We start from the raw sequence: 115,343 nt of genomic DNA, 5'->3' as shown, positions 1-115,343 counted from the left end.
TCGTGATGCCAACGAACCCTCCACAAACAGATTTCTAAGAGTACGTGTATTATTGCCAACTGCTGTCGCTCTTTTTATTTTGGCTACTGCGGGTTCTGGTTTTGTCCACCCAGTAGTGGGTCATGCCTTGAGTAAGCTTCCACTAGTCGGTCAGATTTATGCAAATTTGTATGATGATTATGGTGCCAAGCTGAGTGCCCAAGGAAAGACCTATTCTTTGAATGAAAGTGTTACCGTTAATGGGATTACAATCACCATAATCGAGGCCTATTACCAAGGAAATACCGTATCGATTATTGGTACGGCAGCAGGGGATACCATTGTTCCAAAGGCTGAAGCCGACGAGTTATCCTTTGGTTTAGTGAGTAAAAAAGATGGTAAAACCTTTGCCAGGAGTGCAACCAGTAGTGTAAACAAAGTAGGTGAGGGCTATCAATTTTATGTGGACTTTCATTTATTGAGTGATAAGCTCCAAGGAAAAATTGAATTTCCACTAGAAATAACTCGGGCAAACGGGAACAAAGGACCTTGGAAATACAGTCTTAGTCTCGAACAAAAAGTAGGAGAAGTGAAACAAATTGATAAAACAGTTGATTTTGGGATTGAAGGAAACCAATTTCGCTTTGTGAAAGTTTCTGAAGGGGACGATCGAGACTTATTAATTATTGAAAATAATCAACAGGATAATCAAAAAAGGGTCCAACTTAATAAGATTTTGGATCCAAAAGGCAAGGATATTTTGGATTTGACTTCTACTCATTATGATGACAAATACACTCGTATTGAGTTAACTGAATCGATTCAACCAGGGGTGAAATATAAATTGGTAGGGATGAACTCCCCAACAGAAGATACAACCGACGTGGAAGTTTTCGATGACATTGTCTTTTTTGATTAAGTGAATCATAGTGCACCAAATAAAGGGCCATTCAACTATTGGATGGCCCTTTATTTGGTGCGCCCTGCATGGGTAGCAGCTTGGTGGTGAACCTCCACTCCACGCCTGACAGTGGGGAGTGTTAGCTAATGGCAAGGGTGTCCATCATTAGGTGAAATCTGAAGGAAGCTTAAAGCAAAACTCTGCACCTACGAACAGAAACTTGATAGAAGGCGAGATACACGGGTAAGGCTGCCAAATTAGCTAAAGCCCAATAACTGTATAAAAAGTGTATCGTGTAAATCAAGAGGTGATATGGAGTGAAGGTTGTTACACATTACTGGGGGAGGTCTTATGAGGGAGATGTGGGATTTGAAGAAAAAATGAACATCACAATCCTAATAGTGACATTGGGATGAATCGTAAGAAATCAGCAGTTGATTTCGGTGGACGAGTAATCGCAGGAACAAAGGTCGTAGTAGTGAAGACGAGTTGCGAAAGTAAGTAAGTGTGAAGAGCCGAACGGTAAATGAAATTCCGAATTGAAATAGTAGTCGCGAAAAACGAAGTGCAGAAAATATGAGAAACGCTTTGGACAATGATGTTGGTAGAGATGAGAAAGGGAAAGATCATTTCCAGAGAGCATAGTTCTATCGGGGAGATGAAGCGGAAATTACCAGCCAAGAGGTCTGTTTTACCGAAGCGCCGTATAAGGATCCTGCGTACGGTGCTGTGAGAGGTCGACGAGGGAAACAATGCCTCGTCTCCCACTCGATTATTTTTTAGTATAAATACTTAGAAGGAGGAAGCTTCTTCCTTGTCCATTTTCCTAATCGAGAACGAATCCCAGTGCAGTAGGTAGCGCTTTCTCTAAGCGTTATATGCTAGAATGAAGGGGAAAGGAAGGGATTAGATGGTATTATTGGAATTAAATCAGGTTTCTTTTGCTCCTCATCAAGAAACAATCCTTCAAGACTTAACTTTTAGTGTTTCAAAAGGCGCTTTTTTGGCAATCTCAGGACCATCGGGGGGCGGGAAGAGTACGTTGCTCAAGTTGATTGCTACTTTGTTGACACCTACTGCTGGAGAAATTTTAGTCAATGGCAAAAGCCAGCAGTCTTATCCAGTGACGGAATATCGGCGACAGGTCTCTTATTGTTTCCAACAACCGACTCTGTTTGGAAAAACAGTGGCAGAAAATGTTGGGTTTCCTTTTGAGATTCGCAAACAGCCTTTTTCTGAAGAACGGGTGGAGGCTTTATTGCAACAGGTGGATTTGCCTGCTAGCTTTTTGGACAAACCGATATTGGAGTTATCCGGTGGTCAAAGGCAGCGGGTGGCTTTGATTCGCAATCTGATGTTTTTACCAAAAGTCTTGTTGTTAGATGAGGTGACGGTAGGCTTGGACGAAGTGAGTAAGCAGATTGTCCAACGCTTGATTCGCTCGGTCCACCAAGAGGGCGTCACCATTTTGCAAGTCAGTCATGATGACGAAGATTTGCAACAGGCTGAATCAGAGCTGATTATCGAAAAAGGGAGGCTTGTTTCATGGACCAATTAGCCGTCAATGATCTGTCTTTAGTCTTTGCTTTTGGCTTGGTGCTGATTGCAGTCGGAATTAGTTACAAGGAAAAACTCAAGCTATCGAAAGACATTTTTTATAGTATTTTTCGTGCAGTAATTCAATTGGTTATCGTAGGCTATGTTTTGAAGTATATCTTCCAATTGGACAATGTTTGGCTGACGACGGCTATGAGCTTGTTTATCGTTTTGAATGCCGCTTGGAATGCTCATAAACGCAACCCGAACCACCGTAAGCAGTATTGGAGTTCGCTTTTGGCGATCTTTGTCAGCACCTATGTGACGATGGGGGTCTTGATTGCCTCAGGAGCGATTCGCTTTATCCCATCGCAAATTATTCCCATCAGCGGGATGATTGCTTCAAATTCGATGGTGGCGATTGGCTTGTGTTACCGCAACCTAGCTAGTCAGTTTCGCGATCAACGGCAGCAAGTCTTAGAAAAATTAGCCTTGGGAGCTGATGCCAAGACGGCTTCACTACCCATCTTGAGAGAAAGCATCCGCACGGCCATGCAGCCTACTATTGATTCCGCGAAAACGGTAGGGTTGGTGAGTTTGCCGGGGATGATGTCTGGTTTGATTTTTGCCGGGGTAGATCCGGTACATGCGATTAAGTACCAAATCATGGTGACTTTCATGTTGCTGTCCACCACGAGCCTGGGTTCGATTATCGCCGGGTATACGGCTTATCACAATTATTACAATGAACAGTTACAGTTGATACGGGAAGAATAAAAAACGTATCGGTGCGAATAAAAAAGAGGAGCGGCCCAATCAAGGGTTCGCTCCTCTTTCGTATTTTGGAACTTATTCTGGTGCCATGATCATGGCTAAAATCATCGGATGACGCTCGGTCTTTTCAAATAGGAAAGGCTGGAGGGCATTGGTCATGGCTTCTTTTAATTTGTGCTCATTGACATCAGGCTGTTTCAATGCTTCTCGCAAGGCGCGGAAGAGCAGCGTTTGAGCTTCGTAAATCATATCGCCGGATTCCCGCATGTAGACGAAACCACGGGATAAGATATCTGGGCCAGCCAAGACTTCTTTTTTCTCTAAGTCCACGGTTGCAACGGCTAAGACTAAACCTTCTTCTGAAAGGATACGCCGGTCCCGCAAGACCACGTTACCGATATCACCGATGCCACTGCCATCAATGTAGACATCGCCACCATTAAAGTGACCTGCCAAGCGGGCACTGTCTGCCGTCAAGGCTAACATATCGCCGTTTTCCATAATAAAGCAGTTTTCTTTTGGCACACCGGTATCTTGAGCCAGGCCAGCGTGAATTTTCAACATCCGGTATTCCCCGTGAATAGGTACGAAGAATTTTGGCTTGATTAGGCGAAGCATCAACTTTTGTTCTTGTTGGCCACCGTGACCAGAAGTATGGACGTTGTTGAGCTTGCCATGAATGACTTCGGCGCCGGCTTCCATCAATAAGTTGATCAAGTGATTGACGCTAGTCGTGTTCCCAGGAATTGGGGAACTAGAAAAAATCACGGTATCTTCAGGTTGAATACTGATCTGACGGTGGGTGCCGTTAGCAATCCGACTCAAAGCGGCCATGGGTTCTCCTTGTGAGCCAGTACATAAAATCATGACTTCGTTGGAAGGAAGGCGTTTGAGTTCGCTGGCATCCACAAAAGTACCATCGGGAACATTGATATAGCCTAAGTTTTGCCCGTTGACGATGGCGTTTTCCATACTGCGCCCGAAGACAGCAATCTTACGGCCGCAAGCAACGGCTGCTTCAGCGGCTTGTTGCAGACGAGAGATATTGGAAGCAAAACTAGCAAAGATGATCCGACCGTTGATCTTTTCAAAAATCCGTTGAATCGATTGACCGATGACTTTTTCCGATTGGGTAAATGTCGGAATTTCCGCGTTGGTACTGTCGGAAAGGAGACACAATACTCCTTCTTCACCAATCTTCGCCATCCGGTGGAGGTTGGCTGGTTCGCCGACTGGAGTGAAGTCAAACTTGAAATCGCCAGTGTGGACGATGCTACCAGATGGTGTTTTCACGACCACCCCTAGTGCATCCGGAATCGAGTGGGTCGTCCGGAAAAAGCTGACGGAGGTTTTGCGGAAACGCAAGACGGTGTCTTCGTTGATTTCGTGAAGTTCAGCATCTCGCAACAGGCCATGTTCATCGAGTTTGTTACGAATCAAAGCCATTGCCAAAGGTCCGGCATAAATCGGTACGTTGACTTGCTTCAATAGGTAAGGGACACCACCGATATGGTCTTCGTGACCGTGGGTGATGACCAGGGCTTTGACTTTATTGACATTTTGGACGATGTAGCTGTAATCAGGAATGACATAGTCAATCCCTAGCAAATCATCTTCCGGAAACATGATGCCGGCATCGATAATGATGATTTCATCTTGGAATTGAACCCCATAACAGTTCTTCCCGATTTCACCTAAACCACCGACACCAAAAACGCCAGTCTCGTTATTTTTTAAATTGACTTTCATAGCTTAAAACTCCGTCAATTTGAAATCGGCATTTTCTTTTTCATATTCCAAGTGGTTGCCTTCCAAGGCTTGGATGTATTCGATATTGTATGGGGTATTTTTTTCCACCAACTCGCGAGCACCGACTTCATCGGCTGCTTCGAGGTAGAGGGAATGGGTTTGTTCCCGTTTTGGGTTGCGAATTTTTGTTTCTTGGTAATAAATTTTGAAAATCATAATTCAGTCTCCTTTATAAGTAAATGTGTCCTTTTATGCGTGAAACGGTACAGGAAAAAACACGAAGGGCAGCCTTCGTTGATGAGTATGCTTTTTACAAACAAGCGTGAGTAAAAAGAGAAAGCCTCGTCTTTGCTTTCTGCATGTTCTTTGTGAATCTTCAACCGTCCATGGTATGTGAGCATACCGCAATTGCTATTATTTTATCACAGATAATTTAATAAGTATAGAAACCTGAAGTCGTGTAAGGGTTTCCTAGTCAAAAAAAGGCGGAATTTTGGGTTCTCTTAAAAAATTTGCTGTGATATAGTAGAAGTAATTGCGACGGTCAATAGAATTTGTCCTTTTTCGAGCCAGGCTGCCAAGCTTTTCACGAGGGTTGGTAGCCGGCTTTCTGTCGCCCGAAAGGCTTTCGTCAGCCAGGTTGCAAGTGCTGATTGCTAAAGACTGACTGAGCCGGTCAAATTCTACCGGAGCTGCACCGATATGCAGCATTTGATGGTTGTGCTCTGGGCTACTTCCGCAATAGTTTTTCTTAGTAGTAAAGCTGATTGTGAAGGGCTAAGCCACCATTTGATGATAGATGTTTGCCCTGACTGGGGCTTAAGGGAACCAATCAGGGACAGTCAACGGTAAACGTTGGCCAGAATACAAGAGAATCGGGGGTTTTTGTTTGAAATTAATGTGGCACTACACGATGCGCTACAAAAAGTTATTACTTTTTGATTTTATTTGCGTCTTCGGTTTTATTTTAATTGAGTTGGGGTTACCTACCATTTTGGCTCGGATGATCGATCAAGCCATCCCCAACGCCAGTGGCAATCAGGTGAATCAATTGGGCTTATTGATGCTCGCAGTGGTGGTAATTGGGGTTATCATGAATATTTTACTGGGTTATTTTACGACTCGGATTACCACCAATATCACCGCCGATATTCGAGATGATTTGTTTGCTAAGACCCAGAGTTATTCTCATCAAGAATACGAAGCCATTGGAGTCTCCTCCTTGATTACCCGGGTTACCAATGATGCGTATCAAATCATGCTGTTTTTGCAAAACATTTTGCGGATGGGCTTTATGACGCCGATGATGTTTGCGGTGAGTTTGTACATGATTTTCCGGACCAGTCCTTCCTTGAGCTGGTACGTGTTGTTAGCCTTGCCAGCGTTATTAGTCGCGGTCGTCGCGATTGCCAAGATTTCTGATCCGTTATCCACCCGGCAACAAAAAAATCTCGACAAAATCAATGGTATTTTGCGGGAAAATCTTTCTGGTTTGCGAGTGATACGCGCCTTCGTCAATGAAAAGTTTGAAGAAAGCCGCTTCCGCAAAGTCAATGGGGCCTATACCGAAAGTTCCAAGAGCCTGTTTAAATTGATGGCCGTGGCTCAGCCGGGCTTTACCTTCTTATTCAATATCGTGATGGTATTGATCATCTGGAACGGCAGCAAGCAGATCGATGCGGGGCAGTTGCAAATTGGGGACTTGATCGCGTTTATCGAATACATTTTCCATGCCTTGTTTAGTTTTATGCTGTTCGCTTCTGTCTTTATGATGTACCCGCGGGCGGCCGTTTCCGCTCGTCGGATTCAAGAAGCGTTGGATGCGACCTCTGAGATTGCGGAAAAAGAAAGCCCAGTGACTGAGACTGCCAAAAAAGGGTATGTCACGTTTGAAAATGTGACCTTTGCTTATCCGGGACATGCCGAGAGCCCCGTGATCAGAGATGTCAGTTTTACTGCTAAACCAGGAGAGACCGTGGCGTTTATCGGTTCGACAGGCTCGGGTAAATCCACCTTGATTCAGTTGATTCCTCGTTTTTATGACGTCAGTGCCGGACGCGTCTTGGTGGATGATGTGGACGTACGAGATTATAGCTTAGCTGCTCTCCGGGAAAAAATCGGCTATATTCCCCAGAAAGCCTTGCTGTTTTCGGGAACGATTGCTGAAAACCTGCGTTACGGCAAAGAAGACGCTACTTTAGAAGAGATGCAACGGGCGGCGGATATCGCCCAAGCGGCGGAGTTTATCGCAGAACAACCGGAACGCTTCGATGCCCATCTTTCAGAAGGCGGTAGTAACTTTTCTGGTGGTCAAAAACAACGGTTAGCCATTGCCCGCGCGGTGATTCGGCGACCAGAAATCTATATTTTTGATGATAGTTTCTCGGCTTTAGATTACCAAACGGATGCCAAACTCCGGGCTCGTTTGAAAAAAGAAACCACTGAATCCACCGTCTTAATCGTGGCTCAGCGGGTAGGAACAATCATGCATGCAGACAAAATTATCGTATTGAATGAAGGCAATGTCGTGGGAATGGGTACCCACCAAGAACTCTTGCGGGACTGTCAGGTGTACTATGACATTGCTTCATCTCAATTATCAGAGGAGGAATTAGCCCAATGAACGCATTTTCTTCCTTAACTCGCTTGTTTCACTATATCAAGCCTTATCGTCATAAATTTGCTTTGGTGATGTTTTTCACCGTTTCGACAGTCGCGACCAATGCAGCCCTACCTTATGTCGTGGGCTTGCCTACCACCGAAATTACCAAAAATGTGGCCAATGGCGAAGCGCTGAACTTCGATTACATCATCAAATGTCTGATTGCCATCATCGTGGTGGGGCTGGCGTATTGTTTGGCTCAACTGGTGGCAGGGATTTTGATGGCGGAAGTTGTCCAAAGTGCCATGTACGATTTGCGGGAAGACATTGATACCAAAATCAATCGCTTGCCGGTAGCTTATTTTGACCGTAACCAGCAAGGAAATATCTTATCCCGGGTAACCAATGATGTGGATGCTGTTTCTGGAGCCATGCAACAAACCTTGACAGGGATTGTCACTGCGGTCCTAGGAATCATCATGGCAGTTTCCATGATGTTTTATATCAATTGGAAGATGGCTTTGGTAGCGATGATCATGATTCCGCTATCTTTCATCATTTCGCGAACCATTATCGGAATCTCCCAAAAGTATTTCCAAAACATGCAAAATGCGTTGGGGGACTTGAATGGGTTTGTTCAAGAAAATATGACTGGGTTTGCCGTCTTGAAGGTTTACGGACGGGAAAAAGAAACCTTGGAAAATTTCAAAAAAGTTAACTACAACGTCCGAAATAATGGTTTTAAGGCCTCCTTTATTTCAGGACTGATGAATCCTCTCGTGTCCCTGACGGCATATCTGGCTTATATTGCCATCGCAGTGATGGGGGGCCATTATGTGATTGCCGGTGTTATCGTGGTGGGGCAGTTGCAAGCTTTTATCCAGTATATCTGGCAGGTTAGTCAACCTTTGGGAAATATCACCCAGCTTTCCACCGTGTTGCAGGCAGCTTCTGCGGCTTCACGCCGGGTCTTCGAGATTTTGGATGAACCAGAAGAAAGTTTGAATGAAGAAAACGTACCCCTGCCCACACCGGTCCAAGGCAATGTGACGTTTGATCACGTAGCCTTTAGCTATGATCCGAAAAACCCGCTAATTACTGACCTCAGCTTTGAAGTCAAGGCGGGGCAAACTGTCGCAGTCGTGGGACCGACTGGAGCTGGTAAAACCACCTTAATCAATTTGTTGATGCGTTTTTATGACGTGGATTCAGGCGCTATCAAAATCGATGGCGTGGACACCAAGTCGATGGATCGCAGCGAAGTTCGTTCGGTTTTTGGGATGGTCTTACAAGATGCGTGGCTCTATGAAGGAACCATTGCTGACAATATCCGTTTTGGCCATCTGGAGGCGACGGATTATGAAGTGGTGGATGCAGCCAAAACAGCCAACGTGGATCATTTTATCCGCACCATGCCTGATGGTTACGAGATGACGATCAACGCCGAGGGAAACAACGTCTCCCTTGGGCAAAAACAATTGTTAACCATTGCCCGCGCCGTCATTTCAAATCCGAAAATTTTGATTTTGGATGAAGCCACTAGTTCGGTGGATACTCGATTGGAAGCTTTGATCCAAAAAGCGATGGACAAAGTAATGGAAGGGCGCACTAGTTTTGTGATTGCTCACCGTTTGTCTACCATTCGGGATGCTGATTTGATTTTGGTGATGAACCATGGCAATATCATCGAAAAAGGCAACCATGAAACCCTCTTAGCGCAAGGCGGCTTTTATAGCAAGCTCTATCAAAGTCAGTTTGCCGAAGACGGCGATTACGAATAACTAAAAACATCAGCTATCTCGGAAGTGTTCTATGGCTTCGTGGATAGCTGATTTTTTTGAAACGATTTGTGTTACAGGGGGAAACGTTGGATAATAAGGTTAGATTCTGAGAAAAAGGGAAGTCTTAAAGAAAGGCGTGTGAGGTGGATGAAACCTTTTATCGCAAAAAATGCGGTGGTGGTAGGAGATGTCCAGCTGGGGGCAGATGTTACCGTTTGGTACAATAGTGTGCTTCGCGGAGATGCTAACTCGATTACGATTGGTGCAGGTACAAATATCCAAGATGGTACGATTATCCATGTGGATCACGATGCCCCAACAAATATTGCCGAAAATGTCACGGTGGGCCACCAGTGTATGCTTCATGGCTGCCGCATTGAAAAAGGGGCTTTGATTGGGATGAGCAGTATCGTCTTAAATCATGCGGTGATTGGTGAAAATAGTTTGCTTGGGGCGGGCTCTTTGGTGACCCAAGGAACGGTGATTCCCCCCAATGTTTTAGCGTTTGGGCGACCGGCAAGAGTGATTCGACCACTAACTCCAGCAGAACTGGAAAAAAATCGGCAATATATCCAGCATTATATTGCGATGGGAGCAGCCCATCGAGAAGGGCATTTTCAATTAATTTACTAGAGCAAAAAAGAAGACGCTGATGAATATCAGTGCCTTCTTTTTTGGTCTAGATAGAGAACTTATAAAAAATTAGCTCCGTAGCAATTGGATTAGCAGTCCCACTACAACCCGAGGGATTCTCCGGAAGCGAGTCTGCCCTGTTTTGTTCCATTATTTATTCAAGCTATTGGAAGATTCCATGATTTCGTCGATCAAGCCGTAATCTTTGGCTTGTTGGGCGGTCATGTAGTTGTCTCGATCGGTATCTTTTTCGATGACTTCCAATGGTTGACCCGTACGTTCTGCCAAGATTGCGTTCAAGCGTTCGCGGGTTTGCAAGATATGACGAGCGGCAATCTCGATTTCTGTAGCTTGCCCTTGGGCACCGCCAAGAGGTTGGTGAATCATGATTTCAGCATTTGGTAAAGCAAAGCGTTTGCCTTTCGTACCTGCTGTCAATAAGAATGACCCCATTGAAGCCGCCATCCCCATAACGATGGTTACGACGTCAGCTTTGACGAAGTTCATGGTATCGTAAATTGCCATGCCGGCAGTCACGCTACCACCTGGTGAGTTGATGTACAAATAGATATCTTTTTCTGAATCTTGGGCATCCAAGAACAACAATTGAGCGATGATGGAGTTTGCCAAATCGTCGGTTACTTGGCCGCTTAACATGATGATGCGGTCTTTAAGTAAGCGAGAGTAGATGTCATAGGCTCTTTCACCACGAGACGATTGTTCAATTACTGTAGGGATTAAATTCATAAGAAAGTTTCCTCCTTTAAATTGTGCCACCGATGTTTAGGGTGGCTCAAGTTTTTTCATTCATAAGTGTAGCACAAATGTGCCGCGACTTCTAAAAAGAAGTATACACTGATGGTCAAAGTTGGTCAAACGAAAAAACTCAGGTCTGAGCTTCCCTTTCTATTGCGAGTCTTGGGGGCTTTTATGCTACAATAAAAATAACGAGTCATGGAACAATTTTGAAAAGTGAGGAGATTTTATGTCAGCCAATATCCTAACAGCAGTAGCCGCCTTGGTGGGGGTATTAATCGGGGCAATCATCGTCACGATCACCTTTAATTTACGAATTCGCTTCGAGCAACGAAAAGAACATCGCCGGCGGGTGTTGGAACACAAGGTACGAGAAATCGAAACCCTCTTATTATTGAATAAAAAAGTCCAAGAAATCTTACAAAAACGTTCAGCGACTTTGGAGGCTTACATCAGCTTTGATGCCTTTGATGATGCCTATATCACTATTGATGATTATGTTTATCTGCAATCATTTGTCTCGCAAAATAATTTTTACTTGCCTAATTTTATTGTGGAAGAATTCTTTACTAAGATTGGGCAACGGAAAGTGATTTTGACCCCCGAAGAGACGGTGAATATCGGTGGGTATGCTTACAAAGGTGGTCGCGTATTGCTAGAGCATTTCTCTGACTCCTTGGTGGAACTGATCAATGAGCGGAAAACGCAATTGAAGCAGTATTCTCAAGAGGAACTGACTTACTTATCCAATTAAGCTAGGGATCATCATTTTCAAAAAGAAGATGATGATCTTTTTTTAATAGACCAGGAGACAAGCGCCTAGGTTTTAGCCAGTATCAATGCTTTGGAATCAAGGAATATCCCCAACGTTGTTTCAAAAGGTCTCGAAGTGGTACAATGGATGCGATTGGAGTGAAACAGATGACACAAGTAGTTGCCCACCGTGGCGCTAGTGGGACCCGCCCAGAAAACACGTTGCCTGCATTTGCGGAAGCGGTGCGGGTAGAGGCCGACGTGATTGAATTGGACGTGCACCTGTCAAAGGATGGCCATTTGATGGTGATGCATGATGAAGAAGTCGATCGCACCACCGATGGCAAAGGTCTTTTGCGGGAGAAGACGCTAACTGAACTCAAACGTCTGAATGCCGGGGGCTGGTTTTCTTCAGAATATCAGTCCACCAAGATACCTACTTTAAAAGAAGTCCTAAACTTACTTTTGATGCGGAATTATCGTGGGGTCTTGACCATTGAAATCAAGACGGATAAGTACCACTATCCCGGGATTGAAGAAAAACTTAGCAACTTGATGACCAGTCAGCTCTGGCCGTTTGCTCACTGGTACTGTAGTTTCAATATGAAATCATTGGAAATCATCCATGAAATAGAGCCGGATGCCCAGTTGGATTTTATCATGGGAACGGCAGAATCCAAACCGCCGCTAGCCTTGAGTCGACCGTTTATCGAAGGGATTCATCCGAAGATCGACTGGGTGGAAACCCATGCGGCTCAAATGGCGGACTATCCAATTGCGGTGCGCCCTTGGACGGTAGATTCAGTTGAAGGGATGCGGCGCTGTTTAGTCTTGGGGGTAACGGGAATCATTACGAACTACCCAGAACGTTGCCGCCAAGTCATCATGGAGTATCGACGGGGGAAATAGATGGAAAAAGTATTGGCAATTGTCGGGCCGACTGCTGTGGGAAAGACGGCCTTGAGTATTGAACTGGCTCAGCGTTTCAATGGAGAGATCATCAGTGGCGACTCCCTGCAAGTCTATCGCAAACTAGACATCGGCACGGCTAAAGTAACACCTGAAGAAGCTCAAGGGGTTCCCCATCATTTGATTGATATTCGGGAACTTGACGAGGGGTATTCAGTAGCTGAGTTTCAAAAGATGGGGCGGCAGCTGATTAGCGAAATCACGGCTAAGGGTAAACTACCTCTAGTCGTCGGAGGGACCGGCTTATATATCCAGGCCCTGTTGCAAGATTTTACTCTCGGTGGCAAGCAAGAGCCGGGCGTAGATTTGGCAGCTGAAAATATCCGCCAACGCTATGAAACCTATGCCGACACCAACGGCAACCAAGCACTTTGGGACATCTTGAAGCAAAAAGATGCCCTGGCGGCAGCCCACATTCATTTCAATAATCGTCGGAAAGTGATCCGAGCTTTGGAAGTTTGGGAAGGCACCGGCAGCAGTATTCTCCAGCCACAAGTGCCCCCTAAAGCATTGTATGATACCTTTTTAGTGGGCTTAAATACCGACCGCAGCCTGTTGTATCAACGTATCAACCAACGAGTCGAGCTGATGTGGCAAGCCGGACTTTTGGCTGAAGCAGAACTTTTGCGAGAGCAAGAAGACAGCCAGGCGGCCAAAGGTATTGGGTACCGGGAATTTTTCCCTTACTTTAAAGGCGAGCAATCCCTTGAAGAGGTCAAAGAGCAAATTAAACAAGATTCACGACGCTATGCTAAACGACAGTTGACTTGGTTTCGTAACCGAATGACTCCTTATTGGGTGGATTTGGTCCAAGAGCCAGAAACTGTCACTAAGCTAGAGATGGCAATCAGAGAATGGTTGGAGGCTAACAATAGTTAATCAAAATATGTAAATACCTATAAATATATTATTCATAATATCAATATGTGGTGCAGTCATATTGAGGTGAAGATTATGACTATGTATTCGATAGGAGAATTTGGAAAACAAATAGGCGTAACGCCACAAACATTGAGAAATTGGGATAAAAAAGGTGAGTTAAAGCCTGCTCATGTCTCACAGGGTGGGACTCGTTATTATTCTGAAGAGCAACGAAATCAATTCCTAGGAATTGCTGGAAGAAAGAAACCAAAGAGAATAAGCATCGGTTATTGCAGAGTAAGTTCAAATAAACAAAAAGATGACTTGGAATAACAGATAGAGAATGTTAAAACTTACATGATTGCACGAGGGTATCAATTTGATATTATTCAAGATATCGGTAGTGGAATCAACTACAACAAAAAAAGGATTAACCCAATTAATTGACAGAATTACCAATGGAGAAATAGACAAGGTAGTGATTCTGTACAAAGACCGCTTAATCCGTTTTGGTTATGAACTTATTGAAAATCTTTGTAATAAATATGGCACAGAAATAGAAATTATTGACAATACAGAAAAGATGGAAGAACAGGAATTAGTCGAGGACTTAATTCAAATTGTTACTTTTAGTTGCCGGTTACAAGGAAAACGAGGGAATAAAGCTAAGGAGATGATTAAGGAGTTGATGGAAGATGATACGAGCCAAGAAAGTAAGACTACGCCCGACTAAAGAACAAGAAAAACAACTATGGCAATCGGCTGGTACTGCTCGATGGATTTTTAACTGGACGTTGAAATTGCAAGAAATGAATCATCGGTTCGGCGGGAAGTTTATTAGTAATAACGACTTACGCAAGCACATCACAAAAATGAAAAAGCGTCCAAAATATGTGTGGTTGAATAAAGTATCAAATAATATTGCCAAACAGGCAGTGAAAGACGCGTGTGATGCCTACAAAAAATGGTTTGATGGGATGACAGGCAAAAGTCGTTTAAAGGCCGAAAAACCACGACTCAAGTCAAAAAAGAAGTCGAAACCAGCTTTTTATAATGACAACATCAAGCTGAAAGTGAAGTCAAAATCAATTTTACTTGAAAAAATTGGTTGGGTAAAAACCAGCGAACAAATCCCAATGAATACAAAGTATTCTAATCCACGAATTAGTTTTGATGGAAAGTACTGGTATGTTTCAGTGGGGATTGAGGAAGAATACCCCGTGCAGAACTTAACAGGCGAAAGACTTGGAATTGATCTAGGTATCAAAGACTTAGCGATTGTTTCCAATGGTAAAGTTTACAAAAATATTAACAAATTAAGCAAAGTTAAAAAACTTGAGAAACGCTTGCGTCGGTTACAGCGTAACGTTTCTCGAAAATATGAGATGAATAAGGAGGGAAACCGATTTGTCAAAACGTGTAACATCTATAAATTAGAAAAGAAAATTCGGCATGCACATCGAAGACTAGCGAATATTCGTCAGAACCATTTACATCAAACAACAACGGAGATAGTGAAAACCAAACCATCAAGAATCGTTGTAGAAACATTGAATGTCAAAGGAATGATGAAAAATAAATACTTAGCAAAATCAGTTGCACAACAAAAATTCTATGAATTCAAGCGACAGCTTCACTATAAATGTGAAAATTATAGTATTGAATTAGTAGAAGCAGGTAAGTTTTATCCAAGTTCAAAATTATGCCATGAATGTGGACATAAAAAAGTGGACTTAAAATTGTCAGACCGCACGTATCATTGTGATAAATGCGGCTATACAGCGGATAGAGATTATAATGCAAGTCTGAATTTAGCTAGTTATAGTGCGTAATCTACGAGCTTCTACTGAGACAGAAACGTAGATATGTAGGATTCGTTGTATCCGAATTAACGCCTGCGGAGTGTTATAGCAAACGAGAGTAGCGAGCAAATGGCAAAATCGGACACGTAGAAACAGGAACTAAACATAAATCTGACAACGTTTATAGTTGGTTAGAATTATTTATAGATTTTTGGCAACGGGGTGACTGTGGAACAACAGGAACGAGTGATTTTAGTCGGGGTGGAAACAGAAGAAACCCGCCGCAATTTTGGGGAGTCCATGTTGGAATTGAAGGGTTTGACCAAAACGGCGCGGGGAGAAGTTTGCTTTTCCTTATTACAAAAACGACCCCAGGTGGATCGACAAACCATCATCGGTAAAGGAAAATTGCAAGAATTACGGCAATTGGTAGAAGCTCATGAAGCGGATTTGGTGATTTTTAACCATGAATTGACTCCACGGCAAGGGTCTCTCATCCAAGAAGAGGTGGGGGTGCCAGTCATTGACCGGGTGCAGCTGATTTTGGATATCTTTGCCATGCGGGCCCGCTCCAAAGAAGGAAAACTACAAGTCGAATTGGCCCAGTTGGACTATTTGCTACCGCGCTTGACAGGTCAAGGGAAAAATCTCTCTCGACTAGGAGGCGGAATCGGAACCCGAGGCCCTGGGGAAACGAAGCTAGAAACGGATCGGCGGCATATCCGTACGCGCATCACCAATATCAAGCGAGAACTCAAAGAAGTTGCCGCACATCGGGAGCGCACGCGGCAAAAGCGCCAAGGGGTCTTTCAAATTGGCTTGATTGGCTACACCAATGCCGGCAAATCAACTATTTTAAACATTCTCACCAGCGCCAATACCTATGAAAAAGATGAACTGTTCGCAACTTTGGATCCCTTGACAAAACGGTGGCGCTTGACGGAAGGTTTCGAGGTGACGGTGACGGATACGGTTGGTTTTATTCAAGACTTGCCGACACAGCTGATCGATGCGTTTCATTCGACGCTGGAAGAAAGTCGCAACATGGATTTGCTATTGCATGTGGTGGATGTCAGCTCTGAAGATCGGCCCCAGCAGGAACAAACGGTAGTTGCCTTGATGAAAGAGTTGGCGTTTGACCAAATTCCTTTATTGACAGTTTATAACAAAGCCGATCGCATTGTGGCCAATCAGTTTGTACCGACGATGTTTCCCAATGTCTTGATTTCCGCCAAGAGCAGCCGGGGGAAACAAGAACTGACGGAGGCGATCAAACTGCGCTTAATGGAGATTTTGACCCCTTATTCGGTCACCGTTCCCCAAACAGCCGGTCAAGAGCTCAGTCGTCTCAAACGAGAAACCTTGCTATTGCGGGAAGACTATTTGGAAGAGCAAGAAGCTTATCGGGTCAAAGGCTTTGCGCCAGCTAATAGTTGGGTTTTACGGTAACTGGCAAAACCGTCTCTGATAAACTCGGGGCGGTTTGTTTTAGCACATGAGGTGAGGGGTTTGGTAAACCCGGGACCTTTTGAACATACAATCAGGAGGCGCAAGTAGGTGTCGCTTTACTTACTAGCCTTTTCAAAACGAGGAGCGAGTAACATGAGTTGGACAACAGGTTTTGCACCAGAATTAGTGACAAAAATAGAAACAGTGGATAAAAAAATTGCCGGTCGCTTGGAGGAATTACGCCAGATTGCGTTGTCAAATCAAGCGAAGGTCTTGCAAGCCTTTACCCACCAACAAATTTCGGAAACCCATTTTATGCCTTCGACTGGCTATGGGCATGACGATATGGGACGGGATGCGCTAGAAGCTGTTTATGCAGAAGTTTTTGGCGCAGAGGCTGCGATTGTGCGCCCACAGATTGTTTCCGGCACCCACGCCATTGCTACCGCCTTGTTTGGGAGCCTGCGCCCAGGGGAAAAACTCCTTTACATCACTGGTACTCCTTATGATACCTTGATGGAAGTCATCGGTTTAGCTGGTAATGGTATCGGTACCTTGAAAGAATGGGGGATTGCTTACGATCAAGTCGATTTGCAGGCTGATGGTAGTGTTGATTTTGACGGGATTCGAGAAAAGCTAACCCCAGAAGTCAAAGTTGTGGGCATTCAACGCTCTCGTGGATACGCTAGCCGCCCCTCCTTTACAGTGGCGCAAATCAAAGAAATGTGTGACTTTGTCAAAGCAGTAGCACCGGATGTGACGATTTTTGTGGATAACTGCTATGGCGAATTTGCCGAACTATTGGAACCCACGCAAGTAGGTGCGGATTTGATGGCAGGCTCATTGATCAAAAATCCTGGTGGTGGCATTGCCAAAACTGGCGGCTATATTGCCGGTCGCAAAGAGTTGGTGGAACGCTGTGCTTATCAATTATCGGCACCAGGAATTGGGATTGAAGGGGGCGCGATGTTGAACACGGTGTTTGACATGTTACAGGGCTTTTTCTTGGCGCCTCACGTAGTAAACCAAGCGATTTGTGGAGCAGTTTTCACGGCGGCTTTACTCGAAGAATATGGGATTGATTCCACACCGCGTTGGGATGATCCCCGTACAGATTTGATTCAATTGGTGGATTTGAAAGAAAAAGCAGCTATGGTGAAATTTGCGCAAGCGATTCAAGCCTATTCGCCAGTGGATGCCTTTGTGGCGCCGATTCCTTCTTATATGCCGGGCTATGAGGACGATATCATCATGGCAGCCGGGACCTTTGTCCAAGGAGCTTCCATTGAACTGTCGGCAGATGGTCCGATTCGCGAACCGTATTCCTTGTATGTTCAAGGCGGTTTGACTTATGAACACGTCAAAATTGCAGTGGCTAATGCGGTAAATGCCGTGTATCACCAAGTAAACTAAATCTTGAAAAACTCAACCACCGAGTATTCCTACATTTTTTGGGGATACTCGGTTTTTTGTGGGCTATTTTGTGCTGTAAAGAGGCAAAGTAAATTTTTTTCAAAAAAAATTTGATAATGTTCGGCTTTTTCGGACCGGGAAATCCCCGTTCTAAAGGGAATTCTAAATTGTCGGAAAATTTTTGTATTCCAATGTTAGAAAAGCTGACATATGCCGTTGACGAATTTTTATTCGGTTGGTATAGTTATCACAAGTTCACACCACCACAAAATCTTATCTTAGCGAAACTTGATATCATCAAGCTTTTGACTAAGGAAAACTCACGCTAGTTGTTAGTAACTAATTGCTCTAGCTAAATTGGTTTTGTGAGGAGAGGAGGTTCCTATGGGAGAAAAAGAATTGCGTCGGACGTTATCGGTCTTTCCGATCGGCACAGTGATGAAGCTCACCGATTTGACCGCTCGTCAGATTCGTTACTACGAGGAACAAGATTTGATTCACCCAGAGCGTAGCGAAGGGAATCGACGCATGTATTCCTTAAATGATATTGATACTCTGTTGGAAATCAAAGACTACCTTTCCGACGGGTTGAACATGGCGGGGATCAAGCATGCTTATGAAATGAAACAAAAACAAGAGAAACAAGCCAAAGCCAAAAAGCCACTCACCGACAACGATGTCAGACGGATCTTTTATGACGAAATTTTGTCGCAAGGTGGGCTAAATCAAAAAAATCCATACCAGCAAGGGCCGCGGATGTAGCCTGTGTTGAGGGAATAAAAAAGCCAAAAAGGATGGGGATCGTATGCCAAAAGGAAATTACACAACCGAAGATATCCAACGTATTGCTAATGAAGAGAATGTCCGCTTCTTGCGGTTGATGTTTACCGACATCATGGGAACAATTAAGAATGTGGAAGTGCCTGTTAGCCAATTGAAAAAAGTCTTGGACAACAAAATGATGTTTGATGGGTCTTCCATTGAAGGGTTCGTCCGGATTGAAGAATCCGATATGTTCTTGTACCCAGACTTATCGACTTGGATGATCTTCCCTTGGGAAAGCGATCATGGCAAAGTCGCACGCTTGATTTGTGATATCTATAATCCAGATGGCACCCCTTTTGCTGGGGATCCTCGTGGAAACTTAAAACGGCAACTAAGCAAAATGAAAGAACTAGGCTTCACTTCTTTCAATTTAGGCCCAGAACCAGAATTCTTCCTGTTCAAACTGGATGAAGATGGCAATATTACCACTGACTTAAACGATGCGGGGGGCTACTTCGATTTTGCTCCGACTGACCTTGGGGAAAACTGCCGGCGGGATATCGTGTTGGAATTGGAAAACTTGGGCTATGAAGTAGAAGCTTCCCACCATGAAGTGGCTCCTGGTCAGCACGAAATCGACTTTAAATACGCAGATGTTGTCGATGCCTGCGACAATATCCAAACCTTCAAACTGGTGGTAAAAACCATCGCTCGCAAACATGGCTTGCATGCGACCTTCATGCCAAAACCACTATTTGGGATCAATGGTTCAGGGATGCACTGCAACATGTCCATGTTCAAAGGAGATGAAAATGCCTTCTTTGATCCAGAAGGAGAATTGCAATTGTCCACTACGGCTTATCATTTCTTAGGGGGCTTGATGAAACACGCCCGGGCCTATACCGCTGTTTGTAACCCGATTGTTAACTCCTACAAACGTTTGGTTCCAGGGTATGAAGCACCAGTTTATGTGGCTTGGTCTGGTTGCAACCGTTCCCCTTTGATCCGCGTGCCAGAATCACGGGGCTTGTCTACACGGTTGGAATTGCGTTCTGTCGATCCATCAGCCAATCCGTACATGGCGATGGCGGTACTTTTGGCTGCCGGCTTGGATGGGATCAAAAATGAATTGACACCACCACCAGCAGTCGATCGCAATATCTACATCATGACCGAAGAAGAACGGAAAGAAGCTCAAATTCAAGACCTACCGTCAACCTTGCACAACGCGATCAAAGAGTTACGGGTCAACGAAGTGATGGTGGATGCTTTGGGAGAGCATATCTTCTCCAATTTCCAAGAAGCCAAACGGATGGAGTGGGCTTCCTTTAGACAAACCGTCTCTGAATGGGAGCGGGAACAGTATTTGGAATTGTATTAATCAGCAATACAAACAGGAAATGCCTCGCCTCGAAGGAAACTGCTTCGGGGCGAGGCGTTTGTTTTGGTCTCGGGAGCTACTAGAGTTATACCATAGCAGGCTTAGTAGCCCGTAAATGAAACATACTAGCGGGTTGGTTCATGAAGAGGTGATCCGCTGTGTGGAAAGTATGACTTTTGATATGGGTAAAACCAATTGCTTGCAGCAGCTCCTGTAGTTGCCCTTGATCAAAGCCACTGTGGACTTTTGGGTGGGAGACGAGAGGATTCGTGTCGAAATCCACGAGTATCAGTTGCCCACCGGGAGTTAGCTGTTGGTAAAGTGCTGCTAATATCTCTTTCGTATCAGGAATGTGGAGTAGGACCAAGGACATTAGGACGATATCCGGTGGAGTCAGGGCTGGCTGTTCTCCCAGTAAATCCCCTTGGAAACTAGTGAAGTTTTCCAGTCCCGCAATCGTGGCTTTTTCTTGGGCAAGGTGACTCATTTCCTCCGAGAGATCCAAAAGTTCCACTTCTTTGACTAAGGAAGCTAAGGGGAGACTAAGCAAACCAGTGCCGCCACCATAGTCTAACAGTGTTTTGTCGCTGGCTTCCGCAAAATCTGGGCGAATCTCGGTTAAGATAGTTTCAGCGAGGGCTTGGCGTTGTGGGGTATCGTAAGTTTTCGCTAATTGGTTGAAAACATTTGTCATCGGTATGCTCCTTGTGTTTTGATTATTGCCATCATATCACAGGTCTGGGGATGGAGGATTAGGTATTTCTTGGCAAAAGAGATTCTTTAGAAAAAGCCTTTTCAAAAAATATCCGCCTTGACTTTTGATTCTTCAGCTTGTATTATCCTACTTGGGCACCCTTTTAAGAGGGTACACAAACTGTGATCTCAAAGCTCCCTATTCATCTGGATAGGGAGCTTTTCTATTTTCAGGAAGCTTTCTTGAAAAATTGTTCGACAGTGCTTACCAACAAATACGAGAAGGAGTAGTTTGAATGACAAAATACATTTTTGTGACTGGTGGCGTAGTTTCATCAATCGGGAAAGGGATCGTGGCAGCTTCTCTAGGACGTCTCTTGAAAAATCGCGGGTTGAAAGTAACGATCCAAAAATTCGATCCTTATATCAACGTCGATCCAGGGACAATGAGTCCATACCAACACGGGGAAGTCTTTGTCACCGATGATGGCGCAGAAACCGATTTGGACCTAGGGCATTATGAACGGTTTATCGATATCAACTTGAACCAATATTCCAACGTCACCACTGGGAAAATCTACTCCGAAGTGTTACGGAAAGAACGCAAAGGGGAATATCTAGGAGCGACTGTCCAAGTCATCCCTCATATCACCAATGAAATCAAAGAAAAAATCATGCGGGCAGCCAAAATGACTGACTCAGATGTCATCATCACTGAAGTCGGTGGAACGGTAGGGGATATCGAATCCTTGCCATTTTTGGAAGCTTTACGCCAAATGAAAGCTGACGTAGGCGCGGACAATGTCATGTACATCCACACGACTTTGATCCCTTACTTAAAAGCAGCAGGGGAAATGAAAACAAAACCAACCCAACACAGCGTCAAAGAACTTCGCGGTTTGGGGATTCAACCAAATATCCTTGTCGTTCGCACTGAGTTACCAGTCGAGCAAGGTACTAAAAACAAATTGGCGCAGTTTTGTGACGTGGCACCAGAAGCTGTTATTGAATCTCGCGACGTGGAAACATTGTACTCCATTCCTTTGATGTTGCAAGCTCAAAAAATGGACCAAATCGTCTGTGATCATTTGAAAATCGACGCACCAGCTGCAGATATGACGGAGTGGCAAGCTTTGGAAGAAAAAGTCTTGAATTTAAAACGCAAAGTTAAAATTGCCTTAGTCGGCAAATATGTGGAATTGCCAGATGCCTATCTTTCAGTCGTGGAATCTTTAAAACATGCTGGTTTTGCTTATGATGCCGATATCGAATTGGATTGGATCAAAGCACAAGACCTTACAGCTGACAACGTGGAAGAATTGTTGCAGGATGCTGACGGGATTTTGGTTCCTGGAGGCTTTGGCGACCGCGGGATTGAAGGTAAAATCGAAGCCATTCGTTACGCTCGGGAAAACGATGTGCCGTTCCTGGGTATCTGCTTGGGGATGCAAATGGCCTGTGTCGAATTTGCTCGCAACGTGGTAGGCTTGGAAGATGCGGCTTCAGCGGAAAACAATCCCGATACAGCCAACAACATCATCGACTTAATGGCTGACCAAGAAAACATTGAAAACTTAGGTGGGACATTGCGTCTAGGCTTGTACCCTTGTAAAATCAAAAAAGGCACCACCACTGCCGCAGCTTATGCAAACGGTGATGTCGTACAAGAACGCCACCGTCACCGCTACGAATTTAACAACCGTTACCGGGAAATTTTCGAAGCAAACGGCATGACCTTCTCCGGTGTTTCTCCAGACAATCGTTTGGTTGAAATTGTTGAAATTACTGATAAGAAGTTCTTCGTAGGTTGCCAATTCCACCCAGAATTGATTTCTCGACCAAACCGGCCACAACGCTTGATTAAAGCTTTCGTAGGGGCTTCTTTAGGGGAAGAAATCGGGGAATAAGAGACGGTAACAAAAGTGTCATTTCTTCAATCGAAGTCTAATCAAAAATGCAGAACCAGCGGCGATCACGCCGCCAGTTCTGCATTTTTTCGTAAATTTGGCTTCATTCCTCAATTTTCTTCTATAACAAATCATCAGCGGATGCTAGCCCTTAGCCTGCGATTTCATCTGCAAAAAGTAAGGTGACCTCAAAAAAGTCAATGGTATGACGTCTTCGTTGTGCAAGTCGACGATCCCAACCGTTTGTGTGAAGGTGATCGGCCCTTTAATTGACAAACCATTTATGCCGTGACAGCCCACCGACCGTCTAGCCAGGACCACAGTAGCCGGCGGACATAGCCAAATAAGCGCAAAGCCACATAGCTCAGAGCGAGGGCCATCGGCGGGAAATGAGCGGAAGCGAGAGCGACCAGCATTGCGCCAAAGCTACCGAAACGATCATGACAAACAGCTGGGGCTAAGCTGAACCAATACAAGAGGTTGGCAACGATGCCGGCTATCCCCAAGATTGTCCCTAAAAACAGCAGACTTTGGAGGGCAAATTCGCCACTGATTCCCCTGACGCTTTCACCGATTAAACTCATGATTTTAAAGTCTTGTTCCTGGGTTTGTGCGAAGAGACGGAAACTACGATGACAATAAGCAATCGTCGTTCCCCCGGCACAGAGTGTGACGAGAAGGGCAACCCCTTGAAAGATGCGGATTGGGATCAACGGAGCTTGGATCAGCTGAATCAGAGAACCGGTGCCATTTTCTGCTTCGCGTAAACCAGTGGCGACTTCTCGGTACCAATCGCTCAATAAATAAAAGCCGTTGACGCCACAAAAAGTGATCAGGCTCAGTAAGAAGACGAGGACCGCGGTGCCCCAAATTCCCGGTGTGCGGATCAGATTTTTACTAGCATTTTCAGCGAAATAGCTGGTTTTCCAAAACATCATCAGATTATTTTCCCTACTTTCTAGCCTTTTCCTCTCATATTTACGTTCATTTTAAGAAGCAAAGGATTGTGCTTTAACTTGCTTCATTATACCAAGGGGAAGGGGATTTTTTGCTTTGAAAGGAGAAATTTCCAAAAAAGGTAGGGTATCAGAAACGAGGCCGGTAGCGATAATTGTCATGGTTTGATTATTTTCCTTAAACCATCATGAGTTTTCTGAAAAAGATAGGAAAATTTCGCCTTTTTTAGGGAAATCCGAGAAGAATAAGGCGGTATTACTAGCGCTTATCGGATAACTTTGCTAAAATATAGACGTTGGTTAAGTCACGGCTTAACAAATAAAGTACTCAATTTTAGGAGGAATTTTATCATGCCAGTAGTATCATCAGCAGAATTTCTGAAAGCAGCTCGTAAAGGCGGTTACGCAATCGGCGGCTACAACACAAACAACTTGGAATGGACTCAAGCACTCTTGGAAGCAGCAGAAGCTAAAAAAGCTCCAGTCATGATCCAAACTTCAATGGGCGCAGCAAAATACATGGGTGGCTACAAATTGATCGTAAACTTGATCAATAACTTAGTTGAATCTATGAACATTACTGTACCAGTTGCTATCCACTTGGACCATGGTGACTACGACGCAGCTATGGCTTGTATCGACGCTGGCTACACTTCAGTTATGTTCGATGGCTCTCATTTGCCATTTGAAGAAAACTTGAAAAAAGCTCGTGAAGTTGTTGAAGCAGCTCATGCTAAAGGTATCGCAGTTGAATGTGAAGTTGGTTCAATTGGCGGTGAAGAAGACGGAATCATCGGTGCTGGCGAATTAGCTGACATTAACGAATGTGTCCAAATGGTTGGTACAGGTATCGACTCATTGGCATGTGGTATCGGTAATATCCACGGTGTTTACCCTGAAAACTGGCAAGGTTTGGCATTCGACCACTTAGCAGAAATTGCTAAAGCTGTCGGCGAAGATGTGCCATTGGTATTGCACGGCGGTTCTGGTATCCCTCAAGAACAAATCGAAAAAGCAATCTCTATGGGGATTTCTAAAGTCAACGTTAATACTGAATTCCAATTGTCATTTGCAAAAGCAACTCGCGAATACATTGAAGCTGGTAAAGACCACGAAGGTAAAGGATTTGACCCTCGTAAATTGTTGGCTCCAGGTAAAGCTGCCATCGTTAAAGATGCAGAAGAACACATCGACTGGTTCGGTTCAGCTAACAAAGCCTAAATCAAAACTAGTTAAATCACTAACTATAAAACTCCCACGACTGCAAGTTTTGCGGTGGTGGGAGTTTTTTTGTGGATGAAGAACTTATAAAAAACTATGCGCCAAGAAGCTGATGTATTAGGATTTAAGAGCGGATCAGGCCATCTTTTTGATGCTGGAAAAAGGTAAAAATTTAGCGACCTAGACATTGATATAAGGATAGCTAGATTGGAAAATGCCAAATACAAAGCAATTTGTCGTTACTCGTTCATCTTTCTGTAAGATGTAACTATATGGGTAATAATTTTATAGTCATTTCAGTATTTAAAGCTACTGTCATATCAATTCTACTGGACAAGTTTTCACCCTCCTAACTCTAATGATAGTTGGCTTTATGAAGGAGCTTCTTCCGCCTTGCTAGTAGAGACTAAAATCTAATAGCCTTTACCCGGTGAATCTTGCCGGTTTTCTCTTAAGTCGGCATAAACAATGCCACCCTTTAGCTTTTTTCTACCAGGGAATCATGTTATTCTTTTGGTAGTAAGGCTGACGCTGTTTGCTGTTGCTACCAGTCAAACTACTGATTGCAACGGGAATGCAACCAGCAGTTGCCAAAGAACAACCGCCAATTTCTAGTATGTAACCATATTTTCCTGTATTTTAATAGTAGGAAGTCCCTTAGCCAGAAATAAATGAGGTGGAAAAAATGATACTAGCAGATAAGATTATTTTGCAACGAAAGAAGAACGGTTGGACACAAGAAGAGTTGGCGGAATTGATGGGAGTGACCCGGCAATCTGTCTCCAAATGGGAAAGTGCACAAGCGATTCCCGATATTAAAAAAGTGATAGCCTTGTCGGAATTATTTGGCGTGAGTACGGATTATTTATTTAAAGATGAGATTGATGAGCCAGATTTTGTCGAACCCAAAGAAAACTTGCCACAGGTGACATTGGCACAAGCCCATGAGTTTTTGCAGATTAAGGAAACCACCGGCCGAATGATTGCGGTAGCGGTAAGCTTCATTATAATCGCAGTGGCGGGTTGGCTGGGGTTGACAGGTATCTCGGAAGTCCGTCAGGTTAGCAGTGGGGGGCTCACCAGCCTTTCAGGGTTGGCGTTATTGCTGGTATTGATTACATTAGCAGTAGCCGTTTTACTTTATAGTGGCTTCAAGACGGAACCTTTCAAGTTTTTGAATGATCAGCCTTTTGAAACAGAATATGGGGTAACGGGGATGGTTTCCCAGCGTCAAAAAGCTTATCGTCCACGTTATGTAACTTATAATATCGTCGCGACTTGTTTATGTATGTTAGGGGTGGTCCCTTTGCTAATCGGTGGCATGACGGCAAATGAAAGCTACCAGATTGGCGGCTTGGTGATGTTATTAGTCATTGAAGCCATTGGGGTGGGGCTGTTCATTCTCAATGGAATTCGTTGGGAAAGTATGTTGAAACTGTTGCAAGAAGGGGATTATGCTCGGGAAATCAAAGAGAAATCGGCTTTTGTGGATTCCATTGCCACGATATATTGGCTGACTGCTACGGCACTTTATGTTGGCTATAGCTTGATTACGGGTAACTGGCAATTTAGCTGGGTGCTCTGGCCGATTGCCGGGCTATTGTACGCCGTGCTGGTGGCTCTTTTGAAATTACGAGAGAACTCCCGTTAACGACTAAAAAACCCGAGAAGTTTGGTATAACTACCAATTTCTCGGGTTTTTACTTATCCTAAATAGGCCAAAGCTTTTTCTGGAAGGTCTTTTGCCGAGACTTCCTCATAAGTTTCTACATAGGCACCTTTATTTTTTAGCTTTAAATAACGATCCACATTCAGTTCGCTCAAGCCGTTAAATTCGATTTTTCGTGTCTTGCCGTTACGATCCACAGCAGTTTGGCGGTAAGTCGCGGTGCCGTAGCTGTTGACGGCATCCGGTGCTTTTGTTTTGATATAGACTTCACTCGTAGGCACCAAGGGATTGAAGCGATCAAGGATACCGCTGATTTCTCCCGGGGCATCTTTGGTAAACTGAGGCGTGATGACGCAGACAGCTCCCAGTAATAAGACGCCAGTTAGTAAGGTTCCAAATAATTTTTTCATCGTTGTTTCCTCCGTTTGTTTTAGGTATGAAGCTAGTTTAACGAAAGACGGGGGTGGAGCCATCCGTCTGAGGTCCGAATCCCAACTAACAAACTTGTCATTTCACTTCTGGGACAGCCCTACGATCCCAAGGCAAGTGATTTGCTATTTTGAAAAGTCGCTCCCTGTGTTAAAATTAAAGGAGAGATTCATTTTTTTATAATTAAAAGTAGAGTTTAGGTGACGAAAATGAAAAAAATAAAAATCCGCGGTGGCCGCCCTTTAAAAGGGGAAGTCACGATTAGCGGAGCCAAAAATAGTGCGGTAGCGTTGATTCCAGCAGCTATTTTAGCTGATTCACCGGTAACCTTAGAAGGGGTTCCTGATATTCAGGATGTCCATTCTTTGATTGAAATTTTAGAAATCATGGGGGTTCGGACGAATTTTTCGAATAACACGTTATTCATCGATCCCACCGATATTGTCTCCATCCCGATGCCTAGTGGCAAAATCAATAGCTTGCGGGCGTCTTATTATTTTATGGGCGCTTTGCTGGGGAAATTTGGCGAAGGGGTGGTCGGTTTGCCTGGTGGTTGTTATTTAGGACCGCGGCCCATCGATCTCCACGTCAAAGGTTTTGAAAGCCTTGGTGCGACAGTGACCAACGAACATGGTGCGATGTATCTGCGGACAGATGATCACGACCTTCATGGCGAACGCATCTTCTTGGATATGGTTTCCATCGGTGCCACCATCAACATCATGTTGGCAGCGGTCAAAGCCAAAGGGCGCACGATTATCGAAAATGCGGCGCGGGAACCAGAAATCATCGATGTGGCAACCTTGTTGAACAATATGGGAGCAAAAATTCGTGGGGCAGGAACCAATGAAATCCGGATCGATGGCGTGACTGAATTGCATGGTTGCCGTCATTCGATTATTCCCGATCGCATTGAAGCAGGGACTTATCTAGCTTTGGCAGCAGCAGTCGGTGAAGGAATCAAAGTCCATAATGTCATTTATGAACATTTGGAAAGCTACATTGCCAAACTAGAAGAGCTCGGTGTGACTATGGCGATTTCGGAAGATACCATCGAAGTCGATCCTGCACCGCATCTTCAGCCAGTCATTGTGAAAACCTATCCCTATCCTGGTTTTGCAACGGATTTGCAACAACCAATCACTCCTTTATTGATCAAAGCCCAAGGTACTTCAGAAGTGATCGATACTATCTATACCAAGCGGGTAAACCATATTCCTGAGTTGAAACGGATGGGGGCAGCGGCTGAAATCGAAGGCAATATGATGATTATTAACGGACCAAGTAAACTCCATGGAGCTGAAGTGGTCGCCAGCGATTTACGGGCCGGGGCTTGTTTGGTCATTGCCGGCTTGATGGCTGAAGGGGAAACCACCATCAGCAATGTTGAGTTTATTTTGCGCGGCTACGATCATATCGTAGAGAAACTGACGGCTTTGGGTGCGGATATCGAGATGGTTGAAGTTCCAGAGGTAGAGTAAGCAAATTCAAGCAGGTTCTCTTTGGTGGATTGGCTACCAAAAAGAGCCTGCTTATGTATTTAGAAAAGATGAGGTGGCCAGATGGCTGATTATTTAACAATGGCAGAGTTGGAACATAAAACACTAAAAGAGATTTACAACTATGCCAAACAATTTAAAATTCCCTACTATAGCCAGATGAACAAAAAGGAGCTTTCCTTGGCGGTCATCCGGGCTCAAGCAGAAAAGCAAGGTTTTTATTTTATGGAGGGAGTCCTAGATATTATTGGTCAAGAAGGCTATGGCTTTTTGCGACCAATCAATTACGGCCCCAGTGCTGAAGACATTTATATTTCTTCTTCACAAATTCGCCGTTTCGGCTTGCGCAATGGTGATAAAGTCGCCGGCAAAGCCCGTCCCCCTAAAGAATCAGAGCGCTATTACGGCTTGATGCATGTGGAGTCGGTCAATGGCAAAGATCCCGAAGAAGCCAAACAACGGCCCCATTTTCCTGCCTTAACCCCTTTGTATCCCACCCGTCATATCAAACTAGAAACCACTCGCGGCCGCTTGGCTACGCGAATGATGGATATTTTTGCGCCGGTTGGCTTTGGCCAACGAGGCTTGATCGTAGCCCCGCCAAAAGCTGGAAAGACAAGTATCTTGAAAGAAATTGCCAATGGGATTACCGATAACTATCCCGAAGTCGAGCTGATTGTCTTATTGATTGACGAACGTCCCGAAGAAGTCACTGATCTGGAACGAAGCGTCAAAGGCGACGTTGTTTCGTCGACTTTTGACTTGCAACCACAAAACCATACTCGTGTTTCCGAACTAGTCTTGGAGCGGGCGATGCGCTTAGTGGAAGATAAGCGAGATGTCGTGATTTTGATGGACAGCATCACCCGGTTGGCACGAGCTTATAACTTGGTGGTTCCTCCTAGTGGGCGTACGTTAAGTGGGGGGATTGATCCGGCGGCACTCTACAAACCTAAGAAATTTTTCGGCGCTGCTCGTAATATCGAAGAAGGCGGCAGCTTGACCATCCTTGCCACCGCCTTAGTGGATACCGGCAGTCGGATGGATGATGTCATCTATGAAGAGTTTAAAGGGACCGGCAATCAGGAACTTCACCTGTCTCGAGAGCTTGCCGAACGCCGCATCTTCCCAGCAATCGATATCAAACGCTCCGGCACACGGAAAGAAGAACTCTTGATGACTCCGGACCAACTGGAGGAAACCTGGAAGATTCGCAATAACATGACCGGAGATGCTTTAGAGTATACAGAGCAATTTCGGCAACTGCTGACGAAGACCAAAAGCAATCAGGAATTGTTTGATGCCTTTTCAGAAGTTAGCTTTGGTCGAAAGAATCCGCGAAATCAAAAAAGATAATTGCATCTAAATTTGAATCATGGTAATATGTTACTGTTGTAAATTAGACAAATAACTCTGGTGCAGCAGATGGACCAGGGCAAAGGAGCGAAAACGATTATGAAACAAGATATCCATCCGGATTACCATCCAGTTGTATTTATGGACTCCACAACAGGTTTTAAATTCTTGTCAGGTTCTACAAAACACTCTCAAGAAACTGTTGAATGGGAAGATGGCAACACGTATCCAGTGATCCGTGTCGAAGTAACATCTGACTCTCATCCATTCTACACTGGCCGTCAAAAATTCACCCAAGCAGACGGACGTGTCGACCGTTTCAACAAAAAATACGGTCTCAAAGACGCAAACGCTGCGGAATAATTCTAACTTGCTTAGAATACTGTTGTATCAACAGTTTGGAGGTTTCTCTCATGTACGAGAGGACCTCTTTTTTTTGCATTTGGTTGTGTTTTGAAATGTCATTGGCAATAGTATATGATGATTTATTTTTGTATTTAATTAGTTTAATTTGTTTATTTTTTAATTTAACTCTTGACGATTATTACAATTCATCTGATAATTAATGTAGCGCTAACATTGGAGGGATTTAGATGAAAAACAAGTATTTCATTGGCTTTGGTATCCTCTTGATTTTCCTTGCTTTTGCCAAGGTTTTACCTAATGTTTATTTAAATATTGGAGCTTTAGGGTTATTTTTATCTATTGGTTTCTTTATTTTTAGTCTGTTTAAACGAAAGAGAGGACGGCTTAAATTAGCGGGAATTATGGCCTTGAGTGCACTTGCCATTAGTGTGGCCGGTAGTGCATTTGCAGGAAATGCGGATCACAGGCAGAGTGCCACCCCCAACAATCTAATTACACAAGTTTCAACAAAGAAATCCAGTGAGGTAGTAGCTACCGAAGCCTCTGTTGAAAAAGCTCAAAAAGCGGAAGAAAAACGATTAGCTAAAGAAGCAGAAGCAAAAAAGCGTGAAAAGATAGTATTGGCAGAGACAGCAAAGAAAAAAGAGGCTGAAAAACAAGCCCAAGCTGAAAAAGAAGCCGAAGAAAAAGCAGCGAAAAAAGCGGAAGCTGAGAAAGCTGCTGCAGCAAAAGAAGCAGCAGCTAAAGCAGAAGAGCAACGAATAGTAGCAGAAAAAGCCGAGGCTGAACGGGTTGCTGCTGAAGAGGCAGCAGCTGAAAAAGCTGCCCAGGAAAAAGCTGCTCAGGAAAAAGCCGAGGCCGATCGTTTAGCAGCTGAGCGAGCAGAAGCGGAACGTGTTGCAGCTGATCAAGCCGAAGCTGAGCGACTCGCTGCAGAACAAGCGGAAGCCGAACGCATTGCTGCTGCAGAACAAGCGCAACAAGCGCAAGCAAGTGGCGAAGTGGTGTATGTTGCACCTGAAAGTGGTAGAAAATATCATTATAGTCCTGGATGCCGGGGTCTCAGTCAAGCAAATTCTGTAGTGGATATGACGGTCGATCAAGCAAAGGCTAACGGCTACACCATCTGTGGTTGGGAAGACTAAGCCTTGTTTTAAAATCAATTGCTTTTTTTAGCTATTTGAAGTTGATTAGATGCTTGCGGGAAATCAGGAGACGTAAATGGTTGTGAAGAGTAATGAATCATTTTTTGATCTAAATAATAAGTAGAGGTCTCTTCTATAACAGAAGGGCCTCTTTTCCTTTTCCAACAGTTTCGTCTGACAAGTTATTTCAATCAATTTTTTCATCAAGTTTATATTTGAAATCTTTAAAGAGGGCGTCTACTATCACGGCCTTCTTTTTCTTTACCTACATTTTCTGAAAAAGCTTTCAAGGTATGTTGTTTTTTAATTCATAAAAAAATCACAATTTTTATATGCAAAATCCTTGCAAATCATTCTCACAGGCGTATAATGACACAGTGTCACATGACAGTCTGTCATTTGGAGGGCAACAATCACGATGGGAGGGAGTAGCATGCCAAAGGAAACCTTTTTTCATTTGCCGTTAGAAAAACAACAACGGATTATGCGAGCGGCGAAAAAAGAATTTTCCAGAGTGCCTTTGGGAGAGGCTTCGGTTGCGCAAATCATTAAAGATGCGGAGATTCCTCGGGGCAGTTTTTATCAATATTTTGAGGATAAAGATGATCTTTACTTCTATTATTTTAAAAGTAGTCATCGCAATGCCCAAGAGGAATTGAAAAAAGCGATGAAAAAAGCTGATGGTCGCTTATTTGACGGCTTCGAACTGTATTTTGCCAAAATGGTGGAAGAAGTCTTGCAAGGGCCAAATGCCGCCTTTTATCGCAATCTCTTTATGAACATGGATTACCGTTCCTTTCATAAAGTGGCGCCACCTTTTAACCGGGGGATTCACCCGCCGCTGCATCAACACCAATCAGATGAGCAGTGGCAAGAGTTTTATGACACGATTGACCTGTCTTTGTTGCAGTTGGAAAGCCAAGAGGATCTAAGAATTCTAGTCAAATTGTTGATGCACGTGGTTTTTTCCACCGTAGCGGATGGGTATCGTCAGCTGCTTGATCAGCCGGAGTTGGATATTGATAAGATTCAGGCGGAGTTTAATTTGAAAATCAGTTGGTTAAAATACGGTGCCGCCAAAGAAATACCGAAAAATGAACAACGTAAGGAAGGTTAAGCCATGAAATTATTTAAGTATCTCAAAAAATATTGGTATGCCATCTTGGCTGCCTTGTTATTGTTGGTAGTGCAAGCCCACAGCGATTTGACATTGCCAAGTATCACCTCAGATATCGTGGATGTGGGGATCCAACAAGGGGGCCTGGAAACAGTCACTCCAGATAAAATCCGCGAATCTACCTTGTCGGCCATCCAACTGTTTATGACGGAGGATGAAAAAGAGACTATTGCCGATAATTACAAAAAGACCACCGAAAAAGTCGATGGCAAGGAAGAGACAGTTTACAAACTTGACTTAAAAGAAGGCATGACCAAAAGCAAACTGTCAAAAATCTTTGAACTGCCCATGATGATGTTGGCCTCTTCACAAGCAAAGGATTCTTCTGAAGCCGGCCTAGCAAAAGAAATCATGGATAGCTACCAAGGTTTGAGTAAAAAAGGTGCCGAAGCCAAAGAACTTGGTGCGGAAGCTGAAAAATTAGGAAAGCAAGCCCAAGCCGCAACTACTGAAGCTCAAACCGCGGCAGCAAGTGGGGATATGGCTACGGCTCAAAGTAAAGGGGCAGAAGCAGAAGACTTAGGTGCCCAAGCCAAAGACAAAGGTGCCCAAGCCCAAGCATTAGCTGATGAAATCACTAAGACGACTGAGGAAATGCCAGCCAAAGTCGAAGAAGCTCGAAAAGCGACCACCGATGAGCTAGGCGACATGGGGGCAGACTCCATGAAAACGGTGGGGGTCCAATTAACCTTAGCAGAATACAAAGCATTGGATATGGATACTGGTAAAATTCAAACCAATTATATGATCAAAAAAGGGCTGCAGATGATCGGCTTGACCTTAGTCTCTGCCGTAGCTGCCGTCTTAGTTGGTTTGATTGCTTCCTTAGTTTCTTCAAAAGTCGGGAAAGAATTGCGACTGGGTCAATACAGCAAGATTTTACAGTTCTCCAATGCCGAGATGGAAAAATTCTCCCCAGCCTCATTGATTACTCGGAGTACCAATGATATTCAACAAATCCAAATGGGGTTAGTGATGAGTATCCGGATGGTCTTGTATGCGCCAATTCTCGGAATAGGTGGGATTTACAAAGTTTACCAAACGGGGACAAGCATGGGCTGGATTATCGGTGTAGCGGTGGCTGCGGTGATGGTATTAGTCGGAACCCTGTTGATTTTCACCATGCCGAAGTTCAAGAGCTTGCAAAAACTCGTGGACCGCGTGAACTTAGTTTCTCGTGAAATCATCACTGGTTTGCCAGTCATTCGGGCCTTCTCTCGTGAAAAATACGAAGAAAAACGTTTTGATGGTGCCAATACAGATTTGATGAAAACGCAATTGTTTGTCAATCGGGCCATGTCCATCATGATGCCAGTGATGATGTTAGTCATGAATGGGATCTCAGTCTTGATCGTCTGGGTCGGAGGTCATAATATGGATGCCGGACAACTGCAAGTAGGGGATATGATGGCCTTCATCACTTACACGATGCAAATCGTGATGGCCTTTATGATGATTTCGATGGTTTCCATCATCTTGCCACGGGCGAACGTCTCTGCTGGTCGGGTGGATGAAGTCTTGGAAACTAAACCGACGATTACCGATCCTAAAAATCCACAAGATGACCGAGAATATACTGGCGCAGTCAAATTTGAAGGGGTCAGCTTCCGTTATCCAGATGCTGACGAAGATGTCTTGCATCACATCAACTTTACTGCAAAACCCGGAGAAACAACCGCATTGATCGGGTCGACGGGTTCCGGTAAATCAACAGTGGTGAACTTGATTCCTCGATTGTTTGATACGACGACAGGTCGCATCACGATTGATGGTGTTGACATTCGTGAAATAAGCTTGCACAAGTTGCATGACTTGATTGGTTTTGTTCCTCAAAAAGGGGTTCTTTTCTCCGGAGATATCCAATCCAATATCAAGTTTGGTAACGAAGCTGGTATCACTGATGAACAGATGAAAAAAGCGGCTGAAATTGCCCAAGCGACTGAGTTTATTGAAAGCAATGAAGCTGGTTATGACCGGGAAATCTCCCAAGGTGGGACCAACGTTTCCGGTGGGCAAAAACAACGTTTGTCGATTGCCCGGGCGTTAGCCAAAGATCCTAAAATCTTGATTTTCGATGATTCTTTATCCGCTTTGGACAACAAGACGGATGTAGCCTTGCGCCGGGCATTGGCCGAACAAGTCTCTGGGATTACGCAAATCATCGTGGCGCAAAAGATTTCCACGATTTTACATGCGGACAACATCATCGTCTTGAATGAAGGACGGATCGTCGCTCAAGGCACCCATGATGAACTGATGGCAACATCAGAAGTCTACCAAGAAATTGCTTCTTCCCAATTGAGTAATGCCGAATTAGGTTTGGAAGCAGAATAGGGGGGAAAGATTATGGCAGAAAATAACGAACGTCGCCCACAACGAGGACCTGGTATGGGTCGCGGGATGGGTGCCGGTGAAAAAGCCAAAGATTTCAAAGGGACAATCAAAAAACTTGTCGCTTATCTGGCAAACTACAAAATTGCGTTACTGATGGTAATGATCTTTGCCGCAGTATCCACGATCTTTAATATTTGGGGTCCGAAAATCCTCTCCAAGGCGATTACGGAACTCTTTACCGGACTGGTTAGTAAATATCAAGGTACCGGTGGCATCAACTTTGACAAAATCGGACAAATTCTCCTCTTTATGCTAGGTCTTTACTTAGTATCTTCAGCGTTTGGTGTGATGCAAGGTTGGATCATGTCCACGATTACGCAAAAAGTAACCTACCGTATGCGGAAAGAAATCTCCGAAAAAATCAATCGTATGCCGATGAATTATTTTGAAAGTCGGACCACTGGTGAAGTTTTGTCCCGGATTACCAACGATGTGGATACGCTAGGACAATCGCTGAACCAATCCATCACGCAGCTGATCACCTCGACCTTTACGGTGATTGGGGTTATCGTGATGATGCTTTCGATTTCATTACCAATGACGGGGATTTCCATCTTGATCGTACCGATTTCCCTGGTATTGATTTTGTTTGTCGTGAAGTTTTCGCAAAAACACTTCGCTACCCAACAAAAATACTTGGGGATTATCAATGGTCAAGTAGAAGAAACTGTTGGTGGTTACAACATCGTGCATTTGTTTAACGATGAAGAAAACGCCTTGAAAGAATTTACTGAGCAAAATGAAGTGTTGTTTAAATCTGCATGGAAATCACAATTTCTTTCTGGTTTGATGCAACCAATCATGAACTTTGTCGGTAACTTAGGGTATGTAGCAGTCGCGATTATCGGTGGGATTTTCGCTTACAACGGGACCATCACGGTAGGGGATATCCAAGCCTTTATCCAATACGTCCGCAACTTGACGAACCCGATTGCCCAATTGGCACAAGTCTCCAATATGTTGCAATCGATGGCAGCCGCTGCTGAACGGGTCTTTGAATTCTTGAACGAAGAAGAAGAAGCGCAAACTGTTGAAAATCCAGTGAAAGTTGGCAAAGTCAGCGGAATGGTGGATTTCGACCACGTTCATTTTGGCTACAACCCAGATAAAATCATCATCAATGACTTTAGTAGTCATGTGGACCCTGGCCAAACCGTCGCGATCGTTGGACCAACTGGGGCCGGCAAAACGACGATGGTGAAACTGTTGATGCGTTTTTATGATGTCAATTCCGGAGCTATCAAAATCGATGGCTACAATATCAAAGACTTCAACCGGGCGGATCTCCGAGAAAATATCGGGATGGTCTTACAGGATACTTGGTTGTTTAAAGGGACGATTATGGACAACTTGCGCTATGGGAATTTGGATGCGACTGACGAAGAAGTTTATGCCGCTGCCAAAGCTGCCCATGTCCATCACTTTATCGAAACCTTACCTGGTGGCTACAACATGGTCTTAAATGAAGAGTCTTCAAATATTTCTCAAGGGCAAAAACAATTATTGACGATTGCTCGGGCGATTTTGGCAGACAAACCAATCTTGATTTTGGATGAAGCCACGTCATCTGTCGATACCCGTACAGAAGTTTTGATCCAAAATGCCATGAACAACTTGATGGCTGGCCGGACTTCCTTTGTCATCGCTCACCGCTTGTCCACGATTAAAGACGCCGACAAGATCTTATATATGCAAGATGGCGATATCAAAGAACAAGGTACCCATGAAGAATTGCTGGCCCAAGGTGGTTACTATGCTGCTTTGTACAATTCACAATTTGAAGAATTGGCTGGTTGATAAAGTCAGGAAAGCTTCAGGAAACAGAAAATTGAGCAATGAAATGTGTCACACCATCTTTTCCTGAAGCGACGACTAGCTTAGAAAAAAATTAAAGTGATTCCTGTAGACGAGAGCTGGCGCTTAAAACCAGCTCTCGTTTTTGTGTTTTTCGGGAAATTGTAAAACACTAGTAAGGAGTTATAAAAATAGTGGGAATTATCTGTCTTCGTGGTGTTATTTTTAAAAGCCAAACAAAATTTTAAAGACCTTTAATTTGTTTCAGAAAACCTTTAGTTTGTTTCTGTTTTTCCATGGTAGAAAGCGTTACCTTGAATAGGTGGTTTGATTGTGAAACGAGTGGTCTCTTGATTTTCTGAGAAAGAAGAGTTGTTTATATTACCGGGGTTGTTTTGCTTTGTTACACAAAAATGACAACGATTCCATCGATACTGAATAAGAGGAGTGCTGTTTTACAATCAATCAAAGAAATCAGCTTAGGGAAGCCAGTTGGAAGTTAATTTCAAAGGGACTTTTTCTTGAGCAAAAATGACGAGGAGGAGAAAGATGAAACACATTCATTTCAAAAGTGCTGCAGTCTTGACGTTATTGGCAGCATTGATGATCGGTGCCAGCGGTTGTGAAACCAAAGGAGCAACCCAGCAAAAAGATGGGGCACAACAGGTGGTTTATTCGGAAACAGAAGAGGCAAAACTTAATCGCGGGATGGATAATCAACCCCAATCTTCCTATTGGTTTCCAGAGGATTTGCTAAAATGGGACTTTGAAAAAGATGAAGATGCCAAATACAATGTCAGCACCACGCCTTTAGCCAAACGAGTAGAAAAAGAACAATTGACTAAAAGCAATGCCACCCAAGATGCGGATATGCAAGTGGTAGCGTTATCGATTATGAATGCTAGTACCAGCGGCAACGCTCCCCGAGGTATCAACACTTTTGATGCCAATGTTTTTTCATCTTGGCAATATATCGATAAAATGGTCTACTGGGGCGGTTCCTCGGGGGAAGGGATTATTGTTCCACCGAGTGCCGATGTCATTGATGCCGCTCATAAGAATGGGGTGCCGATTTTAGGAACGGTTTTCTTCCCACAAACGGCACATGGTGGGAAAATCGAATGGCTTTCACAATTTTTGGAAAAAGATAAAGCAGGGCATTTCCCAATCGTGGATAAATTGATTGAAGTGGCTGACCAATATGGTTTTGATGGGTGGTTTATCAACCAAGAAACAGACAATGAAGTCACCAGTTTTGATGAAGCAGCCGCAAATAAAGAGGAAACAAAAGAAGATACCGCTACGAACGAATTAAATAAAAAACATGCCACTTTGATGCAAGAATTGATCAAAGAGTACAAAGAAAAAGTTGGCGAAAAACAAGAGCTGATGTGGTACGACTCCATGACCGAAGAGGGTAAGATGGATTGGCAAAATGCCTTGACTGACAAAAATGATGCTTTCATGGTGGATGGGGACATGAACCCCGTAGCCGATGATATGTTTTTGAACTTCTGGTGGAATACCGATGAATTGGCGAAAGATAAATTATTGGAAAAATCCGCTGCCAAAGCTAAAGAGTTGAATATCGATCCCTACGATTTATTTGCAGGTATCGATGTCCAAGCAGATGGCTACATGACACCAACCCGCTGGAGCTTATTCACTGATAAAAATAACAAGCCCCTGACTTCACTAGGCCTTTATGTACCGGATTGGACGTATTTCTCTGGCGGGACTCCAGATGATATCCAAGCTCGTGAAAATACCTTCTGGGTCAATGGTCAAGCTGATCCAACTTTAAGCGTACCAGTCGCTGATGGGCAATGGCCTGGGGTTTCCACTTATGCCTTAGAACAAACCGCTGTGACCCAGACACCGTTTGTCACCAATTTCAATCTTGGGAATGGCTATAATTATTTCATCGATGGTAAAAAAGTCTCTGGATTGGACTGGAACAACCGTAGTCTCCAAGACGTATTACCCACTTATCGCTGGATTTTTGAACATGGAGAAGGCAATCAATTGGATGTTTTGATGGATTATGCTGAGGCGTATCAAGGCGGGAACTCTCTGAAATTGCGAGGGACCATGAATGAAAATACGGCTAGCAAGATCAAACTCTATGGGACAGATCTGCAATTGACGAAAGACACGGTCTTCACCACGACTGCTAAAGCCAGTGAGAAAACTGATTTGAAACTCATTTTGACGATGGTAGATGGCACTGAAGAAACTATCAAAGGCGACAAAAAAGTTGGTTCTGATTGGACGAAAGTCACTTTTGATGTCGACAAATTGACAGATCAGAAGGTCAAATCAATTGCGTATAGCCTGGCTAGTGAAAAAACTAGTGATGTCTACGAGTTCAATTTTGGACAACTAGCGATTACTACAAAAGAAGCTAAGAATACCGAAACCGTCAAAAATGTTGCGATTGAAGATGCCCTTTTTGATGAAGAAGAAAGTAATTATGCCGGTATTCGTTTGACTTGGGACACAGTCGATATGGCGAACTTCTCTCATTACAATATTTATCGGCTAAATCAAGATGGTAGCCGTTCCTTTGTCGGGGCCACGCCAGCAGCAAATCACTATATCAATGCTTTAGAACGCAATGATGATACCAATAAAACCGACTTTATCGTGGTGCCAGTGGATATCTGGGGCAATCAAGGACAGGACTCCAAAAAAGTCACTTTGAAATGGCCAAATAACGCCATTCCAAAAGCTTCCTTTACCGCTTCTCGGACTTTGATCGCACCTGGAGATCAAGTAACCTTTACCAACACTTCTTCGGCGAATACTGAGTCGGTCAAATGGGAATTTACCGGTGGCGACATCGCGGATAGTACCGAAGACGCCCCTGTGGTTACTTATGCCAAGGCTGGGGTCTATGCAGTAAAACTAACCGCCAAAAATAAAGCAGGGGAAACCCCAGTAGAAGTCACTGAATTTATTACCGTTTCCGACGCTGCCAAAGGGGACTTAGCCTTATTGTCAGCCGGAGCAAAAACTGAGGCTTCTGGCTTTACCAATGATAGTGAAGCACCAGAATTTGCAGTGGATGGCAAATTGGATACAAAATGGTGTGCGACTGGGACACCCCCTCACGAAATCACTATCGACCTGGGAAAAGTTAAAACCATTAGTGAAGTTCATTTGGCCCATGCGGAAGCCGGTGGCGAAGCGCCAGATATGAATACCAAAGCTTACTCGATTTTGGTTAGTGAAGATGGCAAAGACTACAAGCAAGTCACTCGCGTTATCAGCAATACCGCTGGAGAATCGGTGGATACCTTCCCAGCAGTCAACGCCCGCTATGTGAAACTATCAGTGGACAAACCAACACAAGGTTCTGACACAGCGGTACGGATTTATGAAATGGCAGTTTATGGTTTGAAATAAAGCAAACTAGACACCTTATGATAGCGTAACAGGCTGTCATAAGGTGTCTTCTTATTGGATTGAGGCAGTGTTAAATAACGAAGGAAAACTTATAAATCTGATTGTATTTCATTGACGTGCTCCTTAAAAGAACTGATAATTAAAATACGCCAAAGAATTTGGGAGGCACTATGAAAAAGTCGAAAAAGATAAAAAAAGTTTTTCCTTTATTGTTTAGTTTGGGTTTATTGTTCAGCGGAGTGACTGGCTGTAGTGATGCGGGGACTGCTAAGGGAAAAGAAGAGACGAAAGCCACTGCCACTCAAGAGCAAGTAGCAAAAAAAGCAGCCACAGCAAAGAAAGAAGAACAAGCAGCTAAAGATAAAGCTGAAAAGGAACAAGCCACTAAGAAACAGGCGAAAAAGGTAGCAGAGGCTAGAGCCAAGACTGAGGAAGAAAAAGCTGAAAAAGAAGAAGCCGCAGCAAAAGCCAAGGCTGCAAAAGCAAAAGCAAAAGCAAAAGCAAAAGCAGCAAAAGCAAAAGCAGCAAAAGCAAAAGCAGCAAAAGAACATGCCAAACAAACGATCATCGCTCAACAAAAAAAGGTAGTCAACGAACTAGCTAACTTGGAGTATCAAGGTACGCAAACGATTGAAGCGAATGACGGGGTGCCGCTTTTCACAGAGGAAGATCTTAGTTTGACAGATGGGGCTTGGGAATCCTATGGTGATTTGGATAGTTTGAATCGTGTAACTGGTGCCAATGCCATGTTAAACCAAAGTTTGATGCCTACAGAAGAACGAGGGGATATTTCTGCTATTCAACCGACTGGCTGGAAGAACAAGAAAATCAAAGGCGGCTATTTGTATAATCGCTCTCACCTGATTGGCTTTGCTTTATCTGGTGAAAATGCCAACTGGAAAAATTTGATGACTGGTACTCGCCAATTAAACTCGCCGGAAATGCTAAGTTTCGAGATGGATTTGAAGTATTACTTGGAAGAGGACAGCAATCGATACGTCCGCTATCGAGTAACGCCAATTTTTCGCGGGGATGAGCTTTTGGCTCGCGGGGTGCAATTAGAAGCGCAATCAATTGGGAGCAATGCGGTCAGTTATAATATGTATATCTTCAATATTCAAGACGGAGTGACGCTAAATTACGCGGATGGTTCTAGTGAAATTGACTCGAACGATCAGTCAGACACAGGGGAGTTTAAAACAGAAACACCTGCCAGTGATACGACTAATAATGGTGGGCAAGGAACCGCTAGTGATGATCAAGAATACGTGGATGAAAACGGCAATGGCTTGATTAAGGGCTCAAACAGTGGCATTTATCACGTTCCGGGTTCAACCTATTACAACCGCACCACCAATCCCAAACAAATGTTTAAAACGGTTAGGGAAGCAGTCGCTGCTGGCTATCGGGCGCCGAAAGGGTAATCGAAAAGTAAACAACGCCACAATCTTCCAATGAATCAGGAGGTTGTGGCGTTTTTTTGATTTGAAAATAGTTGTTAAGTCAGACACGATGCTTTTTGCGAAATTCGCTAGGGCTAATGGCAAACTGTTGTTTAAAGTATTTGGAGAGGTGGTACCCATATTTAAACCCCGTCAGTTCAGCGATTTCCTCGATAGGTAAAGTAGTGGAGACCAGCAGTTGTTGCACGTTTTTCAGACGTAATTGCAGTAAATAATGTTTCGGTGACACTCCAGTTTCACTTTTGAATAACCGTGAAAGGTAAGCCGCATTGAAGTTGAACTGTTGGCTGAGTTGGCTAATGGAAATTTCTTCTTGATAATGGGTTTCGAGATAGCGAATCAGACGCAAAATCTGGGGATGACGGATGGGCTGTTTGAATAAGGGATCATCGCTTTGTTGTATCAGCTGGGGCGGCTGGTACAAAAATAAATCTGCGACTAGATGGGAGCGGATGACAAAGCTGGGTCCAGATAGATCGTATACATACTGACGTAACAGCTGCTCATCCATGGCCATGCGCTCAGCATCAACCGTTAAAGGACCAACTGGTGGGTGCAAACTGCTGGTAATGTCTAGACGGAAAAAGTGAAATGTCAAAGGAGCCAGCACCCTTCGTTGAAAAAGAACGCCTGGTGGGCACAACAAGACACAAGGTCCTTGCCCGCGTCCGCTGACGGTCCCGATTTGGTAATCAAGGCGACCTTCTGTTATCAAATACATCACCCAAAAGCTATCGGTATCCTGCGCAAGTTGAAAATGGGGCTTTGCTTCCCACCAGACATGATCGATTACCTTGACAAGTGCCATCTGTCATCCTCCTTTGAAAAAGTCAAAAAATGCCAAATTTCCCTTCCTTTTTACCATTGTATACTTTATCACAAAAACTATAATAAGGCTATCAATGAGAGGGAGCGGTTCCACATGAAGGAAATCAAAACAGATATCATCGTCGCCGGTGGGGGCTTAGCTGGCGTTTGTGCAGCCATTGCGGCAGCGCGAGAAGGCAAAACAGTCGCTCTAATCCAAAATCGTGGGGTGTTAGGTGGCAATTCCTCTAGCGAAATCCGCGTTTGGGTTTGCGGTGCCACCAAACACGGGGTCAATCGCTATGCACGAGAAACAGGGATTATGGGAGAATTGTTTTTAGAAAACCAATATCGCAATCCCCAAGGCAATGTCTACCATTGGGATCTACTATTGTTAGAAAAAGTAAAAAAAGAACAAAATATCCAATTGTTCTTAAATACTGAAGTAACGGATGTCCAAATGCATTCAGAAAATCGGATTGCTGCTGTGATTGCGCAAACGCAAGCTGCCGAAAACAGTTATCGTTTTTCTGCAGAGTATGTTATCGATTGTACCGGGGATGGCTTGGTGGGTGCCAAGGCTGGAGCAGCTTTCCACATGGGACGTGAAAGCCAAGCCGAGTACGGGGAATCATTGGCGCCTGCTGAAGCAGACCAGGATCTGCTAGGAAGCACGTTGTTGTTTTATACCAAAGATGTTGGCGAGCCAGTGAAGTTTATTGCACCACCTTTTGCCAAAAAGTTGACCGATACTTCCATTTTAAACAATCGGACTTTGAAGGCTGCAGATAATGGCTGTGCCTATTGGTGGATTGAGTGGGGAGGAAAACTAGATACGATTCATGACAATGAGCCCATTCGTGATGAGCTCTTGGCAGTTGTTTATGGTATTTGGGATCACATCAAAAACTCAGGGAAATATGATGCGGCTACCTTGGATTTGGAATGGGTTGGGACCTTACCTGGCAAACGGGAATCCCGCCGCTTTATCGGGGATTACGTGTTGACTCAGCAAGATATCGAAAACCAAACCTTGTTTGAAGATCGGGTGGCGTTTGGTGGCTGGTCCATTGATCTGCATCCATCGACGGGGATGTATACTGAATCAGCTGGGGCTCGCCACGTGGTAGCAGATGGCGTATATCACTTGCCTTACCGGATGTTGTATTCTAAAAATATCGAGAACCTCTTCTTTGCTGGTCGCAATGTTTCCGCAAGTCACGTAGCATTCGGGACGATTCGGGTGATGGCGACTTGTGGGATTTTAGGAGAAGCTGCCGGAACAGCCGCTGCTTTTGCGATTGAGCAAGAATGTTCACCGCGGGAGATTTACCAAACACATCTAGCTGCGTATCAACAACGCTTGCTGAAAAATGACGCTTCAGTGATTGGCCTAGTCAATCAAGACGCAGAGGATTTGGTTAAACAAGCAACCGTCTCCGTATCTAGTCAATTGACAAGATTGGATACGAGTACCAATCAGCTGACCAAACGGGCTTTGACGCAAGGGGTTGGACTGATTTTCCCTTATACTGGTCAAAAAGAGCTGCGGGTTTTACTTGAAGCTCAGGTGGCTACTGACTTGCAAGTAGCATTTTACGAAACGGGTCGTCAGGAAAACTACATCCCTGAAAACCTTCTTGAAGCAACCACGCTGTCTGTTCAAGGAGGTGGGCGCCAATGGGTGACGATTCCATTGCCTCAAGGTCCAGCGAGAAATATCTTTATGGAGTTCAAGGAAAATCCGGAACTAGCCGTCTTCTTTAGTTCGAAAGTTTTACCAGGGGTGTTGACCTTTATCAACGATCCTATCGCTGAATTGAATCAACCGGAACTCCACGATTATGTGCGAAAATCAGCCATTTTGTATTGGACGAATCAAAAAATCAATCGTCAAAACTTGGTCTTCCAGACTGCAGCGGGGACTTGTTATCAAGGAGGCGCTTTGATCAATGGTTTGGTACGACCATACGGGATGCCAAATCTGTGGGTTTCAGAAGAAAGCAGCAAGGAAGAAACCATCACCTTGAACTGGGAAGAAGCCAAAACAGTTTCTGAGATTCGGCTAACTTTCAATGATGATGTCAATGAAGATATCGTCAATCTTCACCACCATCGGACCAATTTTGAAGTTGTTCCAGAATTGATCAAGGCTTACGAGATTTGGGGCGAGTATCAAGGAGCCCGTCAATTGCTCGTCAAAGAGACGGATAATCGGGTGCGGCACTTGGTTCATGACCTTAATCCGCAACCTTTTGATAAATTGGTCGTGAAGTTATTAGAAACCAATGGTAGCCCAGTCAAATCTATGTACGAAATTCGTGTTTATTAAGGAGCGAGAAAAATGAATGCAACAGAAAAAATTAGTAAACCTCAAGGCAAGTTTAAGATGCGTTATGTCATCTTAGCCTTAGTCTTTGTCAACATCGTCATCAACTATATGGATCGCACCAACGTCTCCATCGCCATGCCAGAACTGGCCAAAGAAATCGGGTTGACTACAGTCGAGCAAGGCTTGATCTTCTCAGCATTTGGCTGGATTTATGCAGCTATGCAAGTACCTGGTGGCATTATGTTGGATAAATTCGGTTCACGGATTATGTACTTTATCAGTTTGTTTGGTTGGTCATTGATGACGCTCTTCCAATCTGGGATTTCTAGTTTTGCGCAATTGTTAGGGTTGCGTCTAGGCGTTGGTTTCTTTGAATCACCAGTGATGCCTGCCAACAACCGGGCCATTTCCTATTGGTTCCCAGAAAATGAACGGGGAACAGCCATCGGGATTTATTCTTCGGCCCAATTTTTAGGCTTGGCGGTTTCCATGCCCATCTTGTACAGCATCCACAACACTGTAGGCTGGCGGGGACTCTTTATCATTACCGGGGTTGTGGGCATCATCTGGGCTTTTGTCTGGTATGTGATTTATTCTGACCCTGCAAAAAATAAATGGGTGAGCCAAGCTGAGTTGGATTACATCAAAGCTGGCGGAGCGGTCTTTGAAGAAGAAAAAGCCGTCAAAGGTGAAAAAGCAAAATCAAAATTAACCAAAGAAAACTTACGTCAATTGTTTACGAAGAAATTGATTGGGATTTATGTCGGTCAATTTGCCATCAGCGGTACATTTTGGTTCTTCTTGACTTGGTTCCCTTCTTATTTAACTGAAGAAAAAGGTCTATCTTTAGCTAAAACGGGTTTCTTATCTAGTATCCCTTACTTGGCGGCTTTTGTTGGTGTCATCTTTGCCGGTTATGCATCTGACCATTTGACTAAACGGGGCTTTTCTAAGAGTATGTCCCGTAAGATTCCGGTTATCGTGGGCTTGCTATTGACCTTATTGATCATGGGGGCCAACTATACATCTAATCCAACCTTGATTATCTTGTTTATGTCAATTGCTTTCTTTGGCAATGGCTTAGCAACCATTACTTGGGTTTTTGTGACTTTGTTGGCACCAAAAGATTTGTTGGGCTTAGCAGGTGGGATATTCAACCTTTGCGGCGCCTTGTCTTCCATTGTGATTCCAATCGTGATTGGTTTCTTGGTTGCTGGTGGAAACTTCTCCTACGCGTTGGTGTTTGTAGCTGCGATTGCGCTAGTCGGCGCATGTTCTTACATCTTTGTGGTGGGGGATTTGGATAAATAGACTAAATTTGAATCCAAGGATCGAGTGTTTGCAAATAAGCAATGCTCGATCCTTTTTCGTATTGTCTCCAGTTCTTCCTCAATGTTCGTCTTTTCATGTGCTATTTTTCATTGTATAGTTAATGGAGAGCATCTTGGGGAGGAAAAATGAATGGATATTAAGGGAACCTCAGTCCGGAGTTTGATTCTGCGCTTTTTAAACAACCAAAAAAAAAGAGACAATAATTATTTTATCGCGCAAGGAATTCTGAAGAGTTTTTCCAAAATTCCTCAGCTGACAATCTATGATTTGTCTGAGGAGTATTTCGTCTCAACTTCGGCGATTTCTAGGTTTATTCGCTTGCTTGGCTTTGCTTCATACACAGAGTTTAAAGATGCCGTGGCAACAGAGATTGATATCGTCAATGATTATGCCAAACACTTCGCGCAACCAGCGCAAGAGCAATCAGAAGAATTTATGTCGATTTTTACAGATAATATTTTAGCAAATATCAACTATGTGAAAGAACACATCGCCCTTGAGCAGGTAGAAAGAATTGTCGCTACCATTGCGCAAGCCGAAAATGTGGCAGTCTTTGGCTTAGAGTTCGCCACCTTTATGGGCCAACACTTTCAATCGAAAATGGCTAGCATGGATAAATTGATTCAAGTCGGTTTTACGATTGAAGAGCAGATTGAAATTGTTGAAACGATTTCGGAAAATAGTGTAGCTTTGGTTTTCTCGATGGAGGGTGGTTTCTTTTATTTCAGCGAGAAGGTAATTGCAGCGTTGAAGGAAAAAGGTGTGACAATCATCGCTTTTACTTTTAAGAATGCCCCGATTATTGAACGAAATGCTGAGGAAGTCATGATTTGTGGTGAAATCAATGAAAATACCGAGGGTCGCATAGCAATCCTCTATATCATGGAACTTTTGATTTATTATTATATGCGGGATATTTACTTAATTCGCTAGTTTCATATTTTGAAACAAGGTCTCCGGTTTTGAAACTGGAGACCTTGTTTTGCTATCGCTTACATTTTCACGTCATGGTATCGTTTTCTTAACAAGAAAGGACGGATGCTTTGATGAAAAAAGATTTTTACTGGGGGGCATCAACCTCGGCATTTCAGGTAGAAGGGGGCTTTGGTGAAGGTGGTAAAGGTGTGGCAACGACAGACGTACGTCACGTGCCAGAGGGAATTGCGGATTCAAAAGTCGCGTCAGACCACTATCATCATTTGATAGAAGACATCGATTTGATGACAGAATTAGGAATAAATCTGTATCGTTTTTCTTTCAACTGGACTCGGGTGATGGGGGATGGCTATCAAGTCAACCAAGAAGGGATTGCTTTTTATAACCAATTGATTGATGCTTGTCTTCAAAGAGGGATTACTCCGTTTCCTACTCTATATCATTTTGAAATGCCCCAAGCTTTTGTGGAGGATTTTGGCGGCTGGCAATCACGAAAATGTGTCGATCACTTTGTCCATTATGCAGAAGTTTGTTTTGAAAACTTTGGTGATCGAGTCAAACTGTGGGGAACTATCAACGAACAATTGATTGCTACTGCAGCGTCAGACTTGAATGGCAACCACGAAACGGATTCCAATCAAAAAATGAAACAAATGTATCAGATGAGCTATCATATGTCTCTGGCAGAAAAGAAGGCCATTGCCCGATTTAGAGAAATTGTAAAAGATGGTCAAATCGGTCCAGTTTGCTCAATGCAAGTAGTGTATCCTGAAACGCCAGCGCCTAATGATATTTTAGCTTCAAAGAATGCCGAAGATTTTCTTCAAAATTGTTTTTTAGATATGTCAGTGTTTGGTCGCTACCCATTGAGCTACCAAAACTATCTACGGGAAAAAGGTTGGTATCCTGAGACTCAATCTGAAGATAAAGCTATACTTTGCAAAAATAAGCCTGATTTCATTGGAATTAATTATTATGCTAGTACTTGTATCCGAGCTTTACATCCTGATGAGGACAATAGTAAATTACCACCGTTTTACCGAAATGAATTGTTCACGTTAGGAAATAATGACTATTTAACTAAAACGAAATGGATGGAGTTTGGGATAGATCCAGAAGGTTTATATATTGGTATGCGAGACATCTATGAACGCTATGGCTTGCCAATGATGGTAACTGAAAATGGCTTAGCTTATTCTGATATTTTGGAAGATGGTCAAGTCCATGATGAGTACCGCATTGATTATCTGAATCAGCATATTCTGCAGTGTGAACGTTTTGTAGCAGAAGGTTATCCTTTATTAGGCTATAGTCCCTGGTCATTTTTAGATTTAGTAAGTAGTCACCAGGGGTTCCATAAGCGTTATGGCTTGATCTATGTAGATCGCACAGATACTAACAGCAAATCCTGTGCGCGGATTCCAAAAGATAGTTTTTATTGGTACCAAGATAAAATTCATAAACAGTCATAACAGTACTCTAAAAAGCTATGAAAAGTAAGTTTGTTTGAAATCTATGCTCCAAGTAGAGATAGGCTTATATCAAATAACAATTATTGGGTTGGTTTTGACGTGCATTTCTATTGGAAAATGAAAACAATATTTCACTTCTAAATGGTGAGCTAAAGAAAGGAATAGAGTAAAATGACAAAATTTATTAATGGTTTGACTGCTATCTCTGAAAAAATAGCTAAGAATACTTTGCTACAGATTATTACCGGTGCATTTATGCTGATGTTACCAATTACTATGACTGGAGGATTTGCAGGCCTTTTTAATGGTATTTCCTACGAACCTTATCAAAATTTTTTAACTTCATTTGGTATTAAACCAGTGCTGTCAGTGATTTATCAGTGGACATCTGGTACGATTGGACTTTATCTAGCATTTCTAGTTGCTTATTCATTTGCACAGAAAAAAGACATCTTCAGTTCAAAGATTATTGTTGGGATTACTTCATTTGTTTGTTTTTTGATTATTACACCATATACAGTGCCGACAGAACCCTTTGCACCAAGTTCTCTACCTCTTAATTGGCTGGGGGCTTCTGGGATGTTCACGGCGATTGTGGTCGCTTTGGTTGTTGGTTTAATTTTTGCTCTATGTAAAAAATATCATTTGGGAATTAAGTTGCCGGAACAAGTTCCAGCATATATTGCCGAACAATTTACAGCATTGATTCCAGTTGTTCTTTCAACTGTCGTTTTTGGTATCATTAGTTGTAGTTTTGCAGCTACGTCATTTGGATCTTTCCATCAATTTATCTACACGGTAATCGGCACACCACTGAATGCTTTAGGATCAAACATCTGGGGTTTCTGGATTCTTCAAATTACCTTGTATGGGCTATGGTTCTTTGGTATCCATGGGGGGATGACAGTGGGCCCAATCATCATGACGTTGTTTATGCAACTTCAGTTGGAAAATTTGACGGCATATCAAGCAGGAAACCCACTGCCTCACATGGTGATTGGTGACGCATTAAGTTTTGGGACTGGTTCGCTCCCACTTTTAGTTGCAATCTTGATTTTTGCTAAATCAAAGGCAAATCGCTCAATTGGAAAACTCAGTTTAGTACCAGCAATTTTCGGAGTTGATGAACCTGCCTACTTCGGGATTCCCATGATTTTAAATCCAATCTTCTTCATTCCGTGGGTCCTTATTGCACCGACATTATCTGTTCTAGGAACTCATCTCTTAAAAGTGGTTGGCCTGTTAGGATATAGTACAGGTTCAGGTGGTCAAAACACTGCAAGTTTACCATTTTTTGTGGGAAATATGATGAATTACGGGCTACAGGGGTTAATTTGGGGATTTGTATTGTTTGTGATTGTTACTGTTGCATATATTCCATTTGTAAAAGCTTATGATAAACAGAAACTTGATGAAGAAAGTTTAGAAAGTACAAAATAAGGTGGTAAACAATATGAAAATGTTGATTCAAAGTGATGATTTTGGGATCACTCGGGCCGTTTCACAGGGCTGTATTTTTGGAATTCGAAATGGTGTCGTCAAAAATACGGGTATGTTTGCTAATATGCCCTGGATTGAAGAGTGTGTTTCATGGTTGAAGCCCTATCTAAATGACATCGCTTTTGGTATTGATTTAAATTTATCGACTGGTTCTTCTTTATTAGCCCATTCGGTGATTCCTGATTTAACAAAAGTAAATGGTGAATTTTTCACCAGTCGTGAAAACCGTCAGCTAGATTGTGAGAAAAATGGGTTTGATCACTTAGCTAATTCTAGCAATCAAGTATATGATGAATTTAAAGCACAAATTGAAAAATATATTCGGTTAGTGGGGAAGAAGCCAGCCTATATTCACAATCATGCTTATGGGACACCGACTGTTGATGCAGTAACTAAAAGACTAGCTAAAGAGTATGATGTCATTTGTACATTGGACTTGATGAAACAAAATGAGGTGAAGCAAGCTGGTATGGGATGGTATACACCAGGGGATGCTCAAAGTCAATTGTCCGGAAATCTAACCAACTATATCACAGAAGACAAAGGTGAGTTAATTGGTTCTAAATATGGATATCTAATCGCTCATTGTGGTTATCTTGATGCAGAGATTTTCCAACTCTCGAGTTTCAATACTTGTCGAGCTATGGATTTACATGCGTTAACTAGCAACGAGGTAAAAAAATGGATTGTAGATAATCAAGTTGAGTTGATTACTTTTAAAGAATTACCAGAGAATTGGAAGAGTTAAATTTTCGGAGATTTCCTAATGTACAGAAGTACCATGGGGAATAAATCTAGCTTATCCTATTTTAAAATCATGAATAATCAAATTAGAAGTTGTATCTTACCAAGCAAAATCTAGTTTTTAGAATTAGTATTGGGGAGAATTTAACTGATAATTTGGTTATTTTGATTATGCATGGATTTGATAATGGAGGAGATTATGATTGAACTAAACAAAAGTCCGTATAATTTGACGGAACTACAGATTCAAAGCATCAAAACATTGATTGACAACATGAGCATTGAGGCCAAAATTGGTCAACTATTTTTTGTAATTGGTCAAGATGATGAAGTGACAGATTTAGATGCATTTATTCGAAAGTACCAACCGGGTGGGATGATGTATCGTCCAGATAAAGCGGACAAAATCAAACGGCAAATTGCAAAAATTCAACATGTTAGCGATATTCCGTTGTTTATGGCAGCCAATCTCGAATCTGGAGGCAATGGTATTGTTAGTGAAGGCACTTGGGTAGGAAACCCTTTACAAATTGCTGCTACGGATGATACTGAACTAGCTTTTCAATTAGGCCGCGTTGCCGGTGAACAAGCCAATCAAGTGGGCGTTAATATGGCATTTGCGCCTATCATTGATCTGGATCTTAATTTTCGCAATCCAATAACCAACACTCGGACATACGGAAGTGATGTCAATCGTGTGCAACAAATGGCAAAAGCCCAAATTAATGGCTTTTGTTCGGAACAGGTTTATCCTGTCATTAAACATTTTCCAGGAGACGGAGTGGATGAACGGGATCAACATCTAGTCAGTTCTGTGAATTCTTTGTCTGCTGATGAATGGATGGCTAGCTATGGGAAACTGTATTCCCATTTTATTGAAAAAGGCGTCGGTTGTATCATGGTTGGTCATATCTATCAGCCTGCTTGGGAACGACAGCTGGCTCCAGAGTTAAGCACTGAAGAGTTGCGGCCAGCTTCTGTATCAAAGGTCTTAATTAATGGTTTACTTAGAGATAAACTTGGCTTCCAAGGGCTGGCTATCACGGATGCTACGGCTATGTTAGGCTATACGACAATCATGCCTCGGAAACAGCTTTTAGTGGAAACCATCAATGCCGGCATTGATATGATCTTGTTTAATAAAAATATCGACGAAGATTACCAAGCCATACGAGATGCATTGTCACAAGGGACACTGACACAAACCAGATTAGATGAAGCTGTCACACGAATAGTAGCTACGAAAATGGCTCAGGGCTTGTTTGGTGATAAGTCGCTTCAGTTTAATGATGATGCCGTGATTATGCCCCATCCGGATGTCCCTAGAAAAATTGCTCAAAAGTCAATCACTTTGGTAAAAGATCGAGATTGCCTGTTGCCAATCACACCACAAAAATACCCGCGCATCCGTCTTGTGGTTTTGGGAGATTCAGATGATGGTGGGTTTAAAGAAGGAGGCCAAGTTGGACCTTTATTTGTAGAAGCTTTGGAAAAAGCAGGTTTTCAGGTGACCTGTTTGCAACCTAATCAGCTAGATTTCCACGAGATTTTTGAAGAAGGCGTCGCTGATTTGAAAGCGAAATTTGATTTAGCACTTTATGTTGCTAATATAGAAACCGCCAGTAACCAAACGACGACCCGCTTGCAGTGGATTCCTTTGATGGCAGCCAATGCTCCGTGGTTTGAAAAAGAAATTTCCACCGTATTTGTTTCAACTGCCAATCCCTATCATCTTTTTGATGTGCCATACATGTCTACCTTTATCAATGCCTACACTGGAAATCCTGAAACGGTGCAAGCAACAGTGAGAAAAATGATAGGCCAAGAAGACTTTACGGGGATAAATCCAGTGGACCCTTTTTGCGGGTATGGGGATTTATCATTGCAACATGGAAAAAAGAGTGAGGAGGAAGGATTTTGAGAAACCAACAGAAAATCAATCACGATTGGCAATTTCACTTAGGTCCAATTGATGAACCGATGAAGACGGTTCGTAAAGCAGCGGCGATTGGTGGATTAACCGCACTGTTGGATGATGAGGCTGGTCCAGTCGTCTTGACCGGTGCAGGTGGGGAGCACTTTTTACGATTAATCGCCCAAGGAGATAGCCAAAAAGGGTTGAGGCAATTAGCAGGTACTCAGCTAAATGGGCAACTGTCTAGTGAGTGGCAAAGTGTCAATCTTCCTCATGATTGGCTAAATGAGTTGGACTACGTAAATGATCCCGAACTTTTGATGAGTGGTTCGAAACCACAAGGGATCAGTTATTATCGTAAAACTTTTAGACTATCTGAAAAAGAAGTGGCCAATCAGCAAGTTTTTCTGCATTTTATGGGAGTCATGCGGATGGCCTCTGTCTGGTTAAATGGGATGTTCTTAGGTGATCATTATAGCGGCTATTCAGATTTTTCCTTTGATATTACAGAAATGGCTCGCTATGATGCGGAGGGAGAAAATGTGTTACTGGTCAAGGTGGACACAACCACCGGCTCAGAAGGCTGGTGGTATGAAGGAGCTGGTATTTATAAAGAGGTCTACCTTGAATTTTTACCCCTTGTCCGGATTGATTCCTGTGAAACCTTTATCGAAACGAAAGCCCTTAATGAAAAAGAAGCACTCTTGGAAATCAACACACGTGTGACAAATCAGAGTAATCAGCCACAAAAGCTAACATTAACAGCTCAGATTGGAGAAGAAATAAACAATCTGTCTTGTTTCCTCGAGCCCTTTGCAACTGAGCACTTTAGTTATTATCAACGCGTTCCTCATCCTAAAGCTTGGTCAATTGATGTTCCCAATTTGGAAGTGGCACGGTTTCAATTAATGAAGGACCAAGAAGTGGTTGATGAGTATTGCCAATCTTATGGCATTCGGATGATTGACTATACCTCACAAGGTTTTTATTTAAATGGGCAATTGCTTTCATTGCGAGGTGTTTGTGAGCATCAAAATTTTGGCGGTATGGGTGTCGCGTTGAACCGAGACATCTTGCGCTACAAACTATTGAAGATGAAAGAAATGGGAGTGAATGCTTATCGTAGTGCTCATCACTTTGCATCTAAAGAACTGCTTGAGTTGTGTGATGAACTTGGAATCATTATGATGAATGAAAACCGAGTACTAGAAGCAAGTGAGTGGCGGATTGCTGAATTAGAAAAGATGGTGAAGCAGACTCGCAATCATCCTTGCTTATGCTTTTGGTCTTTGTGCAATGAAGAAGTTATCGGCAATACAGCGATGGCTACGCGGATGGCCAAACGCCTAGCAAATGTGATTCGCTGTCAAACCAGTCAGAGTCTGCTAGTTTCAGCTGAATTATTAAATCCTGAAGGGGCAGTGGAGAAGGATTATTTGGATATTTTTGATGTCAAAGGTGTGAATTACCCTGAATCAGGTGTGAATGGTGCTGGGCTTACGAAACTGAAGGAACAATATCCTGGGTTGGCTTACTTGAGTACTGAAAGTGCTTCTTATTTTTCTACTAGAGGGATCTACCAAGACAATGAGGAAAAATGTCAGACGAATAACTTTGGTTCCCGTTTTTCAATGGTTCTCCCTGGGAAAAGACAACTAGGGGAGCTTGGTGTTGGAGGCACCGCTCATCCAGAGGAAGTACTAGCCTTTTATGACAACCACAGGTTTATGGGCGGCGTCTTTCTATGGACATTTATGGATTATTATGGTGAGCCGGCACCATTTCCTTGGCCGGGGATTAGTTCGCAATTTGGGATTTGTGATACAGTTGGTTTTGAAAAGGACTATTTTTATTATTATCAGTCGAAATGGTCGGAAACGCCGATGGTTCATGTGATGCCTCATTGGAATGAAGCTGGCTTGGAGAAAAATGAACAAGGGCAGGTGGAAGTCCGCGTCTTTTCTAATTGCCGAGAAGTGGAACTTTTTGTCAATAATCGAAGTTGCGGTCGGCAACATAGTGGAAAAGACTATACTTCTTGGTGGGTTACCTTTGAATCCGGGGAGTTAAAAGTAGTCGGGTATCATGAAGCTGGAGAAGTGGTGGATAGTCGCGTAAGTAGTGAAGCAATTACTGGCTTAACAGTGCATGAACGATATGTTGGAGATAGTTATTGCTTGTACGAAATTGCCGGAATAGATCAACGGGGAAAGTTTGTTCCAATGGCGGATTCTTTGGTAGAAGTTTCCTGTATTGAAGGGCAAGTTCTTGCTCTCGCTAACGGAAATCCAGCTGATCTAACTGGGTTTAACAAACGGAAAAAACGGTTATTTTCTGGTAGATTAATGGCAATCGTTGCAAAAAATGGTGATCATGTGCCAAAACTTTCAGTTGCTTTGAAGGACAATTAAAAAGCTACTTATTAATAATAGATGGATTTAGCCCGAAAATGCCGTTTCGGGTAGCACTTTTCGCTACTAGAAACGGCATTTTGGGGTCTAAAACTATTGTCAAGTAATGAAAGCGGAGCAATCTTATTCACACTTCACGTCATCTTCCCAGCTTCCGCCAAATAACTCTCCTGAAAGTCCTCATAAATCGGGGCAATTTGGTTGCGTTTTTTGATTTCTAGTTTGATGAAGATGTTGTGGACATGGGTTTTGACGGTGCCGATGGACAAGAAGAGGCTGTCGGCAATTTCTTGATTTTGTTTGTGTTCCAACAATAAGGCGAAAATTTTGGTTTCTCGTTGCGTAAATTGATATTGACGACAAAAGTCTGCCAGACAGGAGGCGGTTTTCTCGGCCCTTGTCTCAGATACCAAGGTAGCCAGTTGTTGTCGGTCCCGTAAGAAGTAGCGGAGGATGATCAAACAGATGATGATGGAAAAAAGGTCCTCGCAGACATTGCGGTTGAAAATTTTGATAGCGAGGCTGCTGTATTCATCGACATTGAAAATGACAAAGCTGTCTTCGATTAAGATGGCGATAGCCGAAATCACTGCGAGCCAACGCACGTCTCTGATGTATTTGTTTGTTACCGGCGTAAGCTCTTCTGACTTCGGTTGCCGGAAAAGGTAGAGGCCTACATAAAACAGCAACAATTGATTTGGTAAATAATAAAGCCAGACTTTCATAGCCGAATTGGGAAGGATGGGGACACTACTTAACCAAATCGCCAAGCCAATCAAAAAGCCGTAGTGCAGTTTGGTCATTTTTTTATCGGCTAAACGGGTGGCTAACCACAGCATAAAATAACCATTCGCCAAAAAAATGATGGTTTTGGCTATCGGGACGGTCATAAAGACTTCATTATAACGATGGGCAAAAGTGGCGATGAATTCAGTCATGTAGATAATGGTATTGTCCAAGATGAAGAAGGCCAAATAGCCTGCCAACATTAAATAAAGTTTATTTTTGTCTTTTATATAGTAAGAAAGCGCCAGCGCCATGGGGATGGAGTAGAGGACGATCAATAAAATATTGTAAAGAAAGATAGCAATCATAATGGTCTTCCTTTCGTAAACGGTTTCAGTTTTCTGATTTAATTTAATTATAGTCTCCTTGAAGGCGTTTTACTAGGTAAAATCGACTAAACTTCCCCTTAAATTTTTTGGTTTTTGACAAAAGTAAGGGTTTACATTTTGAAGGGGAAGTTGCTGTGTCGTTATTTCACTGATCGAATGCGTTTACAACGTTTGGCTGATAGTAAACTACCCCATTCCTTGCTAAATTTTGCTTGTAAAATTAATTCTTAGGAGGCTTTATCATGGAAAAACGCGATTTTATTACCACAGAATATTATACAAAGGAGGAAATTTTGGCGATTGTTGATTTATCATTGAAAATCAAAGCGGCGATTAAAAACGGCTATTATCCACCATTATTAAAGAACAAATCCCTTGGCATGATCTTCCAACAATCGTCTACTAGAACTCGGGTGTCATTTGAGACGGCTATGAGTCAGTTAGGTGGGCATGCCCAATATCTCGCACCAGGACAAATCCAACTCGGCGGCCACGAAACGATTGAAGATACTAGCCGGGTATTGAGCCGTTTAGTAGATATCTTGATGGCTCGGGTGGAACGTCACCATAGTGTGGTGGACTTGGCGACTCATGCGACGATTCCTGTGATCAATGGTATGTCTGACTTTAATCATCCAACTCAAGAAGTTGGGGATCTGTGTACGATGGTAGAACACTTACCAGCTGGCAAACAACTGGAAGACTGCAAAGTTTCCTTTATCGGCGACGCTACTCAAGTTTGTTTCTCCTTGGCCTTGGTTACTACCAAAATGGGGATGGATTTCGTCCAATTTGGGCCAAAAGGGTTCCAATTAAACGACGACCACAAGAAACGCTTGGATGCTATATGCAAAGTTTCAGGTGGGACTTACACCATCAGTGAAGATGTGGAATCCATTGTCGGCTCCGATTTTGTTTACACTGACGTTTGGTATGGTTTGTACGAAGCTGAATTATCAGAAGAAGAACGGATGGAAGTCTTTTATCCGAAATATCAAGTCAATCAAGAGTTGATGTTGACTGCTGGCGAACATGCAAAATTCATGCACTGCTTACCAGCGACTCGGGGTGAAGAAGTGACAGATGAAGTGATGGATGGACCGAATTCTATTTGTTTCGATGAAGCAGAAAATCGTTTGACTTCGATTCGTGGGTTGTTGGTGTACTTGATGTCTGATTATGCAGATCGTCATCCAATCGATACAAAAAAACAAGAGGCTGCCAAAAAAGAGCTAGAAGACTTGCTGGGAAAGGCGCTGTAAACAAGCGGTCTTCTCCTGAATGAAAGGATGAAGAACATGAAGAAAAAATTTAGTTTAATGAGCGCTGTTTTATCCGTTATCTGCGTGGTTTTTGTTGCAGAAGCGGCGGCACCCGTAGCAGCTATTGGGAACTCCCAGTTCTTTTGGTGGATTTTTTTGTTGATTGCTTTTTTGTTACCGTATGGGTTGATTTCCTCCGAGTTGGGGACGACGTATATCGGTGATGGGGGGATTTACGATTGGGTCACCAAAGCTTTTGGACACCGCTGGGGTTCCCGGGTGTCCTGGTATTACTGGATTAACTTTCCTTTGTGGCTAGCCTCTCTAGCGGTTATGTGTCCCGAGTTGATTACGACGATTACCGGCTTTGAGTTTGGTACGGTAGGAGCCGTCGTGGTGGAGTTGCTGTTTATCTGGGTGATTGTCTGGATCAGTTTTTACTCGGTCAGTGACAGTGTTTGGATTTTAAATGGTGCCGCCGTGATCAAAATGTTGTTAGCTCTTCTGATTGGTGGGCTAGGGGTTTATGTGGCGCTGACCAAGGGGATGTCCAATGAATTCACTGTTCAATCGATGCTGCCATCTTTTGATTTGAACAGTTTGTCCTTTATTTCCGTGATTATCTTTAACTTACTAGGCTTTGAAGTTATCTGTACCTTTGCTGATGATATGGAAAATCCTCGCAAGCAAATTCCCCAAGCGATTATTGTGGCGGGAATTGTGATTGCTGCCATCTATATCTTCTCGGCTTTTGGGATTGGGGTGGCGATTCCGACAGCGGAAATTAGTACCAGTAGTGGTTTGATGGATAGCTTTAAGCTTTTGACTGGTTCCACAGAAGGCTTGTTTATTTCCTTGATGGCCCTGTTATTCTTACTGACGTTGTTTGGCAATATGATTTCTTGGTCTCTCGGGGTAAATAATACCGCTTGTTACGCTGCGGAAAATGGCGATATGCCGAAATTCTTCGCTAAACGCAGCCAAAAGACCCAAATGCCGATTGGGGCTGCGATTATGAATGGGATTGTGGCTTCAGTGGTGGTTATCATCGCACCGATATTACCAAATCAAGATCTCTTCTGGGCTTTCTTTTCCTTGAACTTGGTAATGTTTCTCTTGTCTTATGTCCCAGTTTTTCCGGCCTTTTACAAATTGCGTCAAATCGATCCGGATACACCGCGTCCCTTTAAAGTGGGGGGCAGCAAGACCTTTTTGAAAGTGTTAGTCGTGATTCCGATGATTATGATTTTGATTTCTCTGATTTTCACCGCGATTCCGTTACAATTTGATGCCGCCACCTTGAGTGAACAGCTACCGATTACCATTGGGGCGATTGTCTTTATCCTCTTTGGTGAAGGGATCATCATCGTGAAAAATATTAAAAAAGAAGGAGCAAACGAACATGGCAAAGCGAATACTAACTACCAATCCGAAAGCTGATGGCTTCCGAATGCCTGGTGAATACGAACCACAAGAAAAAGTCTGGATGATCTGGCCACAACGCCCGGATAATTGGCGAGATGGTGGCAAACCAGCGCAAGCAGCTTTTGCGGAAGTTGCTAAGGCCATCAGCCGCTTCACGCCGATGAATGTGGTGGTTTCCCAACAACAATATCAAAATTGTCGCCGGCAGTTGCCACCAGAAATCAGTGTTTATGAAATGTCTAACAACGATGCTTGGGTACGGGACTGTGGTCCAACATTTTTGGTCAATGATGCGGGTGAACTGCGCGCGGCGGACTGGGATTTCAATGCTTGGGGCGGTTTAGTGGACGGGTTGTATTTCCCTTGGGACCAAGATGACTTGGTAGCTCAAAAAATCTGTGAAATTGAAAAAGTGGATTCCTATCCAACACCAGGCTTTGTCTTGGAGGGTGGCTCGATTCATGTGGACGGGGAAGGTACGGTACTGACGACGGAAATGTGCTTGCTCAGCGAAGGCCGCAATCCTCATCTTAGCCGCGAAGAAATCGAAACCTATCTTTGTGATTACTTGAATTGTGAAAAAGTTTTATGGCTAGGAGACGGCATCGATCCAGAAGAAACCAATGGCCACGTGGATGATGTGGCCTGCTTTGTAAGACCGGGAGAAGTAGCTTGCCTATACACAGAAGATGAAAACAGTCCTTTCTATGCAGCCGCTCAAGACGCTTATAAACGTCTGACTGAAATGACCGATGCGAAAGGGCGTCAGCTAAAAGTGCATAAGCTCTGCTGCCCAGTGGAAAATGTCACCATCAAAGGGGAATTTGCCATTGATTATGTGGAAGGCACCTTGCCACGAGAAGATGGCGACATTTGTATCGCTTCATACATGAACTTTTTGATTACTAATGGTGGGGTGATCGCGCCTCAATACGGGGATGTCAACGATGCTCTGGCCTTGGAACAAATCCAAGGGATGTTCCCAGACAAGGAAGTCGTGGGGGTAAATACCGTCGAAGTCGTTTACGGTGGGGGCAATATCCACTGCATTACGCAACAACAACCAAAAGTCTAAAACACATCGGAAGACTTCAGCTAGTGATAAAGCTGGCTGGGGTTTTTCTGATAGATTGGAGAAAATTATGGCAAAAATCGTTATTGCACTTGGCGGCAATGCCCTGGGAAACTCCGCCAATGAACAGTTAACTAAAGCAGAAATGGCTGCAAAATCTATTGCTGATTTGATTAATGCAGGACACAATGTGGTCATCGCCCATGGCAATGGCCCCCAAGTCGGTCAAATTCGTTTGGCCTTTGAGGAAGCAGCGGCAGCAGGACCCAATCAGCTGATGCCCTTTCCGGAATGTACTGCTATGAGTCAAGGGTATATCGGCTATCATTTGCAACAGGCTATCGATGAAGAATTGGTTACTCGGGGGCTGAAGGATATTCCTGTGGTTTCCATGTTGACACAAGTGGTGGTGGACCCAGAAGACCCCGCTTTTGCCAATCCAACAAAACCTATTGGCGGCTACTATGATGCGCAAACAGCCCAAAAACTAATGGCCGAGACGGGGAATGTTTACAAAGAAGATGCTGGTCGGGGCTGGCGTAGGGTAGTGCCATCGCCAAAACCAATGGATATTTACGAAAAAATTAGTCTTAAAACCTTAGTTGATGCCGGACAAGTAGTGATTGCTTGTGGTGGTGGCAGAATCCCGGTGGTGTACCAAGGCACCCGCTATCAAGGGGTGGATGCAGTGATTGATAAAGATTTTGCAGCTGCTAAGATGGCCTCTTTGATTGATGCCGATATTTTCATCGTCTTGACGGCTGTGGATCACGTCTTTGTGAATTTTGGTAAACCCAACCAAGTAGCCTTGACAGATGTCACAGTGGCCCAGTTGGAAAACTACATTGAGGAAAATCAATTTGCGGCCGGTAGTATGCTACCTAAAGTTCAAGCAGCTATGACCTTCGCCAACTCCAAATTAGGCAGTAAAGCAATCATCGTCTCTTTAGAACAAGCTTCTGAAGCCATTAGCGGCACAAGTGGCACGGTGATTCATCAATAAATAGTGAATGGAACCAGGTATTTTTCCAACTCAAAAGATCAGGCTGTTTTTTGCCACCTCTGTACAATCAATAGTTTAAAGAACCCAAGACAAAACCCCCGGTGTAAGCGCACCGGGGGTTTTGCGGAAAATAAAGAATATGGGGTTTAAAGAAATGAACACAAGGGTTAGATCAAACTGTCGATTAAGGCAATTTGATAACTTCTTCAGAATCTTTGTCGAAGAAGTGAGCTTTGTTGATGTTGAAGGCCAAGTCGATAATTTCGCCTGGTTTGTGGAAGTCACGAGCATCAACTTTAGAGATAAATTCGGTATTCCCAGTACGAGTGTAAAGCATAGATTCCGCACCAAGCAATTCAGATACGACAACTTCAGCGTTGACAGTTGCTTCTGGAGAGGCGTCGATTGCCACTTGTTCAGAGTGGATATCTTCTGGACGGATACCGAAGATTAATTGTTTGCCATCGTAGCCTTTTTCAACCAAGACTTTGTTTTTGCCTTCAGGAATGCGCAAGTTCAAGCCGTGTCCGTCAGAAATGACGCCGTTGTTCAAGGTTACGTTGAAGAAGTTCATTGCAGGAGAGCCGATGAAACCAGCAACGAAGACATTAACTGGTGTATCATAAACTTCTTGAGGGGTACCGATTTGTTGAATGAAACCATCTTTCATGATAACGATCCGGTCAGCCATGGTCATTGCTTCAGTTTGGTCATGGGTTACGTAGATCGTAGTGGTGTTCAAACGTTGGTGCAATTTAGCGATTTCAGCCCGCATGGCAACCCGCAATTTCGCATCCAAGTTTGACAAAGGTTCATCCATCAAGAAGACTTTTGCATCACGGACGATGGCACGGCCCAAAGCCACACGTTGACGTTGACCACCGGACAAGGCGGCTGGTTTACGATCCAAGTATTCAGTCAAGCCCAAGATTTCAGCAGCGTTGTCAACCCGTGATTTGATATCAGCTTTGTCATATTTACGCAATTTCAAACCGAAAGCCATGTTATCAAATACGGTCATATGTGGATACAAGGCGTAGTTTTGGAATACCATAGCGATGTCGCGGTCTTTAGGAGCCACATCATTCATCACGGTGTCGCCGATGTACAATTCACCTTCAGAGATATCTTCAAGACCAGCAATCATCCGCAAAGTAGTGGATTTACCACAACCGGAAGGACCAACGAAGACGATGAATTCGCGGTCTGCGATGTCTAAATTAAAGTCAGTAACTGAATAAAAATCATTGTTATCATATTTTTTATAAACGTGTTTTAAAGCCATTTCTACCATAAGTAGTTCCCTCTTTTCGTTTTTCTGTACCCATAATATAACTGAAAACGCTTATTTTGTCCTATGACAATCTGCACAAAAGGGAAGGAAGTTTTTTGTATAATTTGTTGAAAACGCCAACACCACCCTTGAGAAAACTAAAGGGTGGTGTCGAAAACGTGATTATATCAAGGATTAGGCGGCGATTAGCCCAATTGGATAAGTTGCTGATTTCCTTGGGCAGGTTTACCAAAGAGGGAAGCGGTGGCCTGATAGATGTGGCGAGCAGTGGCGGCATTGTTCATTGTATACAGGTGAATCCCAGCTACATCTTGGGTAACCAAGTCCACGATTTGATCCACCGCATAGGCCAAACCTGCATCTCGTAAGGCGATGGGATTGTGTTCGTATTTATCGAGGATCGCCAGAAATTTTCGCGGCAGCTGGGCCTCAGAAGTCTGGATCAAGCGCAAGGCTTGTTTGCGGTTGATGATCGGCATAATTCCGGCAATTATTGGCACATTGATATCGGCTAGTTGACAGTTTTCCTGAAATTGATAGAAGCAATCATTGTCAAAAAACAACTGGGTAATCAAGTGTTCCAAGCCTTGATCGGTTTTGAATTTCAGGTTTTTAATGTCTGTCACTCGGTCTGGAGATTCCGGATGAACCTCAGGATAACAAGCACCGCTAACGGCAAAGTGAGGGGCTTGCTGGTTGATAAAAGCGACGAGATCTGAAGCATAGCGGAAGTCGTTGGTGGGGGGAACATCTGGCAAGATATCCCCCCGTAGTGCTAAGACTTGGTGGATGCCCAATTGATCCAACGCACGTAAGATTTCTTTCACTTGGCTATGAGTCAAGTAAGCCGCAGGTAAATGGGCAATCGTTGGCACCCCGAGCTGATTTTTGATATAGCCAGCGACTTTCAGAGTGGTTTCTTTGATATTGCGTTTATTGTTGGAACAGGTCACGCTGATAAAATCTGGTGCCAAGTCACCCAACTGGGCCAAGGTAGCCAGCAGTTTTTCTTCTCCCACTTGGGTATTGGGAGGGAAGATTTCAAAAGAGAGGGAAGCGTGGGTTGCTGAGGTCATGGGCGGACCTCCTTTCGTAAAATTTAAGGGAGCACGAAACAAGTCGCTTTAACGACGGCTAGTGACAGGCGCTGATAGCTTTGTCCGTATTTCTTTGGCAGCCATTGTTAAATTTGTAAGACTCGCTTTGGTTTCAGGTACGCCCCGAGTCTTCAGGCCGCAATCGGGGTTGATCCAGAGTTTATTCGCGGGGACCTTAGCTAAGATTTCTTCTATTGTATTGGTGATCTCAGCGACGCTTGGCACCCGTGGCGAATGGATATCGTAGACGCCAGGCCCCACCTGTGTTTGGAAATGTTGGGCTTTTAGTTCATCGAGGATTTCTAGATTGGAACGAGAAGCCTCAAAGGAAATCACGTCGGCATCCATGTCATCGATGGCTTGGATGATATCGGTGAACTGGCTATAACACATATGGGTATGAATTTGGGTGGTTGGCTGGACTTGGCTGTGTACCAGACGAAAAGCCGGAATCGCCCAATCCAAGTATTCGCTATACCAGTCGCTTTTTCGCAGAGGCAATTTTTCCCGTAAGGCGGCTTCATCGATTTGAATGATGCGAATGCCTTGTGCTTCCAAGTCTAAAACCTCATCTTGAATCGCTAGGGCCAGTTGCAAGGCGGTTTCTTTCAGGGAGAGGTCTTCACGAGGGAAGGACCAATTCAAAATGGTTACCGGACCAGTCAGCATGCCTTTAACGATTTTGTCCGTTTGTGACTGGGCATAGGCGGACCATTTGACAGTGATGGCTTGTTCCCGCTGGATATCCCCCCAGATGATAGGTGGTTTGACACCACGGGTACCATAGGATTGGACCCAGCCGTTTTGGCTAAAAAGGTACCCTGCCAAGTTTTGGCCGAAGTATTCCACCATGTCATTGCGCTCAAATTCCCCATGAACTAAGACATCTAAGCCAATCTCAGTTTGCCAGGCGAGCCAGTCATTGATCTGGTTGGCAATGAAGGCATCGTAAGCTGTTTCGGTAATTTCCTGGCGTTTGTATTGGGCGCGGGCTTGTTTAACTTCCCGTGTTTGTGGGAAGGAGCCGATGGTGGTGGTGGGCAGTAGCGGTAAGTTTAAGGCTTGCGCTTGTAAACTTTCCCGTTTGGCAAATACAGGTGTACGGGTGAAGTCCGCCTCAGTCAAATTAGCAATTTTCGTTGCTAAAGCAGTATTTTCTTGAATGCGTTTCTTGGCGAAAAGCGCTTGATTCTGAGTCAGTAGCTGGGAGTTGTTACCGGACAAAATTTCAGACAAGTCGACTAATTCCTGTAGTTTTTCGGTGGCAAAAGCAAAGTGTTCCAAAATAGCTGGTTCAAAGTTTTCATTGGCAGTGGTGTAAGGGACGTGGAGCAATGAGCAGCTAGTGGATAGAACGAGATCCTCAACCGGTAATTGTTGCAAGATGGCGAGGCTTTTTTGGTAGTTGTTGCGCCAGATATTTTTACCATTGACAATCCCTGCAAAAAGAATTTTATCAGCGGGAAAGCCGGTTTTTACCAGTTCCAAGGTTTGGAGGCCTTCGACAAAATCCAAGCCGATGCCGTCAAAAGGCAAGTCAATAACGGTCTCATAAGCATCGCGAATATCCCCAAAGTAGGTTTGAAGCAAGAGTTTGAGTCCAGCTTTTTGTGCAAGTAGAGGCTCATAAAGGGCGCAAAACAAGGCCAAATCTGCTGGTGTCAAATCTTTTACTAAGGCGGGTTCGTCCAGTTGCAGCCAATCGGCACCGAGTGTTTTTAACTTGGTAAAGATTTCTTGGTACGCTCTGATTAAGGCTGGCACAAAGTCTTGCGCTTGCAGGTCGTCACTAAATTCTCCTAAGCTTAGCAAAGTGAAGGGGCCAATGAGTACCGGTCGCGTGTCGATGCCCAATGCTTGGGCTTCTTGAAACTCTTGGAAAATTTTGGCGCCACGAACTTTGATGGTCGTCTGTTTTTCAAATTTCGGAGCCAAATAATGGTAGTTGGTATTGAACCATTTTTTCATCGGTAAAGCTTTGATGTCACCGGCGGGTCCTTGATACCCACGGGCTAAGGCAAAATACTTGTCCAAGTCCGACAGCTCCAGTTGGCTCACTTCTTCAGGAATGATATTGAGTAAAAAAGCAGTGTCCAGTGTCTGATCATAAAAAGAAAAGTCGTTAGAGGGAAGGTAATCAATACCGGCTGTGTGAAGCTGTTGCCAGTGCTTTTGCCGCAAAGCTTTGGCGCCTGCTTGGAGTTTTTCCTCATCAATTTCATGGCGGAAGTATTTTTCAGTAAGAAATTTCAATTCTCGGTGTTCACCGATACGGGGAAAGCCAATGATAGTAGTGGTCATAATTATCTGCTCCTTTATCATTTCAAAGTTGTGTTGTTTTGTTAAAACAGGTTTCATCCTAAACCCATTTCCCTTATGACTATTAGTCGAAACATGATGCTTCTGTGGGAAGAATCATGAAGAAGAAAGTGGTTCAAGTGGTTATTGGCTACTTTAACAGCTGACCAGGCTTTTGGATAACTGAAAAAAGGTATCACTGGTTATAGCTAAAAACTATAACATCGGGTAAACTATAAAAAATACCTGAAAAAGGAGACTGTTTTGTGCGTATTCAACAATTACAATATTTGGAGACTATCGTAGCCAAAGGGTCCATCAATGAAGCGGCTAAAGAGCTTTTTTTGAGCCAGCCCAGTCTATCCAAGGCGGTAAAAGAGTTAGAAGATGAGATGGGCATTCGGATTTTACATCGTCATAAGTCGGGGGTCAGCCTCACCGATGAGGGGCGGGAGTTTATGATTTATGGCCGCCAGATTTTGGATCAGGTCAATTTATTAGAAGAAAAATACAAGCGTGGCACCCCTCGGAAACAAGCCTTCTCCGTCTCGGCCCAGCACTATGCCTTTGTCGTGCATGCCTTTGTGGAGCTGATTCGCCAGGTCACCACCGAAGAATATCAATTTACATTAAGAGAGACGGAAACCCGTAACATTTTGGAAGATCTCACAAGTTTTAAAAGCGACTTGGGGATTTTGTACCTCAATGATTTCAATCGCCAAGTGATGCTAAAACTCTTTAAGGAGCTGGATTTAGAGTTTCATCCCCTGTTTACAGCCAGCCCCCACGTCTTTGTCAGCCGGGACAATCCCTTGACCTCTAAAACGACGGTCACTTTGGCTGATTTAGCAGATTATCCCTATCTTTCATATGAGCAAGGGGAGGCCGAGTCGTTTTATTTTTCCGAGGAAATTTTAAGCACGTTGGATCGCAAAAAAAACATCAAAGTCAGTGATCGGGCGACGATTTTTAATCTGATGGTGGGCTTACAGGGCTATACCATCAGTTCGGGGATTATCTCCAGTGAGCTAAATGATGACAAAATCGTAGCGATTCCCTTAGCCGTGGCAGATGAGATTCAACTGGGGTGGTTAAAGCACCGCCAAGTGGTGTTACAACCATTAGGAGAACGTTATTTAACATTACTAAAAGAACATATTCAAGGGTATGGATTTACATTGGTGGACAGTAAATAAAAAATCGGAACAACCAAAGTCACTAGGATTCTGGTTGCTCCGATTTTTTATTATTTAGATACTTATTGCTCACTAAAAACATCAATTAACAAATGACAAAAGAATAAATCGTCCATGTTTTTTAAATCCAGTCGTGTGGCATCTTGAAATTTGTCGATGCGATACAAAACCGTGTTGCGATGCAAAAATAGTTCCTTGGCCGCCGAGCTGACATTGCCTTGGTTTTGCCAGAGAGCGGTGAGAATGGCTACCATTTCCGGATCACTAAACCACTCCCGATACAGGGAATTCATCAGTGGATTAGCCTTTACCGCATCGTTTATGAAATAACTGATGGCCGAACGGGTAAAGGAAAAGGCTTTGGTGCGAGTGTTGGCATTTCGTTCGCTATGGAAAATTCGTTGCTCTTCTTGAAAATTTGCCGCCAAACTATTGGTCTCGTGATGAAAGGCCCCGACAAAGACTTGCGTATACAAATCAAAATCGCTATCTAACGCTTGAAACAGGCCAAAGATTTCTTCAACCGGGTAGTTGGTGTCGGCTTTTTCTTCAATCAAAATCATATCATTGGGGCTAATAAAAAACGTATCCGCCAATTGTAAAAACATATCATTGATTTCTGATTCCCATTCCTTTTGCATGAAGAGGCCGTGGGTTCGCAAACGAATTTGGATAATCCGCACCGGAGTAGTCAGTTCTACTGGTTCATTTTCAAATAAGATACGATACCAAGGATGGTTACGGGCAGGATTATCCTTGGCTTTTTGGGGAGCAAAGAGGGCGAGGAGAGCTTGTTCCTTGCTGCTTAAATCCTTTTTAGCAATCAGAAAAAGGCCTTGATCAGTAGGGATGGCGAAATAATCGTCGGTAGCGTCCTTTTCGTCAGCCAGGTGACCGGTGGGAAAGAGGCTATTTAGTTTTTTACTATCCATGTCATTCATCCTTTGTTGTGGCAGCAGGTGCGCCATGACTCTAAATTGAGAAAAAGGCTAGGTCTTTCTCATCGGTATTATTTTAGCAGTTTCATCGACAAAAAGGTAGTCGGGCTTTACTTGACCGTTAAATCAGGTAAAAACTTGCTTTCTTTTTTTTCTCTGCTATGATGATAGGTAGCGAGTGTTATTTTTTTACTTTTAATCAGAGGGGGTGATGAACCATGCATGAAGATTCTCACCGATGGGGCGTCACCTATCGGAATGTTGACTAATTTTTTTTTATTTTTCGCCAAAGCTAGGATAAAAAGTCATTTCTTTGGTAATAAGCTTAAAAAAAAGGCGCTATAAAAAGAATTTCGCCAATCAATTAGGAGGATGTAACATGTATCTGATTAAAGGACAAGGAAGAAAAACTGAAGCGATGTGGCAGCATATGAAACGTCGCCATACAGGAGATAAAGTCTGTGTCGTAGGCTTTAAAAATCAATTGCCAGAAAACTATCTCCGGAATAAACAAGTTATTTTTTATGAGGCATTAAACCAAACAGATTGGTTGCCACAAGCTGAAAAATTCATTGCCCAGTTTGAGGAGCAATTTGACGGGATGATTTTCTATGTGGATTGCACACCGACTGAGGCTGAAGCGTTGGCAGAAATTGCTGCCAAATACCAAAGCCGGATTACTGTCACCGTGACAGAGCCGCTTTCTGAAATTACAATCAATCATTTGCCATTGAAAAAAGCGGCCTAAAGCACAGGAAGAGGGGGAATTCGATGTTTAAAGAAGTGTTACGCACCGAAATCGTCAAAAATTCCGTTTTGTTCGGTGGTTTACGTTTGTTCCAGAAGGACAGTTGGCGTTGTACTAAAAAACGTAAGGAACTTAACAAGCTTTCCCGCCAGTTGCAAAATATGATGCAACTGCATATGGAGACAGATCGGTTGGTGGTGGGGGTTCCCATGGCTAACTATGAAATTATTTTGATGGAGTTGGACTCACAAGATCCCGGAGAGTATTTCCATCAAGTGGTAAAAATTGTGGAATCCAACGAAGGACATTTCGTGAAAGTGGCAAAGATTGCGGCTTAAGCCAAGGATTATCACTCACTAAAAGAGAGCAACCCACAGACTATGCTGATGGGTTGCTCTCTTATTTACTATGTGTGGTAATTTTGGGACTAGAAACTCCGTCCGCCGCCGCCAAAGGTTCCGCCGCCGGAAGAGTGGGTAGAGGAACCCCCACCCCCGCCGCCACCGCTAAGATTATTGGTGTTTCGCGGGATGCGACGAGTGGTGACGAAGGAATTGATCAGTTGATTTTCATTGACGGTTAAATTGACGTCGGCATTTTCCTGATAAGGATAGCTGTAAGTGCCGAGTTTCAGTTGATACTTGGATTTGATGATGACGAAGAAAGCAATTGCCGCCACCGCAGCCAACAACAAGGCAATCAGACCTTCCATCCAGGTGATGGTCTTGTAATAGGTGATTTTGCCAGTTTCTTCATCGATGCGATAGTGGCCACCAGGGACGCCGGCTTCTACATAAGCATCTGCTTGATCAAAGTAGGCTGTCGCCGCGTCGTAATACTGACCGTCAGAAAGATTTGGGGTGATTTGATCCAGCATATTGTTTAGACGACTATCAGTGATGTAGTCAATCATATTGCCAGATGTCGACACGTAAACCTCCCGTTGGCCCATATCCAGTAATAAGACGGCACCGTTATTGTCATTGCCAACTTTTTCCCGCAAATAGTCGTCGGAAAATTTACGGGGCTCTTCGCTGTTGGTATTCGTAGTAACCAGATAGACGCCCCCTTTGATCTTGTCACTTAAATCTTGGGCTTTCTTTTCCAAAGATTGGATTTCTTCTGCGGTGAACAGTCCCACACCATCTTCAATGTGGGTGCTATTGGCAGAAGCTGTCAGTGGCGCCCAAGCCAAGGCAAGTAATAAAAGGAGGAGCCAGTATTTCAGTCGTTTTCTCATAATAGATAGGCCACCCCCAAAAAGATTCCTGCTAGTACTGCAAAGATGCCGGCGCTGACTAGACCAAGCTTTTTGTAACTGATGGGTAAAATACCCGCGACTTTGCCGGTTTGGCCATTCATGGCGTAGTAGAAGGTCTTCTTGCTGGCATCGTCGGCTTTGTAAGTAACTAACCAGACGGGCAACATCAGGTATTCTTTTTGTTGATCCCGCATTTCTAGATGGCTACTGTTGGGCACAAAAGTGGAGAAACTTCCCACGGTGTTCCGCAGTAAGGTCGTCGCATATCCTTTGAGTTCTTTTTCCACATCTGCTTCAAGGGTTTCATACTCGATATCACGTTTTTCCGCTTGAAACCCTGAGAGGTACTGATCTTTAAATGTCACTGCTCTCTCTAGTTGGAAAGGTTGAACCGACTCCACCATTTTTTGCTGCGTGTTTTTCGAGAGGGCGTTCTTGACCAAATCGCGAAATTTGAACCGACCAGCTCGGCGGACACTGTATTGCTTGGTTTCTGTGTATTCAATATCGCCGACAATCCAGATCCGGATAGAGGTGCCGGTACCATTTAAACCACCTTCAGCTTCGGCGTTGACATTCCAATAAGGGAAGTAAACCCCGGTGAGCTTTTCCACTTGGGCTTCATTGAAAAAATCCCGAGGGACAAACCATTTTTTCTGGGACCAGTCCAAAAATTTTGACACGGCTTCATCCTTGGTTACGGCAAAGGGGAGGACCTTATCGGGGAGAAACTTCCCAGATAAGCGCCCCTGCAAAACCACCGGGTTGTGGCAGTAGTAGCAATAGGTGGCCGCCGTGGTGGCATCGGTGACGATCTCAGCTCCACAACTAGGACAAAGGTATAACTCCATCGTTGCTTCGCCAGTCTGGCCGTCGTCCGTGGTGGCAGAGGCTTCCCCACCCAGGCCACTTGTCGCTTCAGAATCACTGGCAACGCCACTAGCTGAACCTGCCGTTGCTGTTTCATCTTTAGGCAGGCGAGCTTTTTGTTGTTCCTCAAAAGCTGTTACTTCTTCTTCAGTAAAAATGCTCAAACAGTAGGGGCAGTGAAATTGTTGATCGGAAGGTTCGAAGGTCAAAGGACCCCCACAGTTGGGGCATTTGTGTGTAATTACCTCCATATTAAACCTGCCTTTCTACTATGCATCGAGGGGCACCCCTTTAAATGGTTTCCCACAGTGCGGGCAAAACTTCGGTACACCAGCGCTTAAGTCGACTACTTCACCGCATTCGGCACATTTCATTTCAACTTTGACAGCAGTTGCGGCAGCGGCTGGTTGCGGTTTGGCTTCCCCACAGTTGCTACAGAATTTGCCTGTGTTTTGAGTGCCACATTTTGGACAAGTCCAGCTATCGGCTGCCGCTTGTTGATTTTGCTGTGCCTGTTGGGCTTGTTGTTGGATTTGTTGGTTGTTGTTTTGAGAAGCTTGGTTTAAGAAACCACCGCCAGCATTCATCCCCATGCCCATACCGACAAAACCAGTAGTGGCGCCGGCTTCATTTTTACCGGCCGCTTCCATTCCTCGAGCAATCGAACCTTGGACATAGCCTTCCCGGACGCTAGGGTCGCCTAGCATCGCTCCTTGGTTTCGCATATTGATCAGTTGCATGGATTCGTCGGTGTAAGAGATACTTGCCACTGCGACAGCGACGATTTCCATTCCCCGCAATTCTTTCCAGTTGACATCTAAGACATTGGACATGTAGGTGGAAAGTTCCATGCTCTTAGAAGGTACATAACTGATTCGTTGACCGTCCGCCGAAAGTTGGTTGATTGAAGATTGCAAAGCAGTCAAAAATTCGTTTAAGTATTGTTCGTTAATATCATTGATGTCCACTTGGGTTTTGTTTTTAGGAATGGCATTGCTATAAAACAAGATAGGATCGGTAATTTTGATTGAATAGGTGCCATGCGCCCGCAAGAAGAGTTCCGCGTTGTAAAAATTGTCGAAATAGTTCAGAGGCGCAGGGGTACCAAATTTGATTCCCTTAATTTCTTGTAAATTAATATAGAAGACTTGTTGCTTTTGCGGTGTTACACCACCAAATTTGAAACGGCTAAAGGTTTCTTTGATGGCATCTTTCAAGGTTCCGTTAAACATGGAAGGGGCGGCGTCATTTTTGACAGTATAGTAGCCTTCTTCTGCGGTATAGTCGATAATTTTCCCACCATCAACTAAAAGCATCATCATATTTGGATACACGTGAACCACTGAACCATCAGTAATCACATCATCGGTGCCTTTGCGATTGGCGCCTCGTTTGTCATCTTGGCGGACTTTGACGCCTTTGGTCATGACGGTTGTATCCCCCATGTCGTCTGGTTCGATAACCTCCAGCCACTGATCCGCTAGGCCGCCACCCACTGTGCTTGTTGCCGCTTTAATAATTCCCATTGATTTTTCCTCCTTTGATAATGGTTACCGTCAGAAATCCTCTGACTGACCGCTACGCTACTTTGCTGATTTTTCTCGCCAAGGCGCAGGAAAAGCTAGCTGTTTGCGAAAAACAAAGCGATTTCGCTAACCTTCTTAATTATAGCATAGCTCGCGTTTTTTCCTCTCTCCGACGCTAGACGGATTTTTAGAAAAAAGACCCCTTGGCAGCAGCCTATTGCATGAAAAACAGCGCTTCCGCTAGTCTTGATTTGTGCTGGTAGGTTAGTTGGTCTTTCTTTCAATCCAATGAAATTTCATTGGATACCTACTAGATGGGTGGTTTTTTAGGCGGGTTTTGCGTATAATAAAAACTAGTGAATTTTGATGGTCCCTTTGGCTTTTTTCGCCAATGGTAGGCCACAAGAAGGGAGCTATCTATGGCATATCAGGCACTTTATCGCGCGTGGCGATCCCAACGTTTTGAAGATGTGGTGGGCCAAGAAGCGATTACTCAAACATTAAAAAATGCCGTTTTGCAAAAGCAAATCTCCCACGCTTACTTATTTACGGGCCCACGGGGTACCGGGAAGACCAGTGCAGCGAAGATTTTTGCCAAAGCGATCAACTGTCCCAACAGCCATGATGGCGAACCTTGTAACGAATGTGAAATGTGTAAAGCCATCACAGCTGGCGCCCAAGAAGACGTCATCGAAATCGATGCCGCCTCCAACAATGGGGTAGACGAAATCCGCTTTATCACAGATCGGGCCAAGTATTCTCCCACCCAGGCGAAATACAAAGTTTATATTATCGATGAAGTGCATATGCTCTCCACGGGGGCTTTCAATGCGTTATTGAAAACTTTGGAAGAGCCGCAGGAGAGTTTGGTCTTTATTTTGGCGACGACTGAGCCACATAAAATTCCGGCGACGATTATTTCCCGGACCCAACGTTTTGATTTCAAGCGCATCGACACGAAAGATATCGCTGAACACTTGGCCTATATCTTACAGCAAATCGATGTGCCTTATGAAGAACAAGCCTTGACCGTGATTGCACAGGCTGCTGAAGGTGGGATGCGGGATGCTTTGAGTATGTTGGATCAGGCGATTTCTTTTGCAGAAGGCACCATCACTATGAAAGATGTGATGGAGGTCACCGGTTCTTTATCCCAAGAAATCATGGATCGTTTCATGGCCGATTGCTACCGCCAAGATGCATCGGCGGCGTTGCAAGCATTAGATGAAATCTTAGCTTCTGGTAAAGAAGCCCGCCGTGTTTTGGAAAATCTCTTGGTGTATTGTCGGGATTTATTGATGTATCAAAAAGCCCCCAATTTATTGCAAGAAAAGGCGGGGTATCTCACCGAGGACTTCAAACACTTGGCTGAAACCGTGCCATCTGAGCTATTATTTGCATGGATTGGCTTATTAAACGAAACTCAAAATGAGATCCGCTTTACCAATAGTCCGACGATTTATTTGGAAGTAGCGACGGTGAAACTGGCTGGTCCGCCACCGGCTACGGCTAGCAGCCCGGCGACTGGGGGACGAGTACCACAAAGCTCGGTGGAACTGGAGCAGTTGCAACAGCTGCAACAACAAGTCAACAAACTGACTGGTGAAATTCAAAAGTTGAAAGAGTCTGGTGTGAGTGTTGCTACCGGACACAGTAGTCCAACTTCAAGTCATCAGAAAAAATCAGCTAATGGCAGCAAGTATCGGATTCCTAAAGACAAGGTCTACAAAGTTTTGGATCAAGCCACCAAAGAAGACCTCGTTCAGGTGAAAGAAGTCTGGGGCGATTTGCTTCAGATGTTCAACGCCTTGCGCAAAGGCTTGTTGGTGAATACCGAAATCAAGGCCGCCGGACCGAAAGGATTGGTTTTGTCTTTTGAATCTGAGATGGTCTGTCAAAAAGCTTCGGAAGATGAAGAATTGGCCCTGATGCTTTCCAATAGCTTGAGCCGACTGATTTCTGGTTACGCGCCAGATACCGTCTTTATTCCCAAGGCAGCGTGGCCCCAGTTGCGCCAAAGTTATGTGAATGAAAAACGGGGCGGCCGTTCGCCCCAACAAGCACCGCAAGCGCCGGCTACTCAAAACGACGGAAATGCCCAAACTGGTGTAGTTGACCAAGGGCAGCCAGCAGATAACCACTTCGGCGAGCTATTCCAGCCAGAAGAGTGGAGCGAAATGGCGCAAGCCACCTCCCAAACGCCGCAAACTGACCCATTAGTGACGAAGGCAGACGAACTGTTTGGCGATTTGACACAAGTGATTGATGACTAATTAATAAAACAGAAAGTGAGTGAAGACAATGATGCGAGGCATGGGAAATATGCAAGGCATGATGAAACAAATGCAAAAAATGCAAAAAGAAATGGTGAAAGAACAAGAGGCTTTAAATGGAAAAGAATTTTTGGGGGAAGCGACGAACGGTTATGTGAAAGCCCGTTTTACTGGCGATCGCAAAATGATTGGCATTGATATTGCTGAAGCGATTATCGATCCAGAAGACCCAGAAATGCTTCAAGATTTAATTACGATGGCAGTCAATGATGCCTTAAGCAAAATCGAAGGGGAAACTGAACGCACCATGGGAAAATACACCAAAGGCTTACCGGGATTTTAAGTCCCCGCGACGTAGCGTAGGACACAAGGAGTGAGACACATGCAATACCCGGAACCAATTGCAAAACTGATTGATAGCTATATGAAATTACCAGGGATTGGGCAGAAAACAGCGACTCGTTTAGCTTTTTATACCATTGATATGAAAGATGAAGTGGTCAATGATTTTGCCAAAGCCTTGTTGAGTGCCAAGCGCGACCTGCATTTTTGTAGTGTCTGTGGCAATATCACCGAAGAAGATCCTTGTGAAATTTGTCGCGATACCACCCGCGATCGCAGTACGATTTTAGTAGTGGAAGAGCCGAAAGATGTGATGGCCATGGAGAAAATGCGGGAATACCACGGCTTGTATCATGTCCTCCACGGAGTGCTGTCGCCGATGGAAGGGACGGGTCCGGAAGACATCAATCTTGCGACGCTCATCAAACGACTTCACGATGACAGCGTGAAAGAAGTCATCATCGCCACCAATGCCACCACGGAAGGGGAAGCGACAGCGATGTATTTGTCCCGTCTGATCAAACCAGCAGGCATCAAAGTGACCCGTCTTGCTCATGGGTTATCCGTGGGGAGCGATATCGAATATGCCGATGAAGTGACACTTTTAAAGGCAGTGGAAGGGCGCAGAGAATTATAGTTTTTGTGCAATTGTTTTTTTTCTAGTACAATAGAAGTAACAGAGATGCAGCGGAGCTTAGGTGGGCAACTGTCGGGCTGCGCGAATGATGGAGGATATGCTTTGTGAATGGATTATTTATTACCATTGAAGGACCAGATGGGGCAGGAAAAACTAGCGTCATCAACGAGTTATACCCACGCTTGCAATTGATTGCAAAAAAAGGCATCGTGAAAACCCGTGAACCAGGTGGTGCTAAAATTGCCGAAAAGATTCGTCAAATTATTTTAGATCCTAAAAATGAGGAGATGGATGAACGTACCGAAGCGTTATTATATGCGGCTTCTCGGCGGCAGCATTTGGTAGAAGTGATTCTCCCCGCATTAGAAGCTGGTAAAATTGTGATCTGTGATCGCTTCGTGGACAGTTCATTGGCTTACCAAGGAGCCGGACGACGCATCGGGATGCCAGAAATCCGCAAAATCAATGACTTTGCTATTGAAGGCATCAAACCTGAATTTACTTTATACTTAGACGTGGATAGTGACACTGGCTTGAAGCGGATCGAAAACCAACGCAAAGGGCCAGCCGATCGCTTGGAAACAGAAAGCTTAGAATTTCATCAACGGGTGCGTCATGCCTATTTGAAATTAGCCGAAGAAGACCCGGTACGGATCCACAAAGTCGATGCGCGGATGCCTTTGACTGACGTGGTAGATGCCAGTTTTACAGCGATTACTGAAGCGTATCCCCAATTCTTTTAAGAAATACTACCCACTAGCTTAGTGGAGAAAGTAAGGCAATCAGCGACCCACAACAATGATTTTTCATCGACTAGGAGGAATTCTTATGAAACTGATTATGGCAATTGTGCAAGACAAAGATAGTAATCGTTTGGCAAATGAATTTATCGATGCCAATATTCGTGCAACCAAATTATCTTCTACCGGTGGCTTTTTGAAAGCCGGTAACTCCACCTTCATCATTGGGATTGACGATGAACGGGTGGAAGAAGCGTTGGATTTGATTAAGAAAACCTGTCAGTCTCGGAAACAATATGTCTCCACCCCGATGTCCCTGGATATTTCTTTGGATGGGCAAGTGCCTTATCCAGTCGAAGTCGAAGTCGGTGGGGCGACGGTCTTCGTGTTACCGGTGGAAGGTTTCCATCATTATTAAGGAGCAAACCATGGAAGAAGAATTTTTGAGCCAGCACCAGCCCTTTGTCTTCTCCCAGATCAAAAAAAGTGTGAAGCATGGGCGTCTGGCTCATGCTTATCTTTTTGAAGGAGACCTGGGAGTCGGCAAGCACCTGTTGAGTCAGTGGTTGGCGAAGCGCCTTTTTTGTACCCAAGTGGTGGACAACGAGCCCTGCGGTATCTGTAACAACTGTCAACGGATCGACGCGGGGGAACATCCAAATGTCTGGGTGATCGCACCTGAGGGCCAGACGATCAAAGTCCAACAAATTCGGCAACTACAACAAGAATTTATCCGCTCTGGCTTTGAATCACGACGACAGTTTTTTGTGATTCGCCAAGCTGACAAGATGAATGCCAGTGCGGCGAATAGCTTGCTGAAGTTTCTGGAAGAACCTCAAGGGGAGTTTGTAGCGGTTTTGGAGACTGATGCGCCTGGGAAGATTTTACCTACCATTCAGTCCCGTTGCCAAATCTTACATTTTGCCCCCCTAAACGGAAAAGAACTAGCCCAACGACTCCGCCAAGATGGCATCTCCTCTACGTCAGCGACCTTACTGGCTGGCCTAACCAATAGTTATCAAAAAGCAGTTGAAATCTCTCAAGAGGAATGGTTTAATGAGGCTAAGGACGCTGTCAGTCAATGGTACCATTTGTTACAAAAGGGTGATTTGGCAGCCTTCATTTATGTGCAGAAAAAAATGCTGGCAATTGCAAAAGAAAAAGAACAACAACAATTGCTGTTGCAAATGCTGGTGCAGGAGTATCGCACCAGCCGGAGTCAGTTATTGGCTCAAGGGTTAGGGCCACAACTATCCGATAATACCCGTAGCCTTCAGCTCATTTTGGAAGCCCAACAAAAGCTGGGAGCCAATGTCTCCTTCCAAAATGTTGCCGAACAGCTAGTATTACGGATCTTAAAGTAAACAACAGTCAAATAAATTGAATCAGCGGTAGAGCTTCACTCTATCGATACTTTGATATAAAAGGAGGAAACAGCTGATGGAAGTCGTTGGCGTGCGTTTCCGGGAATCAGGGCATGTGTATTATTACACTCCTGGCAATGACGAATATCGTTATGATGATGCGGTAATCGTGGAATCCCAACAAGCCAAAATGATGGCGCGAGTCGCTATTGCCAAAGTGGATATTCAGCAATCCGACCTACCCAATGAAGTCTTGCCTATTTTGCATAAAGCAACGGAACAAGAAATTCAAAAAAATCAACAAAATCAACGCGATGCCCAAGCAGCGATGTTAGTCGGTAAACGGAAAATCCGTGCTCATGAGTTGGAAATGAAACTAGTGGGGGTGGAATACACCTTTGATCGCAGCAAGATGATTTTTTATTTCACTGCCGATGGTCGAGTGGATTTTCGGGAGTTGGTCAAAGATTTGGCTGGTGAATTTCGCACACGCATCGAATTGCGACAAATCGGTGTCCGGGATGAAGCCAAACTTTTAGGTGGCTTAGGACCTTGTGGCCGCCCCTTGTGTTGTGGGACCTTTTTGGGAGACTTCATCCCAGTGTCCATCAAAATGGCCAAAGATCAAGGTTTATCCTTGAATCCTACTAAGATTTCGGGGTTGTGTGGTCGTTTGATGTGCTGTCTAAAATATGAAAATGATGAATACGAAATCGCCAAAAAAGAGATGCCTGATTATGGCAAAGAAGTCCAAACGCCAGATGGCAAAGGCCGGGTCGTGGGGTTGAACTTACTCAATCGCATCGTCCGTGTCCGGTTAGTAGGGTGGGAAACACCGGTCGAATACTTAGCGAGTGAGTTGGAATTTACCAAGGGGCGTCCTCATAAACCAAAAGCCAAAGCAGGTGAGCGCTCATGAGTATGGATAAACGGGAACTTTATGATGGGTTGACCAAGTTGGAAAACGACCTCCAACAGTCCTTGGAACAATTATCGGAAATGAAGGAATCCTTGCAACAAATCGTGGAAAAAAACACCACCCTCGAATTGGAAAATCAAAAATTACGGGAATACTTGCAAGAGTTGGATCAGAAAAACAACGAACCAGAACCTGCAGAAGATTTGAAGCAAGATGCGGGGATGTCCAAATCACGAATGAACTTGGAAAAGATTTACGAAGATGGCTTCCATATTTGTCGAGAATCTTATGGGGCACGTCGGGAAAACGACGAGCAATGTGTGTTTTGCTTGGAAGTTTTGTACCGGGAAAGCCAAAATTAGCATTGGACCTGTCACCGTCGCTTGTATTGATCAGGCGGCGGTTTTTTCTTATTAGAATGACTGAGTAAAAGGAGCGGCATATGAAAAAACAACAAAGTTTTAAGGGTGTCAAAGAGGTGGGGACCTTGTATTTGGTGCCGACACCGATTGGAAATTTAGAGGATATGACTTTTCGTAGTGTGAAGACCTTGCAAGAAGTGGCTGTGATTGCTTCAGAAGATACTCGCAATACTCAGAAATTACTAAACCACTTTGAGATACAGACGCCGCAAAAAAGTTTGCATGAGCATAATTTTCAAGAGCGGATCCCCCAGCTGTTAGGGATCCTTAAAGCCGGACAGTCGATTGCGCAAGTTTCCGATGCCGGGATGCCTTCCATCAGCGATCCTGGCCATGAGCTAGTCTGCGCGTGTATTGCAGAAGATATACCGGTGGTGGCTTTACCTGGACCGACTGCTGGTTTGACGGCCTTGATTGCCTCCGGATTAGCCCCACAGCCCAATCTTTTCTACGGATTTTTACCCCGCAAGAAAAATGAGCAATTGAAGGAATTAACTGCCTTACTCCCAGAAACAGCCACCATGATTTTTTATGAATCCCCTCACCGGATTGGCGAAACGATTAAGCATATGGCCACTGTCTTTGGTGGCGAACGTGGGGCGGTAATCTGTCGTGAACTGACCAAACTTCACGAAGAATACTTACGAGGAACCTTGACTGAGTTGGCAGCTTATTTAACAGAGCAGCCGATTAAGGGAGAATGTTGCTTACTCGTCGCCGGCAACCCTAACCCCGCTGAGCTCATGACACCTCCGATTCAGGCAGAAGTTTCGGTTAAAGAACAAGTGGATGCCTTGATCGCCTCTGGCTTAAAGCCAAATGCCGCAATCAAAGAAGTGGCCCAACGACTTTCCCGTAAAAAACAAGACATCTACGGGGAATACCATGGGCTGTAAATAGTGAAACCTAGCCTGGCAACTCAGACTAGGTTTTTTTGTAGACTAAGGTCTTAGAAATTTTAAATTATCTGAAATTCTATAATACCAAGTCTAAAAATGTCTGGCTTCACGAACTAGCTCAGCTACCGCAGACAGTTGGACTAGCGCAGAAACCGCGCAGTCCAGCTAGCAAAACCGACTCATGATCAAGAACATCATGTGTCAGTTTCGACTTATTTCTCGAGAGCTAAACGAGTACATTCAGCCTTTCTTGTAGGTAAAGAACTTGTAAAATTTAGAGCTGTAAGAATGTTGAATTACTAACGTTCTTACAACTTTTCATCTTGTCAAAATTTCGGTAAATTGAGTTATGACACCGAATACCCTTTACTCTATTTTCTTTGTTCATCACCACAATTGGGAGAAATTCCTGGAAAAGAAAAGAATAGACGTAGAATACGATTCGTTGTGCGAAAGGAAGTTTGTAAATTTTAATTCTGTGGAGATATCAGATATGATTACCGACTATTGGTTTGCGAAGCTTGTCATGATGTGAAATTGGTTCCGTTAAAAAAATGTAAAGGAAAGTTTTGTCCGACTTGTACTACGGGCGAGAGCTAGAGCTAGGCTGAAATTACGGCAAATGATCTGTTAGCTGTGACTCATCGTCACGTTGTTTTCACCATTGATGAAGGGTTAAGAGACGTTTTATGATGGAGAAATACCGAGATGAAAGCGAAGATTCATGATTCGGAACCTGTGAAGGGTACCGAATTTAACTGACTTCTATGCCTTCAGGAGCTTGGGGTGTGGGGGATGTCTGTAAGGATTGCACCCATAAACTCCGGGGCGGATATAAATAAATAGACAAAAAAATGAGTGATTATCCGTTTATTTTTGGCGAGCTTTGGAGGATCACTATTGTAGAAAATTTGAAAGATATCACCTTTTTTTCGGATTACATAGTAAAAGGTCAAACGGTCTTAATATTTGACTCAGTAAACAACCTTCGCGCTTCTGAAGGAACTAACTGAGTCTGAAAAATCGTGATGGGTGAATAGAATAATATGAGATAAGAAAGTAGCTTCCAAACGACTGAGCCGAATATGATAAATCAATTTTGTGTTGGGAAGTGATTCTTAAACGAATAATTGATCAGAAAGATTTCGGAGCTATTTACGGTCAGTGATCCGAAAGAAAACGGTAGCCGTATAATGTATTGATGCAGGGCGTAGAATACTTAACGGTATTTGCGTATTACTTTGAAAGTCTGTCCGATTTTAGTCGATGAGGAAAAAATTTTAAAACTTACCGAACACTTAAATACCTACGTGTAGCTTATCTTGAAGATCGCGCTTGATGGTACATTTAAAAATTAATCTATTTGAGAGGGTTCTGTGTATTGATAGAGATAAAGATATCTTCAAGGTTTTTCACATCTTCTTCGTAACCGAGATTTCTAAAAAGAGAAATTATCGGAGTGGGATCAAATAGTATTTCTTTATTCAGACTTAGAAACAATTCATTGAAAATCTTCCAATAAAGTCGCCACTTAATGTAATCACTACTTGTAGTTTGCGTATATAGTTCGTCCAGCAGAGTCGGAACCATTTCAAGAGACCCATTCTCAAAAAGAATAATTAAGTAATTAACTATAAATTTAAGTTCCGCACGTTTGTGTTTCGGTAACGAACTTGTTTTGTTGAACCGTGATAATACATCTTTCAAGTCAAAGGTTAAATTTTTTTCACTAAAAATATATAAGCAGTTTCCATATAGAGCAAGTTCGAAATAATCCCAGGTTTCGAGAGTTTCTAAATAATTGTAGACAATCGATATTTCTTTATCTGAAACAATGATATCACTGTGATTAGGAAGCTTCTGACACACTAGTTTCATTTCAATAGCGAGAAGAAGGTAGAATAAATCTTTAGTTTTTTCAAATTCATCTGTCATTTGATCTAAAAATATTTGAGTACTATCAGGATTTGAGACTGCCAAAATAAATTGATGTCTGTACTTGTCCTTTTTGGTCATTGAGAAGCTATTTAACTCATGTATGTACTCGTCCATCTGAATATTCATTTTATCAAGTAGAAGTAACATCGTTTCGAAATCAACTTTAGCATTCTGATTTTCAACACGCTGTAAGAAATTGACTGAACAAATGTTTTTTGAAAGTTCTTTTCTACTAATTTTTCTATTTTTTCTTTTTAATTTAATTAGATCGCCATTTTCCATTGATTATCCTCCTGAAATCGTTTTATTTTTCACTTTTTTTATATCATAAATTATGCATGTAGTAAACTTTATTTAAGCGAGGAAGGGGGAGAGACTTATGATTATTGATTGGTTCGGATGGGAAGTAATTGAACCTCGCATTTGATAACTGTTGAAGCATATATTAAAAAGAGTACTTTTAAAAAGGCCTATTCTGAAAAAATGTTCTTGTTGACTTGTATTTTGGTAATTGAGCCAATTTCATAATTCAATTTTTGATAAGCGATATAATACTGGCGTTATGCAATTTTATCAGATGAAGACATATGCTACTCTGATAAAAAAAAGTCAGAATCAAAGTTTACACAAGATATAAGGATTTATTAGTTAATAATGAAAGCGCTATCTTATTTGGAGTGCTGGTATTTTTTCGAATTACAGTATGAATACATACGATTAACTTGATACTTAACTATATCATTATTAAACCGTCTATCGATATAGAGGAGGGAGGACAGATAACGATAGGTTTAGTGAAATTGATAAATTGGTTTCATCGAAACAGTATTTCAGAATGTAGATGGAGGTAAGGAGCAGAATGAAAAAGAAATTTCTAATAATGGCATTACTTTTAACAAGTGTTTTAGGAGGTCAAGTAGCATATGCCTCAAAATATGTACCGAGTCATTATGAATATGATAAAAACATATTTACTGGTGCTGAAACGAAGTATCGGTATATTCCTGGGGATTACTACTTCTTATACACTAATCGAAGCCAAGTCGGTGATGGCTGGAATTACATTAGATATCGAATTACGTATGTGTACGGTAAGTAGAAGACTATGTTCGACAAGTTATTACAATGAATCTTGGACAACATATTCAATGACGCTCAAAAGTAGTGATTGGAGAATACCAGATGATAAAGTTAAAAAATATTACTTTAAAACGAGATGAACAATTTATTTTTGAAAACCTTGATATAACAATCAATGATGGAGTTAATTGTCTAGTGGCACCCAACGGTACCGGGAAAACGACGCTGTTCAGAGTGATTTATGGTTTAATTTCTTCGAAGTCAGGGTATATTGAACAGCATTTTGAAACCCATGAAAAAGTTGCGTCTTTCAAAATGAGTAGTTTTTACTATGAATCAACTGAATGGCTAAATGGTGACTTATCTGGACTTGACTATTTACGAATGGTTACTCGAGCTTGGAAAACAGAAAGAGACCGGATAGAGGATTGTATAACGTTTTGGAATTTGGAAAGCTTTGTGAGAAAACCAATAAAAAAATATTCATTAGGTATGAGACAAAAAATTATTTTGGCTATGTACTATGTGAGTGATGCTAAATATTGGTTTTTAGATGAACCAATGATTGGTTTAGATAACGAAAGTCAATACCTTTTTATTGAGTTTTTGAAGTGTGCAAAGCGTGATGGTAGAGCGGTTTTGTATAGTACTCATAATTTAGAATTTCTCGAAGAAGTAAATGACCAGGTTATTATCTTAGGTGATCCTGGAAATTAGGAGTTCAAATATTCATGAGGTTTACTGGAGGTAACTATGTCATATTTTGGATTTTTAGCAAAGCAATTTTACAAGAAAAGAAGTAATTTATTGATTATCGGAATCTTTCTGACGCTCATTTTCTTCTATGGACTCTCCCTGCTGAATACTAATCCGAAAGGAGAATTCGTTAGTCAGATTGACTCACAACTTGAAGAGCTAGATAAGCAGAGGAAAGAAGGAAATCTAGAAAGTGATACCGAACATTCGGAGTATACGACTTTTTTGAACCAGCAATATGATCAGCTACTTAACATAAAGAAAGATTATTCTCGTGGTGACCATAAGAAGGCGTACACAGAATATCTTACAATCTTAAAGGATATGAAAAAGCAGATAGGAAATGAAGAAAGTCGTCCGACTTGGTGGGCCGAATCAGTTGAAAAACAGATTCTGTATCTGGAAGCACTATCTGAGCAGAATATTCCGTATGAAACACCTGGGGGACTATCCTCCGCATTCGGATTTCCTTTAAAAGTTGTAAATAATCTTTTTCCAATTCTTATGACTTTTGTAGTGGTTTTGCTTGTGACTACTATCTTTGTTTCTCCATATATTGGGACTCTTAATAAGGACTCAGTTTTACCCTATCCGATTATCTTGGAAACTCTTCAAAAACTACTCCTGTCTTGTGGTGTTGCTGTAGTTGTGATTGGTTTAACTATCTGCATTTCTTGGATAACCGGTAGTTTTGTTGGAGGAAGCAGCTCACTTGAGTTACCTATTTTCAAATATGTGGATCAAAAACTGTCTGTTTCTCCGATTAAATCGATCTTACCACAAGCAGTGCTGCTATACAGTGTTGCATTATTTTCAGTGGTAACAATCACCTGTCTAGTGGCAACAATATTGAAGAATAGTTTGAGTACTGTATTCACAGCGCTAATTATCAATATTATTCAAATGTTTGCTATACCTCAGTTACCTCAACTTACAAAAATTGCTCATTTGCTCCCAGGTGTATATCTTGAATCTGGAAACACAGTGACAGGTATTCTAAGTGAAAATTATCATAATTCAAAGATTACGCTCCAAAATGGGATTATCGTAAATTTGCTGATCACCACTATTACCTTTTTTATTATCTATTTGGTTATGCGTTTGGAACAGCAACATAAAAAAGTCAAATATAACACAGTCGTAGGAAAATAATTTGCGAAATTCGCAAGCTATTTTTTGTATGGCATCATGATTCAGTTTTTAAATCTATTCAAGAAATGTTGTTTGTATGTTTGAAGGGAAGTTTGAGAAAAGAGAGGGGAAAAAAGTATGATTAAAAAACTAATTGTTTGTCTTTTTGCTGTGGTAGGATTGGGATTAGTCTATGGTACCGGGAATGTTCTCGCCTGTGAAGGTAAAACTCATGATCATGGAGTGGTTACTTCAGAAGTTGGGAATGTTCTATTAGAAAGCTCAATTCAACAGATTGTCCAAGAGAATGATTCTATAGATGACGAAGGAGAGCTGATAATTTCTCCAAGAGCAGTTTGTGTTAAATGTTCCGGATTTGCTGCGATTAAGTGTAAAGGAAATATGGAAAGGTATGATACTTCGACGCATAATACTCTCTTTAGTGGAAAGTGTACCGTTACGTATTATCGTTCAGAACGGCAAATTGTATGTACCAATTGTTTTTATGTGCAGGCACAAAGTGGGAAACATGATTGTCATGAGACCCACAGTAAGTGTTCCAAAGGAAATTACAATGTTTGTCCACTGTAGTACCTAAAGAGCTTGAAATCCAAAGGTAATAAAAGAGGTAGGACTGGTATTAATAGTTGTGATTAATAAAAATGAGAGAGCAGGCGGGGGATATCTCGACCTGTTCTTTTCTGTACAATGAGGTAGACTTCTAATTAAATAATCATAATACTAGCAATCATTGCAGAGAGTTGGGAAGGAATTATAATGTTAAAGTAAACACTGAACATGGATGCTAAAAACAATCCCAGTATATGTGAAATAATTGAAGGTAAAAAAACTATAAGTACTATAAGTACTTTTACCGTCAATCCGTTGAGCAATTTTGCATAATATAGTTTCATAAAATTTTCTTCAATTGCTAAATTTGCTGTTGAAGATTCAATATCAATTTGAACAATACATGGTATCCAATTAGCTAAGAATTTATTGATATTATTTTTTATATCTCCAAAAGATGTACCATTTATTGTATTTTTTATTAGTGGTCGTATTTCACATAATGACATATTCTTATTAAAATAGTTATTCAGTATCATGCCTATACAAGCAGCTCCACAGTCGTCTCTGGAGGTTTGTAAAATCACTTTAAATTTCACAGAAATCACCCTATATTAGTTGTGTTTTAGGATCAAAAAGTTTGTTTAGCATTCCTTTGTACCCGGCTGTACCTAACGATTGACGAATATCCTTAGCAGTATCTCAATCCCTAACATCCAGTATATGTAACCTATAGCATCGTCGAGCATATAGCTGTTCTTAACTAACTTATCTTTATCTGTACTAATGTTATCCTTAGCATTCACTAGTATTTGAAGAAGCTTTTGGTGAGTCAGAGTTATTTTGGTAACCTCATTGTGTATTGTCAGATACGTAATTTGGATACTAGAGATATTCTCTTCTTTTTGTTTGTAGCCAACCACGGTCTAGTTTTAAAGGGCTTTGTTAAGAATTGCTACCAGCGACGGCCGGGATTGAACAAGAACGAATGTTTGGTTTATAATAGCTATGAAAACAATTGCCGAGGAGAAAGCCCATGAGTGAATTACAGTTTCCTTTGAAAAATGATACCTCTCGTAAAATCATTCATATTGATATGGATGCTTTTTTTGCTTCGGTGGAAGAGCGGGACAATCCCGAGTTGGCGACTCATCCTTTAGTTATTGCCCGCCATCCTAGTGACACTGGCGGACGTGGCGTGGTGACTACAGCAAACTACCGCGCGCGGCAGTTTGGTATTCATTCAGCCATGAGTGCCCAAAAAGCGTATGAACTTTGTCCTGAGGCGATTTTTATACCTGGTAATCATGAAAAATACCGCCAAATCAGCCAGCAAGTACGTCAGGTTTTTCGTCGGTATACCGATATTATCGAGCCGGTATCTATCGATGAAGCCTATCTGGATGTGACCCATAATAAGAATAATATCCAATCAGCGGTGAAAATTGCTCGTCTGATTCAACAAGAAGTCTGGGAAGAAGTGCATCTGACTTGTTCGGCAGGTGTCAGTTACAATAAGTTTCTGGCCAAGTTGTCCTCTGATTATCGGAAACCCCGGGGCTTGACGTTGGTTGCGCCAGATGAAGCGGTGGCTTTTTTGCAAGCTTTACCGATTGATAAGTTTCACGGGATTGGCAAAAAGACCTTGCCACGGATGCACGAGTTAGGGATTTTCACTGGTGGGGACCTGTATCAAAAAAGTGAGATGGAGTTGATTCGTGAATTTGGCAAGATGGGCTATTCACTATATCGGAAAGTACGGGGGATTCATGACTCACCGGTTAATGTCACGCGGGATCGCAAGTCCGTCGGTAAAGAGCATACCTATGGCAGCCCCTTGTCAGGAGAAGATCAGGTACTAGGACAGCTGCGTAAAATCGCTGAAGAGGTAGCGGTGGCTTTGAAAAAAGTCGGCAAGCATGGGCAAACGGTGGTCTTAAAAGTCCGCTATGCCGATTATACGACAGTCACCAAGCGCCACACCTTAAATCGCTATGTCGCAACCAAAGAAGCAATTTTTTCAGAAGCTAGCTTGATTTGGGAAGAAATCTTAGGCGTCGAACAGGGGATTCGTTTGTTGGGAATTACTTTGACCAATCTGGATCCAGTAACTTATGAAAATATCACCTTGCCTTTGTGGGAGTCAGATAAAAATAGTGATCTTCATGAGAAATGATTTTTTGACGAGATCAAACTTGGTGTGCCCGCTTTTCAAATAAATACCCCCCTGACTCACCGCAGATGCTGGAAAGTCAGGGGGGTATTTTAGGGTTTAAATCAGTTTTTGCTTATGAATTTGTTCGAAGCTTTCTTCCGCATCTTTACAGTGCTCCCAAATGATTGCCCGGCCAGCAGCCAAGGACTTTGGTACATCGATGATCCGTTGGTTACTGCTACCACGAAATTGGAGGTTTAAGTTGCGTTTGCTAAGCTCAAAGCGACCGTCCACAAGGATATCGATTTGTTGAAGGAGGGCCAGTTTATCAGGAGTTTCCAAAAGAAGTTCCTCGAAAGTATACCCCGTCCAACTCCAAATGTCCTTGCTATTGCCAAATTCTTTCCGCACTCGCTGGACGACTTGCAAGCAGACGGCAGTATTGAGAAAAGGTTCGCCTCCCAGTAAGGTCAACCCTTGGACGTAATCATGAGCCAAGTCAGCAATGATGGTTTCCTCTAGCTCAGGGGTGAAAGGCGTACCGTAGTGAAAGTTTTGGACGGCTTTGTTAAAACACCCCTCGCAGGCAAAGAGGCAACCAGAAACGTAGAGACTGTTTCGCACCCCTTCGCCATCAACAAAATTGAAGGGTTTATAATCGGCAATCTGGTGTTGGCTATATTTTTCTGATAGCCATTCTTGCGGTTTAGGATTACGCATAGCAAAACTTCTTTCTAATAAGGAAATGGGGTAAAAGAGGGGACTGTGACCGTAAGTTGCCAAGACACTTTTGGGCACAATCCCGTTTAAAGAGTTATCTGAATAGTTGGTGCTGCTTATTTCATATGTTTAACCCGTGAGGAAATTTCTTTGTGGCGACCGTGAACCATTGGACGTGCTTGTGGGTTTCCGAGATAGCCACAAGTTCGTTTCACCACGTCACAAGTTTTTGGATCATGGTTGTGACATTGGGGACATTCGAAGCCTTTTTCAGTAGGGGTGAAGTCGCCTTCAAAGCCACATTCGTAGCAGTGGTCAATCGGAGTATTGGTTCCGAGATAGCCAACTTTGTCGTAGGAGTAATCCCACACTGCTTCCAACGCTTTTGGATTTTGTTGCAACATCGGGTATTCACAGTAATGAATGAAACCACCAGAGCAGTATTTTGGATAGTCTTTTTCGAAGTCCAGTTTTTCAAAAGGTGTCGGATTTTTGCGGACATCATAGTGGAAACTGTTGGTGTAGTAGTCTTTATCAGTGATGTTTGGCACTTCACCGAATTTTTCAGTGTCCAAGCGGCAGAAACGATCCGTCAAACTTTCAGATGGGGTACTGTAGACGCTAAAGTGATAGCCGTATTCATTGCCCCACGCATCGGCATGGGCTTTGAGTTCTTTGACGATGGCTAAGGTGAAGTCTTTAGCGGTTTGGTCGTGTTCCCAAGCGCCACCGTAAAAGGCAGAAGCGACTTCGTACAAACCGATATAGCCAAGAGAAACAGTTGCCCGTTTATTTTTGAAGAGTTCGTTGACATTGTCATTGCGGTTGAGGCGTTTACCAAAAGCACCATACATATACAAAATAGGGGCATTGGCAGGGGTAGCTTCTTTACAGCGTTCTACCCGGTAGACGAGGGCATCTTTGACAATTTCCAAACGTTCTTCCAAGATTTGCCAGAATTTATCTAAATCGCCACCAGCTTCCATCGCAATCCGCGGCAAGTTTAAGGTGACCACCCCTAAATTCATCCGGCCGACATTGACTTCTTGGCCGTTTTCATCTTGCCATCCTTGCAAGAATGACCGGCACCCCATCGGTACTTTGAAGCTTCCGGTGAGTTCCATGATTTTGTCGTAGTTCAAAATATCTGGATACATCCGCTTAGTGGCACATTCTAAGGCCAACTCTTTAATGTCATAGTTGGGATCTTCTGGTGCAAAATTGACTCCTTTTTTGATGGAGAAGATCAATTTCGGAAAAATAGCCGTCCGGCGTTCGCTACCCAAGCCATTGATGCGGATTTGTAAGATGGCCCGTTGGATTTCCCGTTCAAACCAGTTTGTTCCTAGACCAAAGCCCAAGGAAGTAAAAGGCGTTTGACCGTTGGAAGTAAATAGCGTATTGATTTCATACTCCAAACTTTGCATGGCGTCAAAAATATCTTTGCGAGTTTTTTCTTTAGCAAAGGCTTCTCGTTTTTCTGGGGATTCAATCCAGCGTTCCGCATCCGCCAAATGTTTCTTGTAATTTAGTTTGGCAAAAGGCGCTAGGAGTTCATCGGTACGGTCTGCAGAACAGCCACCATATTGGCTAGAAGCCACATTGGCGATGATTTGTGAGATTTGTGCTGTTGCGGTTTGAATGGATTTTGGTGATTCGACTTCAGCGTTGCCAATTTTGAAGCCATCGTTTAGCATGCCTTTGAAGTCAATCAAACAACAGTTGGTCATTGGCGTGTAGGGATGATAATCAAGATCGTGGTAATGAATATCGCCTTTTTGATGGGCGTTGGCCACATGTGGGGGAAGCATCTTTAAGCCAATCGACTTGCCGACAATCCCAGCGGTTAAATCCCGTTGTGTATTGAAAACATCGGAATCTTTATTGGCATTTTCATTGACCACCGTGCGATCTTTGTTGATCAATTTGCCGATGGTGAAGTTGATATCAGTGGCTTTGCTACGAGCAAAGTCCCGTTGCGTACGATAATTGATATAGGCTTGGGCCAATTCATACTCGTTTTTTTCTAAAAGAATATGTTCCACCACGTTTTGAATTTCGTAGATTTTGACATTTTCAGTGAAACGTTCGGCGATTTCCGAATCCACTCGTTCGACGATTTCCAAAATCCGTTCATGATCCAAAGGGGAAAGGGGTTGCTCTTCCATGACTTCTTTTTTGGCTTTGACTAAGGCATCGTAAATTTTTTGGTCGTCAAAATCCACATGGCGCCCGTCGCGTTTGATGATTTTAATCTGGGTGAGGCGGGGGTGAACCAACGTCTCTGTTTCATTTCTTTTTAATTCCATCATAGTGAGTCACTCCTTATTTCGTTCAGCTTAAAGGAAGTCGGATACCCGTCTTCACTAAAAAAGCCTCTGACCAAACTCGTGAAAAAAGACACCATTCACAAAAAAATGGCGATGGCGGTCCTGATTGTCTGCTGGTCATTTGTCATATTCTATCATATCTGAAAAATCAGAAACAGGCAACTATATATAGTGTTATTTCTGGATAAAAACGAATTAACAACACTAGATGTTGTGTTTGTGAAGTTGAAAATTTGAATGAAAACAGACTGGGGTAAGCTTTGCGCTTGTCCTATCATCTCAAAAAAAACACTGGGATGCAAAACATTTTCCTATAAAAATTTGTAGCTTTTCGAACAAGGCTTGTTCTGACGGTAATGCAGAAAAATTCTTTAAAAAAAGACTGCTCATAGAAGTTTAAGAAGATGGGAATTGTTGTTTTTGGCGATTCTTGATAGTATGAAGAAAACCAAGGAAGTCAGAGTTGAAAGAGGTAGTCTATGAAAAAAATTATCGATGTCAAACATTTAAGCAAGACTTACGGCAATCGTTTTAATGAAACAAAAGTGTTGGACAATCTCTCCTTTAGTGTGGCAGAAGGTGAATTTGTCGGCATCATGGGTCCAAGTGGGGCAGGCAAGACGACCTTGATGAATATTTTGGCTTCAATTGCCTTACCGACCTTTGGTACTGTCGAAGTGGCGGGCAAAGACGTCACCAATATGCGGGAAAGCCAGCTGAGTGATTTTCGCCGGCAAGATTTGGGCTTTATTTTCCAAGAATTTAATCTCTTGGATACCTTGACAGCCAAAGACAATATCATCTTACCCATGGCGATTGATCAGCTACCGGTGAAAGAGATTGAAACCCGCCTGCATCAGGCAGCAGACTTGTTGGGCATCAGTCTTTTGTTGGATCGTTATCCGGCTGAACTTTCCGTGGGACAACGACAACGGGTCGCGGCTGCCCGCGCCATCGTCGTCCGTCCGAAAGTCATCTTTGCTGACGAACCCACCGGCGCTTTGGATTCAAAATCAGCTACTGAACTCTTGCATTACTTGACCAAAGTCAATCAAGAAGATGATGTTACGATTTTGATGGTGACCCACGATCCCTATACTGCCAGCTATTGCAATCGGATCTTATTTATTAAAGATGGTGTCTTTTTTTCAGAAATCGTCAAGCGGGGTAGTCGCCAAGAATTTTTTGATAAGGTGATCGATATGCAAGCCACGATTGGCGGAGGAGGCCGACGTCATGCTCACTAAACTGTTTTGGCGGAGTTTTTTGAAACAGTATAAAGATTATACAGTTTACTTCATCTGTATGACTTTTGCGGTGATGATCTACTATTCCTTTGCCGCCATGACAAGAGACCAACCTCTGGTACAGCGGGCGCAGCCAGAGATTCAGATCTCCAGCGTCTTAAGTCTCGGAAATTTGGCGATGCTGCTGATTCTGATCTTCTTTATGTTGAGTGCCAATCGCTTTTTTGTGGTCAAGCGCTACCGCGAGATGAGCTTATACCAGCTCTTTGGCCTGCGAAAGCGCCGGATTATGAGTCAGTTTGTTTTGGAAAACTTCGCGATGAATGTGGCCGCCTTTGTCACCGGCATCTTGATGGGTATCATTTTTTCGAAATTGTTTGCCATGATTTTGGTAAAAGCCATGGATCTGGATTTGACGAGTCATTTTTACCTTTCCTTATCTTCGGTTTATGGGACTTTGCTGGCTTTTTTGTTGATCTATGGAGGGATTGCTTGTCAAAATGCCTGGCTGATACGACGGAATCAATTGCAGGATCTTTTCGGGCAGCGGTCGCAAAAAATTCTGCGAAAAATGCGGGGCTCTCGCTGGACGGGACTTTTAGGCGTATTGGGCTTAGCTTGCTTACTAGTCGGGTATTGGCTGTCCTTTTTTATCCGGGAGTATATCATCGCTTATATTTCCGCCACTAACCGTTATGGCATCATCTTATGGCTCCCATTTTTGGTATTGACCTTATGTGTGGTGGGGACGTACTTGTTCTTTCGCTTTACCTTACCGACTTTTTTTCGCTTCTTGCGACGGTTTCGTAAGCACGCCTATCAACATTTGCGGTTTTATGCTTACGGGAATAGTCCGTTTCAAATATTGAGTCACTGGCGTTCTTTGGCTTGGGCGACTTTAGCGACTGCTGCGGCTTTGACTGTGATAGCTGGTGCGCTGTCTTTTGTGACCATTCGTTCGCAAGTCTTGCGCAATAGCAATCCCAGCGACTTTCAAGTGCGGGGAGAAGATACGGAAAAACTGGCCAGCCAATTGGCACAACTCGGGGGCAAAGTGACCCACACCACTACCTTGCATTATAAAGTGACCATGGCTCATACCACCCGCTTGTTTTTGCGCACGGATAAAAGCCAACAAGTCCAGCTCTATGATTTATTGACTGAAGAAGAATACCGCGCCTTCGCCAAACAGCACCCGGACTTGCCGGCGGTTCAATTGAAGAATGACCATGAGGCGGTGATGTTCGAGTATGGCTACACTACATTTCGCAACACAACCACGGTGGACCATCGCTTTACTTTACCGAAATTGCCAACTCTTGAAGTGAAACAGTTTTATCCGGATTTACTGGGGGACACCGAGATGCGTTATGGCATGGGAGTCTTAGTCGTTACTCAGAAAACTTATGATCAGGCGACGGGTGTCGTGTATCCCATCGCTATGGTGGAAGCCAAACTCCCCGCAGAAAAAGGGTGGTCGCTGACTTTAAATGACACGTTGCCTACCAGTTGGGGGGATGAAATCTATTACCAGTATTCCTATGCCAACCAGAAATTAAGTGGGCAACTGAGTACCGATCAAAACCAGCTCAAGGGAACCAGTCAATCCGGTCAGCAAAGTTATAATCGGCTAAATCTGATCAATCGGTACCAAGAACTACGCCAACTGCGACGAGAATCGGGGATTTTTGTCTATGTCGCTGTTTTTATCGGAATGACCATCTCGGTGACGACCGCTGGCATTATGATGCTCCGCCTGTTTTCACAATTGGCTAATGAGACCCGGAATTTTCAACTCTTACGCAAATTAGGAATTTCCCGCAAAGCGATTCGAGGGATTATTCATCGGCAGCTGGCTTGGGTTTTTGCGCCACCGATTTTGTTGATTGTCTGTCATTCGAGCTTTGCGATCCATGTGTGGGCCCAGTTTATTCACAGTGAAAGCTACTGGCTGGCTTACCTCTTTTGTGTAGTCATGGCCTTGATGTATGTCCTTGCTTATGGAATCACTTCCCATTTTTTCATCCGGGCTGCGGAAAGCGATTAAAAAGTTTTCTCATCGGACATTTTTTATCCCCCTTTTTTTCCAAAAAAGTTACCCGGCATGCTATAATACGCCTTAGTGAAATGAAGCTCAGTGAACAAGTCGAGTGAACCAAAGCCGAGACCGCAGCAAGCGCCTCAGCTTTTGAGCAACAGGCTTCTGTTCTACTGGGACTTACTTAATTGATAAAGGAGCAAAGGCAATGCTTGAAAACAAAGAGGAGCAATTGTTAATTGACCTCACATCTGCACGAGGAGTTCCCGGAAATGAAGAAGAAGTGCGGGAAATCTTCAAATCCTATGCCCAACCGTTTGCCGAAGATATCTTCTTCGACGGATTAGGTAGCGTCATCGCCAAACACGTAGGTGAAGGTGGCGGACCGAAAATTTTTATTTCCGGTCACATGGATGAAGTCGGCTTTATGGTGACCAAAATTACCGAAAAAGGCTTTATCGAATTCCAAACCCTTGGTGGCTGGTGGGGCCAAGTGATGTTAGCGCAACAAGTGGAGATTAAAACACAAGCGGGGGAATTGATTCACGGAGTAATTGGTTCAAAACCGCCTCATGTCTTGACCCCTGAAGTCCGTAATAAACCTTACGACATTAAAGAGATGTTCATCGATATCGGCGCAAGTTCTTTAGAAGAAGCCAAAGCGTGGGGCATTCGTCCAGGGGATATGGTGACGCCTTATATCCAATACAAACGTTTAAATGGCGGCAAATTTTTGCTGGCCAAAGCGTGGGACAATCGAATCGGGACGGCGGTCTCCTTACGGGTATTGGAAACCTTAGCCAAAGAAGGCCATCCTAACTGCCTTTTTGCCGGTAGTGACGTGATGGAAGAAGTGGGCTTGCGAGGGGCGCGTACCAGCACCCACATGGTAAATCCCGATATCGCCTTTGCCTTGGATACTGGGACGGCTGGGGATACACCAGGAATGAGTCCAAAAGAAGCGGATTCGGAACTTGGAAAAGGCCCTCAAATCTTGATTTTTGACGCTTCGATGGTTCCTCATAAAAAACTGTTGAACTTTGTGATTGGTGTGGCAGAAGAGCTGAACATTCCTTTCCAATACACCGTGATTACCGGTGGCGGTACCGATGCCGGACAAATGCATTTGACTCGCGACGGCGTGCCTTCTTTAGCGATTACGGTGCCGGTTCGTTATTTGCATTCCCATACTTCAGTGATCCATGAAGACGATTATTTGAATACAGTAAAATTGGTAACAGAAGTGGTTCGTCGTCTGGACGATGAAACAGTGGAAGCTATCCGTTCTTACTAAATAGTTACAAGCGCCTTTCAAAGTTGAAGGGCGCTTTTTTTGACCTTGTCCATGCAACGAATGAGTTTGATAAAGGAAATTGGACGATTAGGCTAGATAAATGATACTCTAAGCATAGAAAATCGTTTAAGGAAAGGTGTGAATCAAGCGATGAAGTTAACCGTTTTAGGCTGTCTGGGAGCTTATCCTTACCAAGGTGGGGGGACGACAGGGTTTTTGTTACAATCTGGTGATTATCATTTGTTGTTAGATTGTGGGAGTACCACCTTGGTGCGCTTAGAAGAAGTATGGGATCCTTTACGTTTGGATGGCGTGGTTTTGAGTCATTACCATCATGATCATATTGCTGATTTGGGAGTCTTGCAGTATTATTGGCAACTTCACCCTCAGCGAGATCCGAAAAAAATCCTACCTATTTATGGTCATACCTTGGATCAGGAGCATTTTGCTAGTCTGACGATGCCACAAGTCAGTGAGGGGCGTCCTTATTTTGAAACAAAACAGTTGGAACTGGGACCGTTTTCTGTTACATTTATGGAGACGATACATCCGGTAACTTGCTATGCAATGCGTTTTGTAGAAAATAGTACAGGTAAAATATTTGTATTCACTGGTGACTCGGGGTATTTGGCAAGTTTGACAGAATTTGCCAAAGATGCGGATCTGTTTTTGGCGGATACTTATCTATTTGCCGGTCAAGAGCGTCACAAAGCGCATTTAACCAGTCAAGAGGCTGGCGAAATTGCAAGAGCAGCGGGCGTGAAGCAACTAGTTTTGACCCATCTACCTCAATTCGGTGACCTGAACCAACTGCGGGAAGAAGCATTTCAAGCAGGGGGGGAAGAGGTGCCGGTGGCTTTGGCAGCAATCAAAAAGGTGTTTGAAATCTAGTGCGTTACGCCTGATCTGGCTGCGACAGGTTGCCGAATCAAAGCGCAACTGTCGTCACACATCAACGGTTAGGAGACGATTTCATGATTTTTGTACCAAACGAAAACAATGACCCCCGTATCAATTTGGCAATCGAACAATTTTTGTTACAAGAAATGCCAGTAGCTGAACCGATTTTATTGTTTTACATTAATGAACCTTCCATTATTATTGGGCGCAATCAAAACACCATTGAAGAAATCAATAAAGATTACGTGGAGGCTCACGGAATCCATGTGGTGCGACGACTTTCTGGTGGAGGTGCGGTGTATCACGATTTGGGAAATCTAAATTTTAGTTTTATCATGCCTGACGATGGGAATTCTTTTCGAGATTTTGAAAAGCTTACCAAACCCATTGTAGCTGCTTTACATGAGCTCGGGGTAGAAGGTGCACAGCTTAAAGGCCGGAATGATCTAGTTATCAATGATCAGAAATTCTCTGGCAATGCGATGTATGCCACCAATGGCCGGATGTTTGCCCATGGCACCATCATGTTTGACTCGGACATTGAAGAAGTAGTAAATGCTTTGAAAGTTAAACAGGAAAAAATTGCCTCAAAAGGCATCAAATCCATTCGTTCCCGAGTGACGAATATTAAGCCTTTCTTACCTGCTGATAAACAAGACATGACCACTCAAGACTTTCGTCAGGAGATTCTGCTAAAAGTATTTGGTGCTACTAGCCTTGATCAAGTGAAGACTTATGAGTTAACAGAGACGGATTGGCAAAAAATCCAACAGATTTCCGACGAGTACTATCGTAATTGGGACTGGAACTACGGCAAATCACCAGAATTTGCGATTGATAAACAACAGCGTTTTCCTATTGGCTCCATTGAAGTACGCCTAAATGTGGAACAAGGGTATATCACGGAAGCGAAGATTTATGGTGATTTCTTTGGTTTAGGGGAAATCCAAGACGTTGAAAATGCCTTAGTAGGGACCAAATATGCGAAGGAAGACTTGCGAGGGGTTATCGAGACCATCGATGTCAAAAAGTATTTCGGAAATATTGAAAAAGACGAGTTGTTAAACTTAATCTATTAATCAGCTAAGCGATGGCGGCAAAACCAAGCCTCTGTCGCTTTTTTTGCTTTTCCGGGTGAGTTGCGTCCTTGACTGATTTTCTGTTTTCAAAGGAGGGTCCTTTGAAAAGGTGGTATATGGTGAAAAAGTGAAGTGGCACTTAGACGTCGTATCTTACAAAATCGCCAAAATCCCTTCTCGTTGCACCAGGAGGGAAATCTCGATACAATGAAGAAAAAGCCCCATCCATGAAAGCGAGGGAGCAGGATGAATGACGAGCAATTTCAGTTGATTCAAGATTTGATTCAAGAAATGGAGAAGGTGGTCATTGGCAAACGACAAGTTCTTGAGATGACGCTTACTTCGATGTTAGCTGGTGGTCATGTGTTATTTGAAGATATTCCTGGTGTTGGTAAGACGATGTTAGTCAAGACGTTGGCAAAAACCATCCAAGGACGCTTTGCCCGCGTGCAGTTTACGCCAGATTTACAGCCTAGTGATATTTCCGGGGTGTCGATTTATAATGAACAATCTGGCGGGTTTGAATTTCGTCCCGGCCCGGTGTTCACCACGGTTTTATTAGCCGATGAAATCAATCGTACAGCCCCCCGGACCCAAGCCGCCTTGTTGGAAGCCATGTCTGAAGGGCATGTCACCATTGATAACCACACTTATGAATTGGACGAAAACTTCTTTGTCCTAGCCACGCAAAATCCGATTGAGTATGAAGGAACTTTCACGCTGCCTGAAGCCCAGTTGGATCGTTTTTTATTTCGCTTAGCTATCGGTTATCCTAGCCGGGAAGATGAATTGACGCTAATGAATGGGCAACAAGAAAAAGCGTTAGCAGAGGTCCAGCCGGTGATGACCACCCAACAGCTAACCGCCTTGAAGCTGCTGGTGGATGAAGTCTATGTGGATGATTTGGTTCTGCGGTATGCGTTAGCTCTGGTACGGGCAAGTCGCGAGTTTCCCGGTGTGGAATTGGGGATTAGTCCTCGTGGGGGCATCGCATTTTTGAAAGCTGCCCGGGCGTATGCCATGGTGCAAAACAGGAAATATGTAAAACCCGAAGATTTGCAAACCATCTTACCAGCAGTTTTTAGTCACCGCTTGATTTTACAAGGGGGACTGGTTTCTCAAAGGAAAATGACGGAGGTCCTGGAGGGAATTTTGCAACAAGTGGTGGTTCCCATCAGGAAAAAATCATGAATCGCTTGAAGCAAGGAGGGAAGTTTTTCCTTGTCTTATTGGGCTTTGCATTGCTAACTGCTTATGCTGTGATTTTTAACAATACTTCTGGTTGGCTGTTATGGCTCTTTTATGTGGGCTTTATTCTGCTAAATTTGGTGACGCTGGTCTTTCCCCTCCGGCAATTGCAATTGACGGTTCCTGAAACGTTTTGGACCCAAGCCGGCACAACCTTTTTGTTGCCAGTTACCGTCAAAAGCCGTGGCTGGTTTTGGGTGCCTGCTTTCAGTGTAAGCCTCCCCCAACATGCCCAACAGCCTATTTTTCGGAGCTTTTATCATGGGCAAAGGCTGACTTTGAACTTTCCGATTGAAGGATTGCAGCGCGGGATTTATCCGGATTTGTCAGTGCTAGTGACAGCGGGAGACTGGTTTGGTTTGTTCCAAAAAAGCCGCAAATATGTCTTACCCAGTGAATTGGTGGTTTTGCCGGCTGTCGATGAGTCGATGGCGCAGTTTGTCCCACGCCTGCGTAAAGAGCAGCAAATGACCTTGTTTGGTGAGCGAACAGCAGAGATTCGGAACCATCGGGAGTATCATCGAGGCGACTCCCTCAAACAGATTGACTGGAAATTAACCGCCAGAAGTCGGCAGTTGATGATCCGGGAGTATCAAGAAAAGCAAGAATCACCAGTTGTCTTCATTTTTTGGGGAGAAGCGGGGCCGTTTTTTGAAACGCAGCTAAGGGCTTATTTTAGCGTGCAACAACAGCTAGCTGGGCTGTTGGCTATTCAGCAGTATTTGGTGACGGCTGCTGGTGGTGAGTTTTTACAAGGAGACCGCGTGTTTGCTGCCGCCAAGGGGTTTGAGCAGAAGCCCGAGTTGTTTGCCTTTAAAAATAAAACCTTATTAGTATTTACCGGCTCGTCCCAACCCGATACCCAGTTGACCGCTCAAATCGCTGATTGGGAGCGGACCAATCAAGTGAAGCTCTATGATTTGGTCAGTCTTTCTCACAGTTTAAAAACAAGGACTGAGGTGACTGCTACACAAGAAAAAACTCCCGCAGAGGGGAGGGAGGAACGATGATCGCACGCATTCGTCAGAAAGGGTTTTATGGTTTGGCGGCTTTTGTGGCGCTAGCCGTGGTGATGAATCAGTTTTTGGCAGTTTATCGGTTTAATGATCGTGAAACAGCTATTTATCTTGTCGGTATCATTTGTTTTATCTTTGTCGCCCTCCCACGATTCTGGATGCGGGGACCTTTTGCTTTACTCGCTTTGTTAGTAGCGGGATACCAATACTACCCTTTAGGAAAAAGTTTTGGGCTTGATTGGTTGGTCGCTTTACAACGGCAACTGCGTCCTCTGGTTTTCGCAGTACAACAAGATGGCTTGGGACGCACCCCGTCGTTATTGGCCTTTAGTTTGATTTTTAGCGGGGTAGCTCTTTTAGCCCTTTTAATCATTAATTATGAGCATTTTTTAGTGAGCTACAGTGGTTTGTTATTGTATTTGGCGATGTTGGCGGTGTTTAATCACTTGGATTTGGTTTGGCAGCTGTTGCTAGTCTGTGGCTGTGGCTTGCTATCTTCTGGTTTGAAACAGCATCGCCAAAGAGGCGGGCAGGCCAATTTTAGCTACCTGTTGGCAGCTGCCATCCTCTTGGGAGTGTTAGGTTTTGCTGCTAATAAAGTACCAGATGCCCTGGTGCGAGACCGGCTGTCGGCCCAGACCGTTGCGGTACGAGATTATTTTAATGCTGCGGGTTTATATAGCTATATCGAAAGAGTAGGCGTGGGGGGCAATAGTCGGACCGGCTTTAGTGAAGATGATGAAGCGTTAGGAGGGGCCTTGCTAGATGATGAGACCGTATTGTTTGAGGCCCAACAGTTACGACCTCATTATTGGCGGGTGGATAGCAAGGATTTTTATACTGGCAAAGGCTGGCAGCGAACAACTGCAAGTGAAGGCCAAGTTATTATGGAGAGCCAGTTTACCTTGGATGCTGAAGCGGTAGGGGTTCCCTTTTTGGAGGTTCAGCATATTGATCTGACCTTTCATCAAGAAGAAAACTATCTGCCACTACCTTATGGGTACAATCAGGTGTATTTGGCTGCTGGCTTTGCTGGTTTTGTGTATGCGCCAGATCAGCGGCGGGTGGATTTATTAGCCCGAGGTGGTGGGGAACCAAGTGTGGAAATTGCCTCCTTAGAACCGATTTATGATGTTGCTAGTTTGCAAAAGGTTCCGTTGACCAATCCTTCGACAGATACGATTGATTATCTGCAGTTACCCGCTAATTTCCCTACGCGGATCCGAGAGTTAGCCGGGAGAGTCACTGCAGAAGCGACAACTTTGTACGACCAAGTGACTGCTGTGGAAAGCTATTTGAGTCAATCTGAAGCATTTCGTTATTCCAAAGTGGATGCCGTGGCACCGTTGCCGGATCAGGATTATGTGGATCAATTTTTATTTGAAACCAAAGTTGGTTACTGTGATAATTTCTCGACGGCGATGGTAACGATGCTCCGAAGCTTAGGGATTTCAGCACGTTGGGCAAAAGGGTTTAGTCAGGGGACAGCGATTCCAAGTTTTGATGAACGGAAAACCTATGAAATTAAAAATTTAAACGCCCATTCGTGGCCGGAAGTTTATTTTGAAGGCTTTGGCTGGGTGCCTTTTGAACCCACCCCTTCCTTTAGTAATCCTCAACGACCAGGCAATGCTGAGGCTGCTACTGAAGAATCAGTTGCCGCTGGTGTAGCTGACACTAGTACTGAGTCCAACAGTAGTGAAAGTCAGGCAACTTCAGAGACTACTAGTCAGAGTACTAGTGAAAGTGCTCTGACTAGTGACACAGCAGGAAAAGCCGATCCAAATGGAAAGAGTCGGATTGGCACATGGAAACTCTGGCAAGTGGCACTGCTGTTTGCCTTTGCGCTAGTGATCGTGGCAGGGGGCACTTGTCTCTGGTATTTTCAGATCAAGCTAGGTCTCTGGCTTAGGCTCCACTTGTATCGGCGCCCCTATGAACAGGGTTATCTCTTCTTATTGAAAGAGGCGGAAAAATGGCTGCCGCGACAATCCTCAGAAGACTTGACGAGCTATAGCGAAAAACTGGCAAAAGCCTATCCCGAGACTGCCGCCTTTAGTCAATTGACGAAAACCTACGAAGAGCACCTGTACCAAGGTCGCGAGCTGGGGGCGGCCAGTCGTGAGTTACTATGGCTAGTGGCGGATCAACTCACCGCCTTGAAAAAAACGCAGCGTTAATGCCCGTAAGCTTTGGAGCTGATGTTTGGAAAAGGTGAGTTGTTGGCGCCGTTGGAATCGATCTGACGCTAGCTAGACCATCAAATGGCAAAGGAAGACTAAGTTGCTGGTCTAGCTTTTAAAGGAAGACAAAGTAGGAAAGTGAATCAATCAATTAGCGACGAAACAGAGAGAGTTGCTGGAGGAGGATTCTCCGGAGGCGATTTTGCTCTGTTTTCGTGATGAAACGATCCGTCAAATCGTTGTTGGCTAACCCTTTCCTTAGGGATTTACAAATAAGTCGCCTTATGTCAAGATAGAAGGAAAATGATGTGAAAGCCGGTGAGTAAATGATTGTAGTCAGAACAGCAACGCCCCAAGATGCCGAGGCTTTAGTCGCTATTTATCAACCTTATGTGTTGGAAACAGCCATTACTTTTGAATATCATGTCCCGACGATTGCGGAGTTTTCACGACGAATTAGCCAGACGTTGGCGCGCTATCCCTTCCTTGTCGCTGAACGCGCTGGAGAAATAGTTGGCTATGCCTATGCCGGTGCATACAAAGGACGCAGTGCCTACGATTGGAGCTGTGAGGTGACGGTCTATGTCAAACAAGGGATTCAAGTGAAAGGTATCGGGAGTCGTTTGTATCAGGAATTGGAACGTTGCTTGGCCAAACAGCAAGTGGTCAATTTGACGGCGTGTATCACAGAAGGCAATCAAGGCAGCGTCGCCTTTCATGAAAAATTTGGCTACCAACAAGTGGCGCGCTTTCCCAAAATTGGTTACAAATTTGGCAAGTGGCACGATGTCCTATGGTTGCAAAAAGCACTCCAAATACCTGCGAATCCTCCCAAAGCCTTTCGTCCGTATCCCGATAGCTACCACGAATCAGTAAAAATGTAATCGAAGGCTTTTTAGTTTACATTTTTTCAGAAAGTGCTATGATAGCCATGTAAAAGATACCGCATGACCTGTTAGTCAAGGGGTTAAGACGCCACGTTCTCAGCGTGGAGGCACGGGTTCGAATCCCGTACAGGCTATTATTTTAAAAAGGTTGATAGGATAAGCGTTATAGCTTTCATCTATCAACCTTTTTTTGTTATCTAAAAATTGGAATTGGACAGAACGAAAATTTTGGTAGAACATTGTTTCTAGCTAATGGTTACAATAAAAAAGCCTTAGCTTAGTTTATTTCGTGTGCAATCGCTAGCTTGTAGGTAGATACTGCACTTATTGATAATTTAGCTAAACTACTTCTTTAGACAATAGATGTGCATCTTCTGTATGAAGAGATTCATCTAGAAAAATAGTTTCCGTATTATCTTCCATAACACGGGTTTGTTGATATTCTTCTGCAAACATAGTTTTGGTAAATTCTGCTGTGGGATCAATTTCTTCAACTAGTTTTTCTAAGTCATCGACAGAACTTCTAAAAAATTCTTTTCGATAGTTAACCTTATTGACTCGGTTATCGGAAAGACGCTTATGCAGTGTGTTTTCAAGATTGACGGCATCATCACTGAAGATTAAGGCATGAACATCAAATTTAAAAGGAACAGACGCACTTCCAAGTTCATCAATACGTTGTTGTGGTTCTAACCGACGTGTCATACCGATTTTAAAGACGTTTTCACCGAATGAACCTAGGTTAGAAATTACATAAACGTACCCAGCTTTACCTAGCGCCAGACTAGTCACTTCTTCTTTTTTTTCTGCTACTGAGTCAAGTTGTTGCTGCAATTCCTTTAAGTGCTCTTCCAATTGTGCGATTTTAGCTGTATCAGTTTCGCTAGCTAAAAGTTCTTTGTTCCTTTTCATTTCTGTTTGATACTTATATTCTTCTTTTTCAAGTTTTTTTCTCTCAGCTGCAAGAGCTTGTTGTTCTTCTCTTTCTTGTTTCATTTGTTCTCTGATAGCTTGTTGTTCTTCTTTTTCCTTCTGTCGTTTAATGTAGTATCGATATTCAATGTCGACCAATTCGATATACAATGGTTCAATTTCTGTTATAAAGCGAGTAATTGTAGGAAGTATTGAACGGTTACCTTCAGCCGCGATTGTTGTGTACTTGTTAAAAATCAAACTAACTTTTTCTTTTGCTTCGTTAAGCTTTTGGTAACCGAGTTGAAACAGGAGTAATTGCATCTCTGCTTGTAAACCTATTACCATTAATTGATATATTGCTTTATTTGCTTTGGTGTTATACCGGTCTTTATATTTTTCGAGGACATTATTGATTTCTTTTCTAGTCTCATTTGAGAGTTTGCGGAGATCTTTAGAATTATCTGAATGGAGAGGTAATTTAATGATAGTATCGATTAAACCATCTGTTTCTAAGTATTCAGATGCTTCAAATAGTTGATCTTCGAATGTATCATAATCAGACTGTGAACCAGTATTGAATCTTTTATGATACTTTTTAAGGCCGACAATCTCTGACTTAAACTTGCGTGCCTGTCTCAAGTATCGATTAATTTCTTTTGTTAAAGAATCTCGTTCTTCCGTAAGTGTGCTAATTTTATCTTCATTTTCAGAAATGAACAATCGTAAGTCAGCTACTTCAGCTTCTGCGTTAGTAACCAATAACGCAGCATCTTTTTTTCCTTGGTTAATGAGCGATTCCCTTTTTTCGACATTTTCAGCTTCTAGAATATCCCTGATATCCTTCATAGTAGCTTCTTTGTTTGATAGGGCTAGCTCGAGTTTGGAGTTGTTGGATTGCAGCTCGATACTCTTTGCAACCATTGAATCTAGCTTTGCTTGCTCTTGAAGAATTGTTTCACGTAACTTTGCCAATTCCTTTACTCGTTGAAAAAATCCCATATTATCCTCCTTGTTTTAACGTTAATTTTTTGTTGTATTCTAGAAAACATTTATTGACTTGGGATTCTAAAAAAAATTAGAAGTCATTAATGCGTACAAAAAATTGATAGATAATTGATAGATAAAAGATCCTAAATCAAGTAAATAGATTTCAATAAACGGCATTTTAAATTTTTATAGCTTTATTTTTTACTCCATGTAGGAGGTTAAACGAACAAAAATGTATAATATTTCGAAATTTTAAGTGTTTATCGTTTTGATTCTGTTCATGAAGCGAGCGAATTAGATATATTTTTGTGAGAGTGCTCATATTTTCATCTATAAATCTTATTTTTGATACATAAATTGTAGCACAAAATAGTTTAATAACGTGCTTAATGAGATATATATAGAAAGATAATCTGAGAGATATTCATGAAAGTTGCGGTAAGTCAGTATTTTTTATATAGTTTAATATTAAGATATCACTTTTTCGTAAATAAGCCGGTTTTTTTTAGCTTTTGTGAAAAAACGGTATAATAGATACAGCAAATAAGCTCGCAGTTGCCACGCTGAGAACGTGGCGGCAGAAGCGGTATTAGATGGCAACAGTGGTTTCTAGGGAGAAAGGAGCGTTTTATGAAACGCAGTGAACGGGTTTTTGCCTTTGTTCAATCAAAAGCCAACAATCGTAGCGCGCAAACTGAGGATAGCGGCGTAACAACGCAAGAGGTAGCGCAGGCGTTGGGAATTCAACGTCCCAATGCCAGCAAAGACCTCAATAGTTTGGTGCGGGCTGGCCGCATCCAAAAAAGTGATAGCCGGCCAGTGCGCTATTACGTCAGCGCTGATATCCAAGTAGCCCCAAAGCATACGGATTTCGGTAGCGAGGGGCTGGCTGCAAAAACTGTCAGCGGGAACGGTAACACTCGTGGAGATAGTCAAAGCAATGGCACGCCCTCAGCTAATCAGGGGGATAAGTATGTCGCTAGCTATATGGAATCACCAGACAGTCCCTTTCTCACGAAGCCGACAGCTGGCAGGCGCTATGGGGCGTTACCTGAGGAGCAGGATATTTTTGCACGTCTTATCGGGGTGAATGGCAGTATGCGTAATGCCGTCGAACAGGCCAAAGCCGCAATTTTGTATCCGCCAAAGGGTTTAAATTGTTTGATTACTGGTCCGACGGGTTCAGGGAAGACCTACTTTGCCCACGCCATGTTTCGCTTTGCAGTCAACAGTGGGGTCATCAGCGGGGATAAAGAGTTAATCGTCTTCAACTGTGCCGACTATGCCAATAATCCAGAGCTGTTAATGAGTCATTTGTTTGGTTATGCCAAGGGGGCTTTTACCGGTGCTGAGCAAGACAAATTAGGGATTATCGATCAAGCTGATGGTGGGATCCTCTTTCTGGATGAAATCCACCGCCTACCGCCAGAAGGACAAGAGATGGTCTTTTACTTCATGGATCATGGTACGTATAGCCGGTTAGGTGAAAGTGCCAAAAAGCACCAAGCCGACGTGCGAATTATCGGCGCGACAACGGAAGATCCAGGTTCCAGTTTGTTGGCGACTTTTGTCCGACGAATTCCCATCAATATTACCTTGCCGGCGTTTAATCAACGACCAGCCAGTGAACAATTGGAGCTGGTGAAGATGATGGTCGCGCAAGAAGCTGGCCGGATTCAGCGGCGAATTTCTGTGACGGAAGATGTGATTCGTGCCTTGATTGGCAGTGTCAGCTATGGCAATATCGGCCAGTTGAAATCCAATATTCAGTTGGTTTGTGCCCGTGGTTTTTTGAATCATATGCATCAAGCGGAAATCGCCATCACGATGGAGGACGTGCCTGAAGGAATTCGTTCAGGAATCGTTGCCCTTACCAAAGAACGGGAAAAAAATGCCGAGCTCTCGAAGATTTTGGAACCACGAATTTTAGTGGATCCCCATGAAAACTTATTGGATATTAAAACAGATGCTTATGAATTGCCTTATAACCTTTATGACATCATCGGGGATAAGGCAGCTTTGTTAGCCGCTGATGGCTTGGATCAAGAAGCGATTAACCAGTTTATTACCACTGATATCAATATCCATTTAAAATCTTTCTATAAAGATCATGGCTTCACCTTTAATGCCGAAAATAAATTGGCTGAGTTTGTTGAAGAAAAAATTATCGATACCACCAATCATATTTATGAAATGCTAAAAGATCGGCTAGGCTATGATTTGCAACAAAACTTCTTATACGCCATGAGCCTCCACATCAGTTCATTTTTGAAAAAATTAGCCAGTGGAGAAGAACGTCAAACCAATGATAATATCCGGCAAATGGTAGCGGCTTATCCCGAAGAGTTTCGGATTGCCCAGAGTATTCGCGAGTATTTGTCACAAGTTTTTCAAGTGCGCATTCCCGTGAGTGAAGATTATTATTTGGCAGTCTTGTTGATCTCTTTGGTGGCGAATCAAAAAGAGGGGAAAATCGGCGTAGTCGTAGCGGCTCACGGAGAAACTACGGCTAGCAGTATGGTGAAAGTGGTTACCCAACTTTTGGGAGTGGATCAAGTTCAAGGGGTAGACATGCCCTTAGATATGTCTCCTCAAATTGCTTTGGAGAAAATCAAACAAGCAGTGACGCAAGTTTCTGAGGGAAGTGGCGTCTTGTTATTAGTGGATATGGGCTCATTGGCGACCTTTGGCAAAACCATCACTCATGATACAGGGATTGAGGTGCGGACCGTTGATATGGTAACCACCGCCCTCGTGTTAGAAGCTGTTCGTAAAGCTAGTGTCTTGGGAAGTGACCTGGATTCGATCTATGATAGTTTGAAATCTTTCAATGGCTATGGCTCTGGCGAATTGACAGCTGCTGCTACCCCCCATAAACCACCGGCTTTGCTGGCGATTTGTGCATCAGGGGAGGGGACTGCAATTCGCATCAAAGAAATGATTCAACGGGCCTTGACCGACCAACAGCAGCAGGAATTGATGGTACTGACGCAATCAGTGGTGGATTTGAAACAACGCTTGCCTCAATTAAAGGAAAATTACCAAATCATCGCCTCCACCGGTATCGTGGATCCCAAGCTGGCGGCGCCGTTTATTCCCCTTGATCAGTTTATCGATGCCGATGTCGGGGACTTAATCAGTCGCTTATTGGCGGAAAATGGTAAGGCCCCAGAAGCGGTGAGCCCTGCTGTGACAAATGAGCAAATTCAGATTACCGCTATGAACTTTATTGAAGAAAACTTTACCTTTCTCAATGTCAAAAAACTGTTTCCGTTGATTTGGGGCTTTGTGGAAGAACTAGTCGCCGCCTGTGGTTTTGCGGGAGAAAATAGTCAGCCGCTAAAAATCAACCTAGCGATGCATACAGCAGGGATGATTGAACGGATGTTGGTAAAGGAACCCTTGAGTATCACCCTAGATCAAGAAGCGCAATTATTAGCGGAACCTTTTTATCAACGGTTGCACTTACACATGCAATCCTTTGAACGGCAATTACGTTTAAAAGTCCCTTTACAAGAAGAGTATTATGTGATGGAAATTCTTAAGCTCAAAGGTGTTGAGGCGGAGTCGCCGGCTTTAGATGCTATTGACCAGTTTGAATGACGAGATGAAGTGCCCGAATGAATGACATGATCATCAGCTAAAGGACTCTTAAAAGCAAGAAAAACACACTAAACGATACACTATGACACAGTGTATCGTTTAGTGTGTTTTTTCTTAACCTGGATTAAGGTTGATTTAACAACAGTGTATCTTTTAAAAGTTGGCACGTATTTTGCTTATTAATTAAGTGAGACAGTAGCTAGGTCTTGTAGTTGGTATTGCTGAGACCAATACCTGGGTGCATTGGATAGGGGGGATCGCCATTAGTGTGGATATACGTTTGGCTCGGATTGACGATCGTTTAATCCATGGACAAGTGGCTACCGCTTGGTCCAAACAAACCGGTGTCAACCGGATCATCGTCGTCAGTGACGAGGTTGCCAATGACCCACTTCGGAATTTTCTTCTCAGAGAAGCTGCGCCACCTGGGATCAAAGTCAATGTCATCGATACGCAAAAAATGATTCGCCTGTTTTTTTCTGGCTTACTGGCAGGGGAACGTTTGATGCTGTTGTTTACCAAACCACAAGACGTCTTGCGGTTGGTGGAAGCAGGGGTGACACTGACTGTCGTCAATATTGGTGGAATGCGCTATCTTACGGGAAAAAAGATGATCACCAATTTTATTTCGGTGGACGAAGAAGACATTCGCTGTTTCAGACTTCTTGCCCAGCATCAGGTCGCTTTGGAAGTACGGAAAGTACCCGGTGATCGCAAACTCGATTTGCTGGAGTTGTTGGCCAAGGAGGAAGCCAAATCGTCGTTACAATAGTCATCTGTTTTAAGCCCTTATTCTTTTCGACGACTGTTGTTAATGAAATTGTGTCACCTTTTAAATAGATTACATCTGTTTAAAAGCCCCGAGATGTCGTGGCAAGTCAGCCCTGCATCTCAGTCAAAAAATGAAATAGGAGGTAGACAAATGGTAGGAATTATCCTAGCGAGTCACGGCGAGTTTGCTGAAGGTATTTTGCAATCAGGATCGATGATTTTTGGTGAGCAAGAAAACGTCAAGGCAGTTACCTTGATGCCTTCAGAAGGTCCCGATGACATCAAAGCTAAAATGGAAGCGGCAATTGCCACTTTCGATGACCAGCAGGAAGTTTTGTTCTTGGTGGATCTATGGGGTGGGACACCTTTCAACCAAGCAAACAGCTTGTTTGAAGCCCACAAAGAGACTTGGGCAATCGTTGCCGGCATGAATTTGCCAATGGTGATTGAAGCCTATGCCTCTCGTTTCTCCATGAACAAAGCCCAAGAAATTGCCGCTCATATTTTGGAAACGGCAAAAGAAGGGGTACGTATCAAACCAGAAGAGCTGGAACCCGCTGAAACAGCACCACAAGCAGCTGCGGCACCAGTAGTCCAAGGCGCTATTCCGCCAGGGACCGTTTTAGGGGATGGCCATATCAAATATGTGTTGACCCGGATTGACTCTCGTTTGCTTCACGGCCAAGTAGCGACAGCATGGACCAAATCAGTACTCCCTTCACGGATTATCGTCGTCTCCGATGCGGTAGCCAAAGACGATCTGCGTAAGAAACTGATCGAACAGGCTGCTCCTCCAGGGGTCAAAGCCAATGTCGTGCCAGTGGACAAAATGATTGAAGTTGCCAAAGACCCACGCTTTGGGGATACGAAAGCCTTGTTGCTTTTTGAAAACCCACAAGATGTGGTGCGGGCAATGGATGGTGGCGTCGACATTAAAGAAGTCAACGTCGGTTCGATGGCTCACTCTGTCGGCAAAGTGGTTGTAAGTAAAGTATTGTCTATGGGAGATGAGGATGTCAAAGCCTTTGAAACCATGAAAGAACGCGGTGTGACTTTCGATGTTCGGAAAGTGCCAAACGATTCCAAAGACAATATGGATGAAATCCTGAAAAAAGCTAAAGCTGAGTTAGCAGCAAATAAATAGTCAAATAGGAGGGAAAGATATCATGAGCGATTTAAACATTATTCAAATGATATTGGTGGTTCTAGTAGCCTTTCTAGCTGGTATGGAAGGGATTTTGGATGAATTCCAATTCCACCAACCACTAGTAGCTTGTACATTAATCGGATTGGTAACTGGTAATTTAACTGCCGGTATCATGCTAGGTGGCTCTTTGCAAATGATCGCCTTAGGTTGGGCGAACATCGGGGCAGCCGTGGCACCAGATGCTGCCTTAGCATCCGTTGCTTCTGCAATTATTTTAGTTTTAGGTGGGCAAGGAGAAGCGGGGATTCCTTCCGCGATTGCCGTAGCCGTACCGTTGGCTGTTGCCGGTTTGGCTTTGACCATGGTGGTTCGGACGTTAGCCGTGCCAATCGTTCACATTATGGATAGTGCCGCTGAAGAAGGGGATTACCATAAAATTGAATTGTGGCATATTATTGCCATCTTGATGCAAGGGATTCGGATCGCCTTGCCAGCTGCGTTGCTTTTGTTTATCCCTGCTGAAACTGTCCAAAGCTTCCTGCAAGCCATGCCTGCATGGTTGACTGATGGGATGGCTATCGGTGGTGGGATGGTAGTAGCCGTGGGTTATGCCATGGTTATCAACATGATGGCTACCAAAGAAGTTTGGCCTTTCTTTGCGATTGGTTTCGCTTTGGCGGCTATTTCCCAATTGACTTTGATTGCCTTAGGTGTGATCGCTGTTTCCTTAGCCTTCATTTACTTGAACCTGTCTAAATCTGGTGGTTCTGGTTCTGGTGGCTCTAGCAGCAATACTGGTGACCCATTAGGCGACATTTTGAACGACTATTAATCTTGAAGGAGGAGAAAGACAATGGCAGAAAAGATTACTTTATCGAAAAAAGATCGTATGTCCGTAGCGTGGCGCTCTACCTTCATTCAAGGTTCCTGGAACTATGAACGGATGCAAAATGGTGGTTGGTGTTATGCCATCATTCCTGCGATCAAAAAATTGTATAAAACCAAAGAAGACCGTGCCGCAGCTTTGAAACGTCACTTGGAATTCTTTAATACCCACCCATATATCGCTTCACCAATCATGGGGGTTACCTTGGCGCTGGAAGAAGAACGGGCCAATGGTGCACCAGTTGATGATGTAGCTATCCAAGGGGTAAAAGTCGGTATGATGGGTCCTTTGGCCGGTGTTGGTGATCCGGTATTCTGGTTTACGGTCCGTCCGATGTTAGGGGCTTTAGGAGCTTCCTTAGCACTCACAGGTAGTATCTTGGGACCAATCATTTTCTTCGTCGCTTGGAACATTATTCGTTGGGCATTCATGTGGTACACACAAGAATTTGGCTACAAAGCAGGTTCTAAAATCACTGATGATTTGTCTGGTGGTTTGTTGCAAGACGTTACAAAAGGTGCCTCTATTTTGGGGATGTTTGTCCTGGGAGCACTCGTGGAACGCTGGGTAAATGTGAAATTCGTTCCTGTCGTTTCAGAAGTTAAACTGTCTGATGGTGCTTATATCGACTGGAAATCTTTACCAGCCGGGACAGAAGGTATTCGCAAAGCCATTTCTGACTTTGCTAGTGGCTTGTCCTTGACGGATGTGCAAACGAAAACCTTACAAGACAACTTGGATTCCTTGATTCCAGGTTTGGCAGCAGTCTTGTTGACCTTCTTGTGCATGTGGTTGTTGAAGAAAAAAGTGTCACCAATCATCATCATCTTAGGGTTATTCGTGGTTGGGGTTGTCTTCCACGTAATCGGCTTGATGTAAACGTAAAAGCAAGGGGACCGAAGTTTCGGTCTCCTTTTACATAGGTGTGCTTGGCCTGTCGATTGGTGAAAGCCGCTGAATAGGGTATACTTAAAAAGAACTATCGATTTTTGAGCAAGTTTGAGAGGTGGGATAGCGATGGTACAATCGTTAAATACGAAAGTCGATCTAACAATTGCAGCAACCTCATTTATGGGGCTGAATGAATATGGCAAACTGATGGTGGGAGACAACGCCTTTGAGTTTTATAATGACCGGGACCAACGAAAATATATTCAAATCCCTTGGGAAGAAGTCGATTATGTCGTGGCTTCAGTGATGTTTAAAGGCAAATGGATTCCCCGCTATGCCATCCAAACGAAGAAAAATGGAACCTTTAGTTTTTCTTCTAAAGAGCCTAAAAAAGTTTTGCGGGCTATCAGAGAATACGTACCAGAAGAACGGATAGTGCGTTCCTTGAGTTTCTTTGATGTCTTGAAACGAGCATTTACTCGGAAGAAAGCTACGAAGTGAACAACTTTTGTAAATGACCAGAAAACGCTGAGGATTCTTGGCGTTTTTCTTTTGGACATGGGGCCGTAATCGTTTCTATTTTTCTGAAAGGGCAAGCTGTGCTATGCTAGAAATTAAATAAGCGATGGGCAAGTTTGTCCATCAGAGTTAAAGGAGGAAAACGCATGCTTTGGACTTTGATTGTGGGGGCTTTGATTGGCGCCATTGCCGGCATGATTACCGGGGAACGGCGGGGGTGTTTGTTTAATATCGTGGCGGGATTGATTGGCTCTTATATCGGAGAACGTTTGTTTTCTGATTGGGGACCTCAGTTGGCAGGAATGTCAATCGTGCCAGCGGTGATTGGCGCGGTGATTTTTGTTGCGGTGGTGAGTTTGTTTTTTGGCCGGAGTAATTCCTAGTAAAAGCGCCTTTTATTCAAGGATAGATTTGTTATAATAGAACAGAAATCAGTAGAAAGAAGGAATCAGGTCATGATGTTACGCGTGGAAAAATTACGAGAATTAATGAAAAAAGAACAAGTGGATGGCTTTTTGGTTACCAGTCCCTACAATTTGCGGTACTTGACAAACTTCACCGGCACGACTGGCTTGGCGGTCATCACTATGAGTAAAGCATTTTTTGTCACTGACTTCCGCTATACCGAACAAGCGGCAGCCCAAGCGCAAGGCTTTGAAATCGTCAAAAACGTTGGACCGATTTTTGATGAAGTCGCCAAAATCTGTAACCAAGAAGAAGTTAATGCGTTAGCTTTTGAAGAAACCCAAGTCAGTTTTGCCGACTATTCTATCTTGGAAGATTTGCTGGAAGAGACGCCACTTATTCCGATTTCTGGTATGATTGAAAGCTTGCGGGAAGTCAAAGATGATCAAGAAGTGGCGATCATTGAAAAAGCCTGTGCTATCGCGGATCAAGGTTTTGACCATGTCTTGAAATTCATCAAACCGGGGATGACAGAAATCGAAGTTGCCAATCAGCTGGATTTCTTCATGCGGTCTTTAGGTGCGACGAGTGTCTCCTTTGATACCATCGTCGCTTCTGGCCTTCGTTCGGCGATGCCCCACGGCGTAGCTTCTGAAAAAGTCATCGAACAAGGGGATCTGATTACTCTAGACTTTGGTTGCTACTACCAAGGCTATGTTTCTGATATGACTCGGACTTTTGCTCTTGGCGATCCTGGAGCAAAATTAAAAGAAATCTATCAAATCGTTCTAGAAGCCCAATTGAAAGTCTTAGATGCAGCTAAACCGGGAATGACAGGGATTCAGTTGGACGCGGTGGCGCGCGACCATATCAGCCAAGCGGGCTATGGTGAAGCCTTTGGTCATTCCACTGGCCACGGGATTGGCTTAGAAATTCATGAAGGACCAAACGTTTCTTTCCGAGCAGACAAAGCCTTTGTTGTCGGGAATGTCATCACTGACGAACCGGGGATTTACCTGCCTGGTATCGGTGGGGTGCGGATTGAAGATGATTTGTTAATCACCGCTGAAGGCAATAAAGTCTTGACCCACTCACCAAAAGAATTGATCATCTTATAAGCAAACATCTGGGGAGCCCCTCACATAGGAGGGGCTCTCTGGCTTTTGCCAGAGGCGTAGGCAATGGTTTTGTATAGCCTAACTGCCCAAAGAATGATAAACTAAGAAAGAAGAATAACTAGTTTGCTTAGTTATCGTGATGACTAAAGTTAAAGGAGGATGGCCATGATCTCAGTAAATGATTTCAAAACAGGCTTGACCATCGAAGTTGATGGAGATATCTGGCGGGTCGTTGATTTCCAACACGTCAAACCCGGGAAAGGGGCCGCTTTTGTCCGTTCCAAATTGAAAAACTTGCGAACTGGCGGCGTCCAAGAAAAAACCTTCCGGGCAGGTGAAAAAGTCGGGAAAGCACAAATTGACAACCGCAAGATGCAGTATTTGTACGAAAGTGCTGGCAGCCATGTCTTTATGGATTTGTCTAACTACGAACAAATCGAAATCCCTGAAGAACAAATCAAAGAAGAACTGAAATACATGTTGGAAAACATGGAAGTCAATATCATCATGTACGGCTCTGAAATCCTAGGGGTGGACTTACCAAATACGGTGACGTTGACTGTTGAAGCAACCGATCCTAACATCAAAGGGGATACGTCTTCTGGTGGTTCCAAACCAGCGACGATGGAAACGGGCTTGACTGTCAATGTACCGTTTTTCGTCAACCAAGGAGACAAACTGATTATCAACACCGCGGACGGGACTTACGTTTCCCGCGCATAGAAATGGAGGCAGTTGTTGTGGCAGATGAAAAAAATCTGGTTTTAAACAGCAATCAAGAATTAGGAGAAATCGTCATTGCACCGGAAGTTATTGAAGTAATCATCGGGATAGCAGCTTCCAAAGTGGATGGCGTTTATGAGATGCAAGGGACTTTTGCTAACAATGTCACAGAATTGCTTGGCCGTTCTGCTCATGGCAAAGGCGTCTATCTCACCATCGATGAAGAAGGCATCAAAGTTGATTTGTATTGCTATATCAAATATGGCATGTCTGTGCCCAAAATTGCTATGGCTATCCAAGATCGGGTAAAACAACAAGTTCTGTTTATGACTGATGTGGAATTGGCAGAAGTCAATATTCATGTGGTAGCAGTCGTTCCAGAAAAAGTAACCCCACCTGATTTGGAAGAATTATTCGGAAGCGAAGAGGAAGAAAATGAGTAGTCAAGAAATTTCCCGTCACATCATTCGGCAGATGGCTCTGCAAGCTTTGTTCCCATTGGATTTCAATGCGGACTTATCCAAACAAGATGCCATCTATCATGCCATCGAACTAGAGCACCAAGACATGTTAGATGAAGAACAAGAAAACTTTGTCCCTGCTTACTTGGATCGCCTAGTAGCAGGAGTTTGTGCCCATAAAGCTGAATTGGATGACACGATTCAAAAACATTTGAAAAAAGGGTGGACCTTAGCTCGGTTGCCTAAAATGGATCTTACCATTTTACGAATCGCCATCTATGAAATGGTTTATGAAGCGGACGTGCCTAATAAAGTCGCTTTAAATGAAGCCATTGAGTTGGCGAAAACCTTTAGCGATGACCAATCACGTAAGTTCGTCAACGGCTTGTTGTCGACGATTAATGGCGAGCTTGAAGAGAAAGCCAAAGCCTAATAGGAAAGAAAGCTAGCAGTCAATGGAGGATTCCTCCTTTTGATTGCTAGCTTTTTTGGAACGCGTTTTAATTATCGGATGCCAAATGTTTTTGTCATTTAAAAAGTAAGCGGGAAATAATCCAACGCATCGACAAATAGCCCTAGTCTCACTAAAATTTAGTGAGATTAGAGCTATTTTG

General features: G+C 43.5%; 95 protein-coding genes, 1 tRNA gene and 2 pseudogenes (1 of these 98 running past the window's edge). 78 read left to right on the top strand and 20 right to left on the bottom strand.

The features are described from left to right. The 3 genes from ACO03U_RS06765 to ACO03U_RS06755 form a co-directional block, all read left to right on the top strand. Window positions 1-898 carry the 3' portion of a DUF4179 domain-containing protein gene (locus ACO03U_RS06765; protein WP_204686803.1) on the top strand. Its footprint begins 83 nt before the window's first position, so the window shows 898 of its 981 coding nt (coding positions 84-981); its start codon lies beyond the left edge, outside the window; it ends in the stop codon at window positions 896-898. A gap of 892 nt (window positions 899-1,790) precedes the next feature. Further along, window positions 1,791-2,438, top strand: coding sequence for an ABC transporter ATP-binding protein (locus ACO03U_RS06760; RefSeq protein WP_161868814.1), 648 nt, complete (start codon window positions 1,791-1,793; stop codon window positions 2,436-2,438). Further along, window positions 2,426-3,193, top strand: a complete 768-nt coding sequence (locus ACO03U_RS06755) for an ABC transporter permease (RefSeq protein ID WP_161868813.1) — start codon at window positions 2,426-2,428, stop codon at window positions 3,191-3,193. The genes ACO03U_RS06760 and ACO03U_RS06755 overlap by 13 nt, the downstream gene beginning before the upstream one ends. A gap of 72 nt (window positions 3,194-3,265) precedes the next feature. On the opposite strand, the gene rnjA is transcribed toward ACO03U_RS06755, so the two are convergent. Then, entirely contained in the window at window positions 3,266-4,939 is a 1,674-nt protein-coding gene (gene rnjA, locus ACO03U_RS06750) for a ribonuclease J1 (RefSeq protein WP_204686804.1), read from the bottom strand. A 3-nt stretch (window positions 4,940-4,942) separates the two neighbouring features. After that, window positions 4,943-5,155 (bottom strand): DNA-directed RNA polymerase subunit epsilon, encoded by a 213-nt coding sequence (locus tag ACO03U_RS06745; protein WP_204686805.1) that lies wholly within the window; start codon window positions 5,153-5,155, stop codon window positions 4,943-4,945. Between the two features lie 673 nt (window positions 5,156-5,828). On the opposite strand from ACO03U_RS06745, the gene ACO03U_RS06740 reads away from it, so the two are divergent. From ACO03U_RS06740 to ACO03U_RS06730, 3 genes are all read left to right on the top strand, one after another. After that, window positions 5,829-7,562, top strand: a complete 1,734-nt coding sequence (locus ACO03U_RS06740; protein ID WP_204686806.1) for an ABC transporter ATP-binding protein — start codon at window positions 5,829-5,831, stop codon at window positions 7,560-7,562. Then, a complete protein-coding gene (locus tag ACO03U_RS06735) occupies window positions 7,559-9,322 on the top strand; it encodes an ABC transporter ATP-binding protein (protein WP_204686807.1) in 1,764 nt (587 codons plus the stop codon). Before ACO03U_RS06740 ends, ACO03U_RS06735 begins: the two co-directional genes overlap by 4 nt. Window positions 9,323-9,469: 147 nt before the next feature. Next, window positions 9,470-9,955, top strand: coding sequence for a gamma carbonic anhydrase family protein (locus tag ACO03U_RS06730; protein ID WP_204686808.1), 486 nt, complete (start codon window positions 9,470-9,472; stop codon window positions 9,953-9,955). A 150-nt stretch (window positions 9,956-10,105) separates the two neighbouring features. Here ACO03U_RS06730 and clpP read toward each other — a convergent pair whose 3' ends face one another. After that, window positions 10,106-10,702: an ATP-dependent Clp endopeptidase proteolytic subunit ClpP gene (clpP, locus tag ACO03U_RS06725; RefSeq protein WP_204686809.1), complete on the bottom strand. Its 597-nt coding sequence runs from the start codon at window positions 10,700-10,702 to the stop codon at window positions 10,106-10,108. 238 nt (window positions 10,703-10,940) lie between these two features. Between clpP and ACO03U_RS06720 the strand changes: the two genes are divergently transcribed. The 9 genes and pseudogenes from ACO03U_RS06720 to glnA all read left to right on the top strand — a co-directional run bounded on the left by ACO03U_RS06720 (window position 10,941) and on the right by glnA (window position 20,104). Beyond that, window positions 10,941-11,465 carry a hypothetical protein gene (locus ACO03U_RS06720; RefSeq protein WP_161868806.1) on the top strand — a complete coding sequence of 175 codons (525 nt, stop codon included), beginning with the start codon at window positions 10,941-10,943 and terminating at the stop codon, window positions 11,463-11,465. Window positions 11,466-11,632: 167 nt separating this feature from the next. After that, a complete protein-coding gene (locus tag ACO03U_RS06715; protein WP_204686810.1) occupies window positions 11,633-12,373 on the top strand; it encodes a glycerophosphodiester phosphodiesterase in 741 nt (246 codons plus the stop codon). Continuing rightward, a complete protein-coding gene (miaA, locus tag ACO03U_RS06710) occupies window positions 12,374-13,312 on the top strand; it encodes a tRNA (adenosine(37)-N6)-dimethylallyltransferase MiaA (protein WP_204686811.1) in 939 nt (312 codons plus the stop codon). A gap of 75 nt (window positions 13,313-13,387) precedes the next feature. After that, window positions 13,388-14,027 (top strand): annotated as a pseudogene (locus tag ACO03U_RS06705) (IS607 family transposase). Then, window positions 13,990-15,126: an RNA-guided endonuclease InsQ/TnpB family protein gene (locus ACO03U_RS06700; protein WP_204686812.1), complete on the top strand. Its 1,137-nt coding sequence runs from the start codon at window positions 13,990-13,992 to the stop codon at window positions 15,124-15,126. Before ACO03U_RS06705 ends, ACO03U_RS06700 begins: the two are co-directional and overlap by 38 nt. A 198-nt stretch (window positions 15,127-15,324) precedes the next feature. Further along, window positions 15,325-16,545, top strand: coding sequence for a GTPase HflX (gene hflX, locus ACO03U_RS06695; RefSeq protein ID WP_161868802.1), 1,221 nt, complete (start codon window positions 15,325-15,327; stop codon window positions 16,543-16,545). A 153-nt stretch (window positions 16,546-16,698) separates the two neighbouring features. Next, window positions 16,699-17,958, top strand: coding sequence for a methionine gamma-lyase family protein (locus ACO03U_RS06690; RefSeq protein WP_161868801.1), 1,260 nt, complete (start codon window positions 16,699-16,701; stop codon window positions 17,956-17,958). A gap of 384 nt (window positions 17,959-18,342) precedes the next feature. After that, window positions 18,343-18,720, top strand: coding sequence for a MerR family transcriptional regulator (locus ACO03U_RS06685; protein WP_161868800.1), 378 nt, complete (start codon window positions 18,343-18,345; stop codon window positions 18,718-18,720). A 43-nt stretch (window positions 18,721-18,763) separates the two neighbouring features. Then, the gene (gene glnA, locus ACO03U_RS06680; protein WP_161868799.1) at window positions 18,764-20,104 is read left to right on the top strand and encodes a type I glutamate--ammonia ligase; all 1,341 of its coding nucleotides are present in this window, start codon (window positions 18,764-18,766) and stop codon (window positions 20,102-20,104) included. Window positions 20,105-20,189: 85 nt separating this feature from the next. Here the strand turns inward: glnA and ACO03U_RS06675 are convergent, their stop codons facing one another. Continuing rightward, window positions 20,190-20,798: a class I SAM-dependent methyltransferase gene (locus ACO03U_RS06675; RefSeq protein ID WP_204686813.1), complete on the bottom strand. Its 609-nt coding sequence runs from the start codon at window positions 20,796-20,798 to the stop codon at window positions 20,190-20,192. A 295-nt stretch (window positions 20,799-21,093) separates the two neighbouring features. On the opposite strand from ACO03U_RS06675, the gene ACO03U_RS06670 reads away from it, so the two are divergent. Beyond that, window positions 21,094-22,704, top strand: coding sequence for a CTP synthase (locus tag ACO03U_RS06670; RefSeq protein ID WP_204686814.1), 1,611 nt, complete (start codon window positions 21,094-21,096; stop codon window positions 22,702-22,704). Between the two features lie 281 nt (window positions 22,705-22,985). Here the strand turns inward: ACO03U_RS06670 and ACO03U_RS06665 are convergent, their stop codons facing one another. Beyond that, window positions 22,986-23,642, bottom strand: coding sequence for a hypothetical protein (locus tag ACO03U_RS06665; protein ID WP_204686815.1), 657 nt, complete (start codon window positions 23,640-23,642; stop codon window positions 22,986-22,988). A gap of 369 nt (window positions 23,643-24,011) precedes the next feature. On the opposite strand from ACO03U_RS06665, the gene ACO03U_RS06660 reads away from it, so the two are divergent. After that, a complete protein-coding gene (locus ACO03U_RS06660; protein ID WP_161868795.1) occupies window positions 24,012-24,881 on the top strand; it encodes a class II fructose-bisphosphate aldolase in 870 nt (289 codons plus the stop codon). A gap of 685 nt (window positions 24,882-25,566) precedes the next feature. After that, window positions 25,567-26,532, top strand: a complete 966-nt coding sequence (locus ACO03U_RS06655; protein ID WP_204686816.1) for a helix-turn-helix domain-containing protein — start codon at window positions 25,567-25,569, stop codon at window positions 26,530-26,532. A gap of 53 nt (window positions 26,533-26,585) precedes the next feature. Here the strand turns inward: ACO03U_RS06655 and ACO03U_RS06650 are convergent, their stop codons facing one another. Continuing rightward, the gene (locus ACO03U_RS06650) at window positions 26,586-26,960 is read right to left on the bottom strand and encodes a YxeA family protein (RefSeq protein ID WP_204686817.1); all 375 of its coding nucleotides are present in this window, start codon (window positions 26,958-26,960) and stop codon (window positions 26,586-26,588) included. Between the two features lie 228 nt (window positions 26,961-27,188). Between ACO03U_RS06650 and ACO03U_RS06645 the strand changes: the two genes are divergently transcribed. The 9 genes from ACO03U_RS06645 (at window position 27,189) to ACO03U_RS06605 (ending at window position 41,542) form a co-directional block, all read left to right on the top strand. Beyond that, window positions 27,189-28,460, top strand: coding sequence for a UDP-N-acetylglucosamine 1-carboxyvinyltransferase (locus tag ACO03U_RS06645; protein ID WP_204686818.1), 1,272 nt, complete (start codon window positions 27,189-27,191; stop codon window positions 28,458-28,460). Window positions 28,461-28,541: 81 nt separating this feature from the next. Continuing rightward, entirely contained in the window at window positions 28,542-29,834 is a 1,293-nt protein-coding gene (rho, locus tag ACO03U_RS06640; protein ID WP_204686819.1) for a transcription termination factor Rho, read from the top strand. A gap of 99 nt (window positions 29,835-29,933) precedes the next feature. Continuing rightward, on the top strand, window positions 29,934-30,197 hold the full coding sequence (locus ACO03U_RS06635; protein WP_161868848.1) for a type B 50S ribosomal protein L31: 264 nt from the start codon (window positions 29,934-29,936) through the stop codon (window positions 30,195-30,197). A gap of 230 nt (window positions 30,198-30,427) precedes the next feature. Beyond that, window positions 30,428-31,345: a hypothetical protein gene (locus ACO03U_RS06630; protein WP_204686820.1), complete on the top strand. Its 918-nt coding sequence runs from the start codon at window positions 30,428-30,430 to the stop codon at window positions 31,343-31,345. A gap of 433 nt (window positions 31,346-31,778) precedes the next feature. After that, a complete protein-coding gene (locus tag ACO03U_RS06625; protein WP_204686821.1) occupies window positions 31,779-32,462 on the top strand; it encodes a TetR/AcrR family transcriptional regulator in 684 nt (227 codons plus the stop codon). A gap of 3 nt (window positions 32,463-32,465) precedes the next feature. After that, a complete protein-coding gene (locus tag ACO03U_RS06620; RefSeq protein ID WP_204686822.1) occupies window positions 32,466-34,856 on the top strand; it encodes an ABC transporter ATP-binding protein in 2,391 nt (796 codons plus the stop codon). Window positions 34,857-34,868: 12 nt separating this feature from the next. Beyond that, window positions 34,869-36,713, top strand: coding sequence for an ABC transporter ATP-binding protein (locus tag ACO03U_RS06615; protein WP_204686823.1), 1,845 nt, complete (start codon window positions 34,869-34,871; stop codon window positions 36,711-36,713). A gap of 546 nt (window positions 36,714-37,259) precedes the next feature. Continuing rightward, on the top strand, window positions 37,260-40,118 hold the full coding sequence (locus tag ACO03U_RS06610; RefSeq protein WP_204686824.1) for an endo-beta-N-acetylglucosaminidase: 2,859 nt from the start codon (window positions 37,260-37,262) through the stop codon (window positions 40,116-40,118). A gap of 170 nt (window positions 40,119-40,288) precedes the next feature. After that, entirely contained in the window at window positions 40,289-41,542 is a 1,254-nt protein-coding gene (locus ACO03U_RS06605; protein WP_204686825.1) for a DNA/RNA non-specific endonuclease, read from the top strand. A gap of 79 nt (window positions 41,543-41,621) precedes the next feature. Here the strand turns inward: ACO03U_RS06605 and ACO03U_RS06600 are convergent, their stop codons facing one another. Beyond that, on the bottom strand, window positions 41,622-42,389 hold the full coding sequence (locus ACO03U_RS06600) for a helix-turn-helix domain-containing protein (RefSeq protein ID WP_204686826.1): 768 nt from the start codon (window positions 42,387-42,389) through the stop codon (window positions 41,622-41,624). Between the two features lie 114 nt (window positions 42,390-42,503). Here ACO03U_RS06600 and ACO03U_RS06595 point away from each other — a divergent pair, with 114 nt between their 5' ends. The 8 genes from ACO03U_RS06595 to ACO03U_RS06560 all read left to right on the top strand — a co-directional run bounded on the left by ACO03U_RS06595 (window position 42,504) and on the right by ACO03U_RS06560 (window position 55,030). Beyond that, a complete protein-coding gene (locus ACO03U_RS06595) occupies window positions 42,504-44,720 on the top strand; it encodes an FAD-dependent oxidoreductase (RefSeq protein ID WP_204686827.1) in 2,217 nt (738 codons plus the stop codon). 12 nt (window positions 44,721-44,732) lie between these two features. Then, window positions 44,733-46,031: an MFS transporter gene (locus ACO03U_RS06590; RefSeq protein ID WP_161870101.1), complete on the top strand. Its 1,299-nt coding sequence runs from the start codon at window positions 44,733-44,735 to the stop codon at window positions 46,029-46,031. A gap of 150 nt (window positions 46,032-46,181) precedes the next feature. Then, window positions 46,182-46,985, top strand: a complete 804-nt coding sequence (locus tag ACO03U_RS06585) for a MurR/RpiR family transcriptional regulator (RefSeq protein ID WP_204686828.1) — start codon at window positions 46,182-46,184, stop codon at window positions 46,983-46,985. Window positions 46,986-47,098: 113 nt separating this feature from the next. Then, window positions 47,099-48,460, top strand: coding sequence for a glycoside hydrolase family 1 protein (locus ACO03U_RS06580; RefSeq protein ID WP_270789225.1), 1,362 nt, complete (start codon window positions 47,099-47,101; stop codon window positions 48,458-48,460). 171 nt (window positions 48,461-48,631) lie between these two features. Continuing rightward, a complete protein-coding gene (locus tag ACO03U_RS06575; RefSeq protein WP_204686830.1) occupies window positions 48,632-49,900 on the top strand; it encodes a PTS sugar transporter subunit IIC in 1,269 nt (422 codons plus the stop codon). 13 nt (window positions 49,901-49,913) lie between these two features. Continuing rightward, window positions 49,914-50,708: a ChbG/HpnK family deacetylase gene (locus ACO03U_RS06570; RefSeq protein WP_204686831.1), complete on the top strand. Its 795-nt coding sequence runs from the start codon at window positions 49,914-49,916 to the stop codon at window positions 50,706-50,708. Window positions 50,709-50,903: 195 nt separating this feature from the next. Then, on the top strand, window positions 50,904-52,625 hold the full coding sequence (locus ACO03U_RS06565) for a glycoside hydrolase family 3 protein (RefSeq protein WP_204686832.1): 1,722 nt from the start codon (window positions 50,904-50,906) through the stop codon (window positions 52,623-52,625). Next, on the top strand, window positions 52,622-55,030 hold the full coding sequence (locus tag ACO03U_RS06560; protein WP_204686833.1) for a glycoside hydrolase family 2 TIM barrel-domain containing protein: 2,409 nt from the start codon (window positions 52,622-52,624) through the stop codon (window positions 55,028-55,030). The genes ACO03U_RS06565 and ACO03U_RS06560 overlap by 4 nt, the downstream gene beginning before the upstream one ends. A 134-nt stretch (window positions 55,031-55,164) precedes the next feature. On the opposite strand, the gene ACO03U_RS06555 is transcribed toward ACO03U_RS06560, so the two are convergent. Beyond that, on the bottom strand, window positions 55,165-56,124 hold the full coding sequence (locus ACO03U_RS06555; RefSeq protein WP_204686834.1) for a helix-turn-helix transcriptional regulator: 960 nt from the start codon (window positions 56,122-56,124) through the stop codon (window positions 55,165-55,167). 263 nt (window positions 56,125-56,387) lie between these two features. On the opposite strand from ACO03U_RS06555, the gene ptcA reads away from it, so the two are divergent. The 4 genes from ptcA to arcC all read left to right on the top strand — a co-directional run bounded on the left by ptcA (window position 56,388) and on the right by arcC (window position 60,907). Continuing rightward, window positions 56,388-57,407, top strand: coding sequence for a putrescine carbamoyltransferase (gene ptcA, locus ACO03U_RS06550; protein WP_204686835.1), 1,020 nt, complete (start codon window positions 56,388-56,390; stop codon window positions 57,405-57,407). A gap of 27 nt (window positions 57,408-57,434) precedes the next feature. Further along, window positions 57,435-58,847, top strand: a complete 1,413-nt coding sequence (locus tag ACO03U_RS06545; protein ID WP_204686836.1) for an APC family permease — start codon at window positions 57,435-57,437, stop codon at window positions 58,845-58,847. Then, window positions 58,810-59,907 carry an agmatine deiminase gene (gene aguA, locus ACO03U_RS06540; protein ID WP_204686837.1) on the top strand — a complete coding sequence of 366 codons (1,098 nt, stop codon included), beginning with the start codon at window positions 58,810-58,812 and terminating at the stop codon, window positions 59,905-59,907. The genes ACO03U_RS06545 and aguA overlap by 38 nt, the downstream gene beginning before the upstream one ends. 67 nt (window positions 59,908-59,974) lie before the next feature. Further along, entirely contained in the window at window positions 59,975-60,907 is a 933-nt protein-coding gene (gene arcC, locus ACO03U_RS06535; protein WP_204686838.1) for a carbamate kinase, read from the top strand. 184 nt (window positions 60,908-61,091) lie between these two features. Here arcC and ACO03U_RS06530 read toward each other — a convergent pair whose 3' ends face one another. From ACO03U_RS06530 to metE, 3 genes are all read right to left on the bottom strand, one after another. Further along, window positions 61,092-62,201 carry an ABC transporter ATP-binding protein gene (locus ACO03U_RS06530; protein WP_161870100.1) on the bottom strand — a complete coding sequence of 370 codons (1,110 nt, stop codon included), beginning with the start codon at window positions 62,199-62,201 and terminating at the stop codon, window positions 61,092-61,094. Between the two features lie 185 nt (window positions 62,202-62,386). Continuing rightward, the gene (metF, locus tag ACO03U_RS06525; RefSeq protein ID WP_204686839.1) at window positions 62,387-63,277 is read right to left on the bottom strand and encodes a methylenetetrahydrofolate reductase [NAD(P)H]; all 891 of its coding nucleotides are present in this window, start codon (window positions 63,275-63,277) and stop codon (window positions 62,387-62,389) included. A 48-nt stretch (window positions 63,278-63,325) separates the two neighbouring features. Next, window positions 63,326-65,599: a 5-methyltetrahydropteroyltriglutamate--homocysteine S-methyltransferase gene (metE, locus tag ACO03U_RS06520; protein ID WP_204686840.1), complete on the bottom strand. Its 2,274-nt coding sequence runs from the start codon at window positions 65,597-65,599 to the stop codon at window positions 63,326-63,328. Window positions 65,600-65,862: 263 nt separating this feature from the next. Here metE and ACO03U_RS06515 point away from each other — a divergent pair, with 263 nt between their 5' ends. After that, window positions 65,863-66,792 carry a LysR family transcriptional regulator gene (locus ACO03U_RS06515; protein ID WP_161870097.1) on the top strand — a complete coding sequence of 310 codons (930 nt, stop codon included), beginning with the start codon at window positions 65,863-65,865 and terminating at the stop codon, window positions 66,790-66,792. A gap of 62 nt (window positions 66,793-66,854) precedes the next feature. Here the strand turns inward: ACO03U_RS06515 and ACO03U_RS06510 are convergent, their stop codons facing one another. After that, complete coding sequence (locus tag ACO03U_RS06510; protein WP_204686841.1) at window positions 66,855-67,724, bottom strand: helix-turn-helix domain-containing protein; 870 nt, start codon at window positions 67,722-67,724, stop codon at window positions 66,855-66,857. 385 nt (window positions 67,725-68,109) lie between these two features. Between ACO03U_RS06510 and ACO03U_RS06505 the strand changes: the two genes are divergently transcribed. Both ACO03U_RS06505 and ACO03U_RS06500 read left to right on the top strand, forming a co-directional pair. Beyond that, a complete protein-coding gene (locus ACO03U_RS06505; RefSeq protein WP_204686842.1) occupies window positions 68,110-68,478 on the top strand; it encodes a hypothetical protein in 369 nt (122 codons plus the stop codon). A 23-nt stretch (window positions 68,479-68,501) separates the two neighbouring features. Then, on the top strand, window positions 68,502-68,816 hold the full coding sequence (locus ACO03U_RS06500) for a hypothetical protein (RefSeq protein WP_161870094.1): 315 nt from the start codon (window positions 68,502-68,504) through the stop codon (window positions 68,814-68,816). Between the two features lie 89 nt (window positions 68,817-68,905). Here the strand turns inward: ACO03U_RS06500 and ACO03U_RS06495 are convergent, their stop codons facing one another. From ACO03U_RS06495 to ACO03U_RS06485, 3 genes are read right to left on the bottom strand one after another with little or no spacing between them, the layout of a single operon-like run. Then, the gene (locus ACO03U_RS06495; RefSeq protein WP_204686843.1) at window positions 68,906-69,718 is read right to left on the bottom strand and encodes a TPM domain-containing protein; all 813 of its coding nucleotides are present in this window, start codon (window positions 69,716-69,718) and stop codon (window positions 68,906-68,908) included. Then, window positions 69,715-70,860, bottom strand: a complete 1,146-nt coding sequence (locus ACO03U_RS06490) for a TFIIB-type zinc ribbon-containing protein (RefSeq protein ID WP_204686844.1) — start codon at window positions 70,858-70,860, stop codon at window positions 69,715-69,717. Before ACO03U_RS06490 ends, ACO03U_RS06495 begins: the two co-directional genes overlap by 4 nt. A gap of 18 nt (window positions 70,861-70,878) precedes the next feature. Beyond that, window positions 70,879-72,135 (bottom strand): SPFH domain-containing protein, encoded by a 1,257-nt coding sequence (locus ACO03U_RS06485; protein WP_204686845.1) that lies wholly within the window; start codon window positions 72,133-72,135, stop codon window positions 70,879-70,881. 419 nt (window positions 72,136-72,554) lie between these two features. Here ACO03U_RS06485 and dnaX point away from each other — a divergent pair, with 419 nt between their 5' ends. From dnaX to ACO03U_RS06435, 10 genes and pseudogenes are all read left to right on the top strand, one after another. Further along, a complete protein-coding gene (dnaX, locus tag ACO03U_RS06480) occupies window positions 72,555-74,408 on the top strand; it encodes a DNA polymerase III subunit gamma/tau (protein WP_204686846.1) in 1,854 nt (617 codons plus the stop codon). 28 nt (window positions 74,409-74,436) lie between these two features. Further along, a complete protein-coding gene (locus ACO03U_RS06475; RefSeq protein WP_161870089.1) occupies window positions 74,437-74,751 on the top strand; it encodes a YbaB/EbfC family nucleoid-associated protein in 315 nt (104 codons plus the stop codon). Between the two features lie 39 nt (window positions 74,752-74,790). Further along, window positions 74,791-75,387 (top strand): recombination mediator RecR, encoded by a 597-nt coding sequence (gene recR, locus ACO03U_RS06470; RefSeq protein WP_161870088.1) that lies wholly within the window; start codon window positions 74,791-74,793, stop codon window positions 75,385-75,387. Window positions 75,388-75,491: 104 nt separating this feature from the next. Beyond that, window positions 75,492-76,130 (top strand): dTMP kinase, encoded by a 639-nt coding sequence (tmk, locus tag ACO03U_RS06465; protein WP_161870087.1) that lies wholly within the window; start codon window positions 75,492-75,494, stop codon window positions 76,128-76,130. 85 nt (window positions 76,131-76,215) lie between these two features. After that, window positions 76,216-76,545 (top strand): cyclic-di-AMP receptor, encoded by a 330-nt coding sequence (locus tag ACO03U_RS06460; protein WP_161870086.1) that lies wholly within the window; start codon window positions 76,216-76,218, stop codon window positions 76,543-76,545. A gap of 10 nt (window positions 76,546-76,555) precedes the next feature. Then, on the top strand, window positions 76,556-77,491 hold the full coding sequence (holB, locus tag ACO03U_RS06455) for a DNA polymerase III subunit delta' (protein ID WP_204686847.1): 936 nt from the start codon (window positions 76,556-76,558) through the stop codon (window positions 77,489-77,491). A gap of 73 nt (window positions 77,492-77,564) precedes the next feature. Beyond that, entirely contained in the window at window positions 77,565-78,410 is an 846-nt protein-coding gene (locus ACO03U_RS06450) for a PSP1 domain-containing protein (protein WP_204686869.1), read from the top strand. Window positions 78,411-78,412: 2 nt separating this feature from the next. Then, a complete protein-coding gene (locus ACO03U_RS06445) occupies window positions 78,413-78,772 on the top strand; it encodes a DNA replication initiation control protein YabA (protein WP_204686870.1) in 360 nt (119 codons plus the stop codon). 80 nt (window positions 78,773-78,852) lie between these two features. Continuing rightward, complete coding sequence (gene rsmI, locus ACO03U_RS06440) at window positions 78,853-79,728, top strand: 16S rRNA (cytidine(1402)-2'-O)-methyltransferase (protein WP_161870083.1); 876 nt, start codon at window positions 78,853-78,855, stop codon at window positions 79,726-79,728. 352 nt (window positions 79,729-80,080) lie between these two features. Beyond that, window positions 80,081-80,438: pseudogene (locus ACO03U_RS06435) on the top strand (transposase zinc-binding domain-containing protein); the annotation flags it as partial. Between the two features lie 652 nt (window positions 80,439-81,090). Here the strand turns inward: ACO03U_RS06435 and ACO03U_RS06430 are convergent. Continuing rightward, the gene (locus ACO03U_RS06430; protein WP_204686848.1) at window positions 81,091-81,951 is read right to left on the bottom strand and encodes an Rgg family transcriptional regulator; all 861 of its coding nucleotides are present in this window, start codon (window positions 81,949-81,951) and stop codon (window positions 81,091-81,093) included. Between the two features lie 577 nt (window positions 81,952-82,528). Here ACO03U_RS06430 and ACO03U_RS06425 point away from each other — a divergent pair. The 4 genes from ACO03U_RS06425 to ACO03U_RS06410 all read left to right on the top strand — a co-directional run bounded on the left by ACO03U_RS06425 (window position 82,529) and on the right by ACO03U_RS06410 (window position 85,227). Beyond that, a complete protein-coding gene (locus ACO03U_RS06425) occupies window positions 82,529-82,768 on the top strand; it encodes a hypothetical protein (RefSeq protein WP_204686849.1) in 240 nt (79 codons plus the stop codon). Window positions 82,769-82,851: 83 nt separating this feature from the next. Further along, a complete protein-coding gene (locus tag ACO03U_RS06420) occupies window positions 82,852-83,466 on the top strand; it encodes an ATP-binding cassette domain-containing protein (RefSeq protein WP_204686850.1) in 615 nt (204 codons plus the stop codon). Between the two features lie 36 nt (window positions 83,467-83,502). Continuing rightward, window positions 83,503-84,657, top strand: a complete 1,155-nt coding sequence (locus ACO03U_RS06415) for a hypothetical protein (RefSeq protein ID WP_204686851.1) — start codon at window positions 83,503-83,505, stop codon at window positions 84,655-84,657. A gap of 117 nt (window positions 84,658-84,774) precedes the next feature. After that, complete coding sequence (locus tag ACO03U_RS06410) at window positions 84,775-85,227, top strand: hypothetical protein (RefSeq protein ID WP_204686852.1); 453 nt, start codon at window positions 84,775-84,777, stop codon at window positions 85,225-85,227. 134 nt (window positions 85,228-85,361) lie between these two features. Here the strand turns inward: ACO03U_RS06410 and ACO03U_RS06405 are convergent, their stop codons facing one another. Continuing rightward, window positions 85,362-85,805 carry a cysteine peptidase family C39 domain-containing protein gene (locus ACO03U_RS06405; protein ID WP_204686853.1) on the bottom strand — a complete coding sequence of 148 codons (444 nt, stop codon included), beginning with the start codon at window positions 85,803-85,805 and terminating at the stop codon, window positions 85,362-85,364. A 437-nt stretch (window positions 85,806-86,242) separates the two neighbouring features. On the opposite strand from ACO03U_RS06405, the gene dinB reads away from it, so the two are divergent. Then, window positions 86,243-87,382 (top strand): DNA polymerase IV, encoded by a 1,140-nt coding sequence (gene dinB / locus ACO03U_RS06400; RefSeq protein ID WP_204686854.1) that lies wholly within the window; start codon window positions 86,243-86,245, stop codon window positions 87,380-87,382. Window positions 87,383-87,478: 96 nt separating this feature from the next. Here the strand turns inward: dinB and nrdG are convergent, their stop codons facing one another. After that, window positions 87,479-88,081, bottom strand: a complete 603-nt coding sequence (nrdG, locus tag ACO03U_RS06395) for an anaerobic ribonucleoside-triphosphate reductase activating protein (RefSeq protein ID WP_161870081.1) — start codon at window positions 88,079-88,081, stop codon at window positions 87,479-87,481. 116 nt (window positions 88,082-88,197) lie between these two features. Continuing rightward, window positions 88,198-90,393, bottom strand: coding sequence for an anaerobic ribonucleoside-triphosphate reductase (nrdD, locus tag ACO03U_RS06390; protein ID WP_204686855.1), 2,196 nt, complete (start codon window positions 90,391-90,393; stop codon window positions 88,198-88,200). Between the two features lie 497 nt (window positions 90,394-90,890). On the opposite strand from nrdD, the gene ACO03U_RS06385 reads away from it, so the two are divergent. From ACO03U_RS06385 to ACO03U_RS06340, 10 genes are all read left to right on the top strand, one after another. Next, window positions 90,891-91,658 (top strand): ABC transporter ATP-binding protein, encoded by a 768-nt coding sequence (locus ACO03U_RS06385; RefSeq protein WP_161870079.1) that lies wholly within the window; start codon window positions 90,891-90,893, stop codon window positions 91,656-91,658. Further along, the gene (locus ACO03U_RS06380; RefSeq protein ID WP_204686856.1) at window positions 91,648-93,705 is read left to right on the top strand and encodes an ABC transporter permease; all 2,058 of its coding nucleotides are present in this window, start codon (window positions 91,648-91,650) and stop codon (window positions 93,703-93,705) included. The genes ACO03U_RS06385 and ACO03U_RS06380 overlap by 11 nt, the downstream gene beginning before the upstream one ends. Before the next feature lie 199 nt (window positions 93,706-93,904). After that, window positions 93,905-94,990 (top strand): M42 family metallopeptidase, encoded by a 1,086-nt coding sequence (locus ACO03U_RS06375; RefSeq protein ID WP_161870077.1) that lies wholly within the window; start codon window positions 93,905-93,907, stop codon window positions 94,988-94,990. Window positions 94,991-95,140: 150 nt separating this feature from the next. Continuing rightward, window positions 95,141-95,881 carry an MBL fold metallo-hydrolase gene (locus ACO03U_RS06370; RefSeq protein ID WP_204686857.1) on the top strand — a complete coding sequence of 247 codons (741 nt, stop codon included), beginning with the start codon at window positions 95,141-95,143 and terminating at the stop codon, window positions 95,879-95,881. Between the two features lie 83 nt (window positions 95,882-95,964). Beyond that, window positions 95,965-96,969: a lipoate--protein ligase gene (lplA, locus tag ACO03U_RS06365; RefSeq protein WP_204686858.1), complete on the top strand. Its 1,005-nt coding sequence runs from the start codon at window positions 95,965-95,967 to the stop codon at window positions 96,967-96,969. Window positions 96,970-97,215: 246 nt separating this feature from the next. Then, the gene (locus ACO03U_RS06360) at window positions 97,216-98,160 is read left to right on the top strand and encodes an AAA family ATPase (RefSeq protein WP_204686859.1); all 945 of its coding nucleotides are present in this window, start codon (window positions 97,216-97,218) and stop codon (window positions 98,158-98,160) included. Continuing rightward, on the top strand, window positions 98,157-99,227 hold the full coding sequence (locus ACO03U_RS06355) for a DUF58 domain-containing protein (protein WP_204686860.1): 1,071 nt from the start codon (window positions 98,157-98,159) through the stop codon (window positions 99,225-99,227). The genes ACO03U_RS06360 and ACO03U_RS06355 overlap by 4 nt, the downstream gene beginning before the upstream one ends. Beyond that, complete coding sequence (locus ACO03U_RS06350) at window positions 99,224-101,413, top strand: transglutaminase-like domain-containing protein (RefSeq protein ID WP_204686861.1); 2,190 nt, start codon at window positions 99,224-99,226, stop codon at window positions 101,411-101,413. Before ACO03U_RS06355 ends, ACO03U_RS06350 begins: the two co-directional genes overlap by 4 nt. 332 nt (window positions 101,414-101,745) lie before the next feature. Then, window positions 101,746-102,300: a GNAT family N-acetyltransferase gene (locus tag ACO03U_RS06345; RefSeq protein ID WP_423104475.1), complete on the top strand. Its 555-nt coding sequence runs from the start codon at window positions 101,746-101,748 to the stop codon at window positions 102,298-102,300. Between the two features lie 65 nt (window positions 102,301-102,365). After that, window positions 102,366-102,437: transfer RNA gene (locus ACO03U_RS06340), tRNA-Glu, on the top strand. A 205-nt stretch (window positions 102,438-102,642) separates the two neighbouring features. Here the strand turns inward: ACO03U_RS06340 and ACO03U_RS06335 are convergent. Then, window positions 102,643-104,217 (bottom strand): GIY-YIG nuclease family protein, encoded by a 1,575-nt coding sequence (locus ACO03U_RS06335; RefSeq protein WP_204686863.1) that lies wholly within the window; start codon window positions 104,215-104,217, stop codon window positions 102,643-102,645. A gap of 618 nt (window positions 104,218-104,835) precedes the next feature. Between ACO03U_RS06335 and ACO03U_RS06330 the strand changes: the two genes are divergently transcribed. From ACO03U_RS06330 to nusB, 11 genes are all read left to right on the top strand, one after another. After that, window positions 104,836-107,808: a sigma-54-dependent transcriptional regulator gene (locus tag ACO03U_RS06330; RefSeq protein WP_204686864.1), complete on the top strand. Its 2,973-nt coding sequence runs from the start codon at window positions 104,836-104,838 to the stop codon at window positions 107,806-107,808. Window positions 107,809-108,076: 268 nt separating this feature from the next. Continuing rightward, window positions 108,077-108,580 carry a mannose/fructose/sorbose PTS transporter subunit IIB gene (locus tag ACO03U_RS06325; protein WP_204686865.1) on the top strand — a complete coding sequence of 168 codons (504 nt, stop codon included), beginning with the start codon at window positions 108,077-108,079 and terminating at the stop codon, window positions 108,578-108,580. Window positions 108,581-108,730: 150 nt separating this feature from the next. After that, window positions 108,731-109,723 carry a mannose/fructose/sorbose PTS transporter subunit IIA gene (locus ACO03U_RS06320; protein ID WP_161868293.1) on the top strand — a complete coding sequence of 331 codons (993 nt, stop codon included), beginning with the start codon at window positions 108,731-108,733 and terminating at the stop codon, window positions 109,721-109,723. 22 nt (window positions 109,724-109,745) lie between these two features. Further along, window positions 109,746-110,558 carry a PTS mannose/fructose/sorbose transporter subunit IIC gene (locus ACO03U_RS06315; RefSeq protein ID WP_161868294.1) on the top strand — a complete coding sequence of 271 codons (813 nt, stop codon included), beginning with the start codon at window positions 109,746-109,748 and terminating at the stop codon, window positions 110,556-110,558. Between the two features lie 21 nt (window positions 110,559-110,579). After that, window positions 110,580-111,491, top strand: coding sequence for a PTS system mannose/fructose/sorbose family transporter subunit IID (locus ACO03U_RS06310; protein ID WP_161868295.1), 912 nt, complete (start codon window positions 110,580-110,582; stop codon window positions 111,489-111,491). Window positions 111,492-111,629: 138 nt separating this feature from the next. After that, on the top strand, window positions 111,630-112,004 hold the full coding sequence (locus tag ACO03U_RS06305) for a DUF956 family protein (protein WP_204686866.1): 375 nt from the start codon (window positions 111,630-111,632) through the stop codon (window positions 112,002-112,004). A 164-nt stretch (window positions 112,005-112,168) separates the two neighbouring features. Then, the gene (locus ACO03U_RS06300) at window positions 112,169-112,405 is read left to right on the top strand and encodes a GlsB/YeaQ/YmgE family stress response membrane protein (protein ID WP_161868297.1); all 237 of its coding nucleotides are present in this window, start codon (window positions 112,169-112,171) and stop codon (window positions 112,403-112,405) included. Between the two features lie 72 nt (window positions 112,406-112,477). After that, window positions 112,478-113,545, top strand: coding sequence for a M24 family metallopeptidase (locus ACO03U_RS06295; protein WP_202625785.1), 1,068 nt, complete (start codon window positions 112,478-112,480; stop codon window positions 113,543-113,545). 165 nt (window positions 113,546-113,710) lie between these two features. Next, window positions 113,711-114,268 (top strand): elongation factor P, encoded by a 558-nt coding sequence (efp, locus tag ACO03U_RS06290; RefSeq protein ID WP_204686867.1) that lies wholly within the window; start codon window positions 113,711-113,713, stop codon window positions 114,266-114,268. Window positions 114,269-114,285: 17 nt separating this feature from the next. Beyond that, entirely contained in the window at window positions 114,286-114,711 is a 426-nt protein-coding gene (locus tag ACO03U_RS06285; RefSeq protein ID WP_161868299.1) for an Asp23/Gls24 family envelope stress response protein, read from the top strand. Then, window positions 114,704-115,162, top strand: coding sequence for a transcription antitermination factor NusB (nusB, locus tag ACO03U_RS06280; protein ID WP_161868300.1), 459 nt, complete (start codon window positions 114,704-114,706; stop codon window positions 115,160-115,162). The genes ACO03U_RS06285 and nusB overlap by 8 nt, the downstream gene beginning before the upstream one ends. Window positions 115,163-115,343 lie beyond the last annotated feature (181 nt).

The organism is Enterococcus diestrammenae, from assembly GCF_049384045.1.
Taxonomy (GTDB): domain Bacteria; phylum Bacillota; class Bacilli; order Lactobacillales; family Enterococcaceae; genus Enterococcus_C; species Enterococcus_C diestrammenae.
The sequence above is the reverse complement of the archived record's forward strand: the minus strand, read 5'-3'. Positions and strand labels throughout refer to the sequence as shown.

Coding starts and splice junctions, on each gene's coding strand:
- ACO03U_RS06760 (WP_161868814.1), top strand. CDS start 1,791: ATGGTATTATTGGAATTAAATCAGGTTTCTTTTGCTCCTCATCAAGAA.
- ACO03U_RS06755 (WP_161868813.1), top strand. CDS start 2,426: ATGGACCAATTAGCCGTCAATGATCTGTCTTTAGTCTTTGCTTTTGGC.
- rnjA (WP_204686804.1), bottom strand. CDS start 4,939: ATGAAAGTCAATTTAAAAAATAACGAGACTGGCGTTTTTGGTGTCGGT.
- ACO03U_RS06745 (WP_204686805.1), bottom strand. CDS start 5,155: ATGATTTTCAAAATTTATTACCAAGAAACAAAAATTCGCAACCCAAAA.
- ACO03U_RS06735 (WP_204686807.1), top strand. CDS start 7,559: ATGAACGCATTTTCTTCCTTAACTCGCTTGTTTCACTATATCAAGCCT.
- ACO03U_RS06730 (WP_204686808.1), top strand. CDS start 9,470: ATGAAACCTTTTATCGCAAAAAATGCGGTGGTGGTAGGAGATGTCCAG.
- clpP (WP_204686809.1), bottom strand. CDS start 10,702: ATGAATTTAATCCCTACAGTAATTGAACAATCGTCTCGTGGTGAAAGA.
- ACO03U_RS06720 (WP_161868806.1), top strand. CDS start 10,941: ATGTCAGCCAATATCCTAACAGCAGTAGCCGCCTTGGTGGGGGTATTA.
- ACO03U_RS06715 (WP_204686810.1), top strand. CDS start 11,633: ATGACACAAGTAGTTGCCCACCGTGGCGCTAGTGGGACCCGCCCAGAA.
- miaA (WP_204686811.1), top strand. CDS start 12,374: ATGGAAAAAGTATTGGCAATTGTCGGGCCGACTGCTGTGGGAAAGACG.
- ACO03U_RS06700 (WP_204686812.1), top strand. CDS start 13,990: ATGATACGAGCCAAGAAAGTAAGACTACGCCCGACTAAAGAACAAGAA.
- ACO03U_RS06690 (WP_161868801.1), top strand. CDS start 16,699: ATGAGTTGGACAACAGGTTTTGCACCAGAATTAGTGACAAAAATAGAA.
- ACO03U_RS06685 (WP_161868800.1), top strand. CDS start 18,343: ATGGGAGAAAAAGAATTGCGTCGGACGTTATCGGTCTTTCCGATCGGC.
- glnA (WP_161868799.1), top strand. CDS start 18,764: ATGCCAAAAGGAAATTACACAACCGAAGATATCCAACGTATTGCTAAT.
- ACO03U_RS06675 (WP_204686813.1), bottom strand. CDS start 20,798: ATGACAAATGTTTTCAACCAATTAGCGAAAACTTACGATACCCCACAA.
- ACO03U_RS06670 (WP_204686814.1), top strand. CDS start 21,094: ATGACAAAATACATTTTTGTGACTGGTGGCGTAGTTTCATCAATCGGG.
- ACO03U_RS06665 (WP_204686815.1), bottom strand. CDS start 23,642: ATGATGTTTTGGAAAACCAGCTATTTCGCTGAAAATGCTAGTAAAAAT.
- ACO03U_RS06660 (WP_161868795.1), top strand. CDS start 24,012: ATGCCAGTAGTATCATCAGCAGAATTTCTGAAAGCAGCTCGTAAAGGC.
- ACO03U_RS06655 (WP_204686816.1), top strand. CDS start 25,567: ATGATACTAGCAGATAAGATTATTTTGCAACGAAAGAAGAACGGTTGG.
- ACO03U_RS06650 (WP_204686817.1), bottom strand. CDS start 26,960: ATGAAAAAATTATTTGGAACCTTACTAACTGGCGTCTTATTACTGGGA.
- ACO03U_RS06645 (WP_204686818.1), top strand. CDS start 27,189: ATGAAAAAAATAAAAATCCGCGGTGGCCGCCCTTTAAAAGGGGAAGTC.
- rho (WP_204686819.1), top strand. CDS start 28,542: ATGGCTGATTATTTAACAATGGCAGAGTTGGAACATAAAACACTAAAA.
- ACO03U_RS06635 (WP_161868848.1), top strand. CDS start 29,934: ATGAAACAAGATATCCATCCGGATTACCATCCAGTTGTATTTATGGAC.
- ACO03U_RS06630 (WP_204686820.1), top strand. CDS start 30,428: ATGAAAAACAAGTATTTCATTGGCTTTGGTATCCTCTTGATTTTCCTT.
- ACO03U_RS06625 (WP_204686821.1), top strand. CDS start 31,779: ATGCCAAAGGAAACCTTTTTTCATTTGCCGTTAGAAAAACAACAACGG.
- ACO03U_RS06620 (WP_204686822.1), top strand. CDS start 32,466: ATGAAATTATTTAAGTATCTCAAAAAATATTGGTATGCCATCTTGGCT.
- ACO03U_RS06615 (WP_204686823.1), top strand. CDS start 34,869: ATGGCAGAAAATAACGAACGTCGCCCACAACGAGGACCTGGTATGGGT.
- ACO03U_RS06610 (WP_204686824.1), top strand. CDS start 37,260: ATGAAACACATTCATTTCAAAAGTGCTGCAGTCTTGACGTTATTGGCA.
- ACO03U_RS06605 (WP_204686825.1), top strand. CDS start 40,289: ATGAAAAAGTCGAAAAAGATAAAAAAAGTTTTTCCTTTATTGTTTAGT.
- ACO03U_RS06600 (WP_204686826.1), bottom strand. CDS start 42,389: ATGGCACTTGTCAAGGTAATCGATCATGTCTGGTGGGAAGCAAAGCCC.
- ACO03U_RS06595 (WP_204686827.1), top strand. CDS start 42,504: ATGAAGGAAATCAAAACAGATATCATCGTCGCCGGTGGGGGCTTAGCT.
- ACO03U_RS06590 (WP_161870101.1), top strand. CDS start 44,733: ATGAATGCAACAGAAAAAATTAGTAAACCTCAAGGCAAGTTTAAGATG.
- ACO03U_RS06585 (WP_204686828.1), top strand. CDS start 46,182: ATGGATATTAAGGGAACCTCAGTCCGGAGTTTGATTCTGCGCTTTTTA.
- ACO03U_RS06580 (WP_270789225.1), top strand. CDS start 47,099: ATGAAAAAAGATTTTTACTGGGGGGCATCAACCTCGGCATTTCAGGTA.
- ACO03U_RS06575 (WP_204686830.1), top strand. CDS start 48,632: ATGACAAAATTTATTAATGGTTTGACTGCTATCTCTGAAAAAATAGCT.
- ACO03U_RS06570 (WP_204686831.1), top strand. CDS start 49,914: ATGAAAATGTTGATTCAAAGTGATGATTTTGGGATCACTCGGGCCGTT.
- ACO03U_RS06565 (WP_204686832.1), top strand. CDS start 50,904: ATGATTGAACTAAACAAAAGTCCGTATAATTTGACGGAACTACAGATT.
- ACO03U_RS06555 (WP_204686834.1), bottom strand. CDS start 56,124: ATGATTGCTATCTTTCTTTACAATATTTTATTGATCGTCCTCTACTCC.
- ptcA (WP_204686835.1), top strand. CDS start 56,388: ATGGAAAAACGCGATTTTATTACCACAGAATATTATACAAAGGAGGAA.
- ACO03U_RS06545 (WP_204686836.1), top strand. CDS start 57,435: ATGAAGAACATGAAGAAAAAATTTAGTTTAATGAGCGCTGTTTTATCC.
- aguA (WP_204686837.1), top strand. CDS start 58,810: ATGGCAAAGCGAATACTAACTACCAATCCGAAAGCTGATGGCTTCCGA.
- arcC (WP_204686838.1), top strand. CDS start 59,975: ATGGCAAAAATCGTTATTGCACTTGGCGGCAATGCCCTGGGAAACTCC.
- ACO03U_RS06530 (WP_161870100.1), bottom strand. CDS start 62,201: ATGGTAGAAATGGCTTTAAAACACGTTTATAAAAAATATGATAACAAT.
- metF (WP_204686839.1), bottom strand. CDS start 63,277: ATGACCTCAGCAACCCACGCTTCCCTCTCTTTTGAAATCTTCCCTCCC.
- metE (WP_204686840.1), bottom strand. CDS start 65,599: ATGACCACTACTATCATTGGCTTTCCCCGTATCGGTGAACACCGAGAA.
- ACO03U_RS06510 (WP_204686841.1), bottom strand. CDS start 67,724: ATGGATAGTAAAAAACTAAATAGCCTCTTTCCCACCGGTCACCTGGCT.
- ACO03U_RS06505 (WP_204686842.1), top strand. CDS start 68,110: ATGTATCTGATTAAAGGACAAGGAAGAAAAACTGAAGCGATGTGGCAG.
- ACO03U_RS06500 (WP_161870094.1), top strand. CDS start 68,502: ATGTTTAAAGAAGTGTTACGCACCGAAATCGTCAAAAATTCCGTTTTG.
- ACO03U_RS06495 (WP_204686843.1), bottom strand. CDS start 69,718: ATGAGAAAACGACTGAAATACTGGCTCCTCCTTTTATTACTTGCCTTG.
- ACO03U_RS06490 (WP_204686844.1), bottom strand. CDS start 70,860: ATGGAGGTAATTACACACAAATGCCCCAACTGTGGGGGTCCTTTGACC.
- ACO03U_RS06485 (WP_204686845.1), bottom strand. CDS start 72,135: ATGGGAATTATTAAAGCGGCAACAAGCACAGTGGGTGGCGGCCTAGCG.
- dnaX (WP_204686846.1), top strand. CDS start 72,555: ATGGCATATCAGGCACTTTATCGCGCGTGGCGATCCCAACGTTTTGAA.
- ACO03U_RS06475 (WP_161870089.1), top strand. CDS start 74,437: ATGATGCGAGGCATGGGAAATATGCAAGGCATGATGAAACAAATGCAA.
- recR (WP_161870088.1), top strand. CDS start 74,791: ATGCAATACCCGGAACCAATTGCAAAACTGATTGATAGCTATATGAAA.
- ACO03U_RS06460 (WP_161870086.1), top strand. CDS start 76,216: ATGAAACTGATTATGGCAATTGTGCAAGACAAAGATAGTAATCGTTTG.
- holB (WP_204686847.1), top strand. CDS start 76,556: ATGGAAGAAGAATTTTTGAGCCAGCACCAGCCCTTTGTCTTCTCCCAG.
- ACO03U_RS06445 (WP_204686870.1), top strand. CDS start 78,413: ATGGATAAACGGGAACTTTATGATGGGTTGACCAAGTTGGAAAACGAC.
- rsmI (WP_161870083.1), top strand. CDS start 78,853: ATGAAAAAACAACAAAGTTTTAAGGGTGTCAAAGAGGTGGGGACCTTG.
- ACO03U_RS06430 (WP_204686848.1), bottom strand. CDS start 81,951: ATGGAAAATGGCGATCTAATTAAATTAAAAAGAAAAAATAGAAAAATT.
- ACO03U_RS06425 (WP_204686849.1), top strand. CDS start 82,529: ATGAAAAAGAAATTTCTAATAATGGCATTACTTTTAACAAGTGTTTTA.
- ACO03U_RS06420 (WP_204686850.1), top strand. CDS start 82,852: ATGATAAAGTTAAAAAATATTACTTTAAAACGAGATGAACAATTTATT.
- ACO03U_RS06415 (WP_204686851.1), top strand. CDS start 83,503: ATGTCATATTTTGGATTTTTAGCAAAGCAATTTTACAAGAAAAGAAGT.
- ACO03U_RS06410 (WP_204686852.1), top strand. CDS start 84,775: ATGATTAAAAAACTAATTGTTTGTCTTTTTGCTGTGGTAGGATTGGGA.
- dinB (WP_204686854.1), top strand. CDS start 86,243: ATGAGTGAATTACAGTTTCCTTTGAAAAATGATACCTCTCGTAAAATC.
- nrdG (WP_161870081.1), bottom strand. CDS start 88,081: ATGCGTAATCCTAAACCGCAAGAATGGCTATCAGAAAAATATAGCCAA.
- nrdD (WP_204686855.1), bottom strand. CDS start 90,393: ATGATGGAATTAAAAAGAAATGAAACAGAGACGTTGGTTCACCCCCGC.
- ACO03U_RS06385 (WP_161870079.1), top strand. CDS start 90,891: ATGAAAAAAATTATCGATGTCAAACATTTAAGCAAGACTTACGGCAAT.
- ACO03U_RS06380 (WP_204686856.1), top strand. CDS start 91,648: ATGCTCACTAAACTGTTTTGGCGGAGTTTTTTGAAACAGTATAAAGAT.
- ACO03U_RS06375 (WP_161870077.1), top strand. CDS start 93,905: ATGCTTGAAAACAAAGAGGAGCAATTGTTAATTGACCTCACATCTGCA.
- ACO03U_RS06370 (WP_204686857.1), top strand. CDS start 95,141: ATGAAGTTAACCGTTTTAGGCTGTCTGGGAGCTTATCCTTACCAAGGT.
- lplA (WP_204686858.1), top strand. CDS start 95,965: ATGATTTTTGTACCAAACGAAAACAATGACCCCCGTATCAATTTGGCA.
- ACO03U_RS06360 (WP_204686859.1), top strand. CDS start 97,216: ATGAATGACGAGCAATTTCAGTTGATTCAAGATTTGATTCAAGAAATG.
- ACO03U_RS06355 (WP_204686860.1), top strand. CDS start 98,157: ATGAATCGCTTGAAGCAAGGAGGGAAGTTTTTCCTTGTCTTATTGGGC.
- ACO03U_RS06350 (WP_204686861.1), top strand. CDS start 99,224: ATGATCGCACGCATTCGTCAGAAAGGGTTTTATGGTTTGGCGGCTTTT.
- ACO03U_RS06335 (WP_204686863.1), bottom strand. CDS start 104,217: ATGGGATTTTTTCAACGAGTAAAGGAATTGGCAAAGTTACGTGAAACA.
- ACO03U_RS06330 (WP_204686864.1), top strand. CDS start 104,836: ATGAAACGCAGTGAACGGGTTTTTGCCTTTGTTCAATCAAAAGCCAAC.
- ACO03U_RS06320 (WP_161868293.1), top strand. CDS start 108,731: ATGGTAGGAATTATCCTAGCGAGTCACGGCGAGTTTGCTGAAGGTATT.
- ACO03U_RS06315 (WP_161868294.1), top strand. CDS start 109,746: ATGAGCGATTTAAACATTATTCAAATGATATTGGTGGTTCTAGTAGCC.
- ACO03U_RS06310 (WP_161868295.1), top strand. CDS start 110,580: ATGGCAGAAAAGATTACTTTATCGAAAAAAGATCGTATGTCCGTAGCG.
- ACO03U_RS06305 (WP_204686866.1), top strand. CDS start 111,630: ATGGTACAATCGTTAAATACGAAAGTCGATCTAACAATTGCAGCAACC.
- ACO03U_RS06300 (WP_161868297.1), top strand. CDS start 112,169: ATGCTTTGGACTTTGATTGTGGGGGCTTTGATTGGCGCCATTGCCGGC.
- ACO03U_RS06295 (WP_202625785.1), top strand. CDS start 112,478: ATGATGTTACGCGTGGAAAAATTACGAGAATTAATGAAAAAAGAACAA.
- efp (WP_204686867.1), top strand. CDS start 113,711: ATGATCTCAGTAAATGATTTCAAAACAGGCTTGACCATCGAAGTTGAT.
- nusB (WP_161868300.1), top strand. CDS start 114,704: ATGAGTAGTCAAGAAATTTCCCGTCACATCATTCGGCAGATGGCTCTG.